The following is a 115,343-nucleotide window of genomic DNA, read 5'->3' as shown; positions in this document are numbered from 1 at the left end:
ATAGAGCGGCTCCGCTATTCCGTGAAACGCGGAGTCGTTCTAGTCGCCGGCGAGCTTTCCGGAGAGAGTCGACGCCAGATCGCGGATACCGTTGCTGGTGAGGGAGTCCTCGTGCCAGCCATCGATATCGACCACCATGCAGTCGTCCCCGATCGCATTGCCCCATCCAAACCGCAATTGGCGCGCGCGCGAATGGGTAGCGCTGCTTCGCAGCAGAACGACGCCGGGATCTTTTGTCTGCGGCGGCTTGTAGCGCCGCGCCGCCGCCACCAGCAGTTTGGTGACGTTCTCGTTTGTTTCCTCCTCGGGGGAATACTGGCCCGCCTTGACGCCGAATATCCTGAGAAGCGAAAGGGTGATTTCGAACTCCTTGAGATAGTCGATAAGAGCGATACGCCGGGACAGCAGCTTCCGGGTGAAGTAGGCGAGGCGTTTGCGCCGTCGCTCCCGGTTCCATCGCGCCTGCTCCCGTTTCGGCAAGGATGCGAAATATCCCGGAGCCCATGCATCGATGATTGCCGTGAGGCCGACATCGATGCCTTTTTCCCGCAGCTGGCGGCTGACTTCCATCGCAAGGACGCCATTGACGCAAAGTCCGACGACGGCGACACGCCCGACAGGCTTGCCGATCTGCATGGCGTCTATCGCATGGCTGGCGATATCCTCGATGGAGAGGCGATCCATGCCGTTTGCCAGGTCGGCATGGAACATGTTGACGTTATGCACCGAGACGGTATCCGGCAGCGCATTGGCCAGACGGTAATAGAGGAACGGATGGTTGAGCGTATAGACCGCCCCGATCCCGGTGCCATGCTTGCAGGTGACCAGCTCCCACGGGTTTACGACCTTTTCCCGCGGCGCCGCGATCTCTTCGGTGTCGAAGATCGCAGCAGCAAAGCCCGCAAACGTTGGCTGCTTGAATAGAAGTTGCAATGTCGGTGTTGCATCGAATCGGGTGCGAACTTCCGATAGGAGCCGTAGCGCGAGAAGCGAGTGACCGCCGAGCGCGAAGAAATCATCATCCGGACGTATTTGCGGAACCTGTAGGACTTCTTTCCAAAGCGCAGCAAGCGCTTCCATTCGCGTATCGACCGGCGGTTTGCCTGCGATGGCGCCATCCATTGGCGCAATCTTGGCGGAAGGTGCCGGTTGCCGCTCCGGCGCAAGGAGCGAAGAAAGCGGCGCCTCAGGGTGGTCGAGAGCAATTTCATAGGCGTTCCTCCAGAGCTGCAGGAGGCTTTCGATGGTGCTCGCTTCGAACAGGTCGGCATTGTATTCGATCGACATGCGCCAGCCGGTCGGCCGACCGATCATGATGAAGCTGAGATCGTAGATGACACCCGGCGATTGCGAGGGTGAGCTGATCAGCTCGAAACCGCCGTAGCGGCGGTCCTCGAGAAACGCCTTCTGCAGGTTGAAGTTGACCGAGATCAGCGGATTGCGTGCCGGATCGCGCACCGGATTGACGAGTTCCACCAGCTTGTTGAACGGCATGCGCTGATGGTTCAGCGCTCCTTCTATCGTCGCACTGACCGAATGTATGTGCTCGGAAAAGCTGACGTCGGAGCCGAAATCGAAACGCAGCACCAGATTGTTGATGAATACGCCGATCATGTCTTCCAGATCGCTATGCTCGCGGCCGGCAATCTGGGAACCGAACAGAACGGTCGGCGCCAGTGTCAGTCGATGGAGGGCCGCGCTCAGAACGGCGGCGCCGAAGCTGTATTGCGAGACGCGGTGGGCGCGGGCGGCCGCGTCCATGCGGTCCGTGAAGGCCGGCGGCTGGGCGATGGAAAGAATGTCGCCGCGATTGGTTTTGACATGCCCGCGCGGCATGTCCGGTGCGACTTCGAAATAGGGAGCACCCAGCAGCGTCTCCCGCCAGAAGGTTTTCTCCGTCTCGAAACCGTAGCTTTGCAGGTATTCCTGTTGCCACAGGGCGTAATCGCCATATTGCAACGGCAGCTCGGGCAGGGCCGGCGGCCGCCCCGCGTCGATCGCTGCCGCTATTTCCCCGACCTCTCGGCCGAGAACGCGGATGGACCAGCCGTCGAAGCAGCTCTGATGCGCGGTGATCAGCAGGAAGCCGCGCTCGTTTTCCGCCATCAGCAGGGTCACGCGGAACAGGCCGGGCGCGCCGAGGTCGAAGGGTGCCTGCGCCGTCTCCTCGCCGATCGACAGGATTCGCGCCTGGCGCTGTTCCGGCGGCATGCCGCGAAGATCGATCACCGACATCTTGAAGTTGACGTCGCCGACGGCCTGCTGGACAGGTCGCCCGCCTTTGTCGATGAACCGGGTCCTCAGTATTTCATGACGCTGGATTACTTTTCGAAATGCCGCCTCAAGGGTCGAGACCTTGAATGAGCCGCGAATCTCCCACCGAACCGCGACGTTGAGAGCCGGATTGCCCGGATTGAGCTGATCGAGGATCCAGCAGCGCAACTGCGTCTGCGTGCAGGGAAATTCACCGATGATGCTTGGCTCGGCAACCGAACCGTTTGGACTATTGTCAACCGTACTCATAGAGCTGCCCCCAGGCCGCGGCGTGCGCCGTTACGAAAATCACGCAAGGATGGTGTGTGGAGCTGAACGGCATCGGACAGTGCCTCTCCCTGGTTGTCGGCAAAGGCAGCCAGCGCGGCGATCGTCGGATGACGCAGCAGATGTTTCGCTTCCAGCGGCAAGCCGTTGTCGCGCATGCGGGCGGCGATGCGGAAGATGGTCAGCGAATCCGCGCCGAGCGCATAAAGATTGTCATCGACGCCGATATCGCCAAGGTTCAGAACATCCTGCCAGATCGCCAGCAGCCGCTGCTCCGTCCCGGTTTTCGGCTGGACCTTGCTCGGTGCGGCCTCGCGCTGCGGTACGCCGCGCTGCTGCAACGCCTTGCGGTCGAGTTTTCCGTTGGCGGTCTGCGGCAGCTCGGCTTCGATCACCCAGAAGCTGGGCACCATATGCCCCGGCAGGTTGGCTTTGGCATGCGCCGCGATATTGGCTGAGGACGTCTCGCTGCCACTTGCGCTCGGTACGATGTAGCAGACCAGGGAGCGGTCGCCTTTCGCGTTTTCGGCGACGACGACGGCGCATTGGCGCACACCTTCGGCCTTGGAAATGACCGCTTCTATGTCGCCGAGTTCGATGCGGAAGCCGCGCAGCTTGATCTGCTGGTCGCGTCGCCCGAGCAATTGCAGCGAACCGTCCGCAAGCCGCCGTCCGACGTCGCCGGTCTTGTAGAGGCGCATCGGCCTGCCGACGGTAAAGCAATGCGGGATGAAGGCTTTCTCGGTCAGGTCGAGCCGGTCGAAATAACCCTCCGCCAGCCCGTCGCCGCCGATATGCAGTTCGCCGATGACGCCGACCGGCGCGATATTGTCGCTCTGGTCGAGGATGTAGAGCTGGGTATTGGCTATCGGATGGCCGATCGTGATCGGCTGGTCGGCATCCGTGACGCGCTGCAGCGACGACCAGATCGTTGTTTCCGTCGGCCCGTACATGTTCCAGAGCTCGCCGCCGATCGACAGCAGGGAGCGCGCCAATTCCTTGGGCAGCGGTTCCCCGCCGCAAAGCATCTTCAGCGTCCGCCGTTCCTTCAGTCCGGCCTCCACCAGCATCTGCCAGAGCGTCGGCGTCGCCTGCAGAACCGTGGCGTCGTGCTCGTCAATGAGCTTGACCAGCTCAAATCCGTCCTGGACCTGGCCGCGGCTGGCAATGACGACCTTCCCGCCCGATATCAGCGGCAGGTAGAGCTCCAGGCCGGCGATATCGAAGGAGATCGTCGTGACCGCGACCAGCGTATCGTTCGCATCGAAGCCGGGCTCCCTGGCCATCGAGAGAAGGAAGTTCGTCAGGGACCGATGCGAGACTTCGACACCCTTGGGCATGCCGGTCGAACCCGATGTGAAGATGATATAGGCGGATGCCGTCGTATCGACCGGCAGGGTCTTCAGCGGCAGGCCCGTCATGGAGCTGATCGCCTTGGCGTCCTTGTCGAGACGGATGACGGGAGTCTCGGCGGCTGCCAGCCGGGCCATGTCGTCGCTATCGCAAATCACGCCGCCGATGCGGGCGATATCCAGCGTCTGCAGCAGGCGCGGTCTGGGATGAGCCGGATCCATCGGAACATAGGTATGCCCTGCCTTCATGACGGCGAGGAGGGCGATCAGCATGTTCAGCGAGCGCTCGACCAGTATGGCGATGCGCTGACCGGGGTCTGGAAGCGCCATCTGGAGGTAGAGCGCGAGCTGGTTGGAGCGCGTTTCCAATTCGCCGTAAGTGATCGTCTGGTCGTCATGCTTGGCGGCGACGGCATTCGGATGCTCGGATGCCCGTTTGCTGAAGAGCGAGAAGACGAATTGATCGTGATGGTAAGGCGCCGCTGTCCGATTGAGATCGTCGATCAACCAGGATTTTTCTTCTGCCGACAGCAATGGCAGCTCGCAGACCTTGCGATCCATGTCGTTTGCCAGCGCCGCAGCCAGCGTCGAGAAATGACCGATCCATCGTTCGACCGTCGAGCGGTCGAAGACATCGGCGTTATAGTCGACATCGATGCGGATATGATCCGCAGCCTCGATCATGTTGAAGAAGAGATCGAAGTTGGAGAAGGCTTTCGCGTTCGGCTCCATCGTCGATTTCAGGCCGCCGAAGGTCGATCCGCCGGCCACGCGCTCGAGGTTGAACTGGATTTCGGTGAGCGGCAGGCGTCTTGGGTCGCGTTTCGTATCCAGCTTGCGCACCAGGGTGCCGTACGTGTAGTCCTGATGCTCGAAGGCCTGGAAAACCAGCTGCTGCGTCGCCTTCAGATGAGCGGCGAACGCTTCCGTCCGCGATACCGATTGACGCAGCGGCAGCAGATTGACGCAATGTCCGACAAGGGTCCGGCCATCCAGCAGGCTTTGTCCGGCCGAAGGAATGGCAATGACGATATCGTCCTGGCCGGACAGCCGCGATATCATGACCTGCAGCGTTGCCAGCAGCGTGGAGAACAGCGTGGCCCCCGATTTGGCGCCTTTCTTCTTCAGAGCCTTGTAGACGTCGGCGCCGACATAGCCGGTGCAGGTTCCGCCCGCGAAGCTGCGATATTCCGGGCGCGGCCGATCGAGCGGCAGGTCCGGCAGGTCGGGAACGGTCTTGAACTGATCCAGCCAGAACTGCTCGGTTGCCTGGGATTTTTCCGGCCTGGGGGAAAGATCCGTCGAATAGGTGGCAAAGGAGAGGGCCGGCGCAAATTCCGGAACGCTGCCCGCCTTGAAGGCATCGTAGGCAGCCGACAGCTCTTCGACGAACGTGTTGATCGACCAGCCGTCGCAGACGATGTGATGGGCGGTAAAGACAAGCACATGCTTGGAGGGCGCCAGCCTGACGATGCTCGCGCGGACGAGAGGGCCATTGATGAGGTCGAAGGGCGTATGGGCCTCGTCGTCTACGAGGCCGGCGAGACCTTCCTGATCGAGACCCTCCAGGATCGGCAGATCGAGCTGGAAATCCGGAATGAACTGGAAATGCTCGCCGCTGCGGTCGAAGCGGATATGGAAGGCATCGTGACGCCCAATGACCGTATCGAAGGCTTTCCGAATGGCTTTTTCATCCAGGCTTCCCTCAAGCGTCAGCGAAAAGGATTCGTTGAATGAGCAGGACGCTTCGTCACCCGCCTGCGCCGCAAGCCATATTTCCGTCTGGGCTTCCGTCAACGGTGCGGACAGGGGCTTCGCGGCGGTCGCCGACATCTGCCTTGCCGGGGCGGATAGCTCTTCCTTCGCCGTGAATATCCCCACGGCCTGCATGGCATCGAGACTATCGCGGAAGGCTTTCGCAATGGTATCGAAATCATCCTCGTTATGGGCTGTCGTCAGGAAGCAGGGATAACCGTCCTGTATATGGACGCCATTGAGCCGCATCTGGGCATAAAACAGCGCCCCGAGCGGATCCTGGCTGGAAAAATCGGTGGCGAACCAGCTCTTGTAGCCGTGGACGACATCGGCAATGCCGCGCCGGGCAAGATCGGCCTTGATCTCCGCAACCAGCGCCTCCGTCCGCTCGGCGACGCGGTCGTAGAGAGCGGATCCTTCTCCCTTGATGTGGTGCAACACGGCATGGGCGGCGGCAAGCGTCAGCGGATGGCGGACGAAGGTGCCGGCAAAGAATGTCGGAGCCGTCATGGGAACGGAGTTGTCGCCATAGGTCCAGTGGCCGCCGTCGAGCGCGTCCATGAAGCGCGGGCTGCCGACAAGCACGCCGATCGGCATTCCGCCGCCGACGACCTTGCCATAGGTCGCCATGTCGCCCTTGATGCCCCAGATCGCCTGCATGCCGCCGGGATCGACGCGAAAGCCGGTGACGACCTCGTCGAAGACCAGGGCGAACTCCGATCTGGTGGCGATGTCGCGCAACGCCAGCACGAAGTCTCGCGGTTGCAGCTCCGGATGACGGCTCTGGATCGGCTCGATGATCACTGCCGCTATCTCGTCGGCATTGGCGCGGATGAAATCGAGACTTTCCGGCGCGCCGTAGCGCAGCACCGTCATGTTCGACACGGAGGCCATCGGAATACCGGAGGCGACCGGCAGGGCGATCGGTTTGTCGGCGCGATTGCGCCCCTTGACCAGAACCTCGTCGAACTGGCCGTGATAATCATTGGCAAAGACCACGACCCGATCGCGGCCGGTGACTGCGCGGGCAAGCCGCATCGCCGCCATGACCGCTTCCGAACCGGTATTGCAGAAAGTAACCCGCTCGTGGCCGGTGATGTCGGCGATCATCTCGGCGACGTCGCCGGCAAGCGGCGTCTGCGGGCCGATGGCAAATCCGCGATCGGCCTGAGCCTTGACCGCGTCGATCACGAAATCGGGCGCGTGGCCGAAGGCGGTCTGCCCGAAGCCGTTGACCAGATCGACATAGCGGTTGCCGTCGATATCCCAGATATAGGCACCCTTGGAATGATCGCAGACGATCGGGAACACCATCTCCTTCCAATCCGCCCGGAAGCCCGACGCGGAGCGGGGATCGGCCAGATGCCCGCGATGTTCCTGTGTAAAGCTCTTGGACCTGGCGTTCTTGGTTTCATACGCCCTGGTGAGATTGGCGATGAAATCCTGCTTGGCGGCGGAAATCTCCGGAGCCAGGCTTTTTGCATTCGGACGATACAGCTTGATGCGTTCGGTGCCGAAATCGCTTTCGGCGGGCGCAGCGGCAGCCGGTGCGCTTGCCGCGGGCTGCTGCTGCGGCACGGCGGCTGGCGCGGATGTCGTGGCCGAGGCGCCCGAGGCGGACGCTGCCTGGGGGCCGCCCTGCATGGGCTGCAGCATTGCCAGCTGCTGGGCAAACAGGGTTTGGGCCATCTGGATCTGCGATTGCATCACCATGGCGAGATCCGATGCCGCAGCCGGCATCGATGCGACCGGGGCGGCCGGCGGCATGAGAGGCTGCGGCATCGGCACGGCCACGGCCGACGTCGGCATGACCGCGATGGGGGAGGTGGATGGTGCCGGTTCCGCGGCCTTCATCGCCTCGGGCGGCATCTGCTGATCGAGGTACACAGCCAGATCGGCGACGCAAGGGATATCGCTCAGCAGTTCCCGGAAGGAGATCTTGACCTTGAAATCCTTCTCGATGCGCTGCGCAAACTGACCGACGAAAAGCGAATCGAAGCCAAGTTCCAGGAATGTCGCCGTCCGCTCGTCCGGCCCGAGCGTTTCACCCGACATGTCGCTCAACAAGGTCAGGAGGGCCGTTTCCAATTGTGGCAGGCGGCTGGATATGAGAATGGGTGCTGCAACGTTCATCGCTGGATTCTCCTCGGTGAGGTTGACGTCAGAGACAGAGGAATCGGCTACCGGGCGGCTTTCCGCCTGGATACCGCCGCTCCGCGTCGATGCGCGGCGAGCGGACGGAGGTGCATCGATCCAGTGGCGTTGTCTCTGGAACGGGTAGGTCGGCAGGGAAAGCCGCTGTCGGGCAGCGGAAGGGAGAGCCGGCCAATTGAGCCGGCATCCCGCCATCCACAGCTTGCCATGGGCCTCCGCAAGAGTGGCCGCCGCCGCGGATGCCCGGTCGTGTTCGGGCAAGGATTGTACGACGGCGGCAAGGCCGTCGCGGGCGATGGTCTGCGCGGCAAAGACCGACAGGGTGCGCCCCGGCCCGACTTCGAGAAGAACCGGTTTGCGGTCGTGGCAGAGCGTGGCCAACCCGTCGGCAAAGCGCACGGCGTCGCGGCAGTGCATGGCCCAGTAATCGGGAGAGGTCGCCAGCTCGGTCGTCTGCCAATCGCCGGTGACACCCGAGATGAAGGGTATGGTGGCCGTGCCATAAGTGACCTTCTCGGTCTCCTGGCGCAGCGCCAGAGCGGCGTCGCTCATCATTGCGGAATGAAAGGCGTGCGACGTGTGCAGCCGGCTGAAGGCGATATCGGCGGCGGAAAGCGCTGCGCAAACCTTGTCGATGTCGCCGAACGGGCCGGAGATGACGCAGAGCTTCGGGGCGTTGATCGCGGCAATCTCGACCTCTCCCTGCAGGTAGGAGGCTGTCGTGCCGGCATCGGCGCGAACGGACACCATTGCCCCATGCGGCTGATGCTGCATTAGCCGGCCGCGATTGGCCACGAGACGCAGGCCGTCTTCGAAGGAAATGACATTGGCGAGCGTGGCGGCAACAAACTCGCCGACGCTGTGGCCGATCATGGCATAGGGCTTTACGCCGCGGCTGAGCCACAGGCGGGCAAGCGCATATTCGACGAGGTAGAGGCAAGGCTGGGCAATGCGGGTTTCGCGTTGCTCGTCGGCAATTGCCTGCGTGGCGGGGCCGGTGTGGCAGATATAATCCCGCAGGTCGAGCCCGAGGGTCATTTTCAAAAGCTCGGCGCCGCGGTCGATCCAGCGGGCGAATTCCGGCTCGGAGCTGTAGAGGCCGGCGCCCATGCCGACATACTGCGCGCCCTGGCCCGGAAACATGAATGCGACGGGCGGTTGATCGGCTGCGACCAAAGGCTGAAGGCTCTCCGTCGTCAGCTTGACGATCGCGTCCTCGACGCTTGCGGCGACAACGGCCAGCCGATGAGCGAACTCGCGCCGCCCGGTTTGAAGCGTATGGGCGAGCTGTGCGACCGAAAGCTCGGGGTTCTGGGCCAGATGATCACCCAAATTGGTACGCATCTTGGCAAGCGCCGGCTTGCTGCGCGCCGAAAGGGGGAGAATGTAATCGCCCCCTACCTCTTTCGAGGTAGTCGAGGAATGAAGAGGCTCCTCCAAAACGATGTGGACGTTTGTGCCGCCGACGCCGAAGGCACTCACGCCTGCTCTTCGCGGCGCTTGCCCCCGCAGCCAGTCGATAGCTGTTGTCGGGATGTAGAAGGGGCTTCCTTCGAGGGCGATGCGCGGATTGGGCTGCCGATAGTTCGGCATCGGCGGGATCTTCGCACAACGAAGCGCCAGCGCCGCCTTGATGAGACCGGTCACGCCGGCGGCACAATCGGTATGGCCAATGGTGCCCTTGACCGATCCGAGCGCGCAGCTCGCCGCTCCCGGCGCGTCATGCGCGAACGCTCTCGTCAGTCCGTTGAACTCGATGGGGTCGCCGAGCGGCGTCGCGGTGCCGTGGCATTCGATATAGCCGATCGACGAAGGATCGACATCCGCATTGGCGAGCGCCGTCGCGATCGCTTCCGCCTGACCCTCGACGCTCGGCGCCGTGAACCCGACCTTGTCGCTGCCGTCATTGTTGATGCCGTAGCCGCGAATGACCGCATAAATGTGATCGCCATCCTGAAGTGCATCTTCATAGCGCTTCAGGAGAACGACGCCGGCTCCGCTGGCAAAGACAGTTCCCGCGGCGTCGGCGTCGAACGGCCGGCAGGCGCCATCGGGCGACGCCATGCCGCCTTCCTGATAGAGATAGCCCCTCTTTTGCGGAATCGTGATCGAGACGCCGCCGGCAAGGGCCATGTCGCAGCTATAGGTAAGCAGATTCTGGCATGCCTGCGAGACGGCCAAAAGAGAGCTCGAGCATGCCGACTGTAGCGTAAAGGCGGGGCCGCGCAGATTGAATTTATAGGCGACACGCGTTGACAGCGTGTCGTTGAGCGCCCCGACGAGCTCGTGAAAGCTTCCGATCTGGTAGTGCGAGGTGAACTCCTCAGCCTTTGCGCGATCGTGCAGGACGTTGTTGATCAGGTAGGTCGGCATCGAGGAGCCGGCGAAGACGCCGATCGGGCCGGTATAGCGCTGCGGATCGTAGCCGCCGTCCTCGAGCGCTTCCCAGCATATTTCCAGGAAAATTCGATGTTGCGGGTCGGTAACGGCAGCCTCGCGCGGAAACATGCCGAAAAACTCGGCGTCGAACATATCGGCGCCTTCGAGATGCGGCCTGGCGGCGACATAGTTGGGTTGCGCCCTCTCTTCATCGGTGAACGCGTCTTCGATCTCATCCGGCGACAACCGCGAAAAGGCGTTCTTCCCTTCGAGTATCAGCTGCCAAAGCTCACCCACGGAGGGCGCGCCGGGGAAGCGGCCGGACATGCCGACAATGGCGATGTGCCCGGAAATCTGCTCGCTCTGATCCTCAGGATCTTCGACATCATGCTGTTCGCCATTCTCCGGCTGGTTCCGTTTCATAAGGAGCTCCTGCGGATGTGAGAGATTGCTTTTTTCTGTAGAGCCGCGCGTTGGGCGGCGGCGGCGATGCGCGTCGGACCAGGCGCACGGCCATCCAGATAAAGCGCCAGTTCCCGGATTGTCGGATGGCGCAGCAGCGCGACCACGTCGATCGCACGGCCGAGTGTTTCCTCCAGTCCGGCATGAATTTCCATCAGCTGCAGGGAAGTGCCCCCGAGGTCGAAGAAATTTCTGTCGAGGTCGACGCTTGTAAGGCTCAACGCGTCTTGCCACAGAGCCGTCACCGCCTCCTCTGTCCTGCTTCTGGTATCCGAAGGCTTTGACTGCGTTTCGACCGGCGGCGGCGTCAACTTCGAGCGGTCGACCTTCCCGGCGGCCGTCAGCGGCAGCGTGTCGACGATAACGGCGGCGCTCGGGATCATATAAGCCGGAAGGATGGCGCGCAGGCTGGCCATGACGCTCTGCACCAGATCGGCGCCCGCGCCCGCGTGGCTTTCCTTGGGGCACAGATAGGCGACGATACGCTTCAGGCTTTCGCCCTGCATGTGGCAAAGGACGATGCCATCGGCCAGGCGCGGATCGCGCCTGAGCGCGGCTTCGATTTCATCGAGCTCGATGCGCTTGCCGTTGACCTTGACCTGCCTGTCGCGGCGGCCCTTGAAGGTGACCGTGCCATCCGGCTTCAGGCAGGCGATGTCGCCCGTCAGGTAGAAGCGCGTCCTGCCGTCTTTCGTATCGACGGTCACGAATTTCTGGTCCGTCAGCTCCGGACGTTTGAAATAACCGATGGCGAGGCCATCGCCCGATATCGCCAACTGCCCCTCGATTCCGCGAGGGAGGACGCGCAGCTCCTCGTCCAATATGGCGATCCCCGTATGCGCGATGGCTCTGCCGATCGGCAGTTCCCCGCCGGAAAAATTCGGCAGGACCTGGAAAGCGGTGGCAAAGACCGTCGTTTCCGTCGGGCCATAGGCATTGGTGAGCTTGCAGCCGGGATGGTGTTCCAGAAAGCGCCGGGCGTGAACGGCCGAACCGACGTCTCCCCCGAAGAGGATATGGCGAAGCTTTGGCAGGGGTGCCCGCGCATGATCGGCAAAAAGATTGAACAACCCCGTCGTCAGAAAAGAAACGCTTACATCCGTCGCCCGCATGAAATCGGACAGGCGCGAGATGGAGAAATCGGCGTCGGGCATGATTGCCAAAGTGCAGCCGTTGAGAAGCGCGCCCCAGATTTCGAACGTCGACGCATCGAAGGAGATGGTGGCCGTGTGGAGAACGACGTCATCCTGGCGAAAGTCGACATAGCTCTGGTCGAGAACGACCCGCGCAATGCTGCGATGGCGGATCATCGTTCCCTTGGGGCGGCCCGTCGAGCCGGAGGTGTACATGATATAGGCGAGATCCCCGCCGTTTATCTCTATGGCGGGCGCGGTCATTCGCGGCTTGCCGGCCATTTCAGCGATAATGGCACTTGCCTCGATGACCTTGCCGTTCATGCTGGGTATGCGGCTCAGCTTGTCGCCATGGTCCGAATTGACGAAAATGACTTTCGGCGCACATTCGCCGATGACGAAATCGAGATGCTCGACCGGAAAGGCCGGATCGAGCGGAAGATAGGCGCCTCCGGCTTTCAGGATGGCCAGGGTGCAAATGACCGCGTCGGCGCTCCGCGGCAGGAAGAGGCCGACAATATCGGCCTTTCGCACGCCGATTCTTATCAGGTGCGATGCCAGCGCATCCGATATGCGATCGAGATCACAATAGCTGATATGGGTATCGCCGAAGACAAGGGCCGTTGCCTGCGGTATGGCGCGGGCCTGGAAACGCAGCATTTCGTGAAGGCAAAGGTTGCGATCATAATGCATAACGGCTGCGCTACTTGCTTCTGCTTGAGCATCGCGGTCAATCATCATCGCTCTCCGGGTTGTCCTGCGACTTGCGACGACGCGAAATGCTTCATCGCCCGTTGCAGAATTTCATGCTGGAGCAAAAGCACCAGTTGATCATTGGGATAACTGTTCTCACCATCGAAAGTCGTAGGTTGTAGAGGGGCGTAGCCATTTGGCCGGAAAGGCCGGATACGGCGGAAACATCTCGGCCGAAAGCATTACGTGCGGCAGCGACTGCAGCAGCATGAGGGATGCCGAGAGCAGCATCCACATGAAGAGAGAGAGGTAACGTGCTATATAGGAAAAAGCAGGCAGCTATCGGAACTGATAGGCTCTGACGTAGTCCACGAACATGAAGGATGGATCGGCGGCAGCCATCTTCGTTACGCCATCGACGATACCGAGATCGATGAGAATATACATCGGCTGGTGATGCTCCGGTAAAGCCTTGGTTTTCCAGACGAGGTTTCCATCGAAATACATGCGTATGAAGTCCGAATCGATCTTCACGCCGTAACGATGCATTTCGGAGGGACTTGCGGTGGCAAATACGTTGATGCGAGAGTAGGCGGAATCATGTCGCCCATCCCGATGCCAGACATGCACCGTCGATGAGTAGGCACCCGGCTTGTCGCCATAATATTCGATGACATCTATCTCGGCGGTAGACTTCGATCGGTCTTTGCCGATCAGCCAGAAAGCCGGCCAGACACCGGGCCCGTCCGGCAATCGCGCCTGCATCTCGAAGTAACCATATTGCTGGGAGAAGCCGTTGCCTTTCTGATCGACGGAGGCAATCAGGCCGGAACGCCATATGCCCGCCGCATCGCGCGCGGCGGTAATGCGCAGCATTCCGTCTTGTATCGCAAAGGGGAAATCGCCGCTTGGATTGGAGAAGCGGGCGCCGCCGAAGTCGCCATTCCAGGGCGTGTGGGCAATCCAGCGTGTGCCGGGCCCCCAGGCCGAGATGCTGAGGTCGTCGAAAGCGTCCTCGAAGGTCAGCGTCATGCTGCCGAGATCGAGCGCATCCCCGGTGTCGCCGGCGCGCGCGATCGTCGTGTCGCAGATCGCAACAAGCACAGCGGCAACTGACGCGCGAAGGAAAGCGCGGCGGTTGTTCATGCGCTTAGCGCGGTGCAATGGCGAGAAACGGTCCATGCATCGGAGCATGAACGTAGCGGTATGGCGGGTATAGCACGTATTTCGGCCGATCGATTCACCAAAAGGCTTAGGAATGGCGGAGATACAGCCTTATGGCGGCATGTTAGTTTCGCGGCAGTGATGAGGCAGAATTGCTGGATTCCCACACATGTTTGTCATGGGGCTTGTAACACTGATCGTTGGTGTCGTGACGCTGACTGCGCCTGTTCGATGGTCGTTCATCATCATGAGCGTATCGACCGTCTTCGGCGCCGCCGCCGCCTTCACCGTGCCCGGTCTTGGCGGAGCATCGGTGCTCGTGCCGAGTCTCTTTCTATTGTTCTTCACCGCGCGCCTGTTCGCAGCCTATGGCGAGGGGCCTTTCCTTGCCGGCATGGCGCCCTGGCAGCCGGGCTTCTTCCTGCTGGTTCTGACCGCCTTCGGCATCTTCACCGCGATCTTTTTCCCCAGGTTGTTCCAGGGCGTGACGCAGACGATGACCGTCGAGCGATCGATCGGCACGCACAGCCTTATCGCATTGGTTCCGCTGCGTTTTTCCTCCAACAACATCACCCAGACCGTCTATGCCGTCGGCGGCCTGATCTGCTTCATGACCACCTTTGCCTTCTTTCGGCGGAACGGCGCTCCCTCGATCTTCATCAACGGCATTCTCATTGTCGCCGGCATCAATCTCGGCTTCGCTCTCGCCGACATCATCACGTACTTCACGCACACGGATTTTTTGCTCGGTTTCGTAAGGACGGCCAACTACGCACTTCTGACCAATGCCGAAAAGGGCGGGCTGAAGCGCATTTCGGGGACGTTTCCGGAGGCTTCGGCATTCGCCGATTTTACCCTCGTACTTTTCTCGATCGTTACCAGCCTGTGGCTCGGCGGCATTCGCTCGGCCTTGACCGGTACCATCGCCGGTTTGCTTCTGGTTGCCTTGATCCTGTCGACATCGGCGACCGCGCTCGTCGGCCTTGCCGTCGTGCTGCCGATCCTTTGCCTCCAGTCGTTTCTTGCCGCTCGCCAGGAGCCTGGCGCGGGCCGTCCTGTTTTGATCGTGTCTATTCTCGCCAGCATGCCGCTGGTTATCTTCTTCGTTCTCATCGCCATGCCGGATCTCGCGCACAACCTGCGCGACTTTCTCGACGAAATGTTGTTTTCCAAGGCTGACAGCCAGTCCGGGCGAGAGCGCTTCATGTGGAATGCCATGGCCTATCAGGCGTTCCTCGACACGAGCGGCTTCGGTGCGGGCCTGGGGAGCGCTCGCGCATCGAGCTTCGGTCTTGTTCTGTTGTCCAATATCGGCATCTTCGGCACGTTGCTCTTCGCCATATTCGTCGGCAGGGTGCTCCTGACCGACACGCGATCCGGGAACCCGTCCTCACGACAGGCCGCCGCGGTCGTGCGCGCCGCCAAGGCCGGGTTCATCACCGTCCTCGTATCCGCGGCCACTTCGGGCACGGTCTACGATCTTGGATTGATGTTCTACATCCTGGCAGGCAGCGTTTCCGCGCTCAGCGCCGGCACACGGCAGGCGCGGGCGGGCTATGAGCCGCAGCTGGGCGCCATTGGAGACTTGAGATGAAGATTGTCGTCTTCAATGTCAAATACAGCGAAAATCTCGGCGACGGGCTGCTGGCGGAATGCATCGAAGCCGCCCTGACGAATGGCGGTGGCGAGATCGAGGTGGAAACGATCGATCTTGCGGGACGGGAAGCCTTCGCGTCAGGCCACGGCCGGCGCCGGCGCTTCATTCTCGCACTGCTCCACCGCTCGCCCGCCGGCCTTCGGCGGCGGCTTGTCCGCCTGGGGCTCGAACGCCGGCTGCGCGGGCTTCGCGCGCGCTGGGAGGACAAGATCGCCGCTGCGGATGCCGTCGTGATCGGCGGCGGCAACCTGTTTCAGGACGACGACCTCAACTTTCCGCTGAAGGTCGGCACCGTGCTCGATTGCGTCCGCCGGCATGACCGTCCCCTGGCGATCTACGCGGTCGGCGTCAGCAAGCATTGGTCGGAGCCGGCATACGACCTCTTCGCGCGCCTGAAGCGCACGCGGCTTGTTCATCTATCCGTGCGGGATGGTTTTGCCCAGGACAATTGGCGCGAGCATTTTCCCGACGGACCGGGCGCGAAAATCGTACGGGACCCCGGATTGCTGGCAGAGGCTCCCGCGGCCGCCGGAAAACCGGTTTCATTGGTTAAGCGGCAGCTTACCATAGGCCTATGCGTGACCGATCCTATCATCCTTCATAGACACGGTAATGCGAAAGCCTCCGCCATTCCCTTTACCAGCGTCGGCGCTTATAGGGACTTGATCGGACTGCTCCTCGACGACGGTCAGCGTGTGGTCCTGTTTTGCAACGGGGCCCGCGAGGACCAGGCATTTGCCGAGAGCATCCGGCATTCGGTCGCCACTCACCGGGCCGTCGCGGCGGGCACGCTGGAGATCACCAGGCGCCCGCTGGTTCCGATCGACCTGATCCGGACAATTCAGCCGCTGGATGTGATTTTGGCTCACCGGCTCCATGCCTGCATTGCGGCTTACGCGCTGAGGGTCCCGCATGTCGGTTTGGGGTGGGACGGAAAGGTCGAGGGCTTCTTCAATTCGGTAGGACGTGAAAATTACTTCGTAAAGGATGCCTCGCCGTCGCCGGGGCGTCTCGCATTGCTGTTGAAAGCGGCCGAGACGGAAGGGATAGAGCCGCTTCGGCATCGCGTCATAGTTGCGGAAGCCCAGGCCGGAATCTCGAACATGCGCCGTCATCTGGTTGGGCCGGAGCAATGCGTTATGTCGGGAATATAGCCCCTGTGTGGTGCATAATACCCCGAACGCATAATGTACGGTGAATAGATCCAGAGAAATTACTACTATTTATACATAAGGCGTATATATATTCTTCGTTGAACTCGTTAGAACTCGGGGAAACGACGGTTATCGATTTGTATCGAAGACATTGCCGATTTTCTATGGTATTAAATACTTGGAACTCACGAAAATTTATATTTTTGGATGGTCCTTTGACCATTCGAGATATGTTTTTGGCTGAGGGGTGACGGCATGGCAACGCATATTTCGATTGAACATATCCGAAGCCTGGGTGGTGTCGCGCGGACCTTTAGTGCCGGCAGCGCGATCTGCGACTATGACAGCAATGCGCCGCGCCTTCTCTTTATCCTGGACGGGTGGGCAGCACGCTGCAAGATGCTGCCGAACGGCACGCGCTTCGTGACGGAATTCGTTCTGCGCGGCGACATGATATCGACCTCGCTGACATCGCTGTCGCGCGAGACCGTACAGGCTATTACCAACGTGACCGTCATGGTCTTTCCCGATTTTACCTCTTTGCCGAAAATCGACACACCGACCTTGTTCTATCGCATCGTCATTGCCGAGCTGGTACGGCATCAGGCTCGCATGTCGGAGCGGTTCGCCAATATAGGGCGACGCGATGCGCTGGAGAAAACCGGCTATCTGCTGCTCGAGCTCGGGTCGCGCATCGGCACCTCGCGGGATTATGCCGATTCCGAGTATTTCGATTGCCCGTTGACGCAGGCAGACATCGGCGATGCCGTCGGGCTGTCGACGGTCCATATAAACCGCGTTCTCAGGGATATGCGAGAAGCCGGTCTTCTGTCTTTCCGCAATGGCATCGTCGCATTTCTCGACCGCCCGCGTCTTATGGATATCGTCGATTTCGACCAGTCCTATTTTGATGCAACTATGCTTTGAACAATACATAAGCTCCATGACGGGTAGAGTTTTCAAGAATTCGCTTAGTCGATATTTCAATATACCATTAACATAGGTTAATGCGTACAAATGAAAAATAAGCAATTACTACGATAAGATATGCCTAAAGAGAGGGGACCAAAAGAAAATGAAAGAGAATGGTGAAGTTACGCGAATGTCACGCTCTTTTGATAGGGTAAATACTCAAGTTGTTACAAGAAATACAAAGGCCATTTTAAGAGTTGGGGGTGCCGGCCATGAATGGACAATCGCTCGCAAATGAAAAATTTACCTCGGAAACAGGGGCGCGCATTATTTCGGTTCGGACATCCGATACCCTGAGGCCGTTTATCGCGTCCGGCATGCCCGGTGTCGATGAATGGGAGGACTACATCCTTCTTATCGATCCCCGTGCTCTGGATCGCGAATGCCTGTCGAAAAGTCTCACCGAATGCGATGGCGCCATGCACATCGTCACCGTCGGTTCGCTCGACGAATGGCAGATGCGGAACATGCAGGTCATGCCGTCGGCAGTTCTTTTCATGATTGGCGGCCGCAAGGTGTCCGATGCCGATGTCAGCGCCAAGATTTGCGCGCTGGTGGAAAGATTCCAGACAAGCCCGGTGATCGTCGGTGCGGATGGCGACGAGCTTGCGCAACTCCTGCACGCGCTGGAGTGTGGCGCCCGCGGCTATATACCGACGAGTGTCGGGATCAAGGTTGCCGCGGAAGCCGTTTCGCTTGCGCGCGCGGGCGGCGTCTTCGTGCCGGCAAGCAGCCTTCTGGCCGCCAAGGAGGCTATCACTCCCGTGGCCAGCCGCAATTGCTGCCTCGACAGCCTCTTCACCCCGCGCGAAGTCGTGGTTGCGGAAGCGCTCAGGCGAGGAAAGGCAAACAAGATCATCGCCTACGAGATGGATCTTTGTGAAAGCACCGTCAAAGTTCATATTCGCAATATCATGAAGAAGCTCAACGCGACGAACCGGACCGAGGTCGCTTATAAAATCCGGGAACTCGTCCGCTGACCGCTCACCGAGGGTGGTTGCCGAATGCGGGAACAGGGCTGACGAGCCCGCATCGGCATATTTCACAGCGATCGGCCCCGGACAGAAACCGGGGCGATCGACAATCCCGAAGAGCTGCGGACTAGCGCATATGCTGCCTGCCGCTTGCTCGGCGGGTGAACGCCCACTCCATTGTTTGCCGAAACCGCAAGGACGGCGACCCTTTTCAGGGCTTCCGGCGCGCAAGCCGGCTTAATTTGCCATTTCAGATCCCGGAGCGGGTCATCCGGGGGGGCGAGCGACCGGTTACGGCCGCACGATTGCCACATGCGGCGCAGCGACGTGCGTGAGCGCTCTATCTCCTTGTTTTGGAAATTCCCGACATCGCAGTGCCGGCGCAACGCCTGGGATTGTTTGAGGTTGGGATTATCGTTGCGGGCACCTGCGCGACAAGTCTCGAGAGACGGTGCGGCTCGACGCACTCCGGCGTCTTTCGATGGCGGACGTTGCGCGTGAACGGCCTTTGCGGCCGGAGATCAATGTTGAGCTATGCGCAGCGATGCAATTTCCGCCGGCTTGTCGTCGATGATCGCGCTCACGGTCAGCAAGCCCGGGCGTCGCAACCTCAATGGCGAAAAGACAAGGCTGGCGCCGACCACGACATTGATCGGGATGCCATCCGCCTCCGACCCGTCCGTCAGTTCCTTCTGCTCATTGAGCTGGACCGGGTCCAGCCGCTCTTCGAGGAGCGGTTGAGAATCGCCAGGCGCGATACAGCGCAGAACGATCGACCGGTACGGCTCCGTCGCCAAAGTGATCAGGTTTACGTGAACGCAGAACTTGGGCAGGGAAAAGGGGAACTCGGGCAGCATCAGCACTCCGCTGTAGACGCCGATAAAGCTCAGTTTTTCGCCGATTTCGGTGCGAACGTCGTCGCAAAAGATGCAATATCCATAACGCATGTTTCAATCGTCCCGATCAGTGCTGGCGCGAGCGACAATGGTGCGGATAGCGCGCGAGGAGCTCCAGGAAATGATCCCGCCGGAGCAAACGGGATGAACGGTCGCCCGAGTTTCGAATTCGGGAAGATGCTTGCCGTTCTTCGACCCGGTAAGGTCGCGGAGTTCGATGTGGATCTCCTTGTCGAGCGCCCAGGCCAGATCGGCGATGGAACGAAGCGGAAGCTCTCTTCGCCCGCAGAGATAGCGGTTAAGGTCTCCCCGGCTGACGCCGACCATTTCCGCCAGCCGTTGTTGGGAAAATCCTTTTTCGGACCGCCTTTCGAGAATGGCGGCAACGAGGTCGCTGCGGACATTAGCGGTAACGCGGCTGGCCGCGCGCGCGCGAGGGCCTATTTCAAACCGAAATGACATCGTCCGGGTTTACTCCCTCGACACACAACGCATCCCCTACGCCAAGCTCACGACGTAGCCGGCGCACCTCCAGCCTGTAGCCACGGTAAAGATCATGATCTTTCACATGGTCGGCCCAATCTCCGAAAACCGCGACGAAGCAGTCACGCATGGCGAACCAGCCGAATATGCGAAGATCCACCGTTTTCAATTCCCAAACCGCGTTTCGTTCGACCCGGATTGCCCGGAATTGTCTGGAATGAATGAGCGGCTTTCCGGAGACAAATGTGAAGAAGAGAAAGTCCAGCTGTTCGATGGGACTGAGGACCGCACCGAGTGAAGATGGTTCGTTTTTGCTTACGCGTTCATCCAACCAGTCTGCAAAGCTCGGGGTGGCGAAAAGCAGCCGCTTGGGCCGCTGTCGTCCATCAAGCTGAATCTCAACTTTAACGATAGCTTCGGATGCGACGAGATTGTCAAACGTAGTCATACCTGTCAACTAATCCATTATAATGTGGCAGATGATCACCTGACCTCCCCGAGGGTGGTATGAATTACCGCACATCTGGATTGTATTTATCTGCCTTCCTGATGGCTTAGCGTCGTTAATCACAGAAGAGTATAGCCGATACGCCGGATCGATACATGTTTCATCTGCTACTCATTTTGAGGTATGGCATTTATATTTCATGTCATCCGGTGTCGTTGCCCTAATACGAACGGTTCTCTTGTTCGGCTCTCCATCAACGGCTTAACTGCTGGTCGAGGGCGGTGAATGGTCGCTTGCCCCGCCATGGAAAACAGGGAGGATCATATGAGGACGATTGGAGCTCTCGCCATCTTGCTTGCAAGTACGTCTTTGACACTTGCCGGCCCCGGTGGCCCCCACTCACCGACACCTGCCGAAAATGAATCATTCATCGGCCAGGTGGGCGCCTTCAACGGCGCCTTCGTCAGCCAGAACAGCGGTAACAACCAGGCGCTAACCTTCCAGACCGGCGTCGGCAACTTTGCGGTCACCAACCAGAATACGGCGAAATCCAACACGTCCGACATCCTGCAGTTTGGCTCGAGCAACTTCGCAGTCGCCGACCAGAAGGGCAAGACCAACGACCAAAGCACCGTCCAGGCCGGCGCCCTGAACTTCGCCTCGACATTGCAGCGGGACGGCGCTCAGAACAACTCGACGATCGGCCAGTTCGGCTTCGGCAACTCCGCGTTCGCCGATCAATCCAAGGGCGACAACACGCAGGATACCCTGCAGGTCGGCGGACTGAACTTCGCCTCGACGGACCAGACGGACGGCAAGCACGGCACCAATACCTCAAACACCATGCAGTTCGGCTGGGGCAATGGCGCCATCGTGGGGCAGGACGGCGGCAGCAACGATCAGACGACGCTGCAGGTCGGTGCCGGAAACTTTGCCGCCACCTCCCAATGGGGCGTGATCGGGCCGAGCGGCAACTCCTCCTCCACGGCGCAATTTGGCTGGGGTAACATATCCTTTGCCGATCAGGCCGGCGGAAATAACTCGCAGGACACGCTGCAGGTCGGCGGGCGTAACTTCGCCGTCACGGGTCAGTCGTCGTTCCTCGGCGTGAACAAGTCGGCCACCGCCCAGTTCGGTATCGGCAACAGCGCGTTGACGTCCCAGATCGCCAATCCGCTGGGATCGAACAATTCGCTCATCGCACAGGCTGGCTATCGCAATACTGCCATCGCATCCCAATCCGGTGTGCAGAGCCCATTCCCCTTCGGAGGCTCCAACCTGCAGGGAACCATCCAGATCGGATCGGGAAACTATGCGATCACTTCCCAGAGCAGCTCGAGCGCATTGACGAATACATCGGTCACGGCGCAGTTCGGCTATCGGAACGTCGCCGTTACGAGCCAGCACTGAACCGGCGGGAGGAGGCGAATGCAAATGTCCGCCTCCTCTTTCCAAGCGGTTGAGCCATTTTTCTGCGTCGGGCTCAACCGCTGGCGGCCGGCATTCAATCTGCTTGCGACATTCTTCTGTCTTTCCGCCTTGTCGTTCTCATCCGCCGCTCGCGCCCTGTCCCAAGCCGGGGTCGAGTGCGAGATCGCAACGAACAGGAAGGATCAGCTTCTTGTCGTACAGGCGATCGCAAAATCGCCGTCGGCCGTGTCGGGTACATACAGGCTGGTTCTCGTCAAACATGGTGCATCGGGCACGAGCCAAAGCATCCAACAAGGCAATTTCGATTTGCAGCCTGGCTCAGACGGTCTTCTGGCCACCACGGTCGTCGACGCGCCGGCGAATACCGAACTCACTGCAAGACTGCTGGTCGAAACCGATCGAGGTGTCTCACAATGCGGATTACCACAATGAAACCTCCGAACGGCATGAAACTCGCGCTCGGCGTTGCGGGCGCATTGGTCATGCTGATGGGGCAGTCGGCAACGGAATGCCGGGCGGAATCGGCTTATGTGGCTCAGATACCGGGCAATGTAACGACGACCGTGACATTCAATGGCGCGGCGGCGCAACAGCAAACGGAGCAGTATCGCCCATCGCCGGGTTTTTCGGCGCCGGGGGGCATGGGCGTGCCGGAAGCTTCGGTTGCAGGCCATGGCAACAATCTGGCCCAAACGCTGGAAATAGGCATCCGCAACAGCGTGTATCAGCTCCAATCCGGAGCAAACAACATCTCAACGGCCGGAGTCATCGGGAATTACGGCAATGTCAATGTGCTGCAGGCGGGAAACAACCTTCGCTCCAACGTCGTATTGCTGAATGGGGCGGGCCTGAAAGTGAGCGTTCTTCAGCCTGCCGGCTCTGCGCCCGTCAATGTTTTGATCGCGCGGCTGCCGGGTGGAGGATTGCTGATCAAGCGTTGAATGGACGCAACCGCGTCCGGACATAGGAGAGGGGAACGACAATGATGATGCGTATGACAATAATTGCGGTCGGCCTGGCCGCCGCAACGGCAGTGCCGGCCACATCGGGGCAATTGGTCTACCAGCCAACCAATCCGACATTCGGCGGTAATCCCTTGAATGGCACATTCCTTCTTTCGACGGCTCAGACGCAAGGCGCCGGCGTCAAGTCCGGCCAGCAACAGACGCCCGATCTGTCCGGCCTCAACAGCGCGCTGAGCAACCTCGGGAACCTCAACGAAGGGTCGGGCTCCAGCGGATCGTCTCCGGTCATCGTGATCGAAAACGGCAGCCAGGTGCCCACCAATCCCTGAGCCGAAACTGATTGCTTGATAATTCAATTCCTGGGGGCGATTCATTCGAAGAGCGATGGTACGTGTCAGTTTTTCCGTTGCCGCCATTCTATGCGGACTAGGCTTGAGTGGCTGTGCTGCCGCTGGCAGCAATCTTGATCCGATGAGTACTCCGGCAACGCTCATGCCGGCGACAAAGACGGGCGTGGCGCTGGAAAGCCTGCCCCAGCCCAAGCAGGCGCTGGACGTGGCGGTGTATGCGTTTCCCGATCTTACGGGGCAAAACAAACCCAACGAAAACTTCGCCGAGTTTTCTCGCGCTCTCACGCAAGGCGGCGCGCAGCTGTTGACCGATGTCCTGACCAAGGCGGGCAACGGCAACTGGTTCAATGTCGTCGAGCGCACCGATCTTCAATCGCTGTTGCAGGAGCGGCAGATCATCCAGAATACGCGCGCGGCGGTCTATGGCGCCAAGGCCGGCGGCATACCTCCGCTTCGGTTTGCCGGCGTTCTGCTTGATGGCGGTATTGTCGGCTACGATTCGAACGAGACGACCGGCGGCCTCGGCGCCAATTATCTCGGCATCGGCGGAAACACGCAATATCGTAAGGATATCGTGACCGTGTCGCTGCGTGCCGTGAGCGTCAGCACCGGGCGCGTGCTCGCCTCCGTAAGCACCACGAAAACCGTCTACTCCGTCCAGCTTCAGGGCTCGGCTTTCCGCTTCGTCGGTGTCGATCAGCTGCTTCAGATCGAGGGCGGCATCACGCGAAACGCGCCGACCACGCTGGGGGTTCAGGAGGGAATAGAGCTTGCCGTCTATTCGCTGATCTTCGAAGGCGTGAAAAACGGACTGTGGCAATTCAAGGATCCCGCGGCCGGAGCGGCGTTCATGCGCTATCTGGACGAGCATCAAAGGGCGATGACCTATAAGCTGGACGGGAACGGCAGGCCGATCGTTTCAGCCGTCGATCCGCAGCAGGTCAGCGCCACCCAGCCGGCCGTCGAGGCGGCATCGAAGCCGCCCGTGATCGCCGGCAAGCCGAAGAGTTCATGAAGACCAGAGCAATTCCGGGAAAGGTGCGCAGCGGTTTTCCGTCCGGCATTGCGCCAGGACAACGAGAGTGAGCGGTTCGGCGATTCCGTGAAAAGCCGAGCCGCCCTAGCGGTGCTGGATCGCTTTCCGGCAGATATCGGATTGGGCATTTTCGGGTCCGCAGCTCACGGTTTCGTTTTGCGTGCCGCCGCTCGAATTTGACTTGGTCAATGCCTTGGCAGCTGTTCCCTTTTCGGGATTGCCGTTCTTCCTGATGGGAACGCGCCCGGTCACCTGGGGGATGCGGGTTTCCGAGAATCCGGAACGCCGGATAATGGGTTGGTCGGCGGCAAAGGCATCCGCCGAACCAAGCACTCCGGCAAGTATCAGGACTGTGGCCGCAATGGCCTTATTGGAGTGTGCCATTTCGATGTTGCTCCTGGATCGTAACAGTGAGCCGATTTTGCGCTGTCGGCTACGGAAATACCGCTTGCGGAAGTCCGATCGTCTGGGCGCCGGCCAGGTTTCTCATTCGCTACCGGTCGCCGGCTCCGATACAGTCCTTGTCGCGGCTGGCGAACTCATCGGCGATCGGCGTCCGAGCATTCCGGCAGGCAAATCGACGATATCTCAGTGCCCTACCGTGCCGGCCCCGACCGTCGGCAGGCGATTGTCCAGCGGCCCCGGCGCTGCCCGCTCGGTGACGCCGCTGCCAACGCTGGGAAAGACGCTGTTTGCCAACAGGGTGTGCGGACGCGCGCGCGGCGGCTGTTTTGATTTATGCGGAGAAGTACGGCTATTGGTGGGCGGCTGGATCGCAGGCACGACCGATGTCTCCGGAAGCTGTTCGACAAAGGCAGGGTTCGTATTCGTGGCAGGCGCTTGCTGTAGATAGCTTTCGCCAAATACGGCTCCGTCGCTCAGCGCGAGGACAGTGACGAGAGAATAGCCAGCAATGATCATTGGTGCCATCTGAACTTATTCCTTGCGGGTTTTAAAATATTGAACGCCGCAATTTTCTGCTTAAAAGCAGAAAACTGAAATGTTATCGGGAATTTATTCTATAAATTACGCTTTAATTCGCGTTTCGTTCGACATTATTGCTCATATATTGTAAAATAGCAAACAAAATCTTGGAGGGGACCATGAATCTATATTGGCAGAGAGCTGTATGCTGTGTCGTTTTCTTGTTTGCGCAGGCTGTCGCACCCATGGCGTCCGGTGCCGACAACAATGCGGCTGCGCCGCAATCCGATCCGCAGAAGGGGACGGTCGAGCCTGACAAGAGCGGCGCGGCGCCCGCCGTGTCTGCAAGCGCGCCGGCAGCCCAGCCCGGCGGCCCGCAGGTCACGGAACAGAAGTTTGAGGCGTGGACATTGCAGTGCAGTTCCGACAAATCGATGAAGCCTTCCTGCCAGATCACATACAGGCTGACCTCAGCGGATCAAAAGCAGGTGTTCATGGTGATCAGCATGGCGCGCTCCGCCGAAAACAAGGTGGGGATGCAAATGGCTCTTCCGCTTGGCTTTTCCATTCAGTCCGGTGTGAAGATCGGATTTGGCGGCAAATATTCGACGACGGCGAAGGTGTCGCGTTGCACCACGCAGGGATGCCTGGTGGAGGGCCTGTGCCCTCCCGGGATGCTCGATGCGCTGATGAAGGAAAAATCGGGAAAGGTCTCGATCCGGATGATGCAGGGCAATACAGCGGAACTTCCGATATCCCTGGGCGGCTTCAACGCGGCCTATCGCGCGATGATCGAGAACAATGGATGACGGGATACATCGGCAACGCCGGACATCGACATGCCGATGTCCATGCCGTGACGCATACATAGGACATCGGGTCCGGGCTGGTGGCCGCCGGTGGCCATCAGCTCAGGAATTGTCTGAAGCGTCGCAAGGCAAGGAAAAACAGGACCATGCCGATTGCCAGCAACGATAGAAGCTGAGGCCAGACCACATCGATGCCGGCGCCCCGGAAGAGCACGGCTTGCGCCAGGATCACGAAATGCGTGTTCGGTGCCAGAAGCATGATGTATTGAATGATATCGGGCATGCTTTCGCGCGGCGTCATGGCGCCGGACAGAACCTGGAGCGGCAACAGGACGAGAATGAGGAGCAGGCCGAATTGCGGCATGGAGCCCGCTACGGTCGCCAGGAAGATCCCCATTGCCGTCGTCGCGAAAAGCTGCAGCGCGGTCCCCAGCAGAAAAAGCGTCATCGCGCCTTCGATGGGGATGGCAAGCAGGCCTTTGACCACGACGAAGATCGAGAACGCCGTTGCGACCAGAACCACAAGCCCCATCGACCAGATCTTGCTGACCATGATTTCCAGCGGCGTCACGGGCATGACGAGCAGATGCTCGATCGTGCCGTGTTCCTTTTCCCGGATGAGGGCAGCACCCGTCAGCACAATCGAAAGCATCGTGATCGAGGTGATGATGTTGTTGATCGAACCGAACCAGGATTTGTTGAGCTGCGGATTGAATCTGGCCCGCAGCGTCAGGTCCACCGGCACATTGCTGGCGGCTCGATAGCGGTTCATGAACTCATCGACCTCGCTCGTCACGATGGTCTGGATATAGCCGCTGCCGGTGAAGGCCTGGCTCATGCGGGTTGCATCGACATTGAGCTGAAGCGCCGGCTGCTGTCCCGCCATGACCTTGCGCTGAAAGTCCGGCGGAATGTTCAGCGCAAACGTGTCCAGGCCCGCATCCATCCGCTGGTCCATCTCGGCGATCGAAATCTGCTTGGGCGGCACGAAATATGGCGGATAGAATGCCGTGCTGATGCGCCCCGACAGTGGCGATTGATCCTCGTCTACGATGGCGACGGCGGCATTGTTCAGCGTTTCGGGCAGGGCGCTTGAGCCGGTATAGATCTGCAGCGAGAACGCGTAGACGACGAGCAGAACGAGCATCGGATCGCGCGCCAGCCCGCGCAACTCCTTCATTCCCAATTGCAGGATATTGGATAGTGACAACGTCATCCCTCCTGCTTCTTGATGAGAAGCGTACCCAGGACCGAGAGGACGGGAATCGCGATCAGTAGTGGAACGAAGGAGCCATAAAGGCCGGTGAAATCGAGCGCCTTGGAGAAGGTGCCGCGTGAAATCGTCATGAAATAGGTAGCTGGATAAATCTTGCCGATCAGGGCGCCGGCGCCCTGCAGCGACGACACCGGATCGATCATGCCCGAATATTGCGTCGCCGGTATCAGGGTCAGCAGCGCGGTTCCGAAAATCGCTGCGATCTGGCTCTTCATGAAGGCTGAAATGACGATGCCGATCGAGGTGGCGATGACGACATACAGGAGCGCCGCCGTCAGATAGGTCAGATAGCTGCCTGTAAACGGAACTCGGAAGACCAGCGTGGCAAAAGCGGTCAGCAGCAGAAAATTCACGACCCCGAGCGCGACGTAGGGCAATTGTTTGCCGATGAGGAATTCGAGCTTGCTGACGGGGGTGACATACAGATTGATGATCGAGCCGAGCTCCTTTTCGCGCACGACGCTCAGGGCTGCGAGCATGGCCGGGATCAGCATCAGCAGCAGCGGGATGACGGCGGGGACCATCGCCACGAGGCTTTTGACATCGGGATTGTATCGGAAGCGCGTTTCGATGGTGAACGCGCCTTGCGTGGCCGCTGCCCCGTAAAGCTCCTTCGCCTTGCGAGCGAGCCAGTTGGCATGCATGCCCTGAACATAGCCTCTCACCGTTTCGGCCCGTTGCGGCATGGCGCCATCGATCCACGCGCCGATTTCCACATTGTCGCCGCGCAGCACGTTTCGGCCGAAGCCGGGCGGGATCTCGATGGCGAGGCTGAGCTCTCCGTCCCGCATGCGCCGGTCCATGTCGGCATAATCCCTGATCGGCGCTTTTTCGATGAAGTAACGGGAGCCGGCTATGTCGAGCACGTAATCGCGGCTGATGGTCGAATCGTCGCGGTCGAGCACGGCAAAGGTCAGGTCCTCGACGTCGAGGTTGATGCCGTAGCCGATGACGAGCATGAGGATCACGCTTCCAAGAACGGCAAGCGTGGCACGGATCGGATCCCGCTGCAGTTCCAGCGCTTCGCGGCGGGTGTAGCTGAACATGCGGCGAAAATCGAAGAGGCGGCTATGCGCGGGCGATGGGGTTGCCGTGTGAGCGCCCGCCACGACGACAGGCCTGGCCTCCTCGCCGCGAACGATACCGGCCGCCTCCTCGAGATAGGCGATGAAGGCATCTTCGAGCGTTGCCGCGTTGCGGCTCCTGGCAATGGCGGCCGGCGTGTCGCTGATCAGCACCTTTCCGGCATGCATCAGCGAGATGCGATCGCAGCGTTCGGCTTCGTTCATGAAGTGGGTCGAGATGAAGATCGTCACGTCGTCCTTGCGAGACAGGTCGACAAGGATCTGCCAGAAGGCATCGCGGGCGACGGGATCGACGCCGGACGTCGGCTCGTCGAGAATGAGAATGTCAGGCGCGTGGATCATCGCGACGGCCAGCGAGAGACGCTGGCGGATGCCGAGCGGCAAGGCGTCCGGCAGCGCGTCCATCACATTCTCCAGTCCGAACCGATCCGTCATCTCGGCGATGCGCCCCGGAATCCGCTCTTCCGGCAACCGGAAAAGACGCGCATGCAGATCGAGGTTCTGGCGAACGGTCAGCTCGCTGTAGAGCGAGAAGGCCTGGCTCATATAGCCGACGCGACGCCTGACCGCCATGTCGCTGGCATCGACCTTGCGGCCAAAAAGCTTGGCCTCGCCTTCGCTGGCGGCGAGCAGGCCCGTCAGCATCTTCATCGTCGTGGTCTTGCCGCAGCCATTCGAACCCAGGAAGCCGAATATCTCGCCCTTCGGGATCTGGAAGCTGACATCGTCGACGGCGGTGAAATCGCCGAAGCGCATGCTGAGATGGCTGGCCTCGATGGCATAAACACCGTCCGTCGCTTGCGGACGCGGCGGAATGACAATCTCGTGGTAGTCGCGGCGGTCGGCCTCCGGCAGCATGGCGATGAAGGCGGCGTCGAGATCCCTGGTCTGGGTCCGCTCAAGAAGCTGCTTCGGGGTGCCGGTATCAAGCACCTTGCCGGCATTCATCGCGATCAGCCAGTCGAAATCGGCGGCTTCCTCCATGTAGGCCGTCGCAACGATGACGCTCATTCCCGGCCTGCTTGCCCGAATGCTGCCGATCAGCTCCCAGAACTGCCGGCGTGACAGGGGATCGACGCCGGTCGTCGGCTCGTCGAGAATAAGCAGGTCCGGATCGTGAATGAGCGCGCAGCACAGCCCGAGCTTCTGCTTCATGCCACCAGACAATTTTGCCGCCGGGCGCTCCGCAAACGGTCCGAGACCGGTACTGTCGAGCAGCTCGCCGATCCTGGTTTCTCGTTCCTTCCTGTCCTGGCCGAAAAGGCGCCCGAAGAAATCGACATTCTCGAAAACGGACAGCGTCGGGTAGAGATTCTTGCCAAGCCCTTGCGGCATATAGGCAATCCGCGGGCAGCTGCGGTCGCGATGCCGGGCATCGCTCATGTCGCCGCCGAACACCTCCACGCGCCCCGTCTGAACGGCGCGAGCTCCGGAAATCAGCGACAGGAGACTTGATTTGCCGACACCGTCGGGGCCGATCAGGCCGGTCATCCTGCCCGCCGGTATCGCAAGCGTGACCTGATCGAGGCCGACGGCGCTCTTGTAGACGAGGCCGACATCGGTCAGCCTGGCGACAACGCCGCCATCCTCGTCGTTCCTCTTGGTGCGTTCGACGGTTTCGACCATGTCGTCAACCGCTACTTGACGAGATTGCGTTCGAGATTGTCAGGCCATTGCGCCTGCGGGTCGAGGCGCACATAGGCCATGCCGGGCAGCCCTGTCTTGACGTACTGGATGTATTTTTTCAGCAGCTCCTGGGGAATTTGGGCGCGAACGCGGAAGGTGAGCTTCTGCCGTTCTTCCTCCGTTTCGACGGTTTTCGGCGTGAACTGCGCGACATCGGCGACGAAGGAGACCTTGGCGGGTATCGTGTATTGCGGTGCGGCATCGAGCACGAGGCGGACGTCCGACCCGATCGAGGTGCGGCCCGCCTGTTCGGTCGGAAGGAAGAAGGTCATATAGACATCGCCGAGATCGACGAGGTTCAGCACGCGTCCGCCGGCTGCCAGCACTTCGCCGGGCTGGGCAATGCGATACTGGATGCGGCCGTCCCGCGGCGCCTTGAGGGTGCTGTCCGAAATATCCGTCTCTATGCTTTCGATTTCGGCCTTGGCGGCATCCACGGCGGCTTCCGCGTCGACGACCTGTGCCTTGGCGGCGTTGATGGCGGCGTCCGCCGCCGCGAGTGCGGCCTGTGCAGATGCGAGGGTTGCCCGTGCCGCCTGCTCGTTCGCCTCGCTATCGTCGACGACTTGCTGTGAGACGGTATTGCTGCTCAGCAGCTGCCTGTTGCGGGCATTGGTCTTGCTCGCTGAATCCAGCTGGGCTTTTCGCTGCTCGATGACGGCGAGCGCAGACGTCTTTTCCGCCTGGCGCTGGGCGACAAGGCTGTGGGCGGTGTCGATGGCGATCTCGGCGCGGCGCAATTGCGCTTCGGCCTGGCGCTTGCGCGCATCGAGCTGCGCCGTATCCATCTGGGCGAGCGTTTGGCCGGCGGTGACGAAATCCCCTTCGCGAACCGTCAGATCCTGCAATCGTCCCGCCGTCTTGGCCGCGATGTCGATCTCGACCGCTTCGATACGGCCGTTGCTTGCGGCAAAACCGCTGGGAAGGCCGCGGTCGTTGACGAGCGTCCAGGCATAGTAGCCGCCTGCCGCAACGATGAGGATGATCGCGCCTGCAAGCCAGGTCTTTCGTGAAACAGCCATTGCCTTCTCCATAAGCCATCGACCCGCACGATATCGGGCCGCATACGCAAACTACCTGAAGCTCTCGATCGCCCATCGCGCAATCGGCGGCCTGGTTACTGTTTCCGGCAAGCGTTCCATCACAAGGCACTCCATCAACGGGGTTGTCTTGACTGCGAAAATGCCGGCGAGAAGCGCGGCTATGCTGGCTGAAAGCGACCGCTGCAAGCGCGACCGCCGAGGACGAAGTGATATGCCGTTCCGGCGGCCACATTGACAAAGGCGACCGCCCCGGGGAACCGTCGCGCATTCGGCGCGGATAATGTCCAGGACGCCGGCAATCGCAACGATGTGGCATCAATATCCGCAAGCCCGGAACGTGTCGATATGACGAGCAGACCAGACAGTCCGAAGCGGGTAGCAACCACCCGCGCCCGGAAACCCACGGTAACAAGGAGACGTGCGGTTTTCAATACTGCCAGCAATCCAAACGAGCTTCGTGCGCGACTTTCGGTATGCTCGGTTGCATCGCGATGTCTTGCTGGAGTTGGTGGAGGTCCGCTCCGTTGCCGCCGGGGAGACTGGCGATGTCTCCGGCATTCCGGAACAGGCGCATGACGCCATTGCATCGATTATCGGCGCATTTTTGCCGGGCATGGAGTGCGGGAAGATCGCATCGTCAAATGCCGGGATCAAACAGGCTTTATATCGTGGCTGATGCCCTACTGGACCAACATGTCGGCAAGAGCATGCCGCATCGATACGCTCGAAATACCGAAAAAGCCTCCATAGGGAAGATCAAGGTCCAGGATCACGAACATGACGCTTGCGACCGAAACGATGGCGACGACGACAAGGGAGGCCGCGAGCGGATTTCTGGGGGCCTGAAGCCCGAAGCTCAGGAAAACCAGCATAAGCCAGAAGATCAGCACGCCCAGAAACGGCGCTGAAAGCGAGCCGTGGGCGTCCTCGATGACGGTCCATCGCCCGACCATGAGATTGCTGAAAAGCTGGCTGCAACGGGCCGCGAGGACCTGATGCAACGGGTCGCCCGGCTGCTGACGGGCAATGCCAAGGCCAATGTTGTTCAGAATTGTCCCCAGAACGGGTGCTTCTCCGGTCAGCGGCAATTTCGCTATGTCGGGATGTGTCGCTCCCGCGGGCAGGGGCTCTCCCGGCCATGTGCTGGCAATGACCGCGGCTGTATAGCTGCGCAAAAGTTGCCTTTCTCCGTCCAGTGCGGAGCCATAGTTTCTCAGGCATGCATCCATTTCCGAGAGGCTCGCCGCGTAGTGATTGCGATCATGGGAGGCTGTCGTGAATGCGGTGAGTTCGGACGCCAGCAGCAGGCTCATCACGAGCGCGGCAAAAGTCACGAGCAAGGCCGTTACGACTCGAAGGAAGTCTATCGTCTCGCTGCCGCGATGGGGAGCGGGCAATCTGGCGCGCAGCAGCGAGCCTGCTGCGGCGCTGATCACAAGGAGAACGAACAAAACCAGCGTCCAGATCGCTTCGCGCGGCATCGAGAAATGCTCCAACTCCACCTGGCTTCGGATTATGTCATGTCTTCCGGCGGAACGGGAGATCAAAAGCCCCGTCTCAACGCGGAAGTTCAATGGCGGAAGCGGCCGAGGCCTTGCCTATGCGGACCGGGAAACGGCAAATGCATCGGCTTGTTTTTTGGGGGGGGGGGGCGCGGAGGACGGAGGGATAGCGGTTCTGGCCGAAGGCGTTCGATCCGCTATCGTCCACAGGTCACTTGGCGCCGATGGACTCGGCTTTGGCGTCGTCCGTACGCCCGGAGAAATAGTTTGCAATCAGCGCGCCGGAGATATTGTGCCAAACGCTGAAGATCGCGCTCGGCACGGCGGCGAGCGGTGAAAAATAGGCGGTCGCAAGAGCGGCACCCAAGCCGCTGTTCTGCATGCCGACCTCGATTGCCAGGGCTTTTCGCTTGTAGAGATTGAGGCCGAACGCCTTGGCGGCAAAGAAGCCGAGAAGATAGCCGAGGCCGTTGTGCAGCACCACCACGGCGAAGATCAGCAGGCCCGACTGCGCGATCGCGGCCTTGCTGACGCCGACGACGGCCGCAACGATCAATACGATACCGATTACGCTGACGATGGGAAGCACGGGTATTGCCGTCTTGACGACGCGCGGAAGCAGCTTTTGCGCCAGGAAGCCGAGGGCGAGCGGCAGAATGATGACCTGCAGGATGCCGACAAACATGGCCCAGGCATTCACCGGCAGATACTGGCTGGCAAACATCCAGACGAGGAAGGGCGTCACGATCGGTGCGGCGAGCGTCGTGACGCTCGTGCAGGCAACGCTGAGCGCCACATCCCCCTTGGCGAGATAGGTCATGACGTTGCTGGAGGTCCCGCCGGGGCAGCAACCGACGAGGATGACGCCGGCGGCGACTTCGGGCGGCATCGGGATGATGCGTGTGAGCAGAAGGGCGAGGGCCGGCATGATGACGAAATGAGCCACGACGCCGATGGCGACTTCCACCGGCCGGCGGCCCAGTTCACGAAAATCGTCGATGGAAATGGTGAGACCCATGCCGAACATGATGATGCCGAGCAGGGTAACGATATAGGGCGCGAACTGCTTGAAGACGTCAGGCAGGAGGAATCCGAGAACGGCAAACAGGATGACCCAGATCGCAAACGTCTTGCCGACGAATGCCGAAAATGATGCGAGCGCTTTCAACGTAGTCTCCTCCGGGGGGGGCTGATGAACGCCCCTTATCCCTTCAGAGCCTCGAGTCAAGCGCATGCGTGCCCCAAAGCGTTCGCTCTGGCGAGACAGTTGGCCGTGGGCCGGAAGAATGGCCTGCGCAAACCGCGTTCATCCAAATTGTAATTGCGGAAGATCTCAAAACGCTATAAGCGGAGTTTTAAACTCCAGTTTAAGCGTGGTCGCAGGCGCCTCTCGTGACGACAAAGCAATCCGAAATCGAATCCCTCTATGCTTCCGAGCGGATGCGCCTTGAACGCCTGGCCGGGCGAAAAGTCGGCCGCTCGAATGCCGCGGATGTGGTGCAGGACGTCTTTGCCGCCGTCTGGTCCCGGGCAGTGGAGCATATCACGCTCACGCCGGCCTATCTCTCTCGCGCTACGCAATATATGGCGATCAGCCAATTTCGGGCGGAGCAGCGCCGCGAACGGCTTCTCGGCGGCTTGCGGGAGGAACAATATGCACCTCCCGTCATACAGCCGGATCAGATCGTTGTCGCCCGCCAGGACGTCCAGCGGCTGCAGGCGGCGATCGGAACCTTGCCCGAACGAACGCGGCAGGTTTTCCTGCTCAACCGGATGCACAACTGCACGTATGACGAAATAGCGTTCGGCCTCAATATTTCCTACAGCACCGTCGAGCGCGAAATCGCAAAAGCGCTTCTTGCCTGCAAAAATGCGCTATAGCCGTCCTATTCCTGAGGGTAGGCATGCGCATCGCGCGATATAGGATATGAAGAGCATGGGGAACCGTGTTCGCCTAAGCGCGACGGCAGGTGATTTCATTCGATGACAGACGATCGACAACAGTTACGCGACCAGTCATTGATCGAGCGGGAGGCCGTTGCCTGGTTCACCCGCATGAACGGCAAGCCGTCGCGCCAGGAGAAAAGCGACTTTCAGCGCTGGCTGCAGGCATCCTCCGATCACCGGCAAGCCTACGACCAATTACGCGGTCTGTGGCGGGACATGGGATCGAATGCGCAGCTTTCGACGCCTCATGAAGACTCCGATCTCGCCGCTCCTTTGGAGAGGATTCGCCGTCTTCGCGACGAACGGAAGACAGGCAAGCTCGGACCGGTCATCGTCGGCTGTCTCGCGCTTCTGGTGGCAAGCTGCTGGCTTTGGCTGGAGCGGCCGACTCTTTTGCAGGATATGCAGGCGGATTTCGTGTCTCCGCGAGGCGAGCGGCGGCAGATTACCCTGGCCGACGGGTCGCATGTGTTGCTGGATGCGGACACGGCGATCGATGTTGCGCTGTCGGGGCCGGAAAGGCGCGTGCGCCTTTTGCGTGGCACGGCTTTCTTTTCGGTCGTCCACACGGGCAAGCCGTTCGTCGTCGAGGCGCAAAACGGCCAGGCGAGGGTACTTGGGACCGAATTCGACGTCGCGATGAACGAGGATCGTCAGGTGACGGTCACTCTTGCGAGAGGCAGCGTCGAAGTCGGCATCAGCGGAGACGGGCAGGACGTGCTGCTGAAGCCCGGCGAAAGCGTGGACTATGGCGAATCCGGAATGGGCCGGGTGAGGGAAGCCGTCATCCCGGACGAGATGGCCTGGCATGAGGGCCGGTTCGTCTTCAACAATGCCCCGCTGACCAATGTGCTTGCCCAGATAGAGCGGTATCGGGACGGGAGAATCGTCGTCATCGGCTCCGCCATCGGCAATCTGAGGGTCAGCGGCAATATTTCGCTGGATGATACCGACAAGGCACTTGCCGCCGTCCAGTCGTCCGTAGGATTCCAGATGCGCAGCTTCGGGAAGCTGACCGTCATCGGCCCATAGTGCGATTGCAAAGGCTTCGCCGGAAATTTTTTCGGAAAATATGAGGGTACGCGCTCCTGCCCGGCGATAGACACTGTGAGGAGGCTGGCAAGAAGGGCTCGCCGGCTTCTCTCGCGTTTCGAAGATAGCAAGGGCGGACGTATGAGGGGCATGACAACGAAAGGCAGGACCTATGTCCTGCTTGCGGCGACGGTTTTGGCAGGCGCTGCCGGAAACAGCATAAGCTACACGAAAGCGCTCGCCCAGGCTGTTGACCAGAGAACGCATAGTTTCGACATTCCCGCAAAGCCGATCCGCGAGGCGATGAACGATATCGTTCGCGCCACGGGCATCAACGTCGTCTTCCCCGAAACGCCGGCGGCATCGGCGATCGGCCGGCCGGTCCATGGCTCCATGAGCACCGCCCAGGCAATCGGGGTGCTCCTGAGCGGTTCCGGACTGCAATACAGCTTCACGAATTCAAATACGGTTACGATCGCCGGCGCCTCGCGAGTTGGCGGCACCGGCACTGCCTCCGATGCGACGACGCTTGCTCCGATCGTCGTCAAGGGCGCGTCGGCAACCACCGAGGGCACGAATTCCTATGGCAGCGGCTACGCGAATGTGGCGGGGAAGGAAGAAGTTCCGATCAAGGAAACCCCGCAGTCCGTGTCTGTCGTCACCCGCAAGCGTATCGAGGACCAGAACCTGACGACCCTCGATCAGGCGATCGCCAATGCGACGGGCATGGTCGTGCAGCAAGCGGATTCCGACCGTCCCGCCTACTATTCGCGCGGCTTTCAGGTGAACACGATCCAGATCGGCGGCGTTCCAACGAATATCGCTTTGCCGACCTCGGCGCAGGATCTCGCCATGTACGATCGCGTCGAGGTTCTAAGAGGGCCGGCGGGCTTGCTGAACGGTCTCGGCTCTCCGGGCGGCACGATCAATCTCGTTCGAAAGCTCCCGATGGACGAGTTTCATGTTACCGACGAAGTCTCCGCCGGCTCCTACCGCAATCTTCGCAACGAGCTCGACGTCACCGGCCCCTTGAACAGCGACGGCAGCCTGCGCGGCCGCGTCGTGGGCACGTTGCAGACCCAGGACTTCAAGGAGGACGACACCTATCGCAGGCTCGGACAGATCTACGGCGTGCTCGAAGGCGACATTTCAGACGATACGACCATCCGGGGTGGGGCCTATTACCAGCGCAGCCCCGCGCAGGAAAACTGGGTCGGTATTCCCGTAACGACGGACTACAAGTTTCTGGACGTTTCGCGCTCGACATTCTTCGGGTCGCCCTGGAACAAGAGCACATACAGCCAGACCGGCGCGTTCGCCGAGCTCGAACATCAATTCGACAATGGCTGGAAGACCAAGGCGACCCTCAATTATGCCCGCTACCAGAGCAGCATTATCGCAAACTCGATCAACAGCATGGTCGATCCCTCCACGTTGACGGCCGACATCGTTGCCAACAAATGGGCTCAGGACGACCAGCAATATGCGCTCGACTGGTACACGACAGGCCCGGTCGAGCTGGGTGGCCGCGAGCATAAGCTGACATTTGGCGTCAATGCTTCGCATGAAGACCTGGAGCAGAAGAACTATTACGGTCCGTCCGGCAACGAATTCTATAGCCATGTCGGAGACATTTTCGATTGGAACGTCCCCGAACCGGATTTTCCAAATGTCTACGGTCGCCGCACCGTAACCAACCAGTATGGGGTTTACGGCAACGCCAGGATCAGCCTTGCCGATCCCCTGACGCTGGTCGCGGGCGGACGTGTCATCTGGTGGAACAGCTCCTACAAGCCGAATGCCGACGAGAACTACTGGGGCGATACCAATATACATGACGACATCGGCCCCAAGGCGATTCCGTTTGCCGGGCTGGTATATGATCTGAACGATACCTTCTCCGTCTACGGCAGCTATGCCAAGATCTTCCAGCCGCAAGTCGTGCGCGATGTCAGCGGAAAGCTGCTGGCGCCTGTGGACGGTCAGCAATACGAAGTCGGACTCAAGGGCAGCTTCCTGGACGACAGGCTGAATGCCTCGGTCGCCTTGTTCAGCCTGACGCAGAAGAACCGCGCGATGGCCGATCCCAGCGACCCCACCGGCTCGATCTACTTCGCTCAGGGCAAGGCACGCTCCCAGGGTCTCGATTTTGAAGTCTCGGGCCAGGTGACGGATCAATGGAATGTCTTTGCCGGTTACACCTATACGAACACCAAGAACTACGACGATAGTAACAGCACGGACTATGTCGCTTTCAGCTCGATCGCTCCGCGCCATCTCTTCAAGCTCTGGACGACCTACACCTTGCCGAACGACCTCGACAAATGGACGATTGGCGGCGGTCTTTACGCGTCCAGCAGCTTTTATAACAAAGACGATGGCGGGAAGCTGGTCGCACCGGGTTACATGACCGCTTCGGCCTCGGTGTCCTACAAGATCAACGATCATTATACCGCGTCGTTGAGCGTGGATAACATCTTCAACAGGGAATATATCCGGTCGATCAACAATACTTCCACCGGATTTTATGGCGATCCCCGCACCTTCCTCTTCAAGGTGAGGGCAACGTGGTAGGAACCTTGCGGTTCCATCGTGTCACGTCTCACGGGATCGGGAGGCGTGGCTTTCTGCAGGCGGCGGTGGCCGCATTTGCCGGCGCCGGTCCGGCTCAGGCTACGGAAATCGGCCCGCGGCTCGTGAGTCTGGATATCACGGCGACACAGATTGCCGTCTCCGCCGGCGCGAATTTGATTGCCGCGACAACTGCCGGCGGTTTTCGCGCCGGACGCTCCGATCTTGCCCTGGATGCGAGCGTGATCGACATAGGGCATCCGGCCGAACCTAACCTCGAACTTCTACAGAGCCTGCGTCCCGATGTGCTGCTGTCGGCGTGGCCCCTCGCCGGGGACGCCCCGGTGCGCCGCATCGCGCCGGGGCTGGCGTTAGACCTTTTCGACAGCGTCGACGATTGGCTTTCCCGGATTGAGCGGGCGGTACTCGTGACCGGCAAGCGGGTGGGCGCCGGGGAAGTCGCCAATGAGGCCAGCGCTGCCGCCGAACGGCAATTCGACAATTTGAAACGTTCGATTGCGGCACGAGAGACACCTCCGGTTTATGTGGTCAATCTGAATCAGGACGGGGCCAGCCTCCTGGTCTACGGCCATAACAGCCTGATGGATGCAGTGATGCGGCGGCTCGGCATCGACAATGCGTGGCAATCCGGCGCCGACATCTGGGGATGGTCCCGCCTCGATCCGGCGGTTCTCGCAGCGCGGCCCGAAGCCGTGATCCTGCACCTTCGGCAATATTGGGAAGGGCCGGGGCTGGCGATGCGGCGCCTGTCCGGCGGACCGATATGGAAAGCCCTGCCGCAGATACAGGCAGGGCGCTTTCGAAGCCTTCCGCCCATCGATATCTTCGGCGGCCTGCCGAGCGCCACGCGTTTCGCAACGCTCATCGCCGATGCTCTCGATGATCGCCAGACCGTTCGATGATGGACCGGGCGATAGTGAGAAAATCGGGATCGAGCCGTGCGGCACTGACGCTGGTCATCCTTTCGGTCCTGCTGTCGGCTTCAAGTCTTTGTCGCCTGTCCCTTATGCTGTCGACCCCCGGCAATCCGAGGTTTACGGCGCTTGCCGTCGAGTTTCAGTTTCTGCCCCGGATTGCCGCTTGCCTGCTGGCAGGGGCGGCTCTCGGGCAGGCCGGGCTGGTCATGCAGCGGGTTTTGCGAAATCCGCTGGCCGAGCCGACAACGATCGGCGTAACGGCCGGTTCGCAACTGGCCATCATGTCGGCTTCGCTATTCGCGCCCTCCCTGCTCCTGTCGGGAAAGGAATGGCTGGCCATCGCTGGCGGGCTTTTCGCCACTATGCTGGCTTTTGCCGCGGCAAGCGCGGCGAGGTTCTCGGCCATGGCGCTCGTTCTCTCGGGGTTGGTCGTGGGTCTGTTGTGCAACTCCGTTGCCGGCATCCTGATGCTGTTTCGGTGGCAGTACCTCGGAGATTATTTCTTCTGGAGTTCCGGCTCGTTGGTTCAGAACGACTGGTCGGCCGTTCTCTACATGCTGCCCCGCCTTCTCGCTTGCAGCGCCGTGCTCTGGCTGTTGTTGCGGCCGCTTTCCGTCATGTCTCTCGGCGATGATGCCGTGCGTGCGTTGGGATTGTCGGCGCGCTCGGTTCGCCTGATGGCTCTGGCCGTGGCGGTTCTGCTGTCGGCATTCGTTGCCGCAGCCGTCGGAATGATCGCCTTCGTCGGTTTGGCGGCGCCTGCCATCGCGCGGTTGATCGGTGCGCGGCCATTCGGCATGCAATTGATCGCATCGTCCGTCTTGGGAGCTTTGCTGCTATGGGGCGCGGACGAAATCGTACAGTGGGCGGCCACCGTGATCCCCGGAATTCCGACCGGAAGCGCGACGGCGGTGTTCGGTGCGCCGCTATTGCTGCTGCTGTTGCGACGGATGCCGAACGGTCCCCCGAAGCCGGACGATTCCGTGCCGATTTTTCGCCGAAACCGGAACCCGGCGGTCATCCTGGCCGTGCTGACGGTTTGTGCGGTCATGATTTCGGGACTCGCCCTCGATTTTGGAAAGGCGGTAGATGGCTGGGCGTTCGCCCGCCGGGATGACCTCGTGTCGTTGGCGACATGGCGCGGACCCCGCGTTCTCGCGTCGTTCTTCGCAGGCGGCATGATCGCGCTGGCGGGTGGGATGGTCCAGAAATTGACAAGAAACTCCATGGCATCGCCCGAAGTTCTCGGCGTGTCCTCGGGAGCGATATTGGGCGTCATGGTCATGTTTTTTGCCGTTGCCGCGCCAAGCCGCATTGCCCAGCTTGCCGGAAGCAGCATCGGCGCATTCCTGACCCTCTGCATCCTGGTATTTTATGCGATGCGGCGATCTTCCTCTCCGGGCAGGCTGCTGCTGACGGGCATCGGGATCAGCACCCTGTTTGGCGCGTTCGTATCGTTTCTGCTCGTGAGCGGCGATCCCAGATTGGGGATGCTGCTGCCTATCTTGACCGGTTCCACCTATCAGGTGACGGAAGCGCAAGCGGAGGTGATCGCGGCTCTCGGCATAACCGGCTTCATCCTGTGCCTGGGATGCTCCCGTTGGTTGACGATCCTCTCGCTGGGCGAGCCCGCAAGCCTGTCCCTCGGCTTGAATGTTGCGAATGTCAGAATAGTGCTTCTTCTTCTCATTTCCGTGCTTACGGCAGCGGCTACCACCGTGGTCGGGCCGATAAGCTTCATCGGATTGATGGCGCCGCATTTGGCATCGTTCTTCGGCTGCAAGGGAATGAAGAGCCAACTGACGGTTTCGGCTGCGATCGGTGCGCTGGTGATGGTGGCCGCCGATTGGCTGGGGCGCAACCTGGCGTTCCCCTATCAGTTGCCCGCCGGTCTGCTCGCAAGTGTGGTTGGCATGGTTTTTTTCCTGATCGTCATGCCCACCCTGAGTAGGCGATAAGGGATATTGAGGCGACACACGGAAGGCTGCATCCTTCTTCGGCCGCAGCCGGCAATCGCTCCGCGATGTCCGCCTGTCAGGATGAATACAGCTTGGCGTCAGCCGGTTGCTGCGCGCGATGGTCCTCGACGATGCGGCCGTCGGCCATACGCACGATGCGGTCGGCGACATGGAAGTAGCGGTCGTCATGGGAAATCACGATCAGCGTCCGGCCCATGGCTTTCAGCTCGGGAAGCAGCTCCTCGTAGAAAACGCGGCGGAAGTCCGGATCCTGGTCGGCGGCCCATTCGTCGGTGACGATGACCGGCCGCTGCTCCAGCCAGGCCTGGACGAGAGCGAGCCGCTTGCGCTGGCCGGTCGAAAGGTCCGTCGTCGTGAAGCGATCGCCGTCGAGCTTCACCTTATGGGCGATGCCCAGCCGCTGCAGATGCGGTCCCGCCGCTTCCGGCAGGGTGCCGTAGACGAGGTCGTCGAACAGGTAGTAGTCGGAGAAGATCGTCGAGAAAAGCTGGCGATAGCGGTCGCGGTCCTCCGGCTTCACCACCATGCCGTCGTGCAGAAGCAGGCCTTGCTGCGGCATGTACAGACCGAGCAGCAGCTTGATCAGCGTCGTCTTGCCCGAGCCGTTCTCGCCGACGATGAACAGCAATTCGCCGGCGCGGATGGTGAAGTCGATGGGCCCCAGCACGAAGGGCGCGATATCGCCCTTGGCGGAAAAGGCATAGGTGACGCCGCGCAGCTCGATCGACTGTATCGCCGGAACGGTCGCGTTGACCTCGGCCGCCGCGGACAGGGGGATGTTGGGCTCGTGCTGGTCTAGCTCGGCCGACAGCGCGGCAATGCGGGCAAAGGAGATCCGCGCCTGGTCGAAGACGGGCAGGGCGCCGGCGATCTGCTCGACCGGTCCCTTGACATAGAGCAGCACGATGATGGCGCCGCTGATCACGGTGCTGTCGATGCCGAGCTGGTTCCGGCCGGCCAGCAGCAATCCGATCATGACGAAGAAGACGGCCGAGCCGGCGGCGTCGGCGGTCCAGTGCAGCCGCATGGCACGGCTTTTCAGCGCGGCGATCCGGTCTGCGGCACCCGACAGCAGGACGCCGAAGACGCGTTCCCGCCGCGGCCGGCTGATCTTCAGCTCCTTTGCTCCGTCGGTGATCGCCCGGTACTGCTTGTGCAGTTCGTCCTGGGCAACCCGCACCTCCTGATAGTCGCGGATCCAGATGCGCTGCGAGATCATGTTGATGACGATGCCGAGCGCCAGCGAGACGACGGCCATCAGAAAGACAACCGTCGACAGCGAAAGCAGATAGGCAAGGCTGCCGATGATAATGGCGAGCGCGATCGCATAACTGGAGAAATTGAAGGTGAAGGCCGAAACCGTATCGACATCGCCGGTCAGCACCGACATCAGCCGCCAGGAGCGGTGTGCCTCCAGCGCCGCCATCGGCGCCCGCAGAATCCGCGCGGAAATATCCTTGCGCAGCGCGGCGATGATCTTCTGGCCGAATATGCTGTTGAGCGCGCCGGAAACCGCAGTGCCGGCAACGCTGAGGACACACAGGCCGGCAAAGCGCGCCAGCAGGGAGAAGGTGACGCCGTCGCCGTCATGCAAACCGGCGTTGATCGTCGCCAGCAGCCATGCCGTCGCCAGGCCGCCCAGGATGCCGATGACCGTGGCGAACGTCACCACCGGCCAGAAGGGCCGCAGCAGGCCGAGCACAACACCGAAAATCTTCTCCTGCTTCAATCGTCCATCTCCAAGGTCATCGAGGACGATGCGGCGTCCCTATAGGTAAGACGAACCGGGCAGCGAAAATTGGAACATAAAATTCGAGAGTTCACGAAATTCGTCTCCGCATGTGCCGAAGAAAGCGTGGCGCGCCGATCGGGGACGCCGACAATGCGGAAAATACTCGCACGTCCTGTCCACGCATTGCCGATACCGTATTTTTCCATGCAATCACAGATCGCACCGAGCTTTTGCCATGAAAATATGATGGTTCTAATCATATTTTTCCGGAATGCCTGATGTTCATTCGACAGCGCCTGCTTTCGAAACGATTGCAGGGCTGGTCCAAGCCGGCCGGTCAGCGACCGTGGCGCGGTGACGCGTGCAATATCGTCGTTTCGGTGGACAGGATTACGGGTTGGGCTGCGGGCGGCATATCAAGGAAGCGGGGCGCTTTCCGCTCCGCCATGGCATGCACAGGGAAACGGCCGCGATCCCTTCGGGGATGCGTTCGTGCGGAGTGCTTTGACTTGTCCGGCTTTTCGGAGCCAGACGAATGGCGGCATGATTATCGGTATCCGCCATGGGTCGGCGTGGCCAATCTGCCGCATTGGCCTTCTTGCCGCGCTTATCGATGGCTATGGGAGCGGCGGATGCCGGCAGCGTCTCCCGGCTTTTTAGGGGGCGAGCGATTTCGAGAGCAGCAACAGCGTCGGATCGTCCGGATAGGGCTTTACCGTGAAGCCCATGTTCTGCTCGAGCGCTATGGCGTCATGATTGCTTCTGTCTTCTATGGACTCGATCCTGTCCATGCCGCGGCGCGCGGCTTCCTGAACCATCAGGCCCAGAAGCCCCCAGCCGAGGCCGTGCCCCTTGAATTCGCTTCGCACGGAAATGGCGACTTCGGCCCGCCTTTTCCCACGATCGCAGGCGAGCACGGCCGTAGCGATCGGCGGGGCGGTATCCTTCGCGAAGGCGATATAGCTTTCGACGGCGCCGTGATCGACGCCGATCAGGTCCGCGATCTGCCGGCGCGAGACATGTTTGACCGCCGACAGGAAGCGAAAGCGGAGGTCTTGCGGGCTGACGTGATCGAAAAGTTCGATCAGAAGCGCTTCGTCCTCCAACTCAGCCGGTCTGACCGAGACTTGCAGGCCCTCGCGCGTGGTGATGCTCCATTTCTGTTCCGACATGGCCGGTCTCCTGTGTTCGAATGGGCTTTCGCTTGCATCGCCCGGCTGGCGATCGCAGCGGCCTTATTGCCGGCGCTCAAGCAATCCGGGTGCAACATGCATTTCGTCGATATAACCGTATGTGCTGCCGATGCGCTCGACGAGCACCCTGATCGCCTGGCGCTGCAGTTCCGAATCGATGCTTCCGGTCAGGCGGACCCGGGCATTGTGGACCGCGACATTGATCCGCTCCGTTCCAAGCCCCAGCTCCGTTCTCAAACGCGTCGTAACGGCCAGCTTGAGAGCGTCGTCGCCGGGGGCGATCGCGTCCGGTGTCATGTCGGCGATGGCCCGCAGCAGATCGCGGCGGCTGACAAGCCCGACAAGCCGACCCTCATCGAGAACGAGCACGCGCTTGATGCTGTGGGATGCCAGGAGCTTGGCAATGGTGGGAAGCGGCGTATCCGGCGTAACGGCGATGATGTTTGGCGTCATGACATCGCCGACGCGCCAGGCTTTGCTCCTGATATAGTTCAGGAGGGCGTCGTCGCCTTTGCCGATATCCGCACATGACTGCTGCAGAGAGCCGATTTCGCAGCGTGACAGCAGATCGCCTTCGGTCAGCATGCCGCAGACACGTCCCAACCGGTCGAGCACCGGAAGGCCGCTGATTTCATTCTCGATCATCAGCCGGATGGCGTGGCGGACGTTGGCGCAGTCATCGATCGATACGATCTTCGTTGTCATGATATCGCGTGCCTGCATGGCAATCTCTCCGAACGATGGACTGTTGTTGAAGCTGATCCGATCTCTTCCATGGATTGGCCGATTCAACATTGATCGGCGTCAAATTGGTCGGTGAATACGGACGATGCCTGCCATCGTCGGGATGGAGGCTGCAAAAGCGATTTTTTTGACGCCGATCAATGCCGCAGCGAGGCGTCGTCGTAGGGTGTGCCGCAGATCATCGGCGACAAGGAGATCGCATCAATGGCTTACAAGACCGTTTTAAGTGTCATGTCGTCCAGGCATGGACACGAAGACTTGCGTGCTGCCGTTTCATTTTGCGAAGCGATCAACGGGCATCTTGTGCTGCTCGTCATCGGCTTCGGCGCCATGCCTCCCTACAGCGGTTATGGAGATGCTTCGGCCAGCATCTGGGTCGATGAGCGAGAGCGTGAATTGGCAAAACTTGGCGAAAAGGTTGCGTCCGTCAAAACCGAGCTCGCCGCCGCCGGCATATCGCACGAGGTGGAGGAATTCTTCTGTGATTTTCCGTGGGCGCCTGATCTGCTTGGTCAGCGTGCTTTATATGCGGATATCACGCTGATCGGCGGTGAGATTGCGTCGGATGCGCGTCTTAAGGCATTTATTGTCGATGGAGCGCTGTTTCACTCCCCGACGCCGGCGCTCATCGTGCCGAAAGGCAGTTCCCTTGCCTGGCCGCCGAAGAGAGTGCTGGTCGCCTGGGATTCCAGCCAGGAAGCCGGCCGCGTCGTTCATCAGGTCATCGATGTTCTCAAATCGGCGGAGCATGTGCATGTCACCATGGTCGATCCGGTCGCTCAGTCGGGACTCCAGGGCGAGGAACCCGGCGCCGACATCGCGGCTTACCTCGCGCGTCACGGAATCAGTGTGACGGTCGATATCATCGCAAGCGGTGCTCGCTCCATAAACGATCTCTTGCAGCAGCACGCCACCGATATCGATGCGGAGTTGATGGTCATGGGATGTTACGGTCACTCCCGAATGCGCGAGAGAATTTTCGGCGGGGTCAGTCATGCCATGCTCCAGCATGCCAAACTGCCTATATTGATGTCCCGATAGAGCAACTCCAGGAAAGCGTGTCGGCGGGCGCCCGGACGATCTATCGACGGGGTGATCGATTGCTTTACGGAGGGAGGAGAGCGGAGCCGGACATGTTCGGCTCCGCCGCCGTCAATTCTCAGTGATAGCGCCAGCCATCGTGCCAGCGTTCGCGGTGCATCCAGTAGCGATGTCCATCCCAATAGCCTCGGCCATGGTAGAAGACGCCCATTCTCGGGCCGCCCGGAACGACGACGACGGCGCGAGCGGGCGGGCGGTTCGGACGACAGGCGCCATAAGGGCCGCGATGGAAGCCGGGACCGCATCCCTGGGCCGCCTGGGCGGCGGGAATAGCGGATGCGAACGCTGCGGCTGATGTCAGAGCGATGATAAGAAGCTTTCTCATGATATCCTGCTCTTTCTTTCTCTTTCAGAGTCTTCCAGCACAATATTCATATGCCGGATATGCACTAAACGCCTAACATGGCGATTTAAGCCATGCTCTCCTTGAATTTTTTTACCGCCGCGCCGATCAATCCGGAACGACGCTCGTGAGGCGGGATCGCGATCCAGGCTTGCAGCCCGGCAAGGTCCCGATCAGATGGCGGTAAAACCGTTATCGACGAAGAGATGGACACCGTTGATGAAATTGGATTCGTCGGAAGCAAGATAGAGTGCGGCACGCGCCACATCCTCGGGCTCGCCGATCCGGCCCTGCTGCGCGGCGATCGCCGCATCCGAGACGTCGACGCCGAGAGCCTGCAGTTCGGCCACCTCGCGCAATCCGTGCGGCGTGCGGATGAAGCCGGGGCATACGGCATTGCAACGGATATTACGGTCACGGAATTCGACGGCGATGGCACGGGCAAACATGTGCACCGCCCCCTTCGTCGTATCGTAGAGCACCTCCATCGGCGTTGCCGCGACCGCGGAGATCGAAGAGGTGCAGACGATGGAGCCGCCGCCGGCTGCGATCATGCCCGGCAGCACGGCTCTGGTCATCAGGAACATGGAGCGCACGTTGACGCCGTGCAGCCACTCCCATTCCGCAAGCGTCGTTTCGAGAAACGGCTTGATGACAATGGTGCCGGCATGATTGAAGAGCACGGTCACGGCGCCAAAGCGGTCTTCGATGCCTTTGACCGCCGCATTGACGGCGGCTTCGTCCGAAACGTCGGCAACCCAGTGGTCGGCAATGCCGCCGGCGTCGCGAATAGCACGCACGGTCTCCGCCGCCGCATCGCCGTTGCGATCGACGATCGCGACTTTCGCACCTTCCGCCGCGAACAGGCGAGACGCCGCTCCACCCATTCCGGTGGCGCCGCCTGAAACGATGGCAATCTTGCCCTTCAGTCTGTCCGTCATCCGCTCCCCCCAATTTGCCGCTGTCCGCCGGCCAAAACCATCACGGAAAATGCGCTTGGTTTTTCCTCGAAGCAAGAACAATCAATGGCATGGTGCCGAATTCCCGACGGACGGGATTCCCGCGGACCCGCCAAAACATCGATGCGGCGGATCGCAAATCAGGCCGGGTCGAGCCGTTTGCCGTCCGCCGAGAACAGATGCAGCTTGTCGGGATCGGCCCGAACGTGGCACTCTCGGTCGAGCGCGATATTCGAGCGGCCGGCAACGCGGAAGACGATGGTCTGGCCGTCAGCCAATGTCCCATAGACATAGCTTTCGGCTCCCACCAGTTCGACAGCCTGAACCCGGACCTTCGCGCCGAATGAGCCGGCCTGATCCTCATCGGCGAGATGAAGGTCCTCCGGCCGTATTCCGATCGTCATCGCGCTTCCGGAAGTCTTGATATTCGGCGGCATGGTGATGCCCGATTCTTCGCCCGCCTTGATCAGGTTCATCGACGGCGAGCCGATGAACGAGGCCACAAAGGTCGTTGCGGGCTTTTCATAAAGATCGATGGGGCTGCCCATCTGTTCGATCCGGCCGCCGTTGAGGACCACCAGCTTGTCGGCCAGCGTCATCGCCTCCATCTGGTCATGCGTGACATAGACGCTGGTCGTTGCCAGCGAGCGCTGTAGCCGCTTGATTTCGACGCGCATCTGCACCCGCAATTTCGCATCGAGGTTGGACAGCGGCTCGTCGAACAGGAAGGCAGACGGTTCGCGCACGATGGCGCGTCCCATGGCCACGCGCTGGCGCTGGCCGCCGGAGAGCTGGCGCGGCTTGCGATCGAGATAGGGATCGATTTCCAGCGATCGTGCCGCGGATTGGATGCGCTGGTCTATCTCGGCCTTGGGGACGTTCCGGTTCTTCAGGCCGTAGGCCAGATTCTGGCGCACGGTCATGTGCGGATAAAGCGCATAGTTCTGGAAAACCATGGCGATATCGCGTTCGGAGGGCTCCAGGCGATTGACGACACGGTCGCCGATGGTGATTTCGCCCGAGGTGATGGCTTCGAGGCCCGCGATCATGCGCAGGAGCGTGGACTTGCCGCAGCCGGAAGGGCCGACGAGCACGACGAGTTCGCCGTCGTCGATATCGAGCGAGACGCCCTTGATGACCTCGATGCTGCCGCCGTAGGTCTTGCGCACATCTTTCAAGCTGATCTTGCTCATTACTTCTCCGTCTCCACGAGGCCTTTGACGAACCAGCGCTGCATCAGCACGACGACGACAATAGGGGGAATGATTGCGAGGATTGCCGTCACCATGACGAAGTTCCAGGGGGTGGCCGCATCCGCGAAATCCACCATCTTCTTCAATCCGATGATGATCGTCGTCATGCGTGCATCGTTGGTGACGAGCAGCGGCCACAGATATTGCGTCCAGCCATAGATGAAGAGAATGACGAAGAGGGCGGCTATGTTGGTGCGCGACAACGGCAGAAGGATATCGCGCATGAAGCGGAAGGGGCCGGCATTGTCGATGCGCGCCGCCTCCACCAGCTCTCCGGGGATCGTCAGGAAGAATTGCCGGAAGAGGAAGGTTGCCGTTGCCGACGCCATCAGCGGAAGCGTCAGCCCGGCATAGGTGTCGATCATGCCGAGATCGACGACGACCTTGTAGGTCGGAAGAATGCGCACCTCGACCGGCAACATCAGCGTGACGAAGATCATCCAGAAGAAGACCATGCGCAGCGGAAACCGGAAGAAGACGATGGCAAAGGCCGAGAGGAACGAGATGGCTATCTTGCCGACGGCAATGACGACTGCGACTACGAACGTATTCCAGAGCATGCGTTCGAGGCTGACGCCGACCACGCGCTCGACACCGCCGGAGAGAGCGTCTCCATAGTTCGCGAGGAACTGGTTGCCCGGCAGCAGCGAGATCGGCGGACGCAGGATGTCGGCGGTCGTCAGGGTCGATGCGACGAAGGTATAGTAGATCGGAAATGCCACGACGATGATGCCGAGGACGAGCATCAGGTGGCCGAGGAGGTTGGCGATGGGGCGCTGTTCTATCATCTGCCGCCCTCACGCATAATGCACGCGCCGCTCGACGAAGCGGAACTGGAAAGCGGTCAGCGCGATGACGATGACCATCAGGATCACGGATTGCGCCGCCGAGGAACCGAGATTGAGATTGACGAAGCCGTCGTTGTAAACCTTGTAGACAAGGGTTTCGGTCGCCTTTGCCGGGCCGCCGCCGGTCACGGCATGGATGATGCCGAACGTGTCGAAGAAGGCGTAGACGGTGTTGACGACGAGCAGGAAGAAGGTCGTCGGCGCCAGCAGCGGAAAGACGATCGTCCAGAAACGCCGATTGCCGCGGGCGCCGTCGATCGAGGCGGCTTCGATCAGCGACTTCGGAATGGACTGCAGGCCCGCGACGAAAAACAGGAAATTGTAGCTGACCTGCTTCCAGGCTGCCGCCACTACGATCAGGGCCATCGCCTGGTTGCCGTTCAGCAGCGGGTCCCATGCGAACCCGTTGCGCCGAAGCAGGTAGGCAAAGGTCCCCATCGCGGGATTGAACATGAAAAGGAAGAGCATGCCGGCAACCGCCGGGGCAATGGCATAGGGCCAGATGAGAAGTGTCCGGTAAAAGCGCTGTCCCCGCACGACCTTGTCGGCCGCCGCGGCAAGCCCAAGCGCGACGATCATCGACAGCGCCGCCGTCAACAGACTGAAAATCACCGTGACCTGCAGGGAGTGGAGATAGGTCTCCTCCGACAGGATGGCCTTGAAGTTCGAAAGACCGACGAAGCCGCTCTTCAGGCCGAACGGGTCCTCGCGCTGGGTCGATTGGTAGAGTGCCTGGCTCGCCGGCCAGAAGAAGAACACGATCGTAAGCACGATCTGCGGGGCGAGCAGGATATAGGGAAGGATCTTGTTGGGAAAGACGACGCGCTGCAAGGCGACCTCCATTGACCATGCAGGATGCGCCCGCAGCCAAGCCGCGGGCGCTCTGCCGGTTCAGTTGCCGATGGCTTGCTGGATCGCGGCGTTGCCGCGTTCGACGGCCTTGTCGAGCGCGGTCTTGGCGTCCTGCTTACCGGCAAGCATCGCCTCGAACTCCTCGTTCATGATGTCGCGCACCTGCGGCAGGTTGACGAGCCGGACACCTTTGGAGTTTTCGGTCGGGGCCTTGCCCATCATCTGCAGGATCGGCGTTTCCCGGCCGGGATTCTTGTCGTAGAAACCGGATTTCTTGGTTTCCTCGTAAGCGGCCATCGTCACCGGCATGTAGCCCGAGACCTGATGCAGGCGGGCCTGGATCTTGGTCTGCGAGAGGAAGTGGAAGAACTCGGCCACGCCCTTGTATTCCGCATCGGTCTTGCCGGCGAAAACCCAGAGGCTTGCGCCGCCGGGTATCGTGTTCTGCGGCCCGTGTCCCTCATAATAAGGAAGCTGGCCGATGCCGTAATTGATGCCGGCCTTGATGATGTCGCCGAGACCGCCGGACGATTCCGTCAGGATCGCGCATTCGCCTGACGTGAACAGCTGCTTGGCTTCCGACGTGCGCCCGCCGTAGCGGAAGGTGCCGTCCTTGGCGAGATCGGCAATCGACTGGAAGTGCTGGACGAAGAGGGGAGAGTTGAATTCGAGCTTGACGTCCGTGCCGCCGAGGCCGTTTTCGTTCGTGCCGTAAGCGACGTTATTCCACGCGGCAAGGTTTTCCGTCTGGATCCATGTCAGCCAGGTCGAGGTGAAGCCGCAGGGCGCTGCGCCGCTTGCCTTGATCTTCTTGGCCGCATCGAAGACTTCCGGCCAGGTCTTCGGCGGATTTTCCGGGTCCAGGCCGGCTTTCTTGAAGCTGTCCTTGTTGTAGTAAAGGATCGGCGAGGACGAGTTGTAGGGGAAGGACAGCATCGTACCGTCCGGCTTGGAATAATATGACACGATGCCGGCCAGATATTCCGATTTGTCGAAGGTGTAGCCACCCTTCTTCAACACGTCGGCCGCCGGCATGATCGCCCCTTCCGCCCCCATCATCACGCCGCTGCCGGCGTCGAACACCTGAAGGATCGCGGGTGCCTGCTTGGCGCGGAAGGCGGCGATGCCGGCGTTCAGGGCTTCCGGATAGGAACCCTTGAAGACCGGCACGATCTTGTAGTCCTTCTGGCTCTCGTTGAATTCCTTCGCAAGCTGCTCGACGACCTCGTTGTTGGCGCCGGCCATGGCATGCCACCATTGCAGCTCGGTCGCTGCAAACGCGTGCGTGGCGCCTGCGATCGATACGGTCGCCGCCGCCAGGTGGATTGCAAAAGCTCGAATGGACATGTCTCCTCCCCTGTTGAATTCATTGACATAAAATGCCGTTTTGCTTCGTTTTCTCCTGCCCTGGACTCTCCTCTGGTCCGGCACAGGCATTCTCCAATGTTTCGCATGCGTGCAACGCTCACTTTGCAAGCGCGTTCAATGTACTGTAGCGCCTGTTGCACATCTGTCCAGACGTTGGCGAAATTTTATGAGCCAGCTATTTTTCCGGAGCGCCGGTCATGCAGGAAAAGGAAGGAGATGGGGAAGGGGGAAACTGAAGATGGCGGCCAGCTGGAACCGCGCGATGCCGCGCCCCGTCCGCGGGGGGGGCATGCGATGCCCGAAGCGACCGGCAGTTCGGTCGCTTCAGGAAGGCGGAAGCGCGCAGGGGCAGGGCTTTGCATGCGCCGTTCGGCTCACGCAGGCCCGACGGCCGGGGCGCTCCCGCTTCGAAATTCAGGATGCGCGCGGCAGCGGCTTGCGCCCGATCGGAAACGCACGGTCATGTGCGATGTTGAAGACGAAAGCATATACCAGGTAAAATCCGACGATCGCGACATCCATTGCCAGCGCGGCCATCAGGCTGATCCCAAGATACCAGGCGACAAATGGAATGAGCATGACGATCAGGCCCGCCTCGAACAAGGCGGTATGGGCAATGCGAATGGGTATGGTCTTCTGCAGGCTGCCCCTGCCGTGCAGCATCGCCTTGTCGAATCCGATGTTGAAAAGGAAATTCCATATCGTTGCCGCCGTGGCGGAGATGATGCCGACAATCCCCATGTGTTCAATGGGCTGATCGAACAGCAAGGCGGCGCCCGGTGTAAAGACCGCCAGACCGATGAGCTCGAACATGACCGCATGCCGGACGCGGTCCTTGAAGGTACGCATTTTCTTGTCCTCTGTTGTTGTCGGTTGCCGTTCTATCCGATATTTGTCATAGGTAAAGTTAGATAGTATCTGGATTTCGGATAGATGGACGTTTCGCTCGATCAGCTGGAGGCTTTCGTTACCGCCGTCGAAGCGGGCTCCTTTTCGGCGGCCGCGCGGCATTTGCGCAAAGCGCAGTCGGCGGTCAGTCTGCTCGTCTCGACGCTGGAGGACGATTTGGGCGTCAAGCTCTTCAGCAGAGCCACCAGAAATCCGACATTGACCGAAGCCGGCAGACGATTGCTGCCGGAGGCCCGGCTGCTTCTCGACCGCCGCGAGCATCTGATCGGCATTGCGAGAAGCTTCGAGGAGCATGTGGAGACGCGGCTCGCCGTCGCGATCGATGAATTATACCCCGAACCTTCCAGCGGCGTGCTGTTTGCCGCCTTTGCCGAGCGGTTTCCGCATGTCGAGCTGGAGCTGCTGTTTCCGCCGACCAGGGATGTCGTCGGGCTGGTTCTCGGCGGGAAGGCCGATCTCGGCGTGATGTGGCGGCAGGAAGATCTGCCGCCGACGCTGGGTTTTCACACCATTGGCTGGGTTCCCCTCGTTCTGGTCTGCGGTCGCGACCATCCGCTGGCGCAGTCCGCCGTCACCTGGGAGGAGCTCAAGCGTCACCGACAGATCATGGTGACAAAGCGAAGCGACGGCACGGAGACCCATCGCCTGCGCGTTGCCGCCGAAGTGTGGTGGGTCGAAAGCCATTGGGTCATCCTGCAGATTCTGCAGCAGGGGATCGGGTGGGCGCTGATCCCCGCCCATATTCTCGAAAACTCGCCGCTGGCTTCCAGACTGGCGATGCCGGTACTTCAATTCGACGAGGGCGCCCACCCGGTCGCGCTCGAGCTCATATGGCACAAACAACGCCCGGCCGGCCCGGCCGCGAAATGGCTTCGCGAACAATTCGCCAGAAACGGGATCGACTATCGCAAGCACGAGGAAACGTGAGGCCGCGACGTTTACAAGGCTCCTGACCGGCGTTCCGATTTTGCCCGGCCGCTTCTCCGCGCCGCCGAATTCATGTGACGGCCGCCGGCCGTCGTTCCCGCGGATTGGCTATTGCAGATACGACGAGTCGAAATCAGCCAGATGCTCCAGCTTCTCGCCGTCGAGGTATTGCACCCATCCGTCATGAAACGTCATGGCATTCAATTCGCGCAGCTGCCTGAGAACGCGGTTGAAGTGAACGGCCGTCAAACCCAGCGCATCGGCAATCAGCGACTGGGTCAGGGGACATTGATAGCCTGTTTTCGTTCCCAGTCCCACAAGGCTCAATCTGGAGCCGAGTTCGAGGAAGAAGTGGGCCGCCCTGTTGACGGGTCGGCGCCGGCCGATGCCAACCAGGTGCTGGCTGACGATAGCCTCGTCCCGAAATGCAGACCAAAGGACGGACATGGCAAGGCAGTTGTTGCCGCGAAGCGCCGCAAGCAGGCCTTCGATATCTATCTCCCGGACTTCGATGGATGTGATGGCGCAAAGATTGTCATCGGCATCGGGGATGAGGAGCCTGCGAATACCGATGAGATCGCCCGGCACATGGAAGTTGATGATCTGTCGCGTTCCATCGCGCAGGAGCATGTAGGAACATGCCCAGCCGGCAGTGAGCAGATATGCATTCTGACACTGTCGATTCTCATGAATGAGATCGGATCCTTTCGTGAAGATACGTCTGTGGACCGCAAAGGTATCCAGGGCGCCCGTATCTCTGAGCAGACGAGCGATATGCAGGGCGGAGCGATGTATGCGCAGGTCGGCGGATAGGAAAGAAGAGCCGGGTTTATACACAGGCGCGGATAGATCGTATGGCATGAGAGATGCCTTCAATGTTCGAGATCGATACGCTACCCCTCGCAGGAAATAGTATATCCGGTAGAAGTGTTCTCAAAATTAACTCAACTTAATGATTGGCGGCGGACGAGTTGAACATTCAACCGTGATTTGAAAGCTTTCATAAGACTTACAAGCTATTAGGAGATTTATGACCTGTTGCAGCCGATATCACGAGCCATGCACTTCTTGGTGAAACAGTTGTGATGGGTCGTCGAGAACGATTGATACGCTGCCTTGCAGCAGAGCGTAAAGCAGGTCGACGTGAGCGAGAAGCGGATGCTCGCACAGGATGGTATCGCCGGCATATGCGGATGAAATTTCGTATCGGGAACAAGGAGTAAGCGGCAGCGAGCGGTGTCAACCGCAGCGACACGCCGCGACGACATCATGATTCCCGCGACCAAGGATGATCGCCATCAGGGCCGATAAGAGGATCAACGGCAAGCCTCTCCTGTGAGCTTGGTGTGCCAGAAAGTCTCGATCGTCTTGATTGAGATTATATCGGCGCGGCACGAAGCGGCTCAGACTGAACCATGCGGTTGCTCGTAAAGGCAGCCACGCTTTCGGAAACTCTCGATCATGCCTGTTCGGAAGAACCGGCAATCGCTCCTGATGGAGATTGAAATGTTCAAGACATCCAAATCGACGATCGTGTTCGCCATTCTGGGAACGGCCTTTGCCGCTCTCGCGGTCTCGTCTGTCCCCAGCTTCGCCGCGTCGACCTGCGCAGGAGACCTGCGGTCGACCAGAACAGAGTTGCGCGATACGCCGGACGGTCAGCAGAAAAGCGAAGCCATGGGGTTGTATTCGGCTGCGCTGAGCGCGCATGACAACGGCCAGGAAGGTCGATGCCTGGGAGATATCAATCGGGCCGACGCGGTCCTGACGTCCGTTTCCTCCTCGTCCATGTATCCTTTTGACCCCGGCAATGTCGGCGTGGACCCGCCCTCTACTCCCGCACACCATGGAGAACATGGCCACGGGCACGACCACGGGCGGCACTAGACTTTCGTCTTGCCTGATAGATGCAGACGGATCGCGCACCGGCCGCAACGGAAGTTGCGGCCGGTGCGCCCGAACGATCGACCCGCGGTCGATACGTTTACCAGGCGGGCGGACCATTCCCGATCGGAGGAATTATCAAGGCGGGCATGTCGGAATCTCGTTTCGCCGGTCGTCTTCAAGGCAGACCAGCTATGGAGAACGACAAAGACGATTACCATGACTGCCTTTGAACGGTCGCCCGATCGCGGCAGGGGACTGGCGCGCGACATGCGCGTTCGCTGGGCTCTCGAAGAGGTGGGGCAGCCTTACGACGTACGTCTCCTTTCGTTCAAGGCCATGAAAGAGCCCGCGCATCTGGCACTTCATCCCTTCGGGCAGATTCCGACTTATGAAGAAGGCAATCTCGCCCTGTTCGAGTCGGGTGCGATCGTGCTTCATATTGCGGAGCGGCATGCAGGCCTTTTGCCGGACGATGCGAATGGCCGTGCGCGCGCGATCACATGGATGTTTGCCGCGCTTACCACGGTGGAGCAGCCGATCGTCGATCTCGCAATCGCCAAGCTCACAGAGGGCGGCGAGAGCTGGTACGAGCAGCGGCTGCCGCTTGTCGAGGGGCGCATCCGCACGCGGCTGGACGAACTTTCCAATCGTCTTGGCGATGCCGAGTGGCTGGATGAAGCATTCAGCGCCGGCGACCTCCTGATGGTATCGGTGCTGCTTCGGCTGAAAGCATCCGGGATATTGAACGAATATCGGAATCTTTCCGCCTATGTCGCGCGCGGCGAAGCCCGGCCCGCATACAAACGCGCTTTCGACGCTCAGTTGGCGGTTTTCGTTGCCGCATCGGCCGAATGACAGCCGCACCGGTCTCAACGGGATGCAATGGCGGCCGATATTGCATGTCAGGGCTTGCGGGCCCTGACATGCAAAAAGATCGGGGCGATGCGGGTATCGGCGACCACCGGCTCGGTAAGGGCCATCTCGCTGGTTGCCATCGGCTCGCCGAATGCCTCGATGGCAAGACCGGCACCAACGATCATGCTTACCCAGCTGGTGAGCGTCCTGTGGAAACGCGGGATGGAGAACGGCGTCAGTCCTGCACGTTCCTCGGCCGGAATGGCCGAAAACAGCCAGCGCTCGATCCGGCCGTCGGTTTCGTCGAAATAGTCGGCAATTTGAACCGCGACGGCTTCGCCGGCCTCGTTGCGTATGTTCTTGCGCGTCGGCGGCACGAAGCAGGGATGCAGAATGGAAAACTGCAGGAAGCCCCGAGGGCGAAGAACGCGCTCTATGCCCTTCAGCACGCTTTGCTGGTCCGCCATGTCCATCAGCGACATGAAGGCGGTGACAAAGTCGAAACTGGCGTCGGGAAAATCGATGGACTGCCCATCTCCGAGGACATAGTCGATGCCGAGCGGCTCCCGCGCTTCCATTTCTCGCGCGTGGCGGACGAAAGTCGGAGCGATATCGAGCCCGGTCATGCGCGCGCCGAGGCGCGCAACGGCGCGGGTGTTGGTGCCTTCGCCGCAGCCGAGGTCGAGCCCTTCCAATCCGGCGACCGGCGGCAGCATTTCGAGAAAGGCGGGCGTGTTCAGGGCATCGCGGTATTTGTCATAGCCCGCTCGGCTATAGATCGTCCAGGTTTCGGCGTTGCTCTCCCAGTGAGCCGCGACGTCGCTCGCATCCATGACCATTCTCCCGCCTGACATTATCGAACGAAAAGCTATAGAGGCGGAGAAACAGGATGGGAAGACAGATGCCGGGACGACAACAGCCGGAGCGCCGGCCGATCGCGCCATCCACGGCGGGGGTGCTCCCGTCATTCGGCGTCGGCTTCTCTGCCTGCCCGGCGGAGCGCCCTCGAAATAGGCTCCGATCAATGTGCCGGTGCCGGCTCCGCCTCGGACGCCGCCTGCTTGTGATGATCCGCCGCAAGCAGCATGTAGACGGCAGGCACGACAAAGAGCGTGAACAACGTCCCGATGGCAAGCCCGGTGGCGATCACCAGACCCATGTTGAAACGGGCCGCCGCGCCTGCGCCCGTCGCCAGGATCAGCGGGACGACGCCCAGAACCATGGCGCCGGTCGTCATCAGGATCGGGCGCAAGCGGATGCCGCATGCGCCCTCGATCGCCTCGCGCTTGGTTTTTCCCGCCGCCTGCAGCGTGTTCGCCACTTCGACGATCAGGATGCCGTGCTTGCTGATCAGCCCCATCAGCGTCACCAGGCCGACCTGCGTATAGATGTTCATCGTCGCGCCGCCGACCCCGAGGCTGATGAAGGCAAGGGCGCCCGCAATCGACATCGGCACGGACACGAGAATGATCAGCGGATCGCGGAAGCTGTTGAACTGTGCCGACAGCGCCAGGAAGACGATGATCAAGGCGAGCGCGAAAGTGGTGGCCATGCCGCTCGATTCCTGCACGAACTGGCGCGACTGACCGCCGTAGTCGACCGTATAGCCCTGCGGCAGCGTGCGGGCGGCGATCGATTTCAGAGTGTCCAGAGCGTCGCCGACCGCAACGCCGGGCGCCGGCACTCCGGAGATGGTGGCGGAGTTCAATTGCTGGAAATGCGCGACCGAGCGCGGGGTCGCCTCGAGCTTTGCCGTGGCGATCGCCGAAAGCGGAATCTTCGAGCCGTTCACACTTGCGATCGGATAGTTCATGATCTGGTCGATCGTCTGGCGCGATCGCTGCTCCGCCTGCGGTATGACCTGGTAGGAACGGTTGTCGATACTGAAGTAATTGACGTAACCGCCGCCGAGCATGGCGGCGAGCGCCGAACCGACATTGTTCATGGACAGGCCGAGCGTCGATGCTTTGCTGCGGTCGATCTCTATCGAATATTGCGGATTGTCGACGTACAAATCCTTCGTCAGGAAGATGAACTCGCCGGATTTCTGCGCCTCCTGCAGGAAGGTGCTGGATACTTCGTTGAGCTGGTCGAACCCGCCGGTGCTGCCTATGGCGAACTGCACCGGCAAGCCGCTGGCACCGGGCAACGGCGGCATCTGGAAGACCACCGCCTGCCCGCCGGCGATCCTCGCCAGATCGGCCTGGACCAACGGCTGAATATCGTTTGCCGTTCTCGTGCGCTCGTTCCATGGCTTCAACACCATGCCCTCGAACGACGTACCCGGCGCCTCGACCTGCAGGGTCTTGTCGGTTTCCGGGAAGCTGCGGAAGGTCTTGGTGACCTGATCGGAGTTGAGCAGCTTTTGCTCGAGCGTCGCGTTGGGAGCGTTCGTCACCTGCGCGGCGAGAAAGCCCTGGTCCTCATTGGGGGCCAGTTCGTTCTTGGCGCTGGCATAGAGGAAATAGATGCTGCCGAGGACGATTGCGGCGAACACCAGCGTCACCGGCACGGTGTTCAGACTGCCGTGCAGCATGCGGACATAGGGTCGATGGATTTCCGAGAAGCGGCGGTCGATGAAATCCGAGATACGCTCCTCCCAGCCGCTGCGATCGGTCAGATGCGGCTTCAGGATACGCGAGCACATCATCGGCGTCAGCGTCAGCGCGATGATCATGGAAACGGTCACGGCGCCGACCAGCGTAAAGGCAAATTCCGTGAACAGGGCGCCGGTCAGGCCGCCCTGGAAACCGATCGGAACATAGACGGCGATGAGCACCACCGTCATGGCGAGGATCGGCCCGACCAGTTCATGCGCGGCCGCCAGGGCGGCTTGCATCGGGGGTGAGCCTTCCTCGATGTGACGATTGACGTTTTCGACCACGATGATCGCATCGTCGACCACGAGGCCGATCGCCAGCACCAAGGCGAGCAGGGTGAGAAGATTGATGGAAAAGCCGAGGATCAGCATCATCGCGAACGTGCCGACCAGCGACAGCGGTATGGCTACGATGGGGATGGCGACCGAACGTGGCGAGCCGAGAAATGCGAACACCACGAAAATGACGATCGCCAGAGCCTCGACCAGGCTCTTCACCACCTCGTCGATCGACGTCGTGACGAAGGTGCTGGAATCGTAGACGATATAGCCTTCGAGCCCCTGCGGCAGCTGCGCCTGGATATCCGGAAATACCGCACGCACGCCGGCGATCACATCGAGAAGATTGGCCGTCGGCGCGATCTGGATGCCGATGAAGACGCCGGTCTGCGCATCGAACCCGACCTGCACGTCATTGTTCTGCGAGCCGAGCGCAACGGTGGCGACGTCCTTCAAACGAACGATCGCGCTGCCGATCTGTTTGACCGCCAGTTCCTTGAACTCATCGGCCGAATGCAGATCGGTCCGCGCCGTCAGAACCGTCTGGGTCATCTGGCCGCGTGTCGTGCCGATGCCGGAAATGTAGTTGTTGTTGCCGAGCGCCGTCCACACGTCGCCGGCGGTCAATCCGTAGGCGGCAAGCTTGTCGGGTTTCAGCCAGGCTCTCAATGCAAACGTCCTGCCGCCGAGGATTTCGGCCGTCTGAACACCGGTGACGGCCTGCAATTTGGGCTGGACCACGCGCGTCAGATAATCGGTGATCTGGTTGCTGGCCAGAACATCGCTGCGAAAGCCGATATACATCGCATCGATCGCCTGGCCGACAGACACGGACATGATGGGCTGCTGCGTCCCCGTCGGCAGTTGATTGAGAACGGATGATACCTTAGCATTGATCTCGGTCATTGCCGCGTCGGCATTATAGTTGAGGCGCAGGTTGACCGTGATCGTCGACGTGCCGCTGGTGCTCGACGACGTCATGTAGTCGATGCCGTTGGCCTGGGCGATGGCGTTTTCCAGCGGCGTCGTGATGAAGCCGGCGATAACGTCGGGCGCTGCGCCCGGATAGGTGGTCGTCACGGTGACGACGGCATTTTGGGTCTGCGGATACTGGCGCACCGTCAGCGTGCGGAACGACTGGTAGCCGATGACGACGATCAATGCGCTGACCACCAGGGCAAGAACGGGGCGCCGGATGAAGATGTCGGTGATGTTCATCGCCACACCTCAGTTGGGATTGGCCGGATTTGCGTTGGGATCGTCCGACGGCTGCACGTCATTGTTGATGATCACGGGGGAGCCGTTGTTCAGTTTCAGCTGCCCCGACGTCACCACCACCTCGCCGACGTTCAACCCCTTCGTCACGGCGATCTGGTCGCCACGCGCCGCTCCGGTCGTGACAAACTTCTGGTTCGCGACGAGCTGCGGCTTTCCGTCCGGTCCGCTGCCCTTGTCGGTTATCACATAGACGACATTGCCGTAGGGATTGATGGTGACGGCGGTTTGCGGCAGGGCGATATAGTCTTTCGGCTCGCCGACCACGACGGCGACATTGCCGAACATGCCCGGCAGGAGCTTGCGCTCGGGATTGGCGAAGGTCGCCCTGATGGTGATGTTGCGGCTTTGGCTATCGACGAGCGGACTGATCGCCGAGATCTTGCCGTCGAAGGTCTGGTTTCCGTAGGCATCGACGGTTGCCGTCACCGCCTGGCCCACTTTCAGTTCCGAAAGGGCTTGCTGCGGCAGCGAGAAATCGAACTGTATCGGATCGAGCGACTGCAGGGTGACGACCGCGGTTCCGGCCGCCAGATATTGGCCAAGGCTGACCAGCTTGATACCGAGATGGCCATCGAAAGGCGCGCGGATCGAATATTGATCGATCAAGGCCTGCTGCGAGGAGACCTGCGCCTGCGCCGCCTTCCATGCGGCCAGATCGCTGTCGACCTGGCTCTGGGCAATGGTATTCGCCTTGATCAGCCTGGAATCGCGTTCGTAAGCGATCTGCGCATTCGTCGCCGATGCCTGGTATTGTTGCAGCGTCGCGATCTGCTGATCGGCGAGCAACTGCACGATGAGATCGCCCTTCTTGACGTCCTGACCATCCTGAAAGCCGATCTTCTGGACGATCCCCTGGACCTGCGCGGAAAGATCGGCGCCCTCGACGGCGTTGAAGCTGCCGATGGATTGCAATGTCGTCTGCCACGGACTTGTCGCGGCGGTCGTTGTCGAGACGGTCTGCGGTGGTGCCTTGAGGTTAGCCAGGTAGGCCGCGATCATGCGGTTCTTGAATGCCTGAAAGCCGAAAATCCCGCCCAGGATCAGGCCTATGACGATCAGCATGATGATCATGCGTTTTATCATGACTGGTAACTCTACTCTTCGGGAACAGGTCGTTACAAATTCTGATGACGCCGGATTCAGCGGATATCATGGGAACGGCTTGGCGTCGACGCAGTCGCAAGCATCATGGTGCCTGCAACCAAAGCCTGCACGCAAATCGATCGGGATAAGGATTGTCGGAGCGGCGTTTTCGGACGGAAGCTCGTTATGGAACAATGCTTGCCGCTTGCCGAAAGCGGCATTGACTTCGCCATGAATGGGCCTGGCGGCGTCCAAGGCGGTCATCTTCTACAAACCGGACCAGTCAAACATCATTGGCGCGCCTCTACTTCTGATAAGCAGGAACTGCAAGATCCGACCGAAGATAGCAGATTTGCCATGCCCGAGTCATCCTTAATAGAATCCTGAATCAAGGCAACAATAGTACCGGGACGATTGTCACCCTAAATTGGCGCGATCATGGCATGCGCCACTTCGTCAACGCGCAGTTCTTCATCGCCCGGCTTTCGACGGGACGGCACACGACCTCCTCGCTCGCTCGCTCGGGCGGCGATCCGGGGTTTCTACGATTTTCGAGATCCCGACGCCGTTCGGCGCAACGATGGCGTCTCAGCCGCGCCGCGCCGCCTCGATCGCGGCGACGTCGATCTTCTTCATCGTCATCATCGCGTCGAAAGCACGCTTCGCCTCGTCCCCACCGCTTACGAGCGCCTCCATCAGGATTCGCGGCGTGATCTGCCAGGATACGCCCCACCGGTCCTTGCACCAGCCGCACTCGCTTTCCTGGCCGCCATTGCCGACAATGGCGTTCCAGTAGCGGTCGGTCTCTTCCTGGCTTTCGGTGGAGATCTGAAAGGAGAAGGCTTCGTTGTGCTTGAATGCGGGGCCGCCGTTCAGGCCGACGCAAGGGATGCCCGCAACGGTGAATTCGACAACCAGGACGTCTCCCTGCTTGCCTTCCGGATAGTTTCCAGGCGCGCGGATGACGGCACCCATCGCGCTTTCCGGAAAGGTTTCGACATAGAAATTGGCGGCCGCTTCGGCATCCTTGTCGTACCAGAGGCAGATCGTATTCTTTGCCATTGCTCGGCTCCTTTCGCTCTCCGTTTCCCGTCTACCATCTGAGATAGGCGGCAAAGGGCTTTGTCCACCCCATGCAAAAGCCGTTTGCCCGATTAGGCATCATGGCAAGCGGCTCGACCGGATATTCAGGGACTGCCGCGCGCTCTCGCATCGTTCGCGAGCGCCGCACGAGCGGTTTTTGGGCGTCAAGAGCGCCTCGCCATGAGGAGAAAGAGATAGGGAGCGGCGATCAGCGTTGCGATCAACCCGGCGGGAAGTTGATTGGGAAAGAGCAGGATGCGGCCGAGCCAGTCCGCAAGGATCATCAGGGCGGCGCCAATGGCCGAGGATGCGGCCATTTCCATCATGGGCCGCCGGAAACCCAGCATTCTGGCGGTGTGCGGGGCCATGAGCCCGACGAAGCTGAGCGGCCCGATCATCAGTACGGACAACCCCACCAGCACGCATGCAAAGGCAAGCAGCAGGCCCCTGCTGCGGGTCAACGTCATGCCGAGGGCTGTCGGCGTGGCCGGCCCCAGCGGAAGCAGCGTCAGCCAGCGGGAAAACAGCGGCAACAAGGCGGCCGCCAGAGCCGCACAGCTGCTCAGAATGATTGCATCGGCCGGCCTGGCAAGGAAGGTCGAGCCGTTCAGCCACCGCAGCAGGTCGAACATGCGCGGATCGCCGCTGGCAAGCAGCAGGGATACGGCTGCGCTGACCCAGGTGGTAAGGGCGATGCCGACCATGAACAGGTCATGCGGGGCAAAAGCCTTGCGATGGCCGAGCAACAGCAGAAGAAGAAGGACCGCTCCCGCGCCTGCCATGCTGAGCGAAACGGAGGCGGCGACACCCGTTCCCGGAATGAGGAGCGCCGCGATCACGCCCAGCGCCGCGCCCGAACTCACGCCGAGAAGCTCCGGACTTGCCAGCGGATTGGATGCCAGACGCTGGACGATGCAGCCGGCAATGGACATCAGAATTGCGGCAGCAGCCGCCGAAATCATGCGCGGCCCGCGCCAGAACAAGGTCGCTTCGGGCGAAGACAGGCCGCCGAACGTCCAGCCGTGCAATCCTCGGCCGACCAGCAACGAAAGGCAGGCGGCTGTCACCGCCACTCCGAGAATCGCGGCGAGCAATCGGCCTTGTGCGCGAACATGATGCGAAGGGGTGGCGATCCGCGTGGCGACGATCGGCCTCATCTCCTCGCGGCGTGCGACCAGCCAAAGCAGCAAGGGCGCTCCCAGAAACGCCGTTGCCGCACCGGCCGGGATTTCCGAAGCCGTCGGCAGCAGCTGGAAAACCTGATCGGTCGACCATAGCAGCAGCGCTCCGAAGACCGGCGCTGCCAGAAGCTGCTCGTGGACGCGCTGATAGCCGCAGCGGCGGACAATTTCGGGCGCGGCAAGGCCGATGAAACCGATGACGCCAACCCCCGCCACGCAGACAGATGCGATCCACACCGCAAGGGACAATCCGGCCAGACGGATCATGCCGGGAGAGACCCCGAGGCTGGCGGCCGCCTCATCCGAAATGGCAAGGACCGCAATCGGCCGGCTGAGCAACACGCTCAGCGCACAGGCCGGCAGCAGGCGCGGCAGCAGGTAGAGGACGATACTCCAGTCCTGCATCGCCAGCGAGCCGCTGCCCCAGATGAAAAGCTTGATCAGGCCGCCATACAGCATGATCAGCAGCGTGTTCACGGCGCCGGCATAAAGACTTGTCATCAGGCCGGCAAGAAGCAGGACCTGCGCGGCAAAACGGCTTCGCCAGGCCAATCCGAATACCAGCAGGCCGGCCACGACGCCGCCGGCAAACGCAACGCCGGTTCTGCTCGCACCGATGAAAGAAGGCGCCCAAAGCGTCGCCATACTCAAGGCGAGAAAGGCGCCGGCCGCCACGCCGAGCGTCGCCGGTTCGGCAGCGGGATTGCGCAGGGTCAGCTGCATCAGCACACCCGCAAGCGCAAGTCCCGCGCCGACGAGAATGGCGGCGATGATCCGCGGCAAAAGGCTGTAGCGCAGGGTCAGCTGGGCAATGGAATGAAGATCCGGCGTGACAGCCGCCTGCCACCAGAGATGCGGATCCAAGGTCTGCGATGCGCTGTAAACGCTGAGCGCGAGCGATAGGGATGCCAGCAGCAGCCCTATCGAAACAAGCAGGAAGGGACGGCGGGCATGGATCATGTCAGCCGGCCCTGTCGGTGAGCGAGGCGGCCAGCAGCCTCGAAAAGCGCATGACGGCGGGAACGCCGCCATTTTCCATGACGGCCGGCAAGTGGAAAATCCGGCCTTCGCGCACGGCCGGGAGCGCTTGCCAGAACACCCCGTTCATTTCCGGCAGCGATACCGAATTGCTGCCGTCGGCATCGATGAGAACAAGGCTTGCCTCGGGGACGGCGGCGATGCGGTCCAGGCCGACGGTCGCCTGCCCGCGCCAGAAGCCGCTGCCCTTCTGGGCGTTGACGAGGCCAAGCCTGTTCAGGACATCGGCAAAGAGGCTTCCCGGCCCGAAGGCCGTCAGGTGCCTGTCGTCGGCCGGCATCGCGATCCAGAGCGGGCGGTCGCGCCATGGCGCCAGCCGTGCGGCGGCATCCTGCAATTGTCTCTCCATGCCGGAGCGCAGTTCATCCCATTCCGGTTGGCGATCGATAGCGTCCGCCAGATGCCCCGTTCCCTCCAGAGCCGCCGTAACGGTCGCGTCGCCGTCTCTCGCGAGATCGACCACCAGCGTCGGGGCAATTCTTCGCAAGAACGGTTCGCCGACACGCAATGCCGGCGGGATGACGATAAGATCCGGAGCAAGCTGATCCAGCAGCTCGAAATTCGGCGTGAACAGCAGCCCGACATCGGCGACATCGTCCGGCATCGGCGGCTCGACGACGGTGCGGCGATAGTAGTCGATGGCGGGAACGCCGATGACCTTGCCGCCCAATGCCAGCGCCGTCGCCGCCAGTGCCCAGTCCAGAACGGCCATTGCGGGTCGTGCATCGCGCATCCGGGCTTCGCCTCCGCGCGGCGAAGCTGCGGCAACAGCCGAGCTGCCCAGCAGCGCCAGCAGGCGCCGCCGGGTCAAGTTCCGGCCAGGCGGATAGCAATCGGCCCGCATCCGCTTACCAATGGGTCTTCAGGCTGACCATGAAGCTGCGCGGTTCGCCGTATATGCCGAAATACCGGGTCGGTATGCGGTCGAAGTAGGTCCGGTCGAAGATATTCTTGACCATGAGGCTCGCCTCGGCATGGTCGTTGATCTTGTAGCCGATCTGCGCATCGAAGACGGCATAGCCGCCCTGATGCCCGACGTCGATGCCGGTGCCGGCACCACGGTCCGAACTGCTGTAGGCGCGCATGCCAGCGCCGAGGCTCAAGCCGTCGAGCGAGCTGTCATCCTGAAAGGCGTATTTGCTCCAGAGCTTGAAAGTATGCCTTGGCTCTTCCGGATCGAGCACCAGGCCCTGATAGTCGGGATCGGAAAGAAACTTTGTCTGCAGGTAGGTATAGCCCGCGGTCAGGTTAAGACCAGGCAGGACCTCGCCCGTCACCTCCGCCTCGATACCGCGGCTGCGCGCCTTTCCGGCAGAGATGGAATAGAGCGGGTTCGAGGGATCGCTCACGGCACGGTGATTGTCGTTGATGTTGAAGGCGGCCAATGTCGCCGTCAGACCGCCATCGAGGAAGACGCCCTTGACGCCGACTTCATATTGTTCGCCGACGCGTGGCTGTAGCCCGCCTCCTGTTACCGTCGTCTCCGTCTGCGGCTGGAAAATATCGGAGTAGCTGGCATAAACGGAATAATGGTCGGTCAGGTCGTAGACGACGCCGGCATAGGGCGTGAATTTGCCGTTGACGCTGGGATCCGATGTCCAGTCGGTCGTGGTCGGCACCACCGAGCGATTTTCGTTGCTGTAGAAGCTGAACCGCCCGCCCAGCACGACGGTCAGCGGATCGAGCAGCTTCAGCCTCGTCTGACCATAAAATCCGGATTCGTTGGATCGGGACTGATCTCCGAAGGTGTAGGGAACATCCAGCTCCGGCACGGTCGAGGGCGCGGAGTAGATGTTGAAGAGGCCGGCGTCGACAAAGCCGCTCTCCGAGCGCGAGGTGCGATAGGCATAGTTCGCGCCGAGCAGCAGCTGGCTTTCATGCCCCAGAAAGTCGAAGGACCCGGAGATATTGGTGTCGATGCCGAACCACTGTTTATGAATCGGCCCGCCCTGCACGGCATAGGCTGCTTCGTTGGTGGCGGGATCGACTCCGTCGTACATGTAGGCATATGTGCTGTCGTTGCGCATGTCGCGATACATCAGCGTCGTGTTGGATACCCAGCCATTGTCGAACTCATGCTTGAGATTCGCGTAGAGTTCGCTGGTCTCGAAATCGTTATAGCTCCAATCGGCGCCAAAGAACGCCGATCTGGGCGAATTCAGGTATGAACCGTCGGTGTAGCGCGATTGACCGTAGTCGAATGGTGAAAATCTCTGTTTTTGATAGGCCCCGGACAGGCTCAGGGTCGTCTTGTCCGTAAGGTCGAATTGCAGCGCGCCATAGGCCGTGCCGTGCCATTCGCCCGCATCGTCGTAGAAGAAGTCGCGATCCTGGCCGGTGACGATCAGGCGGCCGCGGGCGCTGCCGTCGCTGTTGAACGGCCCGGTCACGTCGATCGTCTGGCGCTTGAAGTTCCAGGATCCGATCTGCGTGTCGGTCGAGACCGCAAAATGATCGAGCGGCATGCGGCGCACGAAGTTTGCCGCGCCCGCCGGGCTTCCCGAGCCCTGCAGCAATCCCGCGGGGCCGCGAAGAATCTCGACGCGATCATAGATTGACATGTCGAACTGCGTCAGATACTGCACGCCGCCCGGCACGGGCATGCCGTCATATTGCGCATCGAGATTGTAGCCGCGCGCGTTGAAATAGGAGGTGCCGTCGCCGTAGGGCGTGGCCGTGACGCCGGTGGTCTGCCTCAGCGTATCCTCGACGGTGTTCAGGTTCTGATCGGCGATCCGCTGGCGGGTGATGACGGAGACGGAATTCGGAATCTCCCGAACCGCAACCGGCATCTTGCCGGCGATGGTCACGGATTGAGTGTTATAGGAGCCGCTTCCTTCCGTCGTCGCGCCGTTGGACTGGCCCTGCACCAGGATCGGCGCCAGCACCGTCGCGCCGCCGGCGCCTGCGGCAGCCGCCGGCTGCCTGGGATCGGTGAGGACGATGGACTGATTGCCGGCGACCCGGTAGCCGATGCCCGTTCCGGCCAGCAATCTGCCGATCGCTTCCGGTGCCGACATCGTGCCGCTGAGCGCTGCGGACCGGCTCCCGGCCGGCAGGCTGAAGCCGTAGGCGATGCGCCAGCCGCTGACGGCCCCGACATCGGCGATAGCTGCGGCGAGCGGCTTTGCGGGAATGTTGAAACGATAGGCGGAGGCGGCAACGGCGGCTCGATCGGCCTTCGCATCCTGTTGCGCGGCCACGGGGATGGCTCCGGCAATCAACAATGCCGTCGTCGCCATCAGTCTGCCGATATCGCCTGCCCTGCGTCCACCTGCACGCCCTGCCATTATCTACTCCTTGATCTACCCTTGCCAATGCGGCCATCGAGCGGCCCCTCAATGGTAAAACGGGTGGTGGAGCATATGCCGTGTCTGACGAGCCAGGAAAAATGGTGTCGTCGGCTATTTTCGTCTCAGTAGAGAACGGTCAGGAGGGAAGGTACGTGCGTGACGGTGGCGTCGACCGCCTGTGCGATGGTCTCCAGCGACGCATCGACGTCGGTCAGCGGGAAGGTGCCGGATATCCTGCGATCGGCCAGCCGGCCGCGAACCACGATAGGCCTGGGCGAATGCCGCTCCAGCGCGCGCACGACATCGGCTACCCTGGCTCCCTGCACGACCAGGCGCCCGCTCATCCAGGCAAGGGCAAGGCCCGTATCCGTGGCGGCAATCCTGCCGACGCGCCCGCCGGCAAGCGTGACCTGATTGCCTTCGCGCAAAATGACCGGCTCGCTATCGTTGCTACCCAGAACCGCGACGGCTCCCTCCGAGACCACGACATCCGTTTCCGCGATCCCCATGTCGACATTGAATTTGGTGCCGATATCGCGCACTTCGTCGCCGCCTGCGGTCACGGTGAACGTGCCCGGCTCCCCATGGCGCACTTCGAAATAGGCCTCGCCGCGCAGCAGGCGAACGTGCCGCCGGCCATCGTTGAAATCCAGCCCGACAGCCGTATCCGCGCCCAGGCGGGCAAGCGAGCCGTCGGGCAGTACGATATTCGAGACGATCTCCTGATGCGTGACGATATCGGCCTGCCAGTTCTGGATGAGGGACGGATTGAGCCAGCAGATGCCCAGGAACACGGCAATCGCTGCGGCAGGCGGAACGAGCCAGCCCAGACGCGGGCGCAGACGCACGGCAAGCTTGCGGCGGAACGGGGCCTTCGCCGCAAGACGCTGAGCCGGCGATTCCAACTGGGCATAGAGAACGCGCAGTTCATCGAACGCTCGCCGGTGACGGCGGTCGGCATTGAGCCAGTCGTCCAGCTTCCGGGCATCGTTCGCTCCGAAGGAGCCTCCCGTCCGCTTTGCCAGCCACAGAGCCGCCTGGTCGCGCTGCTCTTCGGTCGGTTCGTCGCTTGCCATTTCTCCTCTTACAAAGCGCAGCCATAGCACGCCGAAACGCGCGCGCCATCTCTATAATGGAGAACGGGCGAGGGATGAAATACCGTGTCTCGCGACGACAGGATTTAAGCTCTATTCCCGAATGTGATCGGCAAGGCTCGCCTGGCAATGCCTCAAGGCCCGGGCGATATGCTTCTCGACGCTGTTGACTGAGATTCCCTGCAGGCGAGCGATTTCCTTGTTCGAAAGCCCGTCCACGCGGCGCATCAGGAAAATGCTCCGGCATCGCGGCGATAGTCCGGCCAACGCCTCGTCGAGCGCCGAAAGAGCGTCTCGCGCCTCAAGGCCGGCCTCCGCCGACGAAGCGGAAGCGACCATCTGTTCCGGCAGGACGCACGAGATGATCTCGGCCCTTCTGTGCTCGCGCCGATGATGTTCGATGGCCGCATTCCTGGCTGCCGCATAGAGCACGTTGCGATCGTCCTCGGCGGTTGCCCTCGGCCCGGCTGCAAGAGCCCGCACGAAGACGTCCTGCACGATATCGGCCGCCGTCTCGCGATTGCGAACGCTTTTGCGCACCAGGGCTTCCAACCGCCGGTGATGCTCGACAAAAAGCCGCCCGATCTTGCTGCCCCAGCTCGTCATCGCAAACCCGACATATCCCTCGCGATCTTCCAACATGCGTTCGCTCAGCCATTACAAAGACCGGGTTGCCTCCGCAATCGCTATAGATTGGACTCATTCTATGGAACCGGCGCAGCATGGCCTCCATGACCGGAAATGAAGCCGTAAGCCATTGTTTTTACTTTCGGCGGATTTCTTTATGGCTGGATAAAATATGAAACTAAAAATCATGTTTTGTTACATTCTGTTGCCGATTGGCAACGATTCGCCGTGCCAATGGCCGATAGTCCGGTATTGGCCGGGTGCTTGACCGGAGGACGGCCCCGACGTCACGGAGCTCGCCGGGAAAACCCAGCCGACAGGAGCGGACTTCATTATTCCGCGGCCGGTCTTCGGTTGATGAAGCCACCCGAGGGCCGCCGGAGTGACAGGCATTGTCGCGATTGGAAAATGGGGCAGGCAAGGTGGACCAAACTGTAAGTCTGCGATGCCGAGCCACCACCCGTTGCGGTTAAAGGGTCGGTGCCGGCTTCTTCTCGTCTCTCACGAATTTTGTCGCAACGGAGGAACTTGTGATCGCGGCAAGCGGTCTACAGGGAGGAACAATCTGATGCCGCAGCCATTCCCATTTCAGCTCTTACGAGCGGAAAAGGAAAGGAGAATGCTATGAATACGAGAATTATCGTTTCAGCGGCGGCCGCCTTCGGCCTTCTCGCCGGATCAGCTTTCGCGCAGTCCTCGACGGTCACGGGGGCCGCCGGTGGTGCGGTGACCGGAGCGGTCGTCGGTGGCCCGGTAGGGGCTGCTGTCGGCGGCGTCGCGGGCGCCATTGTCGGCAGCGCGATCGATCCGCCGCCGGAGAAGGTGGTCACTTACGTACAGGAGCAGCCGATGCCCCCGTCCGAAGCCGTCGTGCAGGATAGGATTGTCGTCGGCCAGCCGCTTCCCGAGGCCGTCGTGGTTACGCCGGTGCCTGATAATCCGACCTACGCCTATGCCGTCGTGAACCACGAGCGCGTCATCATTCAGCCGAAGACACGCAAGGTCGTGAAAATCATCGAATGATGCAATCGGAGGGGTCTCCTGCAGAGGCCCCTTCTTCCCCGCCCGTTATCATCGAATATGCTCCGGGCTTGCCGAAACGCCTTTCTGATTTGCACGCCGTTCCAAGGCGTATGCGTGCAGCCTGGCGTGCCCTCTATCACATAGCCCGTATATCTCGCCGTCTCGTCAGCATGATAACGCATCGCATTGGACGGCAGACAGGCCTGCCGGCCATACGGTATGAACAGCTATGTAGCGGATATCCCTGTTACCGTCCGGATGAGGTCGGGGAATTCTGAACCGCCATTTTATGTGCGTACCGCATCGAGAACGGCCTGGATCAGTCGGTTGGATCGCACATTCCGCGGTCGCAGCAAGCCGATTTCACGGATGGGAGCGTTCTTGAGAGGCAGCCGGGCAATCCGCAGGTTGTCGAAAAGCGAGGAATGCCAGTCGGGCATCAGCGATACGCCCAGCCCCGCTTCCACCATGACCGCGATCGCTTCCAGCGAGTCCAGCTCGAGCCATTCGCGCGGCAGGATGCGGAGCGACTGGAGATAGGTGTCCGCCAGCCGTCCGCCCCAGTTGCTTCTGTCGTAGCGGATGAACGGCTGCTCGCGAAGCAATTGCTCGGCCGGCGTTTTAGCGAGTTCCGGCGGCGCCAGCAAAACGAACGGCTCCGAGCGGATCAGGTCCCATTGCAATGTCTTCGGTATGGCGAAAGGCGGCTTGACGAGGATTGCGGCATCGATCTTCTCTTCGAGAAGGCCGTTGTAGAGTTCCGCCGATGTACCCGGCAGCAGGAAGATGTCTGCGCCCGGAATGGTGTCGAAGACCCGGCGCAGGCCGACGGGCAGCAGCCCCGTCAATGCCGTCGAAATGGCCCCGAGGCGCAGCTCGCCGAATGCCTGGTCGTCATGCGCCAGACTTTTCAGCTCCCTGACCTCCGAAAGGACTCGCCTGCTTTTCTCCACAATGGCCAGCCCCGCCTCGGTGGGCCTCACCCGCCTTCCGGATCGGGCGAGAAGAGGCAGGCCGATTTCATCCTCCAGTGCCTGAATGCGCTGCGCGATGCCGGCCGGCGTCACGCCCAGTCGTCGCGACGCCTCCGCCAGCGAGCCATGTTGGACGACGATGAGAAAAGTTTCGAGAAAGCGCGTCTCCATAATTATGTTTCCTATCGTCTGAAAGAACAAAAAGGAAGGTTTTCTTCTGTTTGCGACCGGTCATAGTAGGCTGGAACCATTGGAGGAAGAGTTGGATCTTCAGTTGAGCAACAAGACGGCACTTGTGTTCGGGGCTGGCGGCGGCCTTGGCGGTGCAATCGCGAAATCGCTGGCGGGCGAGGGCGTTTCCGTCGTCGTCGCGGACATAAACGAAGAGAGCGCGAAAGTGACCGCAGATGCCATCGCGGCCGCGGGCGGCAAGGCGCTTGCGCTGGCATGGGATATCGCCGACCTGTCGCTGATCGGCGCGAGGCTTGCCGACATCGGAAGGGCGTTCGGACCGGTCGACATTCTGGTCAACAATACCGGCGGACCGCCGCCGACGCCGGCTGCGGGACAATCGCCGGAAGACTGGTCGAAATATTTCGACTTGATGGTCAGGTCCGTCATCGCCGTCACGGATGCCGTTCTGCCGTCCATGCGCGAGCGCAAGTGGGGCCGCATCATCACGTCGGCCTCGTCGGGCGTCGTCGCGCCGATCGCCAACCTCGGAATATCCAACAGCCTGCGCCTCGCGCTGGTGGGCTGGTCGAAGACCCTGGCGCGCGAAATCGGCCGCGACGGCATCACGGCAAACGTCGTCCTGCCGGGCCGTATTGCGACGCGGCGCATCGTCTTTCTCGACGAGCAGAAGGCCAAGCGCGAGAACAGGCCGGTGGCGGATGTCACCGCCGAGAGCACCGGCTCCATCCCGGTCGGGCGCTATGGCGATCCGAAGGAGTATGGCGACACGGTCGCTTTTCTCGCCAGCCCTCGCGCATCCTATATCACCGGTTCCATCATCCGCATCGATGGCGGCCTGATCGGCAGCATCTGAAAGAAAGCGAGATCTTCATGTCACTCGATCCCCGCACGGTTGAAATATTGCAGGGCATTTCAACGGCGACATTGACGACGGTTCTCTTGAAGAAAGGACTGCGCAACGTCTGGATGCGCGGCACAAAGCCGTTGAAGCCAGGGCAGGGGCGTGTCGTCGGCAAGGCCTTCACCTTGCGGTTCATTCCTGCCCGCGAAGATCTTGCCACGCCCGCCAGCTGGGCTTCGCCGATCTCGACCCGCGCCGCCATCGAAGCAATGCCCGAGGGCTGCATCGCGGTGGCGGATGCGATGGGGACCGTCGACGCCGGTATCTTCGGCGATATCCTCTGTGCCAGAATGGCCAAGCGCAATGTCGCCGCTCTCGTGACCGACGGTGTGATGCGCGATGCCGAGGGCGTTCTCGCAAGCGGCATGAAGGTGTGGTGCAACGGCGTGGCGGCGCCGCCTTCGGTCGCCGGCCTGACGTTCGTTGGCTGGCAGGAGCCGATCAATTGCGGCGGCGTCGCCGTTTTCCCGGATGATATCGTCGTGGTCGACGAAGATGGGGCGGTCCTCATTCCGGCGGCCTTTCTTGAACACGTCCTCGCCGAGGCTCCGGAACAGGAGCGCATGGAAGCGTGGATCATGCGTGAGGTCGATCGAGGCGTGCCGCTTCCGGGGCTTTATCCGATGAATGCAGAAACGAAGGCCAGATATCAGGCCTGGAAGGACAGCCAGCAATGACGTTCAGCACCGAATCCAAAGGCGTCTATGCGATCGCGACAACGCCGTTCTTCGAGGACGGCTCGATCGACTTCAATTCCATCGACAGGCTGACGGACTTTTACGAGGAAAGCGGCTGCACCGGCGTTACCATCCTGGGCATCATGGGAGAGGCGCCGAAGATGGAACCGGAAGAGAGCCGGGCCATCGTCAAGCGGGTCGTCTCTCGCTCCAGGATTCCCGTCATCGTCGGCGTCTCTGCGCCGGGTTTTGCGGGGATGCGCTCTCTGGCGCGGGACTCGATGGACATGGGTGCGGCAGGCGTCATGATCGCGCCGCCGCCCGCGCTGCGGACGGACGATCAGATCGTCAATTATTTCGGCGGCGCCGTCGAGGCCGTCGGCGAGGACGTGCCGTGGGTGCTCCAGGACTATCCTCTCACCTTGACGGTGGTCATGGCGCCTGGCGTGATCGCGAGGATCATGACCAACCACAAATCATGCCGGATGCTGAAGCACGAAGACTGGCCGGGTCTGGAGAAGATTTCGGCCCTGCGGGCAATGCAGAAAGCCGGCACGCTGCGCAACTTCTCGATCCTGTGCGGCAATGGCGGTCTCTTTCTCGATTTCGAGCCGGAGCGCGGCGCCGATGGGGCCATGACGGGCTATGGCTTCCCGGACATGCTCACCGAATTGATGGCATTGTCCGCCGCCGGCAAAAGGGACGAGGCGCACGACCTGTTCGATGCCCATTTGCCGCTGATCCGCTACGAGCAGCAGCTCGGAATCGGTCTTGCCGTCCGCAAGCATGTGCTCAAGCGGCGCGGCGTGATCGCCACGGACGCCCAGCGTAAGCCGGCGCAGATGCTCACGCCCACGGCGAGAGCCGAAGTCGACTATCTGCTGGCCCGCGTCGGCAGGCGCGACGAGCGCGCGGCGCTTTAACCGAAGGAAGGCCGGCAAGGAGAGCGTGCATTCCGCCGCGAACGGTCACGCGAACTTATGAAATGCGAGACCGTTCCAGCCGCATCAAGCGGCCGGTCCGGCAGCTGGCGTTACAAACGCCCCACCGTCAGATAATTGCCTTCCTTCAGCAACGTCGCCTGCGGTCCTTCCACGACCGGTCGCGAAGAGGGTGCGATGCGGAAGCCGTTCTTTCCCCCCGATTTCACCTCGTAGAGGACATGATCCGCCTTCGCGAAAATGTCCTTGGGCGACTGGCCGGGGACGATGATCGCAGCTCCGACGGATGTCGCGATGCGAATGTTCCTCGTTGGCGTTGCGATCGTCCAATGCATGCCCTTCACCACGCGGGCGGCAATCTTTGCGAGATCTTCGGGCGATGAGCATGGGTGGATCACGGCAAATTCGTCGCCGCCGATACGGGCGACCATGTTGGCTTCGGGGACGGCCCGCGAGAGCCTGCGGCCGGCAACCTTTAGGCAATCGTCGCCGGCCTGATGTCCAAGCGTATCGTTGACGGACTTGAAGCCGTCGAGGTCCGCCAGGAGCAGGGCCTTAGTTCCGTGACTGCCGGTTCCGCATATCTCGCTGAAGAAGGTTTCGAACCTCGTGCGCGAGGTGAGCCCTGTGAGGATATCGCGTTCCGCCAGATGGCGAAGCTGCTCCATCATTGTCTTCTCGGCGGTGATATCCTGCTTGACCCCGAATATTCTCGCGGCGTTTCCGCCGGTAAACTCCACGCAGGCGGTTATTCTGATCCACCGGTTGTTGCCTTTTGCCGTCACGATCTGTGCATCCAGGGCGAAGCCCTCGCCTGTGCGGATTGCCCTGTCGCGGACCTCGCTAAGCTGCCTGCGGGCTTCCGGCGTGTAGAGCTTGATGATTTCGTCGCGCGCCAGCGGCGTCTGCGGGGCGAGATCGAAGAACTCGTAGACCATATCCGTCCATTTCAGCGTTTGATCCGGCAGGCTGCATTCCCATACGCCGATCCGAGCCGCCTTGAACGAGCGATCGAACAATTCCCGCAGATGCATGAATTCCTGTGAGCCGACCGCGTGAGGCTGCGGTATTTCATTTGCATTGCAAGGCATAAGACGCCCTCGCCAACTGAACGAAGATGGTTTGCCGATCTCATAGCGACGTCCCGGATTACCATCGAGGACAGAGGCTTGCACATATTGCTTGCGTTCGGGTTTCCAAAAATACCGACAGCCTAAATTTTTTCCAATGAAGATTCGAGTTCGCGGGCACGGCCGGGCTATGTCTTCGCGGAACGGCAAAGCGAGGCGTCCGCCTGCAGCGACGGCGCTCCCGCCAATTTCGGGCCGGAACACATCGCCGCTCCGCCCAAAGATCGGATTCCCGCAACCACCCGGGGAAACCGGGTTGCATCCAAGTGATACAGCCGCGCTTCCGCATTCAACGGATTTCTGCGGTGCATCTTCGGATCGCGCCACCGTGGTTGCCCGGCGCGGGATGGCGCACGCGGCCGGCAGAGGCCCATCAGCGCTTCCTGGAGAGCTGAACGCGCGCGGATGCGGGCTGCTCTTGCGCCTCGACGGCATGACGCAGCTGAAAGCCCGTTTTCGGGTATATGACGAAAACATCCGATATTGGATCGGGCAGCGGCACGCCCTAGATCAAAGCCTGAAGAGGCATCGGCCGTCTCCCCGCGCCTCCCGGGGATGGGAAGGACATGCAATGATCTATGATGCCGTTATTGTCGGCTCCGGCTTTTCCGCCATCGCCACGGTTTGCAACCTTGTGGAACTGCTTCCCGAATCCGCATCCATCGCCGTCATCGGTGACGACCCGGGATTCGGGCGCGGCACCGCCTATCGCACGGAGTTGTATCTGCATCGCCTGAATGTACCGGCCGGTCGCATGAGCCTGTTTCCGGATCGCCCGACCGCCTTCGTCGACTGGCTGCGGGCGCACAGGCGGCCTTTGGATGCCGGGGATTTCGCCTCGAGGCAAGATTACGGTCTCTATATCCGCGACAGCCTGGCTGCTCTGCTGCGAAACAGGAAATCGCGTTGCCGGGTCGATTTCATCAAGGCGAAGGCGACCGGTTGTGTGGAGCGATACGGCGGCGCGCTCGGCTTTCTGCTGGACAATGGCAACGAGATCGCGGGGCGAAGCATCGTGCTTTGCCTTGGTGTCGGAAACGCCACCTTGCCGGTCGACCTGTCGCGATTGTCCGCCGCTGCACGCGCGCATGTTATCGAAAACCCTTGGCGACTGTCCTGGCTCAGACGCGTCCGGGCGAGCGACAGCGTTTGCATCCTCGGATCGGGCCTGACCATGATCGATCAGGCGCTGGCTTTGTTTGCCCACGGATTTACGGGAAAAGTGACCGTATTGTCACGGCGGGGCCTCGTTCCGCTTGCCCACGTCAGTCACCCGAAGCCGGCGATGGAGATCGATGTCGATGCGTTGCCCGGGCGGATGAGCGAACTCCTTCACGTCCTGCGTCGCGAGAGCGTGCGCGGCGGCGACTGGCGCCGGATCATGGACGGTCTACGCCCGCAGACGCAAGCTCTCTGGCGCGGGTTGCCGGACGCCGAGCGCCGGCGCTTTCTGCGGCATGCCTTGCCCTGGTGGAATATTCACCGCCATCGCGTGGCGCCGGATGTGTTTCGCCGGTTCGAAGGCATGCTTCGGAGCGGGCAGATTTCGGTCCGTGCCGGCTATCTGCTGGATGTGGAGGAAGCGGACACCCTGACATTGCACTACCGGCCGCGGGGACGGAAGTCCGTCGCGTCAATTGAGGCGAATTGGGTGGTGAATTGCACCGGCATGGAGCGGGCAGGCATCGCACACTCGCCCTTGCTGCGGGAAATGCGACGCCAAGGCTTGATCGAAGCCGACCCGCTCGGCCTTGGCATCGTTGTCGATGCCCGGTCGCGCATCCCACGCTCGGAGGGCAACGATACGGTCATCTACGCCGTCGGCGCACTCACTGCCGGCCAGTTCTGGGAGATCACCGCAGTCCCGGATATCCGCATGCAGGCAAGGAATGTCGCCCAGGCCATCGCTGAGCGGGCCTGATCTCCGGCCCATCGGCGATTTCAGGAAAGTCTGCCGCCGGTGCACGTTCATATGCGTTCGCACTGTCAGCCCGTCGGTTCACGCCAGTTTGGGGGTCAGCATCTCGAACCTGTCGCGGATCGTCGAACAGGTATCGCCGCCGAGCCGTGCAATGGAGTCGATGATGTTCGGATCGACATGCAAGCCTTCATCCACGGCGCCTTCATGATAATGCGCAAAGACGATCTCGCCCATGATGATCTGGCGCGACTTGCCCAGCTCCAGCGTGATATGCCGGCGGCATTCGAACGCAGCCGGGGCTTCCTTTATCCAGGGTGAAGCAACCATCCGACCGGGTGAGGCGGTCAGCCCGGCTTCCCTCATCTCGTCGACGCCCCTTGGGTATTTCGCGCCGCAGATATGCATCGCCTCGGCTATGGCATGCGAGACGATGTTGACCGTGAAGACCTCGGTCATCCGGATATTGTGACCTGTATCCTTGAAGGACATGTCCGGCTTGTTTTCGACGCCGATCGCGACGATCGGCGGATCGGCGGACAGGCAATTGAAGAAGCTGAAAGGAGCCGCGTTGTATCGGCCATGCTCATCCACGGTTGTCACCAGGGCGATCGGCCGTGGAATGATCGTGCCGATCATCAGCTTGTACCGCTCATGTGCGGTAAGCCGGGTGAAATCGAAGGCAGTCCTGTCGCTCGAGGCGCTACGGCTTTCATGCATATGGGAAACGCTGTTGCTCATTTTACACCAAAAACCGCTTCATCGCCGCTCAGGGATTCAAATCCCCCCGCAGTCAATACGCACGGCATGCTGGCGCCGACGCAGCCGACGCCGTCCTCATAGAGACAAGGGGTGACGTGGAAGCACATGCCTTCCTCGAGAATGGCATCGAAATCGCGGCGGATCGCCATGACGTCGTCCTCGCCCCAGCCGGGCGGGAACGAGCCGCCGATGCTGTAGGCCGGGCGCGTGACCATCCATTCGGCAAAGCCACGGCGTTCGATGACGCCTTCGAACAGGCGGGCGGCTTCGTGCGCCGTCATCCCGGGGCGAACATGGGCGAAGCCTTCGTCGAGGGCCTCCTTGCACACATCGAACATGCGCCGAACCCGGTCGGACGGCGCTCCGATCGAGTAGAAGCGGAAGATCGGCGTGTGATAGTCGAAGACGGATGCGGCAGGCTCGATATTGACCAGTTCCCCGCGCGCAATGGGTGCCCCGCACCAGGTAACATGGGCGCGAGCCGTGCGCGGGCCTGCGCAGACATTCGCCATCTTCGCCGGCCGATGGCTGCCGTTGGCGAGCATGCTGCCGGTAACGACCGCTGCAAGCTGGGTATCGGTCATTCCCTCGTGCAACGCCTCGAACCCATCGCGGCACGACTGCGCCGCAATCCGGCCTGCCCGCCGCAGAAGCTCGATTTCCGCGGGGCTCTTGACGCGGCGCAGCCGTTCGACAAGCCCGGAGGCGTTGAGGATCGCCGGGTCCTTCGGTCCAACGAAGCCGCGCAGAGCCGTCTGCACGGTGCCGTATTCGACCGCAATCACGGCTTTGCCGGGGACGAAATCGGCGAGCGTGCGGTCGAGGACGGTCGAATAATCCTGGCCGTCCGGCACGCCGATACCTTCATCCGCCCAGATCTTGCCCTTGAGGGCCCTGATGTTGCTGAGCTCCGTCAGGCGCATCACCCAGATCGCCTTGCCGTCTGCCCGAACGATCAGGGAGGTTGCGCCATGGGCAAGCGATCCGAACCCGGTCAGGTAGTACATATTCTCGGTCGAGTTCAGCACGCAGGCATCGATGCCATGTTCGGCCATGAGCGTTCGCAGGGCATCCCTGCGTGCCAGGTACTCGCTGGGTTGGAAAGGCAAGCGGTCGAAGTCGGTCGGCATGTTTCTGCTCGCTGTTGGATGGTCAATCTGATGGGGGGCCGCTGTGAGGCCGGCAGTCCTGGACGTCGCCTCAATCGCTTTTCTTGGCGTTCCAGAACACGGGAACATCCTGCGTCGTCAGCACGCCGGAAAGCTTGTTCGAATACGCCACGAACGTATTCCACTGGCCGAGCGGGATGTGATGCCCGGTTTCGAAGGCGCGTTTGGAATATTCCGCCGCGACGGCCTTCTGGGCGTCGATCCCGTCGGCAAGGGCCCATTTCAGACGCAGGTCCTCAAGCGTCTTGTCGCAGGGCCAGCCGAAAATGCCCTTCTCGCAGGCGGCGGAGAAGGTGATGCTCCAGACCGGGTTGGCGACGACCTGTCCGCCGACATAGGAATGAAGCAGGTTCCAGCCGCCCTTATCCGTCGGCTCGGTGGAGTTCCGGCGTTTCAGCACGGTCGCCCAGTCCATGGCCTGCACGTCGACCGTCAGGCCGATGTCGCGCATGGCCTGCACCGTCACCACCGTTTCCGGATGCACGATGCTCTCGTCGGTCGGGTCGAGGATCACGATCGGTTTGGAAAAGTCCCAGCCGGCCTCCTTGAAAAGCGCCTTGGCCTTCTCGGGATCGGGCGCCTTGAGGGCATCGAGCCCGGCCTCGGTTTCCATCGGGCTGCCGCATATGAAGAAGGAGGCGCAGGTCTTGTAGTAATCCGGATTGCCGTTGACCGCCTGGAGGTAGGCCTGCTGGTTGGTCAGGTAGAACATCGCCTGCCGGGCTTTCGGATTGTCGAAGGGCGGCTGCGTGTGGTTGAAGAAAAGCGTGCCCTGCGTGCCGGTCTCGTTGATGACCTGGGTTTTCAGGTTGCCGGCCGCCTCGATGATCGGAAGAAGGTCCAGCGAAGGGTTCTGCCAAAAATCGATTTCGCCGCTCATCAGGGCCGACAGGGCCGTCTGCTGATCCTTGATGATATCCCATTCGACCCGGTCGAACTGTGCGACCTTGCCGCCGGCCAGGCCGCTGGCCGGCTCCGGCCGCGGAACATAGTCGGCGAATTTCTCGTAAACGATCTTGCTGCCGGGAATCCACTGGGCCTTGTCGAACTTGTAGGGACCGGAGCCGATATATTCGGTGATTTCCTTGTAGGGATCGGTTTCGGCGATGCGCTTCGGCATCATGAAGGGGACGTTCGACGCCACCTTGCTGAGAGATTCCAGGACGATGCCGTAGGGCTCCTTGAATTCCAGCTCGAAGGTCTTGTCGTCGATGACGCGCATCTCCTTCAGTTCGCGCGCCATCAATTGTCCCGCGGCATCGCGCGCCTGCCAGCGCTTCAGCGAGGCCACGCAGTCCTCGGCCTTGACCGGCTGGCCGTCATGCCATTTCAGTCCGTCGCGCAGGGTGAAGCGATACGTTTTCTTGTCCGCCGAAAGCTGCATGTCCTGGACCATTTCCGGCTGCGGCTTGAAGTGTTCATCGAGCGCGTAGAGCGTGTCGTAAATCATGAAGCCGTGCATCTTCACGATATCGGCCGTCGACCCCATGGGATCGAGCACTTGCAGGTCGGCGCTCGGAACGATCCGCAGGGTGCTTTCGGCCCAGGCGGCGCCGGCGCCGAGGCCTGACAGCAGGAATGCCGAGGCAAGCAAGGTTCTGCATGTGGCCTTAATCGAATTGATCATTGTCATTCCCCTTTTTGTTCAGGTCGTTTTTTCACGCCAGGAGCTTTTGTTCCGTCCTGCCGGGTATCGCCGCGAGAAGTTCGCGCGTGTATCGATGGGCCGGAGCGGCAAAAATGGAGGACACGGTTCCCTGTTCGACGATTTCGCCGCGATGCATGACGATCAGCCGATCGCAGATCTGCGCCGCCACGCGCAAATCGTGGGTGATGAAAAGGATCGCCAGGTCGAAGCGCTTCTGGATGTCGTCGATCAGGCGCAGGACCTGCGCCTGGACCGAGACGTCGAGCGCCGACACCGCCTCGTCCGCCACAAGGATGTCGGGCTCCATCGCCAGGGCTCGCGCGATCGAAATACGCTGCCGCTGGCCGCCGGAGAACTGATGCGGAAAGCGATCCACCGCATGCGGCTCCAGCCCGACGAGTTGCATGAGCTCGCGTGCGCGCTCCAGCGCTTCGGCCTGGCTTCGCCCGAAGTTCATCGGACCCTCGATGATCGACTGGCCGACAGTGCGCCGCGGATTGAGCGACCTGTAGGGGTCCTGAAAGATCATCTGCATGCGTTGACGCAGCGTACGGCCGCCCGGGGCCTGCGGCAATTCCACGTCGCCGGACGAAGGCTCGATCAATTGCATGATGCACCGTGCAAGCGTCGATTTTCCGGAGCCGGATTCGCCGATAATGCCGAGCGTCTCCCCGCGCCGAACGGAAAGGGAGGCCCCCTGGAGGGCATGGACGGTTCGGGATTTGCGAAACAGGCTGCCGCTTCGATATGTCTTTGTCAGCGACTCGGCCTTGAGAGCGACGTCGCCGGTTATGACATGCCCGTTTCGCTTCGGCTCCAGCGTGGGAACAGAGGCGATCAGCATGCGCGTGTAGTCGGAGGCCGGCGTATCGAGCACCTGACTGACGGCGCCCTGCTCGATCATCTTGCCGGCTCTCATGACGACCACCCGGTCCGCGATTTCGCGGACGACGCCGATGTCGTGCGTGATGAACAGCACGCCCATGCCGCGCTTGCGCTGAAGGTCGCGAATTTGTGCCAGAATTTGCGCCTGCGTCGTTACGTCGAGTGCTGTCGTCGGTTCGTCCGCGATCAGCAATTTCGGTTGCAGGATCAGCGCGGCTGCGATGAGAACGCGTTGCCGCTGGCCGCCGGAGAGCTGATGCGGGAAGGCGTGATACAGGCTTTCCGGCTCCGGCAGGCGAACTTCCGCCATGGCGGCCACGACCTTGTCGAAGCGTTCCCTGGACGATAGCGACAGATGGGTCCTCAGAACCTCGTCGATTTGCTTGCCAACGCTCTGAACGGGATTGAGCGCCGTCATCGGCTCCTGAAAGATCATTCCGATGCTGCGCCCGCGCAGATCCCGCATCTCGGCCGGCGTTGCCCTGGTGATGTCCCTGCCTTCGAACAGGATACGTCCGGCAGGCTTCGGGAAGACCTTCGGCAACAGCCCCATGATGGATTGTGCCGTCACCGATTTTCCAGACCCCGACTCTCCAACGACGCAGACGATTTCGCCGGCGGCGACCGAGAAGGAGACGTGATCTACGGCAAGGCCGCGATCGCCGCTGCCGGGGAGGGAAATGGCGAGGTTTTCGACCTCGACGACAGGTGGGGTCGTTTTCATCGAAATTCCCTCACATCCGTTTTGCGATCCGGGGATCGAGCGTATCGCGCAGCCCATCCCCGAGCAGGTTGATGCCAAGCACCGTGAGAGCCAGGAAGAGGCTCGGCAGAAAGACCAGGCGGGGAGCAACCTGGAAGAACGTGCGGCCTTCGGAAATCATGTTGCCCCAGCTCGGAATTTCCGGCGGCAATCCCGTCCCGAGGAAACTCAGCCCCGCCTCGATCAGGATGGCGGAGGCGCAGATGTAGGTGCCGAGCACCATCAAAGGCGCGTATGCGCTGGGCAGGATATGGCGCAGGAGGATCTTCGAGGTCGGCGTGCCGACGGAGATGGCCGCCTCGATGAACGGTTCCTCGCGCACGGTCAGCACGACGCTGCGCACCAGCCGGACGACGCGCGGGATTTCGGGGATCGTCAGCGCGGCGACGACGCTTGCGATGCCGGCGTGGGTCAGCGAGACGAGCGCGATGGCCAGCAGGAAAGTGGGAATTGCCATCAGGCCATCCATGATGCGCATCACCACGGCATCCACCCAGCGGAAGTAACCCGTCACCAGCCCGAGCGTGACGCCGGCAGTCAGCGCGACCGTTGCGACGCAGAGCCCGATGAGGATCGAGCTGCGCGCACCGTAGATCGCACGGCTGTAGACATCGCGCCCGAACAGGTCCGTTCCGAACCAGGCAAGCGCGGAGGGCGGCTTCAGGCGCATGCCCGGTGCGATACGCGTGGGATCGACGGTTCCGAGAAGCGGAGCAAGGATTGCGATGACGACGATGGTCGCAACGAGCAATCCGCCGATGAGGATGGAGGGATGGAGCAAAGGCGCAGGAAGCCGGCGCTTTGCGGAAACCGGGGCGAGGGGGGACGAAGCGGGGCTGTTCATCAGTAGCGTACTCGCGGGTCGAGGAAGGCGTAGCCGATGTCGATCGCCAGGTTGACGAGGACGTATACGCCGGAGAATACGAGGATGACGCCCTGGATGACGGGGTAATCACGCTTCAATATGGCGTCCACGACGAGGCGCCCGATACCGGGAATGTTGAAGACAGTCTCGATCACCACCACGCCGCTGATCAGCAGCGCAACGCCGATGCCGATGACGGTCAGGATCGGTATGGCGGAGTTGCGCAGGGCGTGCCGTGTCACCACGATGCGCTCCTTCACGCCCTTGGCCCGCGCGGTCCGGATGAAATCCTCGCCCATCATTTCAAGAACGCTTGCCCGCGTGATGCGTGCGATCAGCACGAGATAGGCAAGCCCCAGCGTCATGGTGGGCAGCGCGATATTGGACAGGAAAGGAAGGATGCCCTGGCGAATGCTGGTGAATCCCTGCACCGGCAGCACATGCAGCTGCAGCGAGAAGACATAGATGAGGCAGTAGCCGAGCACGAAGACCGGGATCGAAAACCCGAGGACGGAGATGAGCATCAACGCCCGATCCAGCCAGCTTCCTGCGGTGGCGCCGGCAATCGTGCCGAGAGGAACCGCAATCAGGATCGAAAAGACGATCGTTGTCAGCGTCAGGGAGGCGGTCGGCTCCAGGCGCTGCAGAATGAGATCGGCGACGGGAATGTTCGAGAAGATCGACATGCCCAGATCGCCACGCAAAAGCGAGCCGGCCCAGAGGATGAACTGGGTCAGCAGCGGCTGGTCCAATCCGAGCGTCGTGCGGATTCTGTCGATCGTCGCGGCGTCGGCATTGTCGCCCGCGATGACGACGGCAGGATCGCCCGGGCTTAGCCTCAACAGCAGGAAAACCACGATCGAGACGATCAGGATCACCGGGACCAGACTGAGGATTCGCTTGGCGATGAACGATAGCATGCAATAGTTCCCGCATTTTTCATTTATTATTGTATGCAATTTTTGCCATCTTACGCATGCAATCAATCTTTCGTAAAGAGCCATTCGTCGCTCCGGCGAAAATAATCCGACCGGGAGCTGGACAATTTCTCAGGGCTTGGGAGAGCAAAAAAAGGCTGGACACACACAATAGTCGTATGCAATTCGAGGAGAAACCTAGAGGTGGGAGACCGGGAATGGCAAAGAAAGCAAGCGATGCGGGCGGTGGCCGCTCCCAGGCTGTGCATCGCGCTTTGAAGCGGGCCATCATTGATCAGGCCCTGACGCCAGGATCGAAATTGCCGGAAGATTCGATCGGCGAGCGAATGGGTGTCAGCCGGACGCTCGTCCGCGAGGCGCTGGTTCGCTTGAGCCAGGAAGGCTTGGTCGAACTGCGGCCCAACAAGGGAGCGGTGGTTGCCCGGCCCAGCCTGGAAGAGGGGCGCGATCTGTTCCTGACGCGCATGGCGTTGGAGCGGCTGGTGGTGGAAACCCTTTCGGGCAACTTGACTCCGGATCAGATCGACGCGCTTTCGGCCCACATAGAGGCGGAGAACGCCTCCAGAGCGCAGCACGCCACGTCGATCCGCCTGGCAGGCGAATTCCACACGCTTCTCGCCCAGATGACGAATAATTCCAGCCTCATCCGCTATGTGAACGAACTGGTTGCCCGCAGTTCGCTGATACTTGCGCTTTACGGGCGGCCGCATTCGTCCGAATGCGCGGTGTCGGAGCATCGGGACCTGCTGGACAGGTTGATTGCCGGCGATACTGCCGAGGCAGTCGCTCTCATGTCCCATCATCTCGATTCCATAACCATTCGCGCCGTTCTTCCCAAGGAAGACGACATCAGGGATGTACTGTCCGCCTATGCCTCGGCGGAAGGCCTGGGTTAGACAATCGGGTCTTTCCTTATAAAAACCGCCACGGGGCGCTCGCTTTCGATCTGCCGCCACCGGCTGCGAGGAATGCACGGCGCCGACGTCCGCAGAGGCTTGTCTCCATGCATGGGGCATGGACGACGAGGCGCCGGCCTCCGGCGATATGCGCTGAGAGCGGTAGCGCTTTATTCCCTTAATCCTGTCCTCCCGATCCAACGCGCGCAAGACTTCCGCTCCTGCCCCAATCGGCATGAACGGCCTTCAAATCAGCGCGGCGAGATAATGGTGCTCTACGTGTTCAAGGAATGTCGGAGCTGCTGCAGATGTCCTCTGGCTCATACGAACTGCATGTAAATTTAATCGCCGTGAGATTTCAAAAATGGCCGGAGACGCCGGTTCCACGTTCGCCTAGCATCGAGGCGCAAGGGCCTGGTCGAACGTGATCGGTTTGACTTGCTGCGATAAAGAAAGCGGTTTGGTGAAGAATGGTGATAGTATTCCGATGTCGGTCCGACATGTTTTCGGCCGTTGCCCGCACTGGCGAGCCGGCCGGATTGGGGGGTACAATGATTAGAGAGACCGCGACCGGTGACGCTCACTCCATCGTCCGGCGGGAGCGCCACGGCGATTGGATCCTTTCCATAGTGAGCGAGACGGTGGCCGACCGCCCGCGGCAGCGCTGCACGATCTCCCATGTGCAGTTCGGTCTAGAGACGCGCAAACCTATCCTGTCGATCGAACTGTATCCCGAAAAAAGAGGCTTGAGGGGGACGCTGGTCCTCCCGGCCGGCCTGCGTCGGGAAAACGGCGTGGTGCTGGAAGGAGACGAGGCTGCCTCCGGACTGGCGCAGCCGTTCAGAGCAGAGTTTCCGCTCGGTTGCGCCGTCGATCTTGATCTCGATGCAGCCGTGATCGCCAGCTTGAGGCGGGACCGCAACCTGCATGTAAGGGCCACCGCCGATAATACGGGCCGGGAGGTGATCTTCACCATCCCGCTCAATGGATTTTCCGCCACTCTGAGGCGGGCATTTTCCATCGCCGATCCGAGCGTCGGGACGCGCGCCCGCCGATCGAGCCGGATCGCTCATTACGGCAATTCCATGAAAAGTTGAACCGTTCCGGGGATGCCGCCAAGGTGGCGGGCGCTTTCCCGGTATTGCTCCAGCTCGGCAATTACCAGCGCGTGCGCTCGGACAAACAGATGGAAGCCTGAGGTACTTTCAGGCCAGGAAAGGCATTCCCGTTCAGGCCGAGCCACGAAGCATGATTTCGCCGTTCAACAGGATAGTCGAAGGACCGGCTGCCGTCATGTTCTGATCGTCCTGATCGATCATGCGGAACAGAAGGTCCATGGCTCCCTGGGCAATCTGCCTGTAATCCTGCGCGACGGTCGTGATGGGCGGGCAGGCGTAACGCGACAACGGATGATCGTCATGGCCGGCGATTCGCAGCTCGCCTTGGCCGGTTTGGCCAACTTTTATGCCGGCGTGATAGGCCGCCGCAATCGCGCCGAAGGCAATTCGGTCGTTCGCGCACAGGATGGTGTTGGTCGGAAAGCCGCCGCTTTCGATAAACCTCACTGCCTGCTCGAAGCCGAAGCGTTCGAAATCCCAGGTGCCGCCGCTGGAAATGGGCAGAACGACAGGCTCCTTGTTCAATTGCCGCATGGCGTCGGCATAGGCTTGCTCTCTCGTTCTGGCATTGGTGTTGACGAGGGGCATGCCGAGATAGCAGGGAGGCTCGCCGGATCGGCACAGATATTCCACCATCAGCTTGAAGCTCTGGCGATTGTCCGTGCCCACGAATGGCGAGCTGTCATCCAGGGGGGAATCGACATAGATGAGCGGAATGGATTGCCCCAGTGCATGCAGGGTTTCCTGCTGCGACTTGACGCCGAGCGCTGCGATGACGGCGCCGGCGACGTTCATCGAGCGCAGGGTTTCGATCGCGCGGGCCTCCAGCGCCGCGTCGCCGTCCGACGACAGGACGAATGCAAGATAGCCGGAGCCGTTCGCGATGACTTCGATGCGGCGCGTCAGCGCCATGTAGAACGGGTCGGTGGTGTCGGGAACGATGATGCCGAGAATGTTGCTGCGGCGGCGATTGAGGTTCACGGCGAAGATATTGGGCCTGAAGCCGCTATCTTTCAAAGCGGCTTCGATAATGTCGCGCGTTTTCTTCCGTACGGATGCGGGGTCGTTGAAGTACTTCGATACCGTTGGTCTGGACAGCCCGACAAACTCGGAAAAGTCCTCCATGGTCTTGATGGGCTTTTCTGACAACCCTTGTTCCACCTTGCAGTTATCGATCTTGATCTTAGGTGCTTCTTACGGCCCCCTGTTCGGTGCCTGTTCGAAAACTTACCGGCACGCTTCGAAATAATCTTCCAAAACGAGGTCTATCGCGTCAAGGGCGAGCGCTTCGGCGCGCGGAGCAATTTTACCTTGGCGAACCGATTGATAGCTTGGCCGCAGATACTGGCTGATCAGCGTTTCGGGAATGTCGATGCCTTCCAGCAGGGCAAAAAGCGACGTCACGGCCGCCGCGATTTCAGGATGCGGCCAGTAGTAGCGGATGCGGTCGCTGTAGCTGAAATGACGCTGGATATGCCGTTCCGACTCCGAGCCGTGGTAGTATTTTTCCCAGTTGCCGGGATCGGCGGTCAAAACGCGTTCGATGACGGCGACGAGCGTTTCCTGCCGCTTGCCGGGGAACAGAAACTCGGCGATCCGGTCCAGGCCGTAATAGGCTTCCCGAAGCGCAAAGGTGAGGCCCGGACCGACCTTCAAAATTGCGAAGCCGTCCAGCACCAGTTGCCGAAGCGCTTCGCGGCTTTGATAGTCGGTGGAATGGGCCTCGAACACCAGGCCCGGCAAATCCGAAAGCGCCGCACTCAGGGCCGCTGCCTTCTGCGGGATATAGGCGATCACGTTCTCGTTGCCGAACTCGACGCCGGGCTGGACGACCGCGCCGATGACGCGGGAAAACGCCTCTTTCACTCCCGCCGCTTCGAAGGCCCGGCGGTGAACGGCAATCGTTTCAAGGGCTGCCTCCGGCTTCGTTACTTCCAGAACGTCCAGCTCCTCCATCGCGCCGCCCGGAATGGGAACTTCGGTGCCGACAATATAGACGGGTTTCACGCCCGGCTTTCCCTGCAGCGCCTTCTCCGCCACGGCCGCAAGACGGGCCGCACGCTCCGCCGTCAGGGCATCTGGAAGTGCGACCGGCTCGCCTGCGCAGCCCATGCTCGTATCGAGATGCAGTTTGGTGAAGCCCGCCTCGGCATAGGCCTTGATCATCTCGCAGGCCTTCGCCATCGCGTCGTCGGCCGGCAGCGTCTTCCAGGGATTCGGGCCGAGATGGTCGCCGCCAAGGATCAGCCGATCCAGCGGAAAGCCTGTCTTTGCGGCTATCGTCTCGACAAAGCTTTTGAAGTCGGCGGGCGTCATTCCGGTGTAGCCGCCGTCCTGATTTACCTGGTTGCAGGTGGCTTCCACGAGCAGATGGCAACCTTTGCGCCCGGCGTGCAGCATTGCCGCTTCGATAACGGTCGGATGCGCCGAGCAGATCGAGGGAATGCCTTTGATGCTCGCGCGCTCGCGCCAGGTCGAGATGTCGGAGAGATAGCTCGTCTGCATGTCAGGCAATTCCTTGTGTTTCTATAAGGGAACGAAGCTCGGCTTCCGTCGAGGCGCCTTCCATGGGGCCGGCTTTCGTGACCGCCCGCGCGCCCGATGCATTGGCATAGCGCAGGGCAACGGCCGGGCTTGCCCCTCTCAGCCAGAAGGTGACGAAGGTGGCGCCGAAGCAGTCGCCGGCACCCGTCGGATCGACTTCCTCCACTTCGAAGCCCGGAAGATGCAGATGCAGCCCGGCATCGTGATAGGTGGCACCTGCGGCGCCGCGCTTGATGACGATGGCTTTGATGCCGCGAGCCAGCAGGTCGGCGACGGCCTCCGTCTCGGTCTGGGCCGTCGTAAACAGGAAGAGTTCTTCCCCGCTCGGCAGGAACAGGTCCGTTTTCGACAGCACCGTCCGCAGCGCTTCCCGCATGCCGGGCGTATCGAGAATTTCGGCGCGCAGGTTAGGGTCGAAGGAGACGGTTCCGCCGTTCGCCTTGATCCGCTCGACTGCCGTCAGCACGCTCTCGACCACGCTTGGAGAATAGAGCGCGGTGCCCATGACGTGCATATGGCTGCAACCGTCGACGAGCGCCAGCGTCTTCTCCGATAGCGTGATCGTGCCGCAGGCGCTGTGGCGAATGTTGAAGACGAAGGCACGGCTGCCGTCTTCGCGATAGCGCACGAAGGCGCTGCCGGTCGTGCCCTGAGGAACGACTTCGATGCCGGAAATATCGACGCCGTCCTCTTGCAGCCGATTGGTGTTCACCCAGCCGAAATCATCGTCGCCGACGCGCGAGATGATGGCGCACGGCTGACCGAGCTTGCCGACCTGATCGATGAAGATGGCGGGCGCGCCGGACGGGAAGGGACCGATGAGCGGCACCGGCTCGCGGAAGCCGTTTCCGCGATCGGTGGCAACGATTTCGACCAGGATTTCGCCGATGGTAAGGACTTTGGACATGGTGCAATGGTGCCCTGATTTACTGCTTGGCTCGTTTCGCGCGCACATCCAGATAGACGGCTACCAGGATAACGACGCCCTTGACGATGAGTTGGTAGAAATAGGGAACGGACAGCATGTTCATGCCGTTGTTGAGGACACCGATGATGAGCGCCCCGATCAACGTGCCGACCATGGTGCCAACACCTCCCGAAAGGCTTGTACCACCAAGGACAGCCGCCGCGATAGCATCGAGTTCGTAGCTCATTCCCGCATTGGTCTGCGCTGAAAAGAGCCGGGAGGAGAGAAGGATGCCGCTGATGGCCGACATGATGCCGGAGATCATGAAGATGGTGATCTTCAGCCTGTCGACCTTGATGCCCGAATAGAGCGCGGCTTCCTTGTTGCCGCCCGTCAGATAGGCCCGGCGTCCGAACGTGGTCTTGCTGAGCAGGATGTGATTGAAGACGAACAGGACGGCCACGAACCAGATGACGATCGGAATGCCGATGAAGCTCTGGGTGCCGATCGCCGTCCAGCTCGGGTCCATGATCATCGCCGGGGCGCCATTGGTCGGAAGGCTGACGAGGCCGCGATAAATCCCCATGGTCGCGACCGTGACGATGAAGGATGGCAGCATGAGCTTTGCCGTCAGCACGCCGTTCAGCAGGCCGAGCACCGCGCCGGCAAGGAGGGTTATGACGATGGCGGGCACGAAGCCGAGGCCGAAAAGAATGCACTGCGCCCCGACCATGCCGGCAACCGCGATGATGGAGCCGATCGAAAGATCGATCTCGCCGAGCAGGATGACCCAGGTCATGCCGAATGCGGCAATGGCGATGACGGCCACCTGCTGAAGAATGTTCAGGAAGTTGGCGACCGACATGAAGCGCCCGTTGGTGAGGGAAAAGATCACGCAAAGGGCAACGAGCGACAAGAAGATGCCGCCGTACTGCTTGAGGACCCGGCTATAGGCAGCATTGGCTGCGCTGTTGTTGCTCATGATAGAAATCCCGTCGCAAAGCTCATTATTTTCTCGGGCGTCATCTGGTCCGGCGTCGCGATCGCCGTCATGCGGCCTTCGCTCATGACGACGACACGGTCGCTCATGCCGATGACCTCAGGCAGTTCGGAGGACACCAGCAGGATTGCCGTGCCTTCTGCCGCCAGCTGGCGGATGATTTTGTAGATTTCGAACTTGGCCCCGACGTCCACGCCCCGCGTCGGCTCATCGAGGATGAGAATTCGCGGCTTCGTCAGCAACCACTTCGCCAGAACGATCTTCTGCTGGTTGCCGCCCGATAGCGAGCCGGCCACGGTTTCCAGCGATGCCGTCTTGATGGCGAGGCGACCGACTTCTTCCGTGGCGGCCTGCCGTTCGCGTCGGCGCTTGAGGAAGCCGAAGCGATCGGCGAAGTCTTTCAGCGCCACCATCGAAATGTTCGTTTCGACGCTATGGGCAAGGACGAGACCTTCTTCCTTGCGGTTTTCGGTGACGAACCCGATGCGCTTGTCGATGGCTTCGACGGGCGAGCGGATGGCAATTTCCTTGCCGTCGATCGAGACGGTGCCCGCTGACGATTGCCTCATGCCGAACAGGGTGTTCATCACCTCCGATCGCCCGGAGCCGATCAGGCCGAAGAAACCCAGGATTTCTCCGCTTCGAACGTCGAAGCTGACATTCTCGAACTCGCCCGGGCGGGACAATCCCTGGACGGACAGAGCCGCCTTTTGATCCGCGGATGGTGCAGGTACATCGCGCGGCGGATAGATCTCGTTCATGTCGCGGCCGACCATCAGGGCGATCAATTCCTCGATCGTCGTCTCGGTCCTGTCGCGCGTCGTGATATAGCTGCCATCGCGCACGACCGTAATATCGTCGCTCAACCGCATGATCTCTTCCATGCGATGCGACACGTAGATGATCGCGACATCCTGGGCCTTCAGGCGTGCGATGATGTCGAAGAGAATTTCCGCCTCGTTGTCGCTGAGCGAGGATGTCGGCTCATCGAGAATGACGACCTTGGCCTTGATGCTGAGACCCTTGGCGATCTCGACCAGCTGCCGCTGCGCGATCGACAGATCGCCCACCTTGTCGGTGACGGAAACGGGTAGTTTGAGTTCGGCGACCAGTTCGGCCGCCTCGCGAATGAGCGCCTTGTCGTTGATGAAGCCGCAACGGGATGGTTCCCGTGTCGCAAGGATGTTCTCCGCGACGGTCAGGTTGTTGCACAGGCTGAGTTCCTGAAAGACGATCGTCAGGCCGGCCTTCGTCGCGTCCTGCGGCCCCGCCGGGGCATAGGGCTCGCCGGCAAGGCGGATGCTGCCCGATGTCGGCTGATAGACACCGGCAAGGATTTTCATCAGGGTCGATTTGCCCGCGCCGTTCTCTCCGAGGATCGTGTGCACGCGACCCGGCATGACGCGCAGCTGCATGCCCTTCAGTGCGGAGACGGAGCCAAAGACTTTCGTTACGTCCTTGATCTCCAGGATTGGACTGCCATTCGAGGATGCCATGCCTCACCTTTTCTTGCCTGGCTCCGGCGGCCCGCGATAAAACGCAAGCCGCCGGGAGGTGCGGTCTTTTCTGTAGAAAAGCCGTCTTGGGAGCAGATAGGATTAGTTCTTCTTCACGTACACGCCGGGCACGATGGGCTGGCTTTCCGGAACGCTTTCGCCAGCCTTGACCTTGATGGCCGTGTCGACGGCAAGCTTGCCCATCTGGTCAGGGAACTGCTGGATGACGCCGACCATGTCGGGGTCCGTGTCGACCGCCTTGATCGCTTCCGGCATGCCGTCAAAGCCGATCACCTTCACCTTGCCGCCGAGCCCGGCGGATTTCACGGCGACGGACGCAGCAAGCGCGGCATCGTCACCGAAGCCGAAAATGCCCTTGATATCGGGATTGGCCTGCAGCATGTTCTGCGCCACGGCCAGAGCCTCGGCGCGCGTGATGCCGGTCTGGATCGAGACGATCTTGATGTCGGGATGCTTTGCGATCGCATCCTTGAAGCCGTTCACGCGGTTGACCACGGACTGCACCAGCGGATAGTCGATGATGGCGACATTGCCCTTGCCGCCGAGCTGCTGCGCCATCAGTTCGCCAGCCTTGACGCCGCCGGCGTAATTATCCGTGCCGATGTAGGACGCAACCTTGGCGCCTTCGACCGGAACGTCGACGGTGATGACCTTGATGCCGGCTGCCTGGGCGCGCGCAACGGCCGCCAACGCGCCCTTGCTGTCGACGGGCGACATGATGATCACATCGACGCCCTTGACGATGAAGTCTTCGATATCGGCCAGCTGCTTGTTCAGGTCCTGGTTGGCGATCGACATTTCGACCTGAACGTTCTTGGCAGCGGCTTCATCCGTGATGGCCTTGGCAAGCGCGTTGTAGAAGGGGTGCTGCTGGGTGAGCAACGAAACGCCGATGTCTTCGGCGTGGGCCGTGACGGCTGCCAACATGACGCTGGCGGAAACAAGCAGGGACTTGGTGAAAGAAGATAGAGTCAAAGGAGCTCCTCCCTATGATGAGACCTCGAAAGCGGACGTCCGTCCTGGCACGGCCTCCCACCAGCGGACGGGATGCTTCATAAAGTCATTTCTTAACGCGCGTCAAGTTTTATTTATCCGCGCGAATTATTTTAATTCATCTTGTGCTAAGAAATTTGCGGAAAATTGACGGCGGCAGAGCGTCCGGCGACGCGTTTGCGCGCCGAACCCGGCTATGGAAGTCAAAGGGATTGAGTGAGTGGCAGGCGGCCTGCTTTCCGGGCGGAGGCGATCCGTCATTGCCTCGAAACAAGAAACGGCAATTTCAGTCCCGGGATGAAAAGGGCGGCACGCATTGTGTACGGTCCGGCCGGGTGACGCCGCCGTAAACACGGGACTTCCGGAATCGCCCTAAAAGCGCTCCATCCGCCGGCCGACCTTCAGCAGAAACTGGCCGCGGGAGGCATCGGTCGAGCGGTTCATGTCGTAGTGGGCGAGGAAGACGACCGGGGCGAAGGGCTTGATCTGTGCCCGCAACACGCGCTTGACGATCTTCTTCGGCGGATTGCCGGCGACAAAGGCGCGGAAGGGGTCGGCGCCGTAGGTCAGCACTGCGCCGAGCTTGCGGATGTGCTGCAGCTTGGAGCGGACCTTGCCGTCGACAAGCTCGAAAGAGACGCCGGGGAGCCAGACCCGGTCGAAATAGCCCTTGAGGATAGCTGGAAAGCCAAAATTCCAGACCGGGGTGACGATCACCAGCGCCTCGGTGCGCTCCAGTCGTTCGACATGGGATTTTACCGCCTCGGTATTGTCGGGATAGTCGTGATAGATGACGCGGTCGTGTCGCGACAGCACGGGATCGAAGCCTTCGGCATAGAGGTTGCAATCGTCGACCTCGTGACCGGCACGCTTCAGGCTCGCGATGGTTTGGCGGTGCAGTGCGGCTCCGTAGCTTTCCTCGACCGGGTGGGAATGAAGGACGAGAACCTTCATGACGCCTCCATCAGCGCCGCAAGGCCCGGGAAGAGGTAGTTCTTGCCGGATTTGAAATCGAAATTCGGATCGTCCCAGGCGATCATCTTGCCGGGATTGAGCAGGCCCTTCGGATCGGTTTCCTTCTTGAAGGCGAGTTGCACGGCATCCGTCTGCTTCATGCCGCCTTCCTCCAGCGTGTAGCGATGCGGATTGAAGATCGGGCAGCCGTGATCCTGATGGATCTTGATGATTTCCTCAAGCCGCGCCTCGGACGTATAACGCACGAGCGGCAGGCCGGCGCACTGGATCTCCCCGTCGAACCTGATGAATTCGAGATGGCCGGGCACTTCGTCGCCGAAGATCTCCACCATCTTCTGCACCTTGGCGACATGGTCCGGCCCCGGATACTGCACTTGCAGGTAGGTGATCGACGGATCGACCTTGAGGGCGCGCAGCGTCGTATGGTTCCAGGCGAGCTCATAGGCATGCGGGATGCCCTTCATGCTTTCCACCTTGTCAGAGCGGAAGGTGATCTCGCCTTTCTGCTGCCGCGTAAAGGCGATGAAGGGATCCATCGCGTGCGGGGCGATCATCAGCGCCACGATCGATTGCCCCGGGCGGATATAGGGCTTGTGGCGAGCAAAATATTCATACGGAATAGGGGCCGCGATCGGGGCGATTTCCTTGACCAGAATGCCGTTGCACTTGGCGAGCGCGTCGGAAAACCGCACGGCATCCATGAAATCGTCATAGCCGACAAGCACGTCCACCCACTCATAGGCCGGCGCCAGCGGCATTTCGATTTCGGTGATGATGCCGTTGGTGCCGTAGGCATGGCTGACCTTGGTCAGATCCCAGCCGGTGAGATCGAGGATGCGGGGCTCGGCTTCCATCGTCACGACGCGCAGGCGCAGGATGTTGCCGAGATCGCGCAGGCCGCCCCAGGTGATGGAACCGACGCCGCCGGAGCCGCCGGCGATGAAGCCGCCGATCGTCGCCGTCTGCGCGGTCGAGGGATGAAAGCGCAGTTCCTGGCCGGAATGGGCCTTGGTCTGGCGGTCGAGCTCGGCGATGACGATGCCGGGCTCGCAGATGACACGGCCGGGGTGGATCTCCTTGACCTTGTTCATGGCGGCGAGATTGAGCACGATACCGCCGGAGAGCGGCATGGCCTGGCCGTAATTGCCGGTGCCGGTGCCGCGCGGCGTGACGGGAACGTCATGCGCATAGGCGACCTTCAGCGTACGGATCACCTCTTCCTCTGTCTTCGGCGTGACGACGAGATCGCCCGTCACGTTTTCGAGCTGGGCTTTCAGGATCGGCGAATACCAGTAGAAGTCCCGGCTCTTCTGGCGCACGAGCGCCGGATTGTCTTCGACGGCGATACCTTCGAGTTCTTTCTTGATGCGCTGGTAATCCGGCATGTCAGGCTCCAATGACGCTGTCGAGTTCACGATAGTCCGGCAGGTTGCGGTCGATCACCTTGCCCTTGCGAAGGACGACGCGGTCGGACTGCGGACGGGAAAGGAATTCGCTCCAGCGCCGGGCGCTGAAAAGCACGAGATCGGCCGGGCTGCCGACCGCTATGCGCCCGATGTCCGGGCGGCCGAGAATGGCCGATGGCGAGGTGGTGACGACCCTTGCCGCCGTATCCAGCGGATGGTCGAGATGCAGGATGCGCACAGCTTCGCGGAACACCTCGACCGGATCGAGATCGCCATAGGCATAGAAGGGGTCGCGGGTATTGTCGGAGGCGACGGCGGTGGGAACACCGGCCGCGGCAAGCTCGTGCAGGAGGGTGACGCCGCGCCAGCGCGGCGTGCGCCCGGGATGGCGGTCCTGCAGATACATATTGCACATCGGCAGCGAGACGATGGAAATCCCGGCCCTGGCGACCAGATCGATGGTCGCGCGCGCGACATCCTCATCCTGCCGGGCAAGCGAGCAGCAATGGCCGGCCGTCACCTTGCCGGTATAGCCGTTGCGCAGCACGGCTTCGGCGATTGCCTTCAGCGTCAGGACTTCTCTGTCTTCGGTCTCGTCGACGTGCAGATCGATATCGAGGCCGTTGTCGGCGGCGGCGCGGATCAGCTTGTCTAGCTGCGCATCCAGCTCCGGGCTCATCTGGGTAACGCCGCCCATCAAGCCGCCGGCGTCGCGAACGACCGTCAGCAAATCGGCGAAAAAGGCTTCATCCGCCATGTTTTCGAGTGGAAAGAGGGCGACGGCCTGCAGCGCGATCCTGTCCTTCCAGGCATCGCGAACCGAGCTGAAGACCTCGAAGGAAATGCGGTGCTGCGGCGCCAGCGAATCGAGATGAGTGCGGATCAGGCCGGTGCCATGGGCATAGGCCGAGCGCAGAGAGAATTCCATGCGCCTGTGCACGTCGTCGGCCGACCAGTTGGCCTCGCGATCCGCGCGCACGGCATCGAGGGCGCCCATGAAGCTGCCGTCCGGATTGGCGCGGCGCTCCCATATGTGGCCCTTGTCCAGATGGGTATGCATATCGGCGAAGGTCGGCCAGACCATGCCGTCCTTCATATCGACCTTGGCATATTCGGCCGGTGCGGCGCCGGGCGCGAGGATATCGCTGACGAGGCCGTCGGCGACGACGATATCGGCTTTGACGAGACCTTCGGCGGTGGGTGCCCCAAAGCCGGTCAGCGTCACGGCGGGCACCGTGGCATTGCTCAGCACGAAGCGGGCGGCATTCGGCGGCGACATGAAGGCGTGGGACATCAGTTCTCCCGCTTGAGGCTGCTCTCATGCCAGCGATGCAGGCTCAGCCATGAGATGAAGGAGGTGAAGGCGAAGATGGCGACGCCGAGCGCCGACAGGAGCAGGAGCGCTGCAAAGAGCCGCGGCATGTTCTGGCGGTATTGCGCTTCCAGCAGGCGGAAGGCGAGGCCGGAATTGGGGCCGCCGGAGCCGGCGGCGAATTCGGCGACGACCGATGCGATCAGGGACAGACCGCCGCCGATCCTCAGCCCGGTCATGAAATAGGGCTGGGCGGCAGGCAGCTTCAGATGCAGCAATGCCTGCCAGCGCGAGGCGCCATAGAGATCGAAGAGATTGAGAAGATTGTGATCGACGCTTTTCAGGCCCTGCACCATGTTGGAAAGGATGGGGAAGAAGGCGACGAGGAAGCCGCAGATCAGCAATGCCCCCTCACGCGTGGGCGCATAGATCAGGATCAACGGCGCGATCGCCACGATCGGAGTTACTTGCAGGATGACGGCCAGCGGATAGAAGGCCAGCTCGATCCAGCGGGACTGCACCAGGAAGATGGCAAAGCCGACACCGCCGATCAGCGCAAGCACCAGCGAGATGAAGGTGATCTCCGTCGTCACCCACAGAGCTGGCCAAAGAATGCCCCAGTCGGAAACGAGCGCTTTGGCGACGGCGATCGGGCTCGGCAGGATATATTGCGGAACGCCGGTGATGACGACCAAAAGCTGCCAGAGGACAAGAAGCACGACGACGGTCAGGATCGGCACGAAGACGCCGAGCAGGCGCTCGATATTGCGCCTTCCGCCGGCGGGAGCGACACCGGCGGCTTCAACCGAAAGATCGACGGGCAGGCTGGTGCTGTCGCTCATCAATGGGCCTCCTGTCGGCCAATGGCCTCGATCAGGGAAAGGGAAACTTTTTCGCAAACCTGCCGATACTCTTCCGATGAGCGATAAAGCGGATCGCGCTCGCCGCTGGTTTCCAACGGGAAGTCGCTGTGGACGCGTCCGGGCCGCGCCTTCATGACGACGATGCGGTTGGAGAGATAGGCGGACTCATAGACGGAATGCGTAACGAAGATGACGGTGATGCCTGTCGTCTGCCAGAGGCGCAGGACGTCGTCGTTCAGCTTCTGCCGGGTGATTTCGTCGAGCGCGGCAAAAGGTTCGTCCATCAGCAGCAGCTTCGGCTTCGTCACCAGCGCGCGGGCAATCGAGACGCGCATCTTCATGCCGCCGGACAGCTCCCGTGGATAGGCATCGGCAAAGTCCTGGAGGCCGACTGTCGCCAGTGTTTCCATGATCTGTTCACGGGCCGCGGTCTTCGAAATACCCATCAGCTTCAAGGGCAGGTGGACATTGCCGAAAACCGTCTTCCAGGGAAGCAGGGTCGGCTCCTGGAAGACGAAGCTGATATCGCCTTCCGGCAAGCCCTTGGCGCTGATGCGCGAACTCGGCCAATCGATCCTGCCGCTCGAAGCGCCGCCGAGGCCGGCGATGATGCGCAAGGCCGTCGATTTGCCGCAGCCGGAAGGGCCGAGCAGGCTGATGAACTCGCCGCTCTCCACGTTGATCGACATGCCGGACAGCGCCAGCGTGCCGTTGGAAAAGACCTTGGAGACCTGCTCCATGACGACAAGCGGCCGCTTGCGCATTTCTGCGGAGGGGTCAGTGGTCGCATTGGGCAGTGTCATGTCTGGCTCTCTATCGATGTCGGCTACTGGGTTCGGAGCGAAAGTTGCCCTCTCCTGGCCCTCACCCCGCAGGCGGGGAAGGGGATGATCGCGTTTGCGGCCGCCGATGACTATCGCCATAACCTGTGGCGGCAGTTGCTGTTTCGTCGCCCGGCGGCCTTGCCCGAATGTTACTTCTTCAGGGACATTCCAACACCCTTGCAGACGAACTGCGTGTCGAAGGCTTTCTTGTAGTCGACATCGGCATCGAAGAGCTTGATCTGCACCATCTCGTCGAAGAACTTCTTGTAGTGCGCGTCGGTGATGCAGCCGATGCCCTTGTCGAGGGCATCGCCGGATTCCAGGATGCCGTGTTCTTTCATCTGGGCGATGGAAAAGGCGATCTGGCCATCCGTTATATCGGGATTGTCCTTCTTGATCAGCTCGTTGGCCGCCTTGTTGTCGCCGTAGAGATAGTTGTACCAGCCTTCGATCGAGGCGTTGACGAAGCGCTGAACGAGATCGGGGTTCTTGTCGACCAGCGCCTTCTGCGTGGTGATCATCGTCGAGTAGGGCGAGTAGCCGGCGTCGGCGATCAGGAAGACTTTCGGCTTCCAGCCGGCCTGCTTCTCGATCTCGTAGGGTTCAGAGGTGACATAGCCCTGCTGCGCGGATTGTTTGTCGGCCATGAAAGGCGCCGGGCTGAAATTGTAGGGCTTGTACTGCTCATCCTTGAAGCCCGGAAAATTGGCCTTCATCCATTCGAAATAGGTGACGTAGCCGTCCTTGCTCAGGAACAGCGTCGGCAGCTTGGCGAGATCCTCGAATTTTTCCACGCCGGCATCCGGATGGGCGATCAGCACCTGCGGATCCTTCTGGAAGATGGCGGCGATATCGACGATCGGGATGCCCTGCTTGACCGCATCGATTTCCTGCTGCGGGCTTCCCATGTAGAAATCCAGCTTGCCGGAGACCAGAAGCGCCTGGTTGGCGGCGTTGGGGCCGCCCTGGACGATGGTGACGTCAAGGCCGTATTTTTTGTAGGTTCCATCGGCAACGGCCTGGTAGAAACCGCCGTGCTCGGCCTGTGCGAGCCAGTTCGTGCCGTAGGTGACTTTGTCGAGCGCATTTGCCGGCTCGGCCGCCGCGATCGCGGCCGCCAAGCCCATGGCGGCGAGAAATGCTTTCGTCTTCAATGCATTATACATGGCTGACTGTTCCCCTTATCTGCCATGGGACGTCGTTGTCGAAGCCCATTTCCTGTATTTGAGCGATTGCGTTGCGCTTTGAAAAGCATCAAAATTCGTGCACATTGATGCCTTTTCGGCATCTGTCCCGGCTCTGTGCCTAAATTGTGCGGCCTGGATAAAAAATAAGCAATGGGAACGGGCATGCTGCACTCGAGACGACTTCTTTACATCAACGAGATTGCCCGTTGTGGCTCCATCCGCAAGGCGGCGGCGCGGCTCAACGTGGCCTCGTCGGCAATCAACAGGCAGATTCTGGCCCTGGAGGAGGAGATGGGGGCACCACTGTTCGAGCGCCTGCCCCGCGGCCTCCGGCTGACGGCGGCGGGCGAGCTCTGTATCGAGCACATCCGCGAGGTATTGAAGAATTACGAGCGGCTGGAAGGGCGCATCCGCAGTCTGAAAATGCAGCAGGCCGGCAAGATCAGGATGGTCGCGACCACCGGCCTGACGGCCGGTCCTTTGCCTGAGATCATCGCGCGCTTTCTCTCCGAACATCCAAGGGTATTTATCCAGCTGCGCAACGATGCCGGCTCGACCACCATGGCGCCGGTCGTCTCCGGCGAAGTCGATATCGGCCTCGGCTTCAATATACCGGCGACACCGGGCATCCGTTCGCTCGGCAATTTCGACATACCGATCGGCATCGTGCTGCCGCCCGGTCATCCCCTGATCGGACCGGGGCCGATCAATCTTGCCGATGTCGTGGAGGAGCGGCTGCTGCTGGCGCAGCCGGGCACGAGCCTCAGGGATGTCATCAATCTGACGCTGGCGCGCCTTTCCGTGCAGGTCGAGCCGGTGCTGGAGAGCAACGCGTCGGAAATGCTGAAGCAGCTGGTGAAATGCGGTGCGGGGCTGACGCTGCTCAATCCGCTGGATGTCATCACCGAATGCCGGCGCGGCGAGCTGGTGTTCCGGCCGATCGCCGAGCCGAACTCGCGGCATCAGCCCATGAAGCTGTTCGCCCGCGCGCGGGCGCCGCTCGATGCCGCCACCAGCCTTTTCGTCGAATACCTGCTCGCGGAGCTCGCCGGGATGGTGGAAGAATTGCAGGCGAAGGGGCACATCGTCATGCCCTCCGAACGCCGCCGCTCGGACGGCTATTTCGAATAGAGATTGGAGAGCGGGTAGTCGCGCAGGTCGCGCAGCATCTCGATGAAGCCGGCGATCTGGTGCCGGCAGATGAGCGCGCCCTTTTCCGCCGTGCCGGCAGCGGCATTGCCGACGACGCCGTTGGGATTGAGATCGTGCGCGATCCAGGCGAGCGAATGCGGCGGCAGCGGCTGCAGATATCGGGAATGCTCCCTCATCCATTCCGCCTTGGAGACGAAATTCTCGGCCTTGTCCATCCGCACCAGCTCAGGCCGGAAATGCAGCATGAGCGAGGTTTCGACATCGCCGCCATGGATGCCGAAGCGCTGCTCGTGCTCGTCGATCATGCCGTCCGGCGTGCCGAAGCGGGTCCATTGCGTCGCAACCACGGCCATTCGGTGCCGCACGCGCAGCTCGCGGGCGACAATGCCCATGATGTCGAGATTTCCGCCATGGGAATTGACGATGACCATCTTGCGGATGCCGGCCTCCGCGACCTTGGTGCCGATCGCGGTCCAGACCGGGATCAAAAGTTCGGCGCCGAGAGATAGCGTGCCGGGGCCGTAGATATGCTCGTTGGCCTTGCCGATTTCCTGGGTCGGCAAAACGAGAAAATCGAGATCGTCGGGACGCTGGGTCTTCAGTTCCGCCAGCATTCCTTGCGCGATCGCGACATCGGTGGCGATCGGCAGATGAGGGCCGTGCTGTTCCGTCGAGGCGATCGGCAGGATCGCGATCGTGGTATCGGGCGAGAGATCGGCGAAATCATAGGTATTGAGTTCGTTCCAATAGAAGGGCTTCGCCATTGCCATGTCCTCTCGCCTGCATCTTATGGCTAACGGATACGGCAAGGATGGTGGCGGTGGAAAGCATCAATTTGCGGCCGTGCCGCTGCCTTTTTGCGTACGCAGGGGATGTAAAGGCGAAAGCCGCTATTTCTTCCGGCTTGGCAACGGAACCGTCAGGCCCGCACGGTCCGTGGTCGGAATTCGCGCTGAAACGGGCGTTGCCGGAGTTCATGGTGCCAAACGTCACAAAAATCGAATGTTTTCTAAAAAAATGTGATAAAAGGGCGGGATATTCTGCAAAGGCCAGGGGAGGGGACCATGCAGTCGTTGGTTGCGCCAGTTCATACGCCGGTGCCGGTGGAGGTCCTCGAGGCGGAAATCCGCAGGGTTTGCGGCGTGTTCAGCCTGGAACCGACGCTGTCGTCGGGCATCGTCGCCGGCGATGTCGCCACCCGCCGCATGGGTCTGTTCGAGACGGCGATCGTCGGGCTCGATGCCAGCAAGCATGTCGAGCGCGGCGTCAAGGCGATCCGGCAGGACCCCGGCGAGCACTTCTTTCTCCTGATCCAGGACGCCGGGCGTTGCCGCGTCGAGCAGAATGGCCTGGTCGCCGATCTGGCACCGGGCGACATGTTCCTGGTGGATTCTGTCCGGCCTTCCCGTTTCTTCTATGGCGGCGTCCGCTCCAGCCAGGTTTCGATCCATCTTCCCCGTCAAGAGATGGTGCATCGTTTCGGCGACGCCTGCACCGGCGGCGTCTCGATCAGCCGGAGCGATCCGCTCTGGCTCGCCATGCGGGCGGTGATGACCAAGATGCTGGATGGCCCGGCGGCCCAGCCGCAGCTCGGCGAAGCGTTCCTCTGTCTCATGGGCGCCTATTTCCAGTCGGCCCGGGAGACAGGCACGCGGCGGGCGCCGGCGACCTTGCTGTCGCGCGCGCTTGCCCTGATCGACCGCCACGCTGCCGATCCAGCCTTCGGTCCGCGGGAGCTTGCCAGCCGCCTCAACGTATCCGAGCGCATGTTGCAGCGGCATTTCCGGGCGCTGGGCGAAACGCCCGGACACCGCCTTCTGAACCGCCGCCTCGATATCGCCCACAGCCGGCTTTGCGCCCGCGCCGCCGATATGGCCGGCGATGGCATCGCCGCGATCGCTTATGACGCCGGTTTCAACGATCTCTCCTATTTCTATCGCGAATTCCGCAAGAAATACGGCATGACGCCCGGCGCCGCCGCGCGCTGCCACTGACGCTTTTGTCCAACAGTCCGGACGTTTCCGTCCAAGCCCGACGCGCGTTCCCGGCTTAATCTTCTCGCAATCCCCGGCCCCTGGCCGGGTTTCAGCGGAGGAACTGGCAATGACGTTATATTCTGCAACCGTTGGCGGGATGCCGGTCACGGGCGAAGCGGATTTCGGCGTATGGAACCCGGCCACCGGCCGGGAGGCCGGGCGTGCGCCCAACATGGGAGCCGCCGGCCTCGACCGGGCGGTCGAGGCCGCGCGTGCGGCGTTTCCGGAATGGTCGGCGCGCAGCGATGGTGAACTGCAGCGCATGTGCTCTGCCGTGACCTCCCGCATCGAGGAGCATGCCGACGAGCTTGCCACCATCATCACGCTCGAGCAGGGCAAGCCGCTGAACGGTCTCGGCTCGCGCTGGGAAATGGGCGGGGCGGTCGCCTGGGCAGGCTATACGACCGGGCTTTCGCTTCCGGTCAAGGTGTTGCAGGACAATGCCGAAGGCCGCGTCGAACTGCATCGCAAGCCGGTCGGCGTCGTCGGCTCGATCACCCCATGGAACTTCCCGGTCATGATCGCGATCTGGCATATCATGCCGGCATTGCGCACCGGCAATACCGTCATCGTCAAGCCGTCGCCGCTCACCCCGCTTTCGACGCTGCGCCTTGCCGAGATCATGAACGAGGTGCTGCCGCCCGGCGTGCTGAACGTCGTGACGGGCGACGATAAAGGCTTCAATCTCGGCGCCGCCATGGCTGCCCATTCCGGCATCAACAAGATCGTCTTCACCGGTTCCATTGCCACCGGCCAGAAGGTCATGCAATCGGCCGCTTCCAACATGAAGCGGCTGACACTGGAGCTCGGCGGCAACGATGCCGGTATCGTTTTGCCGGATGCCGATCCCGAGAAGATTGCCGAAGGCCTTTTCTGGGGCGCCTTCATCAACAACGGCCAGACCTGCGCGGCGCTGAAGCGTCTCTATGTACACGAGTCGATTCATGATGCCGTCTGCGAAGCGCTGGTCGCCTATGCGCGCAACGTGCCGGTCGGCAACGGCATGGACGAGACGAGCGCGCTCGGGCCGGTGCAGAACCGCATGCAGTTCGAGAAGCTGAGCCGGCTTGTTGCCGATGCGGCAGGCCGCGGCAAGGTGCTGCTTGGGGGAGCGCCGGGCGAGGGGCTCTTCTTTCCGCCAACGATCATTTCCGGCCTGTCGAATGGCGATGCGCTGGTCGACGAGGAGCAGTTCGGCCCGGCGCTGCCCGTCATCAAATACGCTGATGTCGACGATGCCATCCGCATGGCGAACGACAGCCCGAACGGCCTCGGCGGCTCCGTCTGGTCGTCGGACATATCGGCGGCAAAGGCCGTGGCCGCGCGCATGGAATGCGGCTCGGTCTGGATCAACAAGCACGGCGCGATCCAGCCCAACGCGCCTTTCGGCGGTGTGAAGACCTCCGGTCTCGGTGTCGAGTTCGGCGAAGAAGGGCTGAAGGAATACACGGATATCCAGGTGATGTTCGCCTGATCTTGCAAGGCATTGTACAGGGAGGATGGAAATGAACATGAAGCACTATCTGGCTTCGGCCGGGCTGCTGCTGACGCTTGGTGTGTCGGCAGCGATGGCGCACCCGCTCGACGGGTTGACGGCGGACGAGTACCAGAAGATCAATCGGATCCTGCGCGAGCAGAAGGTGGTCGACGACAACACGCTCTATCCGCTGATCGAACTGAAGGAGCCGGCCAAGGCCGACGTTCTGCAATGGAAGGACGGCGACAAGCCGCTCGACCGCGAGGCGAAGGTGCAATTGACGAGTCCGCAGGGCTTCAAGGAGGCCGTCGTCAACATCACCAGGGGCACGGTCGAAAGCACGACACCGATCAAGGGTCAGCCCATGGTGCTCTTCACCGAGTTCATGGACGCCCTTCAGGGCGTGCTTGGCGATCCCCAGATGGTCGCGGGTCTCAACAAGCGCGGCCTGACGCCGGATCAGGCCTTCTGCCTGCCGTTGACGGCCGGCAACTTCTTCACCGAGGAATACCGGAATTCACGCCTGATGAAGGTGCCTTGCTACCACGTTCCGGAAGGGTCGAATTATTATGCCAAGCCGATCGAAGGCCTCTTTGCCGTCTACGATATCGGCAAGAAGAAGGTGTTGAAGGTCATCGATACCGGCGCCATCGAAGGTCCGAAGGACAATTGGGGCTATACAGAGAAGGAAGTGGCCGAGCGCGAGCCGCTGCGCCCGCAGACCAATCTTGCTACGCTCTCGCAGCAGGGCGGCCCGAACTACAAGATATCGGGCAGCCATCTCGAATGGGACATGTGGCGCTTCAATTTCCGCGTCGACAAGCGCCCGGGACTCGTTCTCTCCAATCTCGACGTGAAGGATGGCGATACCTGGCGTTCGGTGATCTATCAGTCGCATCTCTCGGAAGTCTTCGTGCCCTACATGGACCCGACCGAGGGCTGGTACTGGCGCACCTACATGGATAGCGGAGAATATGGTTTCGGCCTGTTCCTGAGCCCGCTGCGGGCCGGCCTGGACTGCCCGATCTACGCGACCTTCCTGCCGGCGACCATCGCCGACGACAAGGGCAATCCGCTGACCATCCCGAACGCCATCTGCGTCTTCGAGCGCAGCGTCGGAGATCCGGCATGGCGCCATTTCGAGGTGTTCGCCCAGACGCCGGACAAGCCGGTTCCGGCGGAAGGCAGGCCCGGCAGCGAGCTCGTCGTGCGCACCGCATCGGAAGTCGGCAATTACGCCTACCTGATCGACTACCGCCTGCAGCCCGATGGTCAGATCCGCATCATGATCGGTGCGACCGGCCTCGACGCGGTCAAGGGTGTGCAATCGACCTCTATGGACGATCCGACGGCGGCCGCAGATACCGCGCACGGCACGCTGATCGCGCCGAATCTGGTGGCCGCCAATCACGACCATTATTTCAATTTCCGTATCGATTTCGACGTCGATCAGCCGGCCAACCATTTCGGCACGATGGATATCGTTCCGGCCAAGGTCGACGCGAAGAACCCGCGCCGCTCGATGTGGACGGTCCAGCACACGATGCCGAAGACGGAAATGGAAGCGCGCTACCAGCTTTCGGCGATGAAGCCGCGCTACTTCATGATCTCCGATCCCTCGCGCAAGGGCTATCTCGGCCAGGAGCCGGGCTGGATGATCCATCACGGCGACGTGGCCTATGGTCCCTTCGACTTCGTCAAGGATCCGCCGATGAAGCGCAATGCCTATATCGAATATTCGGTATGGAACACGGTCTACGACCCGAACCAGCAATATGCCGGCGGCAAGTTCGCCATGCAAAGCGACGGCTCCGACACGCTGCCGGAGTGGGTCAAGGCCAACAAGCCACTGATGGGCAAGGATATCGTCACCTGGTTCACCGCCGGTTTCCATCATATCCCGCGCATGGAAGACTGGCCTGTCATGTCGACCGAATGGAAGACCATCCATATTGAGCCGCATAATTTCTTTGCCCATAATCCGGCATTGACGCTACGCAATTGACGACATGACGTCAGCGCCGCTCGAGCGGCGCTGACGGCTTTCCGCGATGCCTTGCGGGAGAGGCGGCGGGATCGGAGAGCGGCCTATCCACGGCCGCCTGCCCTCGCTGGCTAGCGCATTTCCGCTTTTCTTCGAATCGCCAAAACGCCCTATCCTTTTGTCTTCACGCAATTCCGGTTGGAAACCGCCGCTCATTTTTTCCGGAATTGCTCTATTCGGCCGGCATTTTGCAGTTGGCGGCGTATATGTCGCCGTGCTCCGTCAGGATCTTGCCCTCCGTCTTCAGGGCGATTTTGCCGTCAGGACCTTTTTCCGCCTTCAAGGAATACCAATCCTGGATCGGGTGCTGATTGGGGCCGAGCTTGAACGAGCCGCGCACGCTCGGGATGGCGGTGCTCAGGATGGCCTTGCGGAAATCCGCCGGATCGTCGGGAGCGGCCTTCTCCAGGCCCGCTCCCATCATCAGCGCCGCGTCATAACCCTGCGCCGCATAATATGTGATCGGGCGCTCGCCGAATTTCTTCTTCCATGCCGCCACGAACTCCTTGTTGATAGGGTTATCGAGATCGTCGTTCCAGTGGCTGGTGACCCGGACGCCCAGGGCGGCATTGCCGACCGCCCCGACGATGACCTGATCGAGAGAGGCCGGGTGCACGACCATGGGGATCTGTTTCAGCAGCCCCGACTGATCGTATTGCCGCATGAAGGCGATGCCCAGGCCACCGGGTTCGAATTCGTAGACGACATCGGGGTTGGCTGCGCGAATTTGCGCGATCTCGGGGGCAAAGTCGGTCTGGTCGAGACCGGTGTAGACCTCGCCTGCGACCGTGCCCTTATAGAAGCGTTTGAACGCCAGCATGGTTTCCTTGCCGGCCTGATAGTTCGGAGCGATCAGGAAGGCCTTTTTGTAGCCGAGAGACTGCGCAAGCGCGCCGGCGCTCTCGCCCTGGCCATCGTCCTGCCATGAGCTGACGAAGTAATTCGGATTGCAGTCCTTGCCGGCGAAGGAGGCGGAGGCCGTGTTGGCGCTTACATAGATGGCGTCGCCATCGAGGATATCTGGCACGGCGGCGAATGCGACATTGGCGAAAACGATGCCGGTAAACAGCTTTATGCCCTGGTCGGAAAGCATCTTGTCGGCAATTTGCTTGGCGTTGCCGGGCTTCATGGCGTCATCCTCGACCGCCAGCAAAACATCCTTGCCGCCGAGCTTGCCGCCGTCCTTATCGATCGCCAGCTGGAATCCGTCGCGGATATCTTGCCCGAGATAACCTGCCGGACCCGACAGCGTCGTGATCATGCCGATCTTGACCGGTTCGGCGCTGGCAACGCTTGCCGACAGCGCGAACGCCGTTGCAACCAGAATTCCCTTATAATTCATTGGAATGTTCTCCTCTCATTATGGTGTCCGCGTGCGATATCGTGCGACCGCGGCGGCGGCATTGCGGTCGCTGCTTGCAAACGGAAATCAGGTCGCTGACGCGCCGCTCTCCCCTGGCGCTTTCAGTCGGCCAAGCTTGGCGCAACGAAAAATTCCGTAAATGGAAAAATCGTCGTCTGGATATAATCGAGGGGAATATCAAAACGGCTTTGATATTTATGCCAGGGCCGCCAGTTCCCGGGATGTGCTTCTCAGCGTTTCCACCAGGACCTCGGCGGCAGGCGACAAGCGCGCATTGGCGCGAGTGGTGATCCCAATCGGTATGGCCGTGGTCCGCAGCGCGACCGGCAGGATCGCGATTGCTCCCGCCGCGGCCTCGCGGCGAGCGACGGCGGCCGGAAACACGCCGAGATAGTCGGCGTCGATCAGCAGGGCGCGGTTGGTCAACAGGGATACGGATTCGACGGCATGGGTCGGCGGCTCGAGGCCCTCCTCCAGGAAGGCGATGTCGATCTGGCGTCGAAGGCTGGTCTCCTGCGGCGGTAAAATCCATTCCCAGCCGGCCAGATCGGCCAGACGAAGCGCTCCGCGTTCGGCCAGCGGATGGCCGCGCCGCACGACGACAAGAGCAATGTCGTCCATCAGGACTTCCTGGACGACGCTCAGGCGGTCGGGAAGTTCCGACAGGCGCCCGACGACGATGTCCAGTTCGCCGGCCCTGAGGGCGGGAATGAGGACATCGTTGGTGCCTTCCACGATCTTGACGACAAGCTTGGGGCGTTCCCGCCTCAGCCGCGCGATCGCCGTGGGAAGCAGCTCGGCGGCGGCCGACAGCAGCGTGCCGATGGCAACCCTTCCACCCGTACCGTCGCGAAGGTCCGCCAGATGCTCTTCCGCATGCGCCAGCTGGGCGATAACCAGCCGGGCATGCTGCGCGAGAGTGTGGCCGAACATGGTCGGCACCACGCCGCGATTGGTGCGGTCGAACAATCGGGCCTTCATCAGCGCCTCGATCTCCTGCAGCGCCTTGGTTACGGCGGACTGCGTCATGTTGAGCCGCTTGGCGGCCCGAACAAGGTTTCCCTCCTTCTCGATCGCGACCACCATGCGAAGATGCCGGATGGTGAGGCGGCTCGTGAGAAGCTTCATTTCCTGTCCTTTCAGGCGATAGGCATGCTTCCGGTATTCCAAATTTTCATAGATAACGCCAGAGAATTCACTTGCGCACATTTCCAATCATTGGAAATTCTTTTCACCGGAGGCGTGGAGGGACTGCATTGCGTGTGCTGCGCAGGCAGGAACCCGTTCGCCGGTTGGAGGATGATCGGAATGAATGCAGGGAGCGGGGCGCCACGCCGGGCGGAAATCGCCGGAGCCGGGATTGGCGGTCTGACGGCCGCGGCGGCTCTGGCGCAGCGTGGCTGGTCGGTGGTGGTTCATGAGCGTGCCCCGAATCTACGCACCTACGGCGCGGGCATATATATCTGGAGCAACGGCCTGCGTGTATTGAAAGCCCTCGGCGCGCTGGAGCAGGCAACCGTCGGCGCTCATATCGGGCCGCAGTTCCACACGCGCGATCATAACAATACGACGATGGAGGAAATACCCATCAACGGTGCCGGCGATGCGCGGCTGGTGACTATCCTGCGCGAACAGCTGATCGGCACCCTGGTCGATACCTGCCGCAAGGCGGGGGTTGAAATCGTCACGAATTCCGAAGCCGTATCGGCCACGCCGGACGGCGAGCTGCTGCTTGCCGACGGTTCGAAGCGAGAGGCCGACCTCGTCGTCGCAGCGGACGGTATCAATTCGCGGGTGCGCGATTCGCTCGATTTGCTGATGTATCGCAAGCAACTGGGCTACGGCGCCATTCGGATGCTGATCGCGCGAGACGATGCGGATGTCCCCGCGGAAGATCGCGATCGCTACATCGAATATTTCACGGGAAGCCGGCGGATTCTCTATACGCCGGCCAGCGCCACGGACCTGTACGTGGCTTTGTGTTGTGCGGCAGACGACGAGAAGGCGCTGGCGGTGCCGGCGGATCGCGAGCTATGGGCGCAATCCTTTCCGCATCTTGCCCATCTCGTGTCGCGGTTTGGCGGCTCGGGCCGCTGGGATGCCTTCGAAGTCGTCAAGCTGAAGAGGTGGAGCAAGGGGCGCGTCGCGATTGTCGGCGATGCTGCTCATGCGATGCCTCCCTATCTCGGGCAAGGCGGCGGCTGCGCCCTGATGAACGGACTGGCATTGGCGGTCGCGGTCGACGGAGCGCTCGACGTGCCCCAGGCACTGACCGAATGGGAAGCGCGCGAACGGCCGATCACCGAGCACACGCAGGACACGGCGGAGCGTCTGGGCGATATGAACTTCTGGCCCGACGACGTGCGCTCCGAGGTCATGAAGATCACCGGCAGATGCGTCGAGCTCGGTATGGAGCGCATGAAAACCGCCCGCTACGCGCCGGCCGCCACAGAGCCGGTCTGAGCGTGAGCAGGATCAAAACCACGGCCGAGACCTTCCAGAGACGGAGAGACATTCCATGAACTCGATCGAGATTGGCGCAAACACTTTTTCTTATGACGAGATCGGCTCCGGCGATGTCATCCTGCTGCTGTCGGGCTGGTGCCAGGACCATCGGCTGTTCAAGACGCTCGCGCCCGAGCTTGCCAAAACGAACCGCGTCATTCGTCTCGACTGGCGCGGCCACGGCGACCATCGTGAACATGACGGCGACTTCACCTGCAGCGACCAGGCATCGGACGTCGTTGCCTTTCTCGAGAGGATGAACATCGAGCGGGTTCTGCCAGTTTCCACCTCGCATGGCGGTTGGGCCAATATCGAGGTGACGGATCGGCTGGGTACGCGGCGCATTCCGCGCTCGGTCGTCATAGACTGGATTCAGACGACTCCGAACGAGGATTTCTTCCGTATGATCGACCACATCCAGGACCGCACCAACTGGGAGAACGGCCGTGGCGATTTCTTCAACTACTGGATCGGCGACACCAAGAACCAGGATATCGTCAATCACGTCAAGAACGAGATGGCGAACTACAGCTTCGAGATGTGGGCGCGCTCGGGTCGCGAGATCGCCAGCGCCTATCGCAAGTGGGGCAACCCGATGCTGCGCATGGCCGCGTTGAAGGAGACGCGCCCGATCACCCATATTTATTCCCAGCCTTTTGAACCCGAATACACGCAGGCCCAACTCGACTTTGCGTCGAAAAACCATTGGTACAAACCGACCAAGCTGCCGGGCGAGACGCACTTCCCGACATTGGAGCAGCCGAGGGCCGTTGCGGACGCTATCCGTAGCTTTATCGGCTGAGTGAAGGTGGACCGGCGCAGGGGCGTCGTCGGCTAACCGGCGCTTTATGCGAGGCGCCGTATAGCCGACGACGTTCCCTTGCCGCATGATCAGTGCGGATGGAATACTATCTCGCGACCTGGCCTCCCGACAGCTCCCGCATTTGCGGTTCCATGAAATCGGCCGGCCGCAGGCCCGAGATTCCGATAGCCGGCTCGGATTCGGCTGCGGTCATGAACCATCCGATATTTGCGGGCGCCTCGTCCGTCTGGCGCAGTTTGCGCGGATTGGCGGCGTTCAGAGGTGTATTGATGATTGAAAACGATCACCCATATCGCCGCTGCATGGCATGGCGCGAATATTTCCCGGAATAAAAGGCGCTTTGCTCCTTTGTCCCCGGCGCTGCGTCGGAAGTGGCAATTGCCGAATTGCAAGCTTTCCGTCTTGACAAGATCGAAAAAGATCATAAAAAGATCGCATTCGATCACATCTTGGGCTGGAGGAGGCCTCCCGATGAGCGAGATCTTGTCCGAAAACGAATTCAAGTCCGCAGCCGTCCGTCAGGCCCGGCTGCTCGACCATCTGCGCGAAGAGGTCTTCGCCGATGCGCAGAAGCTGAAGGATGTGCTGGGCGTATCGATCGCCACCGTCAGGCGCGACCTCAACGAACTGGAGACACGCGGGCTGCTGAAGCGCATGCATGGCGGCGCGGCCCTCATCAATCAGACAACCCGCGACTACACCACCCCCGTTCGTGAAGTGACCAATGCCGAGGAGAAGGCTCGCATCGGTGCGGCCGCCGCCGAGCTTATCGTCGAGGGCGATGCCGTCATGATCGACAGCGGGACGACATCCCTGCAGGCTGCCAAACGCCTCGCCGGGCGCCAATCTCTGACGTTCGTCACGAACGGAACCGACACACTTGCCCAGTTGGTCGCGGGTGGGGCCCGCAGCCTCCATTTCATCGGCGGCGAATATATCGACCTCAATCATTCGCTGGGCGGCCCGATGGCCGTCGACGCGGTGCGGCGTTTCAGCGTCGACAGAGCAATTCTCAGCGTTACGGCCGTCGATCTCGACCGCGGCCTCATCGCTACCCTGAACCCGCAGATCGGCGCTGTGCAGCAAGCCATGATCGAAGTGGCAAGGACCGTTATCGTCGTTGCCGATCACTCCAAATTCCAGCGCAGCGCCCTTTCGGTCATCGCGCCGCTGCGCGACATCGATCACATCGTCACCAATGAAGAGACACGTCCTCTTACGCGCTCGCTGCCGGGTGATCTGCGTTCAAAATTCATCTTTGTCTGACCGTGCGGTCAGTTTTGCCCGACGGGAGGAAAGTCTTGGTAGGAATATCAGTCAATAATCTGGTGAAGCATTGGGGCGATTTCAAAGCCGTCGACGATGTGAGCTTTCAAACGGAGAAGGCTAAATTCGTCGCGCTTCTCGGCCCCTCCGGCTGCGGCAAGTCGACGACGCTCAGGCTCATTGCCGGCCTCGACAGCGTCACGTCGGGCAGCATCGCCATTGCGGATCGCGACGTGACGGACCTTGCGCCCGCAAAGCGCAACCTCTCCATGGTCTTTCAGTCCTACGCGCTGTTTCCGCATCTCAACGTCGCCGACAATATCCTGTTCGGCCTGTCCGTGCGCGGCGTGTCGAAGGCTCAGCAGCAGGAGCGTCTCAGGCGGATCGTCGATCTTCTCGGTCTCGGGCATCTTCTCGACCGCCGGCCGGGCCAGATGTCGGGCGGTCAGCAGCAGCGCGTCGCCCTCGGGCGCGCCCTGATTTCCGAAACCCCGGTCTGCCTGCTCGACGAGCCGCTTTCCAACCTCGATGCCAAGCTGCGAGCCGGCATGCGCAGCGAAATCCGGGCCCTTCAGAAGCGGCTCGGCATCACGATGCTGTATGTGACGCATGATCAGACGGAAGCCATGAGCATGGCGGATCGTGTCATCCTGCTCAACAAGGGGCGTGTCGAGCATGCCGGCCCCCCGGCGGAGCTTTACGAAAAGCCGGCTTCCGTCTTCGTCGCGCAGTTCATCGGCACGCCGCCCATGAACATTCTCGATATGGCGGCGGGGGCGAACGGTTCGGTCATTGCCGGCGGTTCGCGGCCCCTGACGCACGCAGCTGCGGACGGTTTGCGCTTCGGGATACGGCCGGAGCATCTGCGTCTGGTGGACAAGGGCGAGCCGGCGACGGTGCTGTCCAGCGAATATTTCGGCGCGGATACCATCCTTGTCTGCCGTATCGGCAGCCAGACGCTCCAGGTGCGAGTGACCGGCAGGCCGGGCCTTCAGGAAGGGGCCGTGGTGGAACTCGGCTGGGATGCGAACGCCATGCATTTCTTTGACAAATCAAGCGGGCTGAGGCGCGAAGACGTTGCCCCCGCAAGCAGCTTTTAGTGGAGGATGGAAATGATACTTCTCAGCAAACGAAATGCCCTCAAGCTGGCGGCTGCCGGGCTTTCCTATCTCGCTCTCGGTGCTGGAATCGCGCTGGCGCAGACAAAACTCGATTTCTATTATCCGGTCCAGGTCGGCGGTCCCGTCACCAAGATCATCGACGGCTATGTGCAGAAGTTCATGGCTGAAAACCCGGATATCGTCGTAGCGCCCATCTATGCCGGCAACTACAACGACACGACCACCAAGGCGCTGACCGCCGCCAAGGCCGGCACGCCGCCGGCGGTTGCCGTGCTGCTTGCCACCGACGTCTTCACCCTCATCGACGAAGACGTCATCGAGCCGATCGACGATCTGGTCAAAACCGACGACGACAAAGCCTGGGTGAAAGGCTTCATGCCCGCGTTTCTGAAGAGCGCCCAGACCGAGGGGCATCTCTGGTCGATACCGTTCCAGCGCTCCACGGCCGTCATGTACTACAACAAGCAGGCCTTCAAGGACGCCGGGCTCGATCCGGAGAAATACCCCGCCACCTGGGAAGACATGGTCGCTGCGGGCAAGGCCGTCACGACGAAGGATTCGTCCGGTCAGGTCAGCCGCTGGGGCGTCGGCATTGCCGGCAACATCGGTTCCGCGCAGTGGCTGTTCGGTGCCCTCGTCGCCGAAAACGGCGCCAAGCTCGTCAATGACGAGGGGACGGAAACCTATCTGACGGATCCGAAGGTCGTTGAAGCGCTGCAGTTCTGGGTCGACCTGTCGAAGAAGGATGCCATCCATCCTCCGGGCATCTTCGAATGGGGGACTGCTCCTGCCGATTTCCTCGCTGGTCGCGTGGCCATGATCTGGCATACGACCGGCAATCTCACCAATATCCGCAAGAACGCCACCTTCGATTTCGGCGTCGCTCCTTTCCCGGGTCATCCGACCCCGGCCTCGGTGCTGGGTGGCGGCAACCTCTACATCTTCAAGGACGCATCCGACGAACAAAAGGCAGCCGCGTTCAAATTGGTCAAGTTCCTGACCTCGGACGAGATTCTCGCCGATTGGGCTGTCCAGACGGGCTATGTCGCTCCAAGGGATGGCTCGTGGGCAACCGACACGATGAAGAAGTACGTTGCCGAGACGCCGCAGGCTCTGGTCGCGCTCAAGCAGATCCCGGCCTCCGTGCCGGAGTTCTCCACACATGAGAATGCGCGGACGACCAAGATCCTGGATGATGCGCTGGCCGCCGCATTGACCGGCAGCAAGACGCCGGAAGCCGCAATGGCCGACGCTCAGAAGGAAATCGACCTCATCCTCAAACCCTATCGCTGATCCGCGGAGACGACACGCGGCTATCGCGCCGCGTGCCGTCCTCCTTCAGCTATGGCGAAGACAAGGCCGACAGGATTCACGATGAATAAATCTCGCAATGTCCTCTTTGGGAGCTTGCTGCTGTTGCCGGCCGCGGTTCTTCTGTGGGTGTTTACCTACCAGCCGATTTTGGCGACGCTCTATCATAGCTTCTTTTCGACACCGAAAGGCAGGCGGGCCGCCGTCTTCGTCGGAACCGATCAGTATGCGCGGATGTTCCAGGACCCGGTATTCTGGCAGGCCCTGCTGAACAATCTCATCTACGCAGCGGTAACGATCCCCGTGTCGATGGCGCTGGCGCTTGCCATGGCTCTCTTCGTCAACAGCCGCATAGCCGGCCAGGGCGCTGTCCGGATGGCGTACTTCACGCCGACGGTGCTCCCCATGGTCGCCGTCGCCAATATCTGGCTGTTCTTTTATGCGCCGGGCTATGGACCGATCGACCAGCTGCTCGGCTTTTTCGGCTTCGGTCATAACAATCTGCTGGGCATGCCGGGCACCGCCCTGTGGGCGTTGATCGTCATCACGATCTGGAAGGAGGCTGGCTTCTTCATGATCTTCTACCTGGCGGCTCTG

General features: G+C 61.1%; 95 protein-coding genes (1 of these 95 only partly in view). 37 read left to right on the top strand and 58 right to left on the bottom strand.

Going from position 1 to position 115,343, the window contains the following annotated elements:
• Nucleotides 1-39: 39 nt before the first annotated feature.
• From ACJJVH_RS33160 to ACJJVH_RS33145, 4 genes are all read right to left on the bottom strand, one after another.
• On the bottom strand, nucleotides 40-2,523 hold the full coding sequence (locus ACJJVH_RS33160; protein ID WP_113423504.1) for a condensation domain-containing protein: 2,484 nt from the start codon (nucleotides 2,521-2,523) through the stop codon (nucleotides 40-42).
• Nucleotides 2,520-10,604, bottom strand: a complete 8,085-nt coding sequence (locus tag ACJJVH_RS33155) for a non-ribosomal peptide synthetase/type I polyketide synthase (RefSeq protein WP_113423503.1) — start codon at nucleotides 10,602-10,604, stop codon at nucleotides 2,520-2,522. Before ACJJVH_RS33155 ends, ACJJVH_RS33160 begins: the two co-directional genes overlap by 4 nt.
• Complete coding sequence (locus ACJJVH_RS33150; RefSeq protein ID WP_412066564.1) at nucleotides 10,601-12,469, bottom strand: non-ribosomal peptide synthetase; 1,869 nt, start codon at nucleotides 12,467-12,469, stop codon at nucleotides 10,601-10,603. The genes ACJJVH_RS33155 and ACJJVH_RS33150 overlap by 4 nt, the downstream gene beginning before the upstream one ends.
• A 339-nt stretch (nucleotides 12,470-12,808) precedes the next feature.
• The gene (locus tag ACJJVH_RS33145; RefSeq protein WP_412066563.1) at nucleotides 12,809-13,615 is read right to left on the bottom strand and encodes a glycoside hydrolase family 16 protein; all 807 of its coding nucleotides are present in this window, start codon (nucleotides 13,613-13,615) and stop codon (nucleotides 12,809-12,811) included.
• 187 nt (nucleotides 13,616-13,802) lie between these two features.
• Here ACJJVH_RS33145 and ACJJVH_RS33140 point away from each other — a divergent pair, with 187 nt between their 5' ends.
• The 4 genes from ACJJVH_RS33140 (at nucleotide 13,803) to ACJJVH_RS33125 (ending at nucleotide 18,396) form a co-directional block, all read left to right on the top strand.
• Nucleotides 13,803-15,227 (top strand): hypothetical protein, encoded by a 1,425-nt coding sequence (locus ACJJVH_RS33140; RefSeq protein WP_412066562.1) that lies wholly within the window; start codon nucleotides 13,803-13,805, stop codon nucleotides 15,225-15,227.
• Nucleotides 15,224-16,444 (top strand): polysaccharide pyruvyl transferase family protein, encoded by a 1,221-nt coding sequence (locus tag ACJJVH_RS33135; protein ID WP_412066561.1) that lies wholly within the window; start codon nucleotides 15,224-15,226, stop codon nucleotides 16,442-16,444. Before ACJJVH_RS33140 ends, ACJJVH_RS33135 begins: the two co-directional genes overlap by 4 nt.
• Nucleotides 16,445-16,699: 255 nt before the next feature.
• Entirely contained in the window at nucleotides 16,700-17,371 is a 672-nt protein-coding gene (locus ACJJVH_RS33130; RefSeq protein ID WP_112794687.1) for a Crp/Fnr family transcriptional regulator, read from the top strand.
• A 257-nt stretch (nucleotides 17,372-17,628) separates the two neighbouring features.
• A complete protein-coding gene (locus ACJJVH_RS33125; RefSeq protein WP_112794688.1) occupies nucleotides 17,629-18,396 on the top strand; it encodes a response regulator transcription factor in 768 nt (255 codons plus the stop codon).
• A gap of 515 nt (nucleotides 18,397-18,911) precedes the next feature.
• Here the strand turns inward: ACJJVH_RS33125 and ACJJVH_RS33120 are convergent.
• The 3 genes from ACJJVH_RS33120 to ACJJVH_RS33110 are packed head-to-tail and all read right to left on the bottom strand — an operon-like array spanning nucleotide 18,912 to nucleotide 20,217.
• Nucleotides 18,912-19,337, bottom strand: coding sequence for a DUF6941 family protein (locus tag ACJJVH_RS33120; protein ID WP_112794689.1), 426 nt, complete (start codon nucleotides 19,335-19,337; stop codon nucleotides 18,912-18,914).
• Between the two features lie 3 nt (nucleotides 19,338-19,340).
• Entirely contained in the window at nucleotides 19,341-19,748 is a 408-nt protein-coding gene (locus ACJJVH_RS33115; RefSeq protein ID WP_113384679.1) for a helix-turn-helix domain-containing protein, read from the bottom strand.
• Complete coding sequence (locus ACJJVH_RS33110; RefSeq protein WP_112794691.1) at nucleotides 19,732-20,217, bottom strand: hypothetical protein; 486 nt, start codon at nucleotides 20,215-20,217, stop codon at nucleotides 19,732-19,734. Before ACJJVH_RS33110 ends, ACJJVH_RS33115 begins: the two co-directional genes overlap by 17 nt.
• A 324-nt stretch (nucleotides 20,218-20,541) precedes the next feature.
• On the opposite strand from ACJJVH_RS33110, the gene ACJJVH_RS33105 reads away from it, so the two are divergent.
• The 5 genes from ACJJVH_RS33105 (at nucleotide 20,542) to ACJJVH_RS33085 (ending at nucleotide 23,978) form a co-directional block, all read left to right on the top strand.
• Complete coding sequence (locus ACJJVH_RS33105; protein WP_162760975.1) at nucleotides 20,542-21,627, top strand: hypothetical protein; 1,086 nt, start codon at nucleotides 20,542-20,544, stop codon at nucleotides 21,625-21,627.
• A gap of 18 nt (nucleotides 21,628-21,645) precedes the next feature.
• The gene (csgH, locus tag ACJJVH_RS33100) at nucleotides 21,646-22,080 is read left to right on the top strand and encodes a curli-like amyloid fiber formation chaperone CsgH (RefSeq protein WP_412066560.1); all 435 of its coding nucleotides are present in this window, start codon (nucleotides 21,646-21,648) and stop codon (nucleotides 22,078-22,080) included.
• A 14-nt stretch (nucleotides 22,081-22,094) separates the two neighbouring features.
• Nucleotides 22,095-22,589 carry a hypothetical protein gene (locus ACJJVH_RS33095; protein ID WP_162764460.1) on the top strand — a complete coding sequence of 165 codons (495 nt, stop codon included), beginning with the start codon at nucleotides 22,095-22,097 and terminating at the stop codon, nucleotides 22,587-22,589.
• Nucleotides 22,590-22,642: 53 nt separating this feature from the next.
• Nucleotides 22,643-22,942: a curli assembly protein CsgF gene (locus ACJJVH_RS33090; protein WP_412066559.1), complete on the top strand. Its 300-nt coding sequence runs from the start codon at nucleotides 22,643-22,645 to the stop codon at nucleotides 22,940-22,942.
• Nucleotides 22,943-23,105: 163 nt separating this feature from the next.
• Entirely contained in the window at nucleotides 23,106-23,978 is an 873-nt protein-coding gene (locus ACJJVH_RS33085) for a CsgG/HfaB family protein (RefSeq protein WP_412066558.1), read from the top strand.
• Nucleotides 23,979-24,083: 105 nt separating this feature from the next.
• Here the strand turns inward: ACJJVH_RS33085 and ACJJVH_RS33080 are convergent, their stop codons facing one another.
• Together ACJJVH_RS33080 and ACJJVH_RS33075 are read right to left on the bottom strand one after the other, a co-directional pair.
• A complete protein-coding gene (locus ACJJVH_RS33080; protein ID WP_112794697.1) occupies nucleotides 24,084-24,383 on the bottom strand; it encodes a hypothetical protein in 300 nt (99 codons plus the stop codon).
• A 204-nt stretch (nucleotides 24,384-24,587) separates the two neighbouring features.
• Nucleotides 24,588-24,929: a hypothetical protein gene (locus ACJJVH_RS33075; RefSeq protein ID WP_162703888.1), complete on the bottom strand. Its 342-nt coding sequence runs from the start codon at nucleotides 24,927-24,929 to the stop codon at nucleotides 24,588-24,590.
• A 239-nt stretch (nucleotides 24,930-25,168) separates the two neighbouring features.
• Between ACJJVH_RS33075 and ACJJVH_RS33070 the strand changes: the two genes are divergently transcribed.
• Nucleotides 25,169-25,732 (top strand): invasion associated locus B family protein, encoded by a 564-nt coding sequence (locus tag ACJJVH_RS33070; protein WP_412066557.1) that lies wholly within the window; start codon nucleotides 25,169-25,171, stop codon nucleotides 25,730-25,732.
• Between the two features lie 97 nt (nucleotides 25,733-25,829).
• Here ACJJVH_RS33070 and ACJJVH_RS33065 read toward each other — a convergent pair whose 3' ends face one another.
• From ACJJVH_RS33065 to ACJJVH_RS33050, 4 genes are all read right to left on the bottom strand, one after another.
• Complete coding sequence (locus ACJJVH_RS33065) at nucleotides 25,830-26,948, bottom strand: ABC transporter permease (protein WP_412066556.1); 1,119 nt, start codon at nucleotides 26,946-26,948, stop codon at nucleotides 25,830-25,832.
• Nucleotides 26,945-29,719 (bottom strand): ribosome-associated ATPase/putative transporter RbbA, encoded by a 2,775-nt coding sequence (gene rbbA, locus ACJJVH_RS33060; RefSeq protein ID WP_412066555.1) that lies wholly within the window; start codon nucleotides 29,717-29,719, stop codon nucleotides 26,945-26,947. Before rbbA ends, ACJJVH_RS33065 begins: the two co-directional genes overlap by 4 nt.
• A gap of 11 nt (nucleotides 29,720-29,730) precedes the next feature.
• A complete protein-coding gene (locus ACJJVH_RS33055; RefSeq protein ID WP_113384673.1) occupies nucleotides 29,731-30,801 on the bottom strand; it encodes an HlyD family efflux transporter periplasmic adaptor subunit in 1,071 nt (356 codons plus the stop codon).
• 179 nt (nucleotides 30,802-30,980) lie between these two features.
• Nucleotides 30,981-31,253 (bottom strand): hypothetical protein, encoded by a 273-nt coding sequence (locus ACJJVH_RS33050; RefSeq protein ID WP_412066966.1) that lies wholly within the window; start codon nucleotides 31,251-31,253, stop codon nucleotides 30,981-30,983.
• Here ACJJVH_RS33050 and ACJJVH_RS33045 point away from each other — a divergent pair.
• Nucleotides 31,241-31,498: a hypothetical protein gene (locus tag ACJJVH_RS33045; RefSeq protein ID WP_412066973.1), complete on the top strand. Its 258-nt coding sequence runs from the start codon at nucleotides 31,241-31,243 to the stop codon at nucleotides 31,496-31,498. The genes ACJJVH_RS33050 and ACJJVH_RS33045 overlap by 13 nt on opposite strands.
• Nucleotides 31,499-31,502: 4 nt before the next feature.
• Here ACJJVH_RS33045 and ACJJVH_RS33040 read toward each other — a convergent pair whose 3' ends face one another.
• Entirely contained in the window at nucleotides 31,503-32,303 is an 801-nt protein-coding gene (locus ACJJVH_RS33040; RefSeq protein ID WP_112794703.1) for a hypothetical protein, read from the bottom strand.
• 232 nt (nucleotides 32,304-32,535) lie between these two features.
• The gene (locus ACJJVH_RS33035; RefSeq protein ID WP_113384671.1) at nucleotides 32,536-33,492 is read right to left on the bottom strand and encodes a bile acid:sodium symporter family protein; all 957 of its coding nucleotides are present in this window, start codon (nucleotides 33,490-33,492) and stop codon (nucleotides 32,536-32,538) included.
• A gap of 224 nt (nucleotides 33,493-33,716) precedes the next feature.
• On the opposite strand from ACJJVH_RS33035, the gene ACJJVH_RS33030 reads away from it, so the two are divergent.
• The 5 genes from ACJJVH_RS33030 (at nucleotide 33,717) to fhuB (ACJJVH_RS33010) (ending at nucleotide 40,770) form a co-directional block, all read left to right on the top strand.
• On the top strand, nucleotides 33,717-34,205 hold the full coding sequence (locus ACJJVH_RS33030) for an RNA polymerase sigma factor (RefSeq protein WP_412066554.1): 489 nt from the start codon (nucleotides 33,717-33,719) through the stop codon (nucleotides 34,203-34,205).
• Between the two features lie 102 nt (nucleotides 34,206-34,307).
• The gene (locus ACJJVH_RS33025; protein WP_412066553.1) at nucleotides 34,308-35,303 is read left to right on the top strand and encodes a FecR family protein; all 996 of its coding nucleotides are present in this window, start codon (nucleotides 34,308-34,310) and stop codon (nucleotides 35,301-35,303) included.
• Between the two features lie 150 nt (nucleotides 35,304-35,453).
• The gene (locus tag ACJJVH_RS33020) at nucleotides 35,454-37,877 is read left to right on the top strand and encodes a TonB-dependent siderophore receptor (RefSeq protein WP_412066552.1); all 2,424 of its coding nucleotides are present in this window, start codon (nucleotides 35,454-35,456) and stop codon (nucleotides 37,875-37,877) included.
• Between the two features lie 122 nt (nucleotides 37,878-37,999).
• Nucleotides 38,000-38,797 (top strand): ABC transporter substrate-binding protein, encoded by a 798-nt coding sequence (locus ACJJVH_RS33015; RefSeq protein WP_412066551.1) that lies wholly within the window; start codon nucleotides 38,000-38,002, stop codon nucleotides 38,795-38,797.
• 14 nt (nucleotides 38,798-38,811) lie between these two features.
• Nucleotides 38,812-40,770 (top strand): Fe(3+)-hydroxamate ABC transporter permease FhuB, encoded by a 1,959-nt coding sequence (fhuB, locus tag ACJJVH_RS33010; protein ID WP_412066550.1) that lies wholly within the window; start codon nucleotides 38,812-38,814, stop codon nucleotides 40,768-40,770.
• Nucleotides 40,771-40,846: 76 nt separating this feature from the next.
• Here fhuB (ACJJVH_RS33010) and ACJJVH_RS33005 read toward each other — a convergent pair whose 3' ends face one another.
• The 3 genes from ACJJVH_RS33005 to ACJJVH_RS32995 form a co-directional block, all read right to left on the bottom strand.
• Nucleotides 40,847-42,520: a cyclic peptide export ABC transporter gene (locus ACJJVH_RS33005; protein WP_412066549.1), complete on the bottom strand. Its 1,674-nt coding sequence runs from the start codon at nucleotides 42,518-42,520 to the stop codon at nucleotides 40,847-40,849.
• A 659-nt stretch (nucleotides 42,521-43,179) separates the two neighbouring features.
• Nucleotides 43,180-43,695 (bottom strand): GNAT family N-acetyltransferase, encoded by a 516-nt coding sequence (locus ACJJVH_RS33000; protein WP_113404624.1) that lies wholly within the window; start codon nucleotides 43,693-43,695, stop codon nucleotides 43,180-43,182.
• 63 nt (nucleotides 43,696-43,758) lie between these two features.
• Entirely contained in the window at nucleotides 43,759-44,439 is a 681-nt protein-coding gene (locus ACJJVH_RS32995; protein ID WP_112794712.1) for a CBS domain-containing protein, read from the bottom strand.
• A gap of 225 nt (nucleotides 44,440-44,664) precedes the next feature.
• Between ACJJVH_RS32995 and ACJJVH_RS32990 the strand changes: the two genes are divergently transcribed.
• A complete protein-coding gene (locus ACJJVH_RS32990) occupies nucleotides 44,665-45,501 on the top strand; it encodes a universal stress protein (RefSeq protein ID WP_412066548.1) in 837 nt (278 codons plus the stop codon).
• Nucleotides 45,502-45,619: 118 nt separating this feature from the next.
• On the opposite strand, the gene ACJJVH_RS32985 is transcribed toward ACJJVH_RS32990, so the two are convergent.
• From ACJJVH_RS32985 to ACJJVH_RS32955, 7 genes are all read right to left on the bottom strand, one after another.
• A complete protein-coding gene (locus ACJJVH_RS32985; RefSeq protein ID WP_113384661.1) occupies nucleotides 45,620-45,886 on the bottom strand; it encodes a GCG_CRPN prefix-to-repeats domain-containing protein in 267 nt (88 codons plus the stop codon).
• A gap of 191 nt (nucleotides 45,887-46,077) precedes the next feature.
• Nucleotides 46,078-46,845, bottom strand: a complete 768-nt coding sequence (locus ACJJVH_RS32980; RefSeq protein ID WP_412066547.1) for an SDR family NAD(P)-dependent oxidoreductase — start codon at nucleotides 46,843-46,845, stop codon at nucleotides 46,078-46,080.
• Between the two features lie 158 nt (nucleotides 46,846-47,003).
• On the bottom strand, nucleotides 47,004-48,056 hold the full coding sequence (locus ACJJVH_RS32975; RefSeq protein ID WP_112794715.1) for a sn-glycerol-3-phosphate import ATP-binding protein UgpC: 1,053 nt from the start codon (nucleotides 48,054-48,056) through the stop codon (nucleotides 47,004-47,006).
• Complete coding sequence (ugpE, locus tag ACJJVH_RS32970) at nucleotides 48,056-48,904, bottom strand: sn-glycerol-3-phosphate ABC transporter permease UgpE (RefSeq protein WP_113384659.1); 849 nt, start codon at nucleotides 48,902-48,904, stop codon at nucleotides 48,056-48,058. Before ugpE ends, ACJJVH_RS32975 begins: the two co-directional genes overlap by 1 nt.
• A gap of 9 nt (nucleotides 48,905-48,913) precedes the next feature.
• The gene (ugpA, locus tag ACJJVH_RS32965) at nucleotides 48,914-49,795 is read right to left on the bottom strand and encodes a sn-glycerol-3-phosphate ABC transporter permease UgpA (protein WP_412066546.1); all 882 of its coding nucleotides are present in this window, start codon (nucleotides 49,793-49,795) and stop codon (nucleotides 48,914-48,916) included.
• Nucleotides 49,796-49,855: 60 nt separating this feature from the next.
• Nucleotides 49,856-51,163: a sn-glycerol-3-phosphate ABC transporter substrate-binding protein UgpB gene (gene ugpB, locus ACJJVH_RS32960; protein WP_112794717.1), complete on the bottom strand. Its 1,308-nt coding sequence runs from the start codon at nucleotides 51,161-51,163 to the stop codon at nucleotides 49,856-49,858.
• 435 nt (nucleotides 51,164-51,598) lie between these two features.
• Nucleotides 51,599-52,033, bottom strand: coding sequence for a PACE efflux transporter (locus ACJJVH_RS32955; protein WP_412066545.1), 435 nt, complete (start codon nucleotides 52,031-52,033; stop codon nucleotides 51,599-51,601).
• A gap of 84 nt (nucleotides 52,034-52,117) precedes the next feature.
• Between ACJJVH_RS32955 and ACJJVH_RS32950 the strand changes: the two genes are divergently transcribed.
• Nucleotides 52,118-53,020, top strand: a complete 903-nt coding sequence (locus ACJJVH_RS32950) for a LysR family transcriptional regulator (protein WP_113404627.1) — start codon at nucleotides 52,118-52,120, stop codon at nucleotides 53,018-53,020.
• 108 nt (nucleotides 53,021-53,128) lie between these two features.
• On the opposite strand, the gene ACJJVH_RS32945 is transcribed toward ACJJVH_RS32950, so the two are convergent.
• Nucleotides 53,129-53,881 carry a Crp/Fnr family transcriptional regulator gene (locus tag ACJJVH_RS32945; RefSeq protein ID WP_412066544.1) on the bottom strand — a complete coding sequence of 251 codons (753 nt, stop codon included), beginning with the start codon at nucleotides 53,879-53,881 and terminating at the stop codon, nucleotides 53,129-53,131.
• A gap of 645 nt (nucleotides 53,882-54,526) precedes the next feature.
• On the opposite strand from ACJJVH_RS32945, the gene ACJJVH_RS32940 reads away from it, so the two are divergent.
• A complete protein-coding gene (locus tag ACJJVH_RS32940; RefSeq protein WP_412066543.1) occupies nucleotides 54,527-54,907 on the top strand; it encodes a hypothetical protein in 381 nt (126 codons plus the stop codon).
• 216 nt (nucleotides 54,908-55,123) lie between these two features.
• Nucleotides 55,124-55,762 (top strand): glutathione S-transferase family protein, encoded by a 639-nt coding sequence (locus tag ACJJVH_RS32935; protein ID WP_412066542.1) that lies wholly within the window; start codon nucleotides 55,124-55,126, stop codon nucleotides 55,760-55,762.
• Between the two features lie 47 nt (nucleotides 55,763-55,809).
• On the opposite strand, the gene ACJJVH_RS32930 is transcribed toward ACJJVH_RS32935, so the two are convergent.
• From ACJJVH_RS32930 to ACJJVH_RS32890, 9 genes are all read right to left on the bottom strand, one after another.
• A complete protein-coding gene (locus tag ACJJVH_RS32930) occupies nucleotides 55,810-56,595 on the bottom strand; it encodes a class I SAM-dependent methyltransferase (protein WP_412066541.1) in 786 nt (261 codons plus the stop codon).
• A gap of 188 nt (nucleotides 56,596-56,783) precedes the next feature.
• Entirely contained in the window at nucleotides 56,784-59,858 is a 3,075-nt protein-coding gene (locus tag ACJJVH_RS32925) for an efflux RND transporter permease subunit (protein ID WP_112794721.1), read from the bottom strand.
• Between the two features lie 9 nt (nucleotides 59,859-59,867).
• Nucleotides 59,868-60,989 (bottom strand): efflux RND transporter periplasmic adaptor subunit, encoded by a 1,122-nt coding sequence (locus ACJJVH_RS32920; protein ID WP_412066540.1) that lies wholly within the window; start codon nucleotides 60,987-60,989, stop codon nucleotides 59,868-59,870.
• A gap of 600 nt (nucleotides 60,990-61,589) precedes the next feature.
• Nucleotides 61,590-62,063, bottom strand: coding sequence for a VOC family protein (locus ACJJVH_RS32915; RefSeq protein ID WP_112794724.1), 474 nt, complete (start codon nucleotides 62,061-62,063; stop codon nucleotides 61,590-61,592).
• Between the two features lie 185 nt (nucleotides 62,064-62,248).
• A complete protein-coding gene (fhuB, locus tag ACJJVH_RS32910; RefSeq protein ID WP_412066539.1) occupies nucleotides 62,249-64,225 on the bottom strand; it encodes a Fe(3+)-hydroxamate ABC transporter permease FhuB in 1,977 nt (658 codons plus the stop codon).
• A gap of 1 nt (nucleotide 64,226) precedes the next feature.
• The gene (locus ACJJVH_RS32905) at nucleotides 64,227-65,036 is read right to left on the bottom strand and encodes an ABC transporter substrate-binding protein (RefSeq protein ID WP_412066538.1); all 810 of its coding nucleotides are present in this window, start codon (nucleotides 65,034-65,036) and stop codon (nucleotides 64,227-64,229) included.
• Nucleotides 65,037-65,151: 115 nt separating this feature from the next.
• Nucleotides 65,152-67,593 (bottom strand): TonB-dependent siderophore receptor, encoded by a 2,442-nt coding sequence (locus ACJJVH_RS32900; protein ID WP_412066537.1) that lies wholly within the window; start codon nucleotides 67,591-67,593, stop codon nucleotides 65,152-65,154.
• Nucleotides 67,594-67,718: 125 nt separating this feature from the next.
• Nucleotides 67,719-68,672, bottom strand: coding sequence for a FecR family protein (locus ACJJVH_RS32895; RefSeq protein WP_412066536.1), 954 nt, complete (start codon nucleotides 68,670-68,672; stop codon nucleotides 67,719-67,721).
• A 111-nt stretch (nucleotides 68,673-68,783) separates the two neighbouring features.
• A complete protein-coding gene (locus ACJJVH_RS32890; RefSeq protein WP_412066535.1) occupies nucleotides 68,784-69,332 on the bottom strand; it encodes an RNA polymerase sigma factor in 549 nt (182 codons plus the stop codon).
• Nucleotides 69,333-69,941: 609 nt separating this feature from the next.
• Here ACJJVH_RS32890 and ACJJVH_RS32885 point away from each other — a divergent pair.
• The gene (locus ACJJVH_RS32885; RefSeq protein WP_112794728.1) at nucleotides 69,942-70,340 is read left to right on the top strand and encodes a DUF1236 domain-containing protein; all 399 of its coding nucleotides are present in this window, start codon (nucleotides 69,942-69,944) and stop codon (nucleotides 70,338-70,340) included.
• 287 nt (nucleotides 70,341-70,627) lie between these two features.
• On the opposite strand, the gene ACJJVH_RS32880 is transcribed toward ACJJVH_RS32885, so the two are convergent.
• Complete coding sequence (locus ACJJVH_RS32880; protein WP_113435430.1) at nucleotides 70,628-71,485, bottom strand: LysR family transcriptional regulator; 858 nt, start codon at nucleotides 71,483-71,485, stop codon at nucleotides 70,628-70,630.
• Between the two features lie 91 nt (nucleotides 71,486-71,576).
• Here ACJJVH_RS32880 and ACJJVH_RS32875 point away from each other — a divergent pair, with 91 nt between their 5' ends.
• From ACJJVH_RS32875 to ACJJVH_RS32865, 3 genes are read left to right on the top strand one after another with little or no spacing between them, the layout of a single operon-like run.
• On the top strand, nucleotides 71,577-72,362 hold the full coding sequence (locus ACJJVH_RS32875; protein ID WP_412066534.1) for an SDR family oxidoreductase: 786 nt from the start codon (nucleotides 71,577-71,579) through the stop codon (nucleotides 72,360-72,362).
• 17 nt (nucleotides 72,363-72,379) lie between these two features.
• Nucleotides 72,380-73,087 (top strand): ribonuclease activity regulator RraA, encoded by a 708-nt coding sequence (locus ACJJVH_RS32870; protein WP_113502012.1) that lies wholly within the window; start codon nucleotides 72,380-72,382, stop codon nucleotides 73,085-73,087.
• Complete coding sequence (locus tag ACJJVH_RS32865) at nucleotides 73,084-74,010, top strand: dihydrodipicolinate synthase family protein (RefSeq protein ID WP_113360016.1); 927 nt, start codon at nucleotides 73,084-73,086, stop codon at nucleotides 74,008-74,010. The genes ACJJVH_RS32870 and ACJJVH_RS32865 overlap by 4 nt, the downstream gene beginning before the upstream one ends.
• Before the next feature lie 110 nt (nucleotides 74,011-74,120).
• On the opposite strand, the gene ACJJVH_RS32860 is transcribed toward ACJJVH_RS32865, so the two are convergent.
• Nucleotides 74,121-75,062 carry a GGDEF domain-containing protein gene (locus ACJJVH_RS32860; RefSeq protein WP_113502068.1) on the bottom strand — a complete coding sequence of 314 codons (942 nt, stop codon included), beginning with the start codon at nucleotides 75,060-75,062 and terminating at the stop codon, nucleotides 74,121-74,123.
• Between the two features lie 667 nt (nucleotides 75,063-75,729).
• Here ACJJVH_RS32860 and ACJJVH_RS32855 point away from each other — a divergent pair.
• Nucleotides 75,730-77,079, top strand: coding sequence for an FAD/NAD(P)-binding protein (locus ACJJVH_RS32855; RefSeq protein WP_113435428.1), 1,350 nt, complete (start codon nucleotides 75,730-75,732; stop codon nucleotides 77,077-77,079).
• A 78-nt stretch (nucleotides 77,080-77,157) separates the two neighbouring features.
• Here ACJJVH_RS32855 and ACJJVH_RS32850 read toward each other — a convergent pair whose 3' ends face one another.
• The 6 genes from ACJJVH_RS32850 to ACJJVH_RS32825 form a co-directional block, all read right to left on the bottom strand.
• The gene (locus ACJJVH_RS32850) at nucleotides 77,158-77,817 is read right to left on the bottom strand and encodes a flavin reductase family protein (protein ID WP_412066533.1); all 660 of its coding nucleotides are present in this window, start codon (nucleotides 77,815-77,817) and stop codon (nucleotides 77,158-77,160) included.
• Nucleotides 77,814-78,968: a M24 family metallopeptidase gene (locus ACJJVH_RS32845; protein WP_412066532.1), complete on the bottom strand. Its 1,155-nt coding sequence runs from the start codon at nucleotides 78,966-78,968 to the stop codon at nucleotides 77,814-77,816. The genes ACJJVH_RS32850 and ACJJVH_RS32845 overlap by 4 nt, the downstream gene beginning before the upstream one ends.
• Nucleotides 78,969-79,038: 70 nt before the next feature.
• Nucleotides 79,039-80,634: an ABC transporter substrate-binding protein gene (locus tag ACJJVH_RS32840; RefSeq protein WP_412066531.1), complete on the bottom strand. Its 1,596-nt coding sequence runs from the start codon at nucleotides 80,632-80,634 to the stop codon at nucleotides 79,039-79,041.
• 31 nt (nucleotides 80,635-80,665) lie between these two features.
• A complete protein-coding gene (locus ACJJVH_RS32835; RefSeq protein WP_113423482.1) occupies nucleotides 80,666-82,264 on the bottom strand; it encodes an ABC transporter ATP-binding protein in 1,599 nt (532 codons plus the stop codon).
• 10 nt (nucleotides 82,265-82,274) lie between these two features.
• Entirely contained in the window at nucleotides 82,275-83,147 is an 873-nt protein-coding gene (locus ACJJVH_RS32830) for an ABC transporter permease (protein WP_412066530.1), read from the bottom strand.
• Nucleotides 83,147-84,088 carry an ABC transporter permease gene (locus tag ACJJVH_RS32825; RefSeq protein ID WP_112794738.1) on the bottom strand — a complete coding sequence of 314 codons (942 nt, stop codon included), beginning with the start codon at nucleotides 84,086-84,088 and terminating at the stop codon, nucleotides 83,147-83,149. Before ACJJVH_RS32825 ends, ACJJVH_RS32830 begins: the two co-directional genes overlap by 1 nt.
• Before the next feature lie 215 nt (nucleotides 84,089-84,303).
• Between ACJJVH_RS32825 and ACJJVH_RS32820 the strand changes: the two genes are divergently transcribed.
• Nucleotides 84,304-85,002, top strand: coding sequence for a GntR family transcriptional regulator (locus tag ACJJVH_RS32820; RefSeq protein WP_112794739.1), 699 nt, complete (start codon nucleotides 84,304-84,306; stop codon nucleotides 85,000-85,002).
• A gap of 551 nt (nucleotides 85,003-85,553) precedes the next feature.
• On the top strand, nucleotides 85,554-86,099 hold the full coding sequence (locus ACJJVH_RS32815) for an invasion associated locus B family protein (protein WP_162760967.1): 546 nt from the start codon (nucleotides 85,554-85,556) through the stop codon (nucleotides 86,097-86,099).
• Nucleotides 86,100-86,231: 132 nt separating this feature from the next.
• Here ACJJVH_RS32815 and ACJJVH_RS32810 read toward each other — a convergent pair whose 3' ends face one another.
• The 12 genes from ACJJVH_RS32810 to ACJJVH_RS32755 all read right to left on the bottom strand — a co-directional run bounded on the left by ACJJVH_RS32810 (nucleotide 86,232) and on the right by ACJJVH_RS32755 (nucleotide 99,627).
• Nucleotides 86,232-87,245 carry a LacI family DNA-binding transcriptional regulator gene (locus tag ACJJVH_RS32810; RefSeq protein ID WP_112794939.1) on the bottom strand — a complete coding sequence of 338 codons (1,014 nt, stop codon included), beginning with the start codon at nucleotides 87,243-87,245 and terminating at the stop codon, nucleotides 86,232-86,234.
• Between the two features lie 102 nt (nucleotides 87,246-87,347).
• On the bottom strand, nucleotides 87,348-88,625 hold the full coding sequence (locus ACJJVH_RS32805) for a D-tagatose-bisphosphate aldolase, class II, non-catalytic subunit (RefSeq protein ID WP_412066529.1): 1,278 nt from the start codon (nucleotides 88,623-88,625) through the stop codon (nucleotides 87,348-87,350).
• Between the two features lies 1 nt (nucleotide 88,626).
• Nucleotides 88,627-89,571, bottom strand: coding sequence for a sugar kinase (locus tag ACJJVH_RS32800; protein ID WP_112794742.1), 945 nt, complete (start codon nucleotides 89,569-89,571; stop codon nucleotides 88,627-88,629).
• A gap of 19 nt (nucleotides 89,572-89,590) precedes the next feature.
• A complete protein-coding gene (locus ACJJVH_RS32795; protein WP_112794743.1) occupies nucleotides 89,591-90,553 on the bottom strand; it encodes an ABC transporter permease in 963 nt (320 codons plus the stop codon).
• Nucleotides 90,550-92,067 (bottom strand): sugar ABC transporter ATP-binding protein, encoded by a 1,518-nt coding sequence (locus ACJJVH_RS32790; protein ID WP_112794744.1) that lies wholly within the window; start codon nucleotides 92,065-92,067, stop codon nucleotides 90,550-90,552. The genes ACJJVH_RS32795 and ACJJVH_RS32790 overlap by 4 nt, the downstream gene beginning before the upstream one ends.
• Before the next feature lie 102 nt (nucleotides 92,068-92,169).
• Nucleotides 92,170-93,015, bottom strand: a complete 846-nt coding sequence (locus ACJJVH_RS32785; RefSeq protein ID WP_412066965.1) for a substrate-binding domain-containing protein — start codon at nucleotides 93,013-93,015, stop codon at nucleotides 92,170-92,172.
• 438 nt (nucleotides 93,016-93,453) lie between these two features.
• Entirely contained in the window at nucleotides 93,454-94,035 is a 582-nt protein-coding gene (locus ACJJVH_RS32780; protein WP_112794746.1) for an NAD(P)H-dependent oxidoreductase, read from the bottom strand.
• Entirely contained in the window at nucleotides 94,032-95,441 is a 1,410-nt protein-coding gene (locus ACJJVH_RS32775) for an FAD-binding oxidoreductase (protein WP_113423479.1), read from the bottom strand. The genes ACJJVH_RS32780 and ACJJVH_RS32775 overlap by 4 nt, the downstream gene beginning before the upstream one ends.
• A 1-nt stretch (nucleotide 95,442) precedes the next feature.
• Nucleotides 95,443-96,756, bottom strand: a complete 1,314-nt coding sequence (locus ACJJVH_RS32770) for a cytosine deaminase (protein WP_113423478.1) — start codon at nucleotides 96,754-96,756, stop codon at nucleotides 95,443-95,445.
• Nucleotides 96,756-97,616 carry an ABC transporter permease gene (locus tag ACJJVH_RS32765; protein ID WP_412066528.1) on the bottom strand — a complete coding sequence of 287 codons (861 nt, stop codon included), beginning with the start codon at nucleotides 97,614-97,616 and terminating at the stop codon, nucleotides 96,756-96,758. The genes ACJJVH_RS32770 and ACJJVH_RS32765 overlap by 1 nt, the downstream gene beginning before the upstream one ends.
• Nucleotides 97,616-98,440 (bottom strand): ABC transporter ATP-binding protein, encoded by an 825-nt coding sequence (locus ACJJVH_RS32760; protein WP_112794749.1) that lies wholly within the window; start codon nucleotides 98,438-98,440, stop codon nucleotides 97,616-97,618. Before ACJJVH_RS32760 ends, ACJJVH_RS32765 begins: the two co-directional genes overlap by 1 nt.
• 170 nt (nucleotides 98,441-98,610) lie before the next feature.
• Nucleotides 98,611-99,627: an ABC transporter substrate-binding protein gene (locus ACJJVH_RS32755; protein ID WP_412066527.1), complete on the bottom strand. Its 1,017-nt coding sequence runs from the start codon at nucleotides 99,625-99,627 to the stop codon at nucleotides 98,611-98,613.
• A gap of 183 nt (nucleotides 99,628-99,810) precedes the next feature.
• On the opposite strand from ACJJVH_RS32755, the gene ACJJVH_RS32750 reads away from it, so the two are divergent.
• The gene (locus ACJJVH_RS32750) at nucleotides 99,811-100,779 is read left to right on the top strand and encodes a LysR substrate-binding domain-containing protein (RefSeq protein ID WP_112794941.1); all 969 of its coding nucleotides are present in this window, start codon (nucleotides 99,811-99,813) and stop codon (nucleotides 100,777-100,779) included.
• Here the strand turns inward: ACJJVH_RS32750 and ACJJVH_RS32745 are convergent.
• The gene (locus ACJJVH_RS32745) at nucleotides 100,767-101,564 is read right to left on the bottom strand and encodes a creatininase family protein (protein ID WP_112794942.1); all 798 of its coding nucleotides are present in this window, start codon (nucleotides 101,562-101,564) and stop codon (nucleotides 100,767-100,769) included. The two genes, ACJJVH_RS32750 and ACJJVH_RS32745, sit on opposite strands and share 13 nt — an antisense overlap.
• A gap of 300 nt (nucleotides 101,565-101,864) precedes the next feature.
• On the opposite strand from ACJJVH_RS32745, the gene ACJJVH_RS32740 reads away from it, so the two are divergent.
• From ACJJVH_RS32740 to ACJJVH_RS32730, 3 genes are all read left to right on the top strand, one after another.
• On the top strand, nucleotides 101,865-102,794 hold the full coding sequence (locus ACJJVH_RS32740; protein WP_113423477.1) for a helix-turn-helix domain-containing protein: 930 nt from the start codon (nucleotides 101,865-101,867) through the stop codon (nucleotides 102,792-102,794).
• A gap of 109 nt (nucleotides 102,795-102,903) precedes the next feature.
• Nucleotides 102,904-104,310 carry an aldehyde dehydrogenase family protein gene (locus tag ACJJVH_RS32735; protein WP_113423476.1) on the top strand — a complete coding sequence of 469 codons (1,407 nt, stop codon included), beginning with the start codon at nucleotides 102,904-102,906 and terminating at the stop codon, nucleotides 104,308-104,310.
• 31 nt (nucleotides 104,311-104,341) lie between these two features.
• Nucleotides 104,342-106,318, top strand: coding sequence for a tyramine oxidase (locus ACJJVH_RS32730; protein ID WP_412066526.1), 1,977 nt, complete (start codon nucleotides 104,342-104,344; stop codon nucleotides 106,316-106,318).
• A 211-nt stretch (nucleotides 106,319-106,529) separates the two neighbouring features.
• Here the strand turns inward: ACJJVH_RS32730 and ACJJVH_RS32725 are convergent, their stop codons facing one another.
• The gene (locus ACJJVH_RS32725; RefSeq protein WP_113423475.1) at nucleotides 106,530-107,699 is read right to left on the bottom strand and encodes an ABC transporter substrate-binding protein; all 1,170 of its coding nucleotides are present in this window, start codon (nucleotides 107,697-107,699) and stop codon (nucleotides 106,530-106,532) included.
• A gap of 216 nt (nucleotides 107,700-107,915) precedes the next feature.
• On the bottom strand, nucleotides 107,916-108,848 hold the full coding sequence (locus ACJJVH_RS32720) for a LysR family transcriptional regulator (RefSeq protein WP_112794944.1): 933 nt from the start codon (nucleotides 108,846-108,848) through the stop codon (nucleotides 107,916-107,918).
• 180 nt (nucleotides 108,849-109,028) lie between these two features.
• Here ACJJVH_RS32720 and ACJJVH_RS32715 point away from each other — a divergent pair, with 180 nt between their 5' ends.
• From ACJJVH_RS32715 to ACJJVH_RS32690, 6 genes are all read left to right on the top strand, one after another.
• A complete protein-coding gene (locus tag ACJJVH_RS32715; protein ID WP_412066525.1) occupies nucleotides 109,029-110,183 on the top strand; it encodes an FAD-dependent oxidoreductase in 1,155 nt (384 codons plus the stop codon).
• Between the two features lie 55 nt (nucleotides 110,184-110,238).
• The gene (locus tag ACJJVH_RS32710; RefSeq protein WP_113423473.1) at nucleotides 110,239-111,027 is read left to right on the top strand and encodes an alpha/beta fold hydrolase; all 789 of its coding nucleotides are present in this window, start codon (nucleotides 110,239-110,241) and stop codon (nucleotides 111,025-111,027) included.
• A gap of 492 nt (nucleotides 111,028-111,519) precedes the next feature.
• The gene (locus ACJJVH_RS32705) at nucleotides 111,520-112,314 is read left to right on the top strand and encodes a DeoR/GlpR family DNA-binding transcription regulator (RefSeq protein WP_112794757.1); all 795 of its coding nucleotides are present in this window, start codon (nucleotides 111,520-111,522) and stop codon (nucleotides 112,312-112,314) included.
• Between the two features lie 35 nt (nucleotides 112,315-112,349).
• Complete coding sequence (locus tag ACJJVH_RS32700) at nucleotides 112,350-113,414, top strand: ABC transporter ATP-binding protein (RefSeq protein WP_412066524.1); 1,065 nt, start codon at nucleotides 112,350-112,352, stop codon at nucleotides 113,412-113,414.
• Nucleotides 113,415-113,426: 12 nt separating this feature from the next.
• A complete protein-coding gene (locus ACJJVH_RS32695) occupies nucleotides 113,427-114,728 on the top strand; it encodes an ABC transporter substrate-binding protein (protein ID WP_113423470.1) in 1,302 nt (433 codons plus the stop codon).
• Nucleotides 114,729-114,809: 81 nt separating this feature from the next.
• Nucleotides 114,810-115,343, top strand: partial view of a carbohydrate ABC transporter permease gene (locus ACJJVH_RS32690; protein WP_112794946.1) — the 5' portion only. The gene runs 342 nt beyond the window's last position; the window shows 534 of its 876 coding nt (coding positions 1-534); the start codon lies at nucleotides 114,810-114,812; its stop codon lies off the right edge, out of view.

It is taken from the genome of Rhizobium sp. SYY.PMSO, assembly GCF_046840415.1.
Taxonomy (GTDB): domain Bacteria; phylum Pseudomonadota; class Alphaproteobacteria; order Rhizobiales; family Rhizobiaceae; genus Rhizobium.
The sequence above is the reverse complement of the archived record's forward strand: the minus strand, read 5'-3'. Positions and strand labels throughout refer to the sequence as shown.

Excerpts from the sequence above, each read along its gene's own strand:
- ACJJVH_RS33160 (WP_113423504.1), bottom strand. The coding sequence starts at position 2,523 with ATGAGTACGGTTGACAATAGTCCAAACGGTTCGGTTGCCGAGCCAAGC.
- ACJJVH_RS33155 (WP_113423503.1), bottom strand. The coding sequence starts at position 10,604 with ATGAAACGGAACCAGCCGGAGAATGGCGAACAGCATGATGTCGAAGAT.
- ACJJVH_RS33150 (WP_412066564.1), bottom strand. The coding sequence starts at position 12,469 with ATGCATTATGATCGCAACCTTTGCCTTCACGAAATGCTGCGTTTCCAG.
- ACJJVH_RS33145 (WP_412066563.1), bottom strand. The coding sequence starts at position 13,615 with ATGAACAACCGCCGCGCTTTCCTTCGCGCGTCAGTTGCCGCTGTGCTT.
- ACJJVH_RS33140 (WP_412066562.1), top strand. The coding sequence starts at position 13,803 with ATGTTTGTCATGGGGCTTGTAACACTGATCGTTGGTGTCGTGACGCTG.
- ACJJVH_RS33135 (WP_412066561.1), top strand. The coding sequence starts at position 15,224 with ATGAAGATTGTCGTCTTCAATGTCAAATACAGCGAAAATCTCGGCGAC.
- ACJJVH_RS33130 (WP_112794687.1), top strand. The coding sequence starts at position 16,700 with ATGGCAACGCATATTTCGATTGAACATATCCGAAGCCTGGGTGGTGTC.
- ACJJVH_RS33125 (WP_112794688.1), top strand. The coding sequence starts at position 17,629 with ATGAATGGACAATCGCTCGCAAATGAAAAATTTACCTCGGAAACAGGG.
- ACJJVH_RS33120 (WP_112794689.1), bottom strand. The coding sequence starts at position 19,337 with ATGCGTTATGGATATTGCATCTTTTGCGACGACGTTCGCACCGAAATC.
- ACJJVH_RS33115 (WP_113384679.1), bottom strand. The coding sequence starts at position 19,748 with ATGTCATTTCGGTTTGAAATAGGCCCTCGCGCGCGCGCGGCCAGCCGC.
- ACJJVH_RS33110 (WP_112794691.1), bottom strand. The coding sequence starts at position 20,217 with ATGACTACGTTTGACAATCTCGTCGCATCCGAAGCTATCGTTAAAGTT.
- ACJJVH_RS33105 (WP_162760975.1), top strand. The coding sequence starts at position 20,542 with ATGAGGACGATTGGAGCTCTCGCCATCTTGCTTGCAAGTACGTCTTTG.
- csgH (WP_412066560.1), top strand. The coding sequence starts at position 21,646 with ATGCAAATGTCCGCCTCCTCTTTCCAAGCGGTTGAGCCATTTTTCTGC.
- ACJJVH_RS33095 (WP_162764460.1), top strand. The coding sequence starts at position 22,095 with ATGAAACTCGCGCTCGGCGTTGCGGGCGCATTGGTCATGCTGATGGGG.
- ACJJVH_RS33090 (WP_412066559.1), top strand. The coding sequence starts at position 22,643 with ATGACAATAATTGCGGTCGGCCTGGCCGCCGCAACGGCAGTGCCGGCC.
- ACJJVH_RS33085 (WP_412066558.1), top strand. The coding sequence starts at position 23,106 with ATGCCGGCGACAAAGACGGGCGTGGCGCTGGAAAGCCTGCCCCAGCCC.
- ACJJVH_RS33080 (WP_112794697.1), bottom strand. The coding sequence starts at position 24,383 with ATGGCACACTCCAATAAGGCCATTGCGGCCACAGTCCTGATACTTGCC.
- ACJJVH_RS33075 (WP_162703888.1), bottom strand. The coding sequence starts at position 24,929 with ATGGCACCAATGATCATTGCTGGCTATTCTCTCGTCACTGTCCTCGCG.
- ACJJVH_RS33070 (WP_412066557.1), top strand. The coding sequence starts at position 25,169 with ATGGCGTCCGGTGCCGACAACAATGCGGCTGCGCCGCAATCCGATCCG.
- ACJJVH_RS33065 (WP_412066556.1), bottom strand. The coding sequence starts at position 26,948 with ATGACGTTGTCACTATCCAATATCCTGCAATTGGGAATGAAGGAGTTG.
- rbbA (WP_412066555.1), bottom strand. The coding sequence starts at position 29,719 with ATGGTCGAAACCGTCGAACGCACCAAGAGGAACGACGAGGATGGCGGC.
- ACJJVH_RS33055 (WP_113384673.1), bottom strand. The coding sequence starts at position 30,801 with ATGGCTGTTTCACGAAAGACCTGGCTTGCAGGCGCGATCATCCTCATC.
- ACJJVH_RS33040 (WP_112794703.1), bottom strand. The coding sequence starts at position 32,303 with ATGCCGCGCGAAGCGATCTGGACGCTGGTTTTGTTCGTTCTCCTTGTG.
- ACJJVH_RS33025 (WP_412066553.1), top strand. The coding sequence starts at position 34,308 with ATGACAGACGATCGACAACAGTTACGCGACCAGTCATTGATCGAGCGG.
- ACJJVH_RS33020 (WP_412066552.1), top strand. The coding sequence starts at position 35,454 with ATGACAACGAAAGGCAGGACCTATGTCCTGCTTGCGGCGACGGTTTTG.
- ACJJVH_RS33000 (WP_113404624.1), bottom strand. The coding sequence starts at position 43,695 with ATGTCGGAACAGAAATGGAGCATCACCACGCGCGAGGGCCTGCAAGTC.
- ACJJVH_RS32995 (WP_112794712.1), bottom strand. The coding sequence starts at position 44,439 with ATGCAGGCACGCGATATCATGACAACGAAGATCGTATCGATCGATGAC.
- ACJJVH_RS32990 (WP_412066548.1), top strand. The coding sequence starts at position 44,665 with ATGGCTTACAAGACCGTTTTAAGTGTCATGTCGTCCAGGCATGGACAC.
- ACJJVH_RS32985 (WP_113384661.1), bottom strand. The coding sequence starts at position 45,886 with ATGAGAAAGCTTCTTATCATCGCTCTGACATCAGCCGCAGCGTTCGCA.
- ACJJVH_RS32980 (WP_412066547.1), bottom strand. The coding sequence starts at position 46,845 with ATGACGGACAGACTGAAGGGCAAGATTGCCATCGTTTCAGGCGGCGCC.
- ACJJVH_RS32975 (WP_112794715.1), bottom strand. The coding sequence starts at position 48,056 with ATGAGCAAGATCAGCTTGAAAGATGTGCGCAAGACCTACGGCGGCAGC.
- ugpE (WP_113384659.1), bottom strand. The coding sequence starts at position 48,904 with ATGATAGAACAGCGCCCCATCGCCAACCTCCTCGGCCACCTGATGCTC.
- ugpB (WP_112794717.1), bottom strand. The coding sequence starts at position 51,163 with ATGTCCATTCGAGCTTTTGCAATCCACCTGGCGGCGGCGACCGTATCG.
- ACJJVH_RS32955 (WP_412066545.1), bottom strand. The coding sequence starts at position 52,033 with ATGCGTACCTTCAAGGACCGCGTCCGGCATGCGGTCATGTTCGAGCTC.
- ACJJVH_RS32950 (WP_113404627.1), top strand. The coding sequence starts at position 52,118 with ATGGACGTTTCGCTCGATCAGCTGGAGGCTTTCGTTACCGCCGTCGAA.
- ACJJVH_RS32945 (WP_412066544.1), bottom strand. The coding sequence starts at position 53,881 with ATGCCATACGATCTATCCGCGCCTGTGTATAAACCCGGCTCTTCTTTC.
- ACJJVH_RS32940 (WP_412066543.1), top strand. The coding sequence starts at position 54,527 with ATGTTCAAGACATCCAAATCGACGATCGTGTTCGCCATTCTGGGAACG.
- ACJJVH_RS32935 (WP_412066542.1), top strand. The coding sequence starts at position 55,124 with ATGACTGCCTTTGAACGGTCGCCCGATCGCGGCAGGGGACTGGCGCGC.
- ACJJVH_RS32930 (WP_412066541.1), bottom strand. The coding sequence starts at position 56,595 with ATGGATGCGAGCGACGTCGCGGCTCACTGGGAGAGCAACGCCGAAACC.
- ACJJVH_RS32925 (WP_112794721.1), bottom strand. The coding sequence starts at position 59,858 with ATGAACATCACCGACATCTTCATCCGGCGCCCCGTTCTTGCCCTGGTG.
- ACJJVH_RS32920 (WP_412066540.1), bottom strand. The coding sequence starts at position 60,989 with ATGATCATCATGCTGATCGTCATAGGCCTGATCCTGGGCGGGATTTTC.
- ACJJVH_RS32915 (WP_112794724.1), bottom strand. The coding sequence starts at position 62,063 with ATGGCAAAGAATACGATCTGCCTCTGGTACGACAAGGATGCCGAAGCG.
- fhuB (WP_412066539.1), bottom strand. The coding sequence starts at position 64,225 with ATGATCCATGCCCGCCGTCCCTTCCTGCTTGTTTCGATAGGGCTGCTG.
- ACJJVH_RS32905 (WP_412066538.1), bottom strand. The coding sequence starts at position 65,036 with ATGCGCGATGCACGACCCGCAATGGCCGTTCTGGACTGGGCACTGGCG.
- ACJJVH_RS32900 (WP_412066537.1), bottom strand. The coding sequence starts at position 67,593 with ATGGCAGGGCGTGCAGGTGGACGCAGGGCAGGCGATATCGGCAGACTG.
- ACJJVH_RS32895 (WP_412066536.1), bottom strand. The coding sequence starts at position 68,672 with ATGGCAAGCGACGAACCGACCGAAGAGCAGCGCGACCAGGCGGCTCTG.
- ACJJVH_RS32890 (WP_412066535.1), bottom strand. The coding sequence starts at position 69,332 with ATGTTGGAAGATCGCGAGGGATATGTCGGGTTTGCGATGACGAGCTGG.
- ACJJVH_RS32885 (WP_112794728.1), top strand. The coding sequence starts at position 69,942 with ATGAATACGAGAATTATCGTTTCAGCGGCGGCCGCCTTCGGCCTTCTC.
- ACJJVH_RS32880 (WP_113435430.1), bottom strand. The coding sequence starts at position 71,485 with ATGGAGACGCGCTTTCTCGAAACTTTTCTCATCGTCGTCCAACATGGC.
- ACJJVH_RS32870 (WP_113502012.1), top strand. The coding sequence starts at position 72,380 with ATGTCACTCGATCCCCGCACGGTTGAAATATTGCAGGGCATTTCAACG.
- ACJJVH_RS32865 (WP_113360016.1), top strand. The coding sequence starts at position 73,084 with ATGACGTTCAGCACCGAATCCAAAGGCGTCTATGCGATCGCGACAACG.
- ACJJVH_RS32860 (WP_113502068.1), bottom strand. The coding sequence starts at position 75,062 with ATGCATCTGCGGGAATTGTTCGATCGCTCGTTCAAGGCGGCTCGGATC.
- ACJJVH_RS32855 (WP_113435428.1), top strand. The coding sequence starts at position 75,730 with ATGATCTATGATGCCGTTATTGTCGGCTCCGGCTTTTCCGCCATCGCC.
- ACJJVH_RS32850 (WP_412066533.1), bottom strand. The coding sequence starts at position 77,817 with ATGAGCAACAGCGTTTCCCATATGCATGAAAGCCGTAGCGCCTCGAGC.
- ACJJVH_RS32845 (WP_412066532.1), bottom strand. The coding sequence starts at position 78,968 with ATGCCGACCGACTTCGACCGCTTGCCTTTCCAACCCAGCGAGTACCTG.
- ACJJVH_RS32840 (WP_412066531.1), bottom strand. The coding sequence starts at position 80,634 with ATGATCAATTCGATTAAGGCCACATGCAGAACCTTGCTTGCCTCGGCA.
- ACJJVH_RS32835 (WP_113423482.1), bottom strand. The coding sequence starts at position 82,264 with ATGAAAACGACCCCACCTGTCGTCGAGGTCGAAAACCTCGCCATTTCC.
- ACJJVH_RS32830 (WP_412066530.1), bottom strand. The coding sequence starts at position 83,147 with ATGAACAGCCCCGCTTCGTCCCCCCTCGCCCCGGTTTCCGCAAAGCGC.
- ACJJVH_RS32825 (WP_112794738.1), bottom strand. The coding sequence starts at position 84,088 with ATGCTATCGTTCATCGCCAAGCGAATCCTCAGTCTGGTCCCGGTGATC.
- ACJJVH_RS32820 (WP_112794739.1), top strand. The coding sequence starts at position 84,304 with ATGGCAAAGAAAGCAAGCGATGCGGGCGGTGGCCGCTCCCAGGCTGTG.
- ACJJVH_RS32815 (WP_162760967.1), top strand. The coding sequence starts at position 85,554 with ATGATTAGAGAGACCGCGACCGGTGACGCTCACTCCATCGTCCGGCGG.
- ACJJVH_RS32810 (WP_112794939.1), bottom strand. The coding sequence starts at position 87,245 with ATGGAGGACTTTTCCGAGTTTGTCGGGCTGTCCAGACCAACGGTATCG.
- ACJJVH_RS32805 (WP_412066529.1), bottom strand. The coding sequence starts at position 88,625 with ATGCAGACGAGCTATCTCTCCGACATCTCGACCTGGCGCGAGCGCGCG.
- ACJJVH_RS32800 (WP_112794742.1), bottom strand. The coding sequence starts at position 89,571 with ATGTCCAAAGTCCTTACCATCGGCGAAATCCTGGTCGAAATCGTTGCC.
- ACJJVH_RS32795 (WP_112794743.1), bottom strand. The coding sequence starts at position 90,553 with ATGAGCAACAACAGCGCAGCCAATGCTGCCTATAGCCGGGTCCTCAAG.
- ACJJVH_RS32790 (WP_112794744.1), bottom strand. The coding sequence starts at position 92,067 with ATGGCATCCTCGAATGGCAGTCCAATCCTGGAGATCAAGGACGTAACG.
- ACJJVH_RS32785 (WP_412066965.1), bottom strand. The coding sequence starts at position 93,015 with ATGTTGGCAGCCGTCACGGCCCACGCCGAAGACATCGGCGTTTCGTTG.
- ACJJVH_RS32780 (WP_112794746.1), bottom strand. The coding sequence starts at position 94,035 with ATGAAGGTTCTCGTCCTTCATTCCCACCCGGTCGAGGAAAGCTACGGA.
- ACJJVH_RS32775 (WP_113423479.1), bottom strand. The coding sequence starts at position 95,441 with ATGCCGGATTACCAGCGCATCAAGAAAGAACTCGAAGGTATCGCCGTC.
- ACJJVH_RS32770 (WP_113423478.1), bottom strand. The coding sequence starts at position 96,756 with ATGTCCCACGCCTTCATGTCGCCGCCGAATGCCGCCCGCTTCGTGCTG.
- ACJJVH_RS32765 (WP_412066528.1), bottom strand. The coding sequence starts at position 97,616 with ATGAGCGACAGCACCAGCCTGCCCGTCGATCTTTCGGTTGAAGCCGCC.
- ACJJVH_RS32760 (WP_112794749.1), bottom strand. The coding sequence starts at position 98,440 with ATGACACTGCCCAATGCGACCACTGACCCCTCCGCAGAAATGCGCAAG.
- ACJJVH_RS32755 (WP_412066527.1), bottom strand. The coding sequence starts at position 99,627 with ATGTATAATGCATTGAAGACGAAAGCATTTCTCGCCGCCATGGGCTTG.
- ACJJVH_RS32750 (WP_112794941.1), top strand. The coding sequence starts at position 99,811 with ATGCTGCACTCGAGACGACTTCTTTACATCAACGAGATTGCCCGTTGT.
- ACJJVH_RS32745 (WP_112794942.1), bottom strand. The coding sequence starts at position 101,564 with ATGGCGAAGCCCTTCTATTGGAACGAACTCAATACCTATGATTTCGCC.
- ACJJVH_RS32740 (WP_113423477.1), top strand. The coding sequence starts at position 101,865 with ATGCAGTCGTTGGTTGCGCCAGTTCATACGCCGGTGCCGGTGGAGGTC.
- ACJJVH_RS32735 (WP_113423476.1), top strand. The coding sequence starts at position 102,904 with ATGACGTTATATTCTGCAACCGTTGGCGGGATGCCGGTCACGGGCGAA.
- ACJJVH_RS32730 (WP_412066526.1), top strand. The coding sequence starts at position 104,342 with ATGAACATGAAGCACTATCTGGCTTCGGCCGGGCTGCTGCTGACGCTT.
- ACJJVH_RS32725 (WP_113423475.1), bottom strand. The coding sequence starts at position 107,699 with ATGAATTATAAGGGAATTCTGGTTGCAACGGCGTTCGCGCTGTCGGCA.
- ACJJVH_RS32720 (WP_112794944.1), bottom strand. The coding sequence starts at position 108,848 with ATGAAGCTTCTCACGAGCCGCCTCACCATCCGGCATCTTCGCATGGTG.
- ACJJVH_RS32715 (WP_412066525.1), top strand. The coding sequence starts at position 109,029 with ATGAATGCAGGGAGCGGGGCGCCACGCCGGGCGGAAATCGCCGGAGCC.
- ACJJVH_RS32710 (WP_113423473.1), top strand. The coding sequence starts at position 110,239 with ATGAACTCGATCGAGATTGGCGCAAACACTTTTTCTTATGACGAGATC.
- ACJJVH_RS32705 (WP_112794757.1), top strand. The coding sequence starts at position 111,520 with ATGAGCGAGATCTTGTCCGAAAACGAATTCAAGTCCGCAGCCGTCCGT.
- ACJJVH_RS32695 (WP_113423470.1), top strand. The coding sequence starts at position 113,427 with ATGATACTTCTCAGCAAACGAAATGCCCTCAAGCTGGCGGCTGCCGGG.